Consider the following 114,337-nt stretch of genomic DNA (forward strand, 5'->3'; position numbering starts at 1 on the left):
ACCGCCCTCACCGCGCACGATGCGGTCGCACAGGCCGTGGCGCTGGTGCGTGCGGATGCCCGTACCGGCGATCAGCTGGTCGGCTATGTGGTGCCGGTGAACGGCGGCGAGGTGGATGTCGACGAGCTGCGCAGGCACCTGACCGGGCAGCTGCCGTCGTACATGGTGCCCGCGGCACTGCTGGTGCTCGACGCGATGCCGCTGAACCCGAACGGCAAACTCGACCGCCGCGCACTGCCCGAACCCGCCTTCGAGGCACGGGAATTCCGCGCGCCGTCGACCCCGATCGAGGAGATCGTGGCCGATACCTTCGCCGAGGTGCTCGGTCTGTCGAGCGCCGAGGGTGGGCGCGCGGTCGGTCTCGACGACGACTTCTTCGACCTCGGCGGCAACTCGCTGATCGCCACCCAGGTGGTCGCCCGCCTCGGCGCCGCACTCGATACCCGCATTCCGGTGCGGCTGCTGTTCGAGGCGCCGAATGTGGCCGCGCTGGCCGCGCGGATGGAGGCGCAGCAGGGCACCGGCGGTCGCCGGGAGCTGGTCGCCGGACCGCGGCCGGAACAGATTCCGCTGTCGCTGGCCCAGCAGCGGATGTGGTTCCTCAACCGCTTCGACAACCAGACCGCCGTCAACAACATCCCGCTGGCGGTCCGGCTCACCGGTGCACTCGATGCCGATGCGCTGCGGCTGGCCGTCGCGGATGTGATGGACCGGCACGAGGTGCTGCGCACCGTCTACCCGGAGACCGCCGACGGCCATGGCGTGCAGGTCGTGCTGCCCGCCGGTCAGGTCCACCTCGACCTGACCCCGATCGTGGTGTCGGAGACCGATATTCGCGATCGCATCAGCGAGCTGGTACTCACCGGCTTCGATGTCACCGCCGAGGTTCCGGTGCGGGCCGAGCTGTTCCGGCTCGAGGCCCCGATGGACGGGTCGCTGCCGGATACCCACGTGCTGGTCTTCGTGGTGCACCACATCTCCGGTGACGGCTGGTCGGTGCGTCCGCTGGCCCGCGATGTGATGGTCGCCTACGCGGCCCGCAACCGTGGCGAATCGCCCGCCTGGGCGCCGCTGCCGGTGCAGTACGCCGACTTCGCGCTGTGGCAGCGCGAAACCCTCGGCTCCGAGGACGATCCGGCCTCGCTGATCGCCAAGCAGGTCGTGTACTGGTCCGAAAGCCTGGCCGGACTGCCCGATCAGCTGGACCTGCCGTCGGATCGTTCGCGTCCGGCCATCGCGTCCAACCGCGGTGACGTCTACGAATTCGGCATCGACGCACAGCTGCTGACCGAACTCAACGCACTGGCCCGCGCACAGGGCGCGAGCCTGTTCATGGTGGTGCACGCGGCCTTCGCGGCACTGCTGGCGCGACTGTCCGGCAGCGATGACATCGCCATCGGCACCGCCGTCGCCGGTCGCGGTGAGGCCGTACTCGACGACGCGATCGGCATGTTCGTCAATACGCTGGTGCTGCGTACTGCGGTCGATGCGGGTGCGTCGTTCACCGAGCTGGTCGCCCGGGCCCGGGAAACCGACCTGGCCGCCTTCGGCCACGCGGACCTGCCGTTCGAGCGGCTGGTCGACATCCTCAATCCGGCCCGTTCGCAGGCGCGGCATCCGCTGTTCCAGGTGATGCTGTCGTTCCAGAACACCGGAGAGGCGGCCTTCGAACTGCCCGGCCTCGAGGTGGCCGGCGTTCCGCTCGATGTGGTGACCGCGAAGTTCGATCTGCATCTGAACCTCGCGGACCGGATCGACGCGGCCGGCAACGCCGACGGCATGACCGCCGAATTCGCCTATGCGACCGATATGTTCGACGCCCGCACCATTGCCGGTGTCGCGCAACGGCTGGTCCGCCTGCTGCGCGCGGTGGTCGCGGACCCGGCCGCCGCGGTCGGTGACGTCGATCTGCTCGATGCCGCCGAACACACGTTGGTGCTCGAAACCTGGAACGACACTGGGCATGTCGTCGACGCCGAGCTCACCCTGGTCTCGATGTTCCAGGACCAGGCCGCCCGGAGTCCGAAGGCGACCGCGCTCACGTTCGAGGGGACGAGTCTGTCCTACGGCGAGTTCACCGCACGGGTGAATCAACTCGCACGGCACCTCATCGCACTGGGCGTCGGACCGGATTCGATGGTCGCGCTCGGTATGCGCCGGTCCTTCGAGCTGGTGATCGGCATGTACGCGGTGACCGTCGCGGGTGGTGCGTATGTGCCGCTGGATCCGGATCATCCGGCCGAGCGCACCCGGTATGTGCTCGACACCGCGGACCCGGTGTGCGTGCTGACCACCGCGGCCGACGAATTCGACGCGGGCAGCACTGCGGCGCTGGATATCGCGGCGCTGGATCTGTCGGCGTACTCCGACGAGCCGGTGACCGATGCGGAACGTCTGGTGCCGCTGCGGCCTTCGAATACCGCGTACGTGATCTTCACCTCCGGTTCGACCGGTCGCCCGAAGGGTGTCGCGGTCAGCCACGCCGCCATCGTCAACCGCCTGGTCTGGATGCAGTCCGAATATGGGCTGGATCGCGGCGATGTGGTGCTGCAGAAGACGCCGGCCACCTTCGATGTGTCGGTCTGGGAATTCTGGTGGCCGCTGCAGGTCGGGGCGCGCCTGGTCATCGCACGGCCCGACGGGCACCGCGATCCGGCGTACCTGGTGCAGACCATTGCCGAGGAGCAGGTCACCACGGTGCACTTCGTGCCGTCCATGCTGTCGGTCTTCGTGGCCGACGACCGGGCGGGCGAATGCTTCGACCTGCGCAATGTCTTCGCCTCCGGTGAGGCGCTGCCCGCGGTGACCGCACAGCGGCTGCGCGAGCTGACCGGTGTCTGGCTGCACAACCTGTACGGCCCGACCGAGGCCGCCGTCGACGTCACCTATCACGAGGTGACCGACGCCGACACCGTCTCGGTGCCGATCGGTGCTCCGGTCTTCAATACCGAGGTGTATGTACTGGATTCACGCCTGCACCCGGTTCCGATCGGTGTGCCGGGTGAGCTGTACCTCGCGGGTGAGCAGCTGGCGCGCGGCTATGTGGCGCGTCCGGATCTGACCGCGGATCGCTTCGTGGCCAACCCGTTCGGCACCGGCGAGCGCATGTACCGCACCGGTGACCTGGTCAGATGGGTGCCTGCATCGCGAAGCGATTCGATGAGGGGTGGTGGCCGGGCGACGGGTGGGCCTGCGCGTGGTGAGCTGGAGTATCTGGGCCGCACCGACTTCCAGGTGAAGCTGCGCGGTCTGCGCATCGAACTCGGTGAGATCGAATCCGCGCTGACCGCGTTGGATGCGATCGCCCAGGCCGCTGTGGTGGTCCGCTCCGACGATCGCCTCGGTGATCAGCTGGTCGGCTATGTGATCGCGGCGGCCGACCGTAGCGTCGATATCGACGCGGTGCGCGCCGAACTCGCGGCCGATCTGCCCGCCTACATGGTGCCGACAGCCTTCGTGGTGCTGGACGCGTTCCCGCTCAATGCCTCCGGCAAGCTCGATCGAAAGGCATTGCCCGCTCCCGTCTTCGAGGCGAAGGTGTTCCGCGCACCGTCGACCCCGATCGAGGAGATCGTGGCGAGCATCTACTGCGATGTGCTCGGCATCGCCCGGGTCGGCCTGGACGACGACTTCTTCGAACTCGGCGGCAACTCGCTGCTGGCCACCCAGGTGACCGCGCGCATCGGCGCGGCGCTGGATACCCAACTCGCGGTGCGCGACCTGTTCGAGGCGTCGACGGTCGCCGCGCTGGCGGCCAAGGCCGAACACAATGCCGGATCCGGCCGCACCAGGCCGCGCCTGGTGGCCGGGGAGCGCCCGGCCCGTATTCCGCTCTCGCCCGCGCAGCAGCGGTACTGGTTCCTCAACCAGTTCGATACGGCCACCTCGGCGGTGGACAATATTCCGCTCGCCGTGCGGCTGTCCGGTGTGCTCGATGTGGCGGCACTCGAGCAGGCGCTCGGCGACGTCTTCGCGCGGCACGAGGTGCTGCGGACCACCTACCCGAGTTCGGCCAGCGGTGCGCACCAGGTGATCCTGCCCGCCGATCAGGCCGTCCCACGGCTGACCGTCACCGATATCGACGAGTCGGATCTGGTGCGCACGGTCATCGAATTCGCGCTCACCACCTTCGATGTCACCGTGCAGGTGCCGCTGAAGGTCACGCTGTTCCGGATCGCCGAACACGATCATGTGCTGGCGTTCACGGTGCACCACGTCTCGGCCGACGGTTCGTCGATGGGCCCGCTGGCCCGCGATGTGATGGCGGCGTATGTGGCACGGGCGCAGGGGGAGATCCCGCAGTGGCTGCCGTTGCCGGTGCAGTACGCCGACTACGCGCTGTGGCAGCGTTCGGTGCTCGGCTCCGAGGACGATCCGGAATCGCTTGCCGCACAGCAGGTCGCTTACTGGCAGTCCACGCTCGCGGGTCTGCCCGACCAGCTGGAGCTGCCCGCGGACCGGCCGCGTCCGCCCGCGCAGAGCTTCCAGGGCAAGGCGATTCGCTTCGAGATCGCGCCGGACAAGCACGCTCGCCTGCACGAATTGGCGCGGGCCAATAACGCCTCGCTGTTCATGGTCGTGCACGCGGCGCTGGCCGTTCTATTGGCTCGTTTGTCGGGCACCGACGACATCGCCGTCGGTACGCCGATCGCGGGTCGTGGCGAGCGCGAACTCGACGATCTGATCGGCATGTTCGTCAACACCCTGGTGTTCCGTACCCGGGTGCGGTCCGGCGATACGTTCGCCGATCTGCTCGCCGATGTGCGCGAACGGGATCTGGAGGCGTTCGCGAACGCCGATGTGCCATTCGAGCGGCTGGTCGAGGTGCTCAACCCGGAGCGTTCGACGGCGCGCAATCCGCTGTTCCAGATCGGTCTTTCGTTCCAGAACCTGGCCGAGACCACCTTCACACTGCCCGGCCTGTCGGTGAGCGCGGTGAACTTCGATTCACAGCTGGCCAAAACCGATCTGCACGTCACGCTCTACGACCGCTACGCCGATGACGGCACCCCGGCCGAGATCGTCACCGAATTCGGCTATGCCATCGACCTGTTCGACGAGGCCACGGTGCAGGGCTTCGCGGATCGGTTCCTGCGGGTACTGGACGCGGTCGTCGCCGATGCGGCGCAGCCGGTCGGCGAGATCGATCTGCTCGCACCGCAGGAGAGCACGCGGATCCTCACGCAGTGGAATGACACCGCGCATGCGGTCGACACCACCGCGACGCTGGTATCGCTGCTCGATGCGACCGTGGCCGCGACGCCGGACGCGATCGCGCTGGTCGCGGATGTGCCCACCGGCGGCAAGCTGAAACTCACCTACGCCGAACTCGATTCGCAGGTGAACCGCCTGGCGCGGTACCTGATCGAGCGTGGTGTCGGATCGGAGGATCGGGTTGCGCTGGCGATCCGCCGGTCGGTTGATCTGGTCGTCGCGATGTACGCGGTGGCCAAGGCCGGTGCGGCGTATGTGCCCGTCGATCCGGATCAGCCCGCCGACCGCGTCGAGTACATCCTCGGCACCGCCGCTCCGGTGTGCGTGCTGACCACCGGTCGCGAGGGCTTCACCTCCGCGACGGTGGATTCGGTGGCCATCGATGAACTCGACCTGTCGCCGTACTCGGATGCGCCGGTATCCGCAGATGAACGACTCGGCACGCTGACCGCGGCGAATACCGCGTACGTGATCTTCACGTCGGGTTCGACCGGCCAGCCGAAGGGTGTGGCACTGCCGCACAGTGCGATCGCCAACCAGTTGCAGTGGAAGACCAGCGAATTCGGCCTCGGCGCCGAAGATGCGGTGCTGCTCAAGACGGCCGCGACCTTCGACCTTTCGGTATGGGAGTTCTGGTCGGCCGCGGTGTCCGGTGGCCGACTGGTCATCGCGGCCGCCGACGGACATCGCGATCCGGCGTACCTCAATACCCTGATGCGCGATGCCGGTGTCACCACATTGCATGTGGTGCCGTCGATGTTGGACGCCCTGCTGACCGAATCGGACGGCAAGCTGCCCGAGTCCCTGTGCCGGGTGCTGGCGATCGGTGAGGCACTGCCCGCCGCGACCGCACAGCGGTTCCGCAAGGCCAATGCCGCCAAGCTGTTCAACCTCTACGGTCCGACCGAGGCCGCGGTGTCGATCACCAGCCACGAGGTGACCGATGCGGATGCCGTCTCGGTGTCGATCGGTGCGCCGGAGTGGAACAGCCGTGTCTACGTGCTGGATTCGCGTTTGCGTCCGGTGCCGGTCGGGGTGTCCGGTGAGTTGTACCTGGCCGGTGCGCAATTGGCGCGCGGCTACTTCGGTCGTGCGGATCTGACCGCGGAGCGGTTCGTGGCCGACCCGTTCGAGTCCGGCGTGCGCATGTACCGCACGGGTGACCTGGTGGCGTGGAATGCCGACGGTGAGCTGGAATACCGTGGCCGCACCGACTTCCAGGTGAAGATCCGCGGTTTCCGCATCGAACTCGGCGAGATCGAGGCGGCACTGCTGCGGCAGACCTCGATCACCTCGGCCGCCGTACTCGCGCACACCGATCCGGCGCTGGGCGACCGCCTCGTCGCCTATGTCGTCCCGACCAGCGGTGAACTCGATAAGCGCGCACTGCAGTCGGCGCTGGCCGCGGAGCTGCCGTCCTACATGGTGCCGAGTGCCTTCCTGGCGCTGGAAGCGTTGCCGCTCAACGCCAATGGCAAGCTCGACCGAAATGCGCTGCCGCAGCCCACCTTCGAACATGCCGCATTCCGCGCCCCGGTCTCGCCGGTGGAGCAGATCGTGGCCGGTGTGTTCGCCGATGTGCTCGGTATCGAGCGGATCGGCGCCGATGACGACTTCTTCGCCCTCGGCGGTAACAGCATTCTGTCGATCCAGTTGGTATCGCGGGCGAAGGTGCTCGGCGTGGTGTTCTCCGTGCGCGATGTCTTCGATCAGCGCAGTGTCGCCGGACTCGCGGCGATCGCCACCTCGACCGCGGAGCTGCGTCCGACCATGGCGGAGCTGCCCGGTGGCGGAGTCGGCGAGATCCCGCTGCCGCCGAGTATCGCGGCCGTGCTGGCCGGTGGCGCGCCCTACCAGCGCCTCGCCCATGAGGCGACGGTGGCCCTGCCACGCGAATTCGATCGCGACGGACTGCGCGCGGCGATCGCCACGATCGTCGACCGGCACGACGCCCTGCGCACCCAACTGCGCCAGGTGGGCGATGGCTGGACCTTCGCGGCACTGGAGCGCGGCGCCATCGATATCGATGCACTGGTGCACGAGGTTTCGGTCGATGCCACCCTGACCGAGGACTACGGCTACGACGAGCTCATGCGGCTCGCCGATAGCGAACGCGCCGCCGCGGCGGATCGTCTCGATCCGGCCAACGGTGTGATGGTGCAGTTCGTGCGGATCACCGCGGACAAGCTCGACGGCGGCAATTTCGTGCTGGTCGTGGTGCACGCCTTCGCGGCCGACCCGAGGTCCCTCGGCGTGCTGACCGCGGATCTGCGCGATCTGGTCGCCGCCGAGCCGGTCGCACTGCCGGCGGTCGGCACCTCGCTGCGGCGCTGGGCATACGGCCTGACCGAGGATGCGAGTGCCCGTGCCGCCGAACTGCCGTTCTGGCACGAGGTTTCGGCCACGCCGGATCCACTGCTCGGCGCGCGCGCCTTCGATCCCGCACAGGACACCGTCGCCTCGGTGCGGCGGGTTCGGGTCGAGGTGCCGACGGTGGTCTCCGAGGTCCTGCTCAATACCGTTCCGGCGCGGTTCCACGGCGGTGTGCCGGACGGGCTGCTTTCGGCATTGGCCATGGCGCTGGTGCGCTGGCGCGGTGAACAGCACGGATCGGATGTGCTGATCCGGCTCGACGGCAATGGGCGCGCGGCGGTCCGCGGTGCCGAATTGTCGCGCACGGTCGGTGCTTTCACCACGACCTATCCGGCCCGGCTCGCACTGGGCGATATCGATCTGGCCGATGCGTTCACCGGCGGTGCCGCCGCGGGCGCCATCGTCAAGTCGGTGAAGGAGCAACTGCGCGCGGTGCCGGATCAGGGCGCCGGCCACGGTCTGCTGCATCTGCCGCAGGTGGGTCAGGTGAGCTTCCGGTATCAGGACGCGGCGATCAAGACCGAGCGGGCCGCCGATATGCCCGCCAATGGTGCGGTCGATATCACCGTCACCACCGACGATGCGGACACTGGTCCGCGCCTGCTCGCCACCTTCGAATTCCCGGTGGGCCTGCTCGGCCCGGAGCGGGTGCAGGAGCTGGCGGATCTGTGGATCACCGCGCTGACGGCGCTGGCCGAGCACGCGCAACGCCCGGATGCCGGTGGGCACACACCGTCGGATCTGCCGCTGGTGCGGGTCGGCCAGTCCGATATCGACCTGTGGGAGCGGACCTACCCCGGCCTCACCGATGTGTGGCCCGTCTCGCCGCTGCAGTCCGGTCTGCTCTTCCACGCGCTGATGACCACGGCCACCGTGGACGTCTACACCATGCAGGCCGTGGTGCGGCTGGCCGGAACGGTGGATATCGAACGGCTGCACGCGGCCGCGCAGGCGATCCTGGATCGGTACCCGAACCTGCGCACCGCCTTCGTCACCGACGCCATGGGTCGGGCCATGCAGGTCGTACTCGATCGGCTCGAAGTGCCCTGGCGCGTGGTGGATCTCACCGAACTGCCGGAGACCGAGCGGGCCGAGGAACTGCAGCGGCGGATCGAGGCCGATCACGCGGATCGCTTCGATATGTCCGCGCCGCCGCTGGTGCGCTACACGCTGTTCCGCACCGCGGAGCAGGAGTGGTCACTGGCCATCACCACCCACCACGTACTGGTCGACGGCTGGTCGATGCCGCTGCTCATGCGGGATCTGCTGGTGCTCTACGCGACGCGCGGCGAGCAGTCGGCGCTGCCGCAGGTCTCCTCCTACCGCGACTTCCTGGACTGGCTCGCCACCCGCGACCAGGACGCGTCGCTGCGGATCTGGGCCGAGGCCTTCGACGGTGCGACCGAGCCGACCGAACTGGCGACGCCCGCGCGGACGGCCGAGACCTACGAGACCGGCAAGCTGGTCACCGAGATCGACGCCGACCGCACCCGCCAGCTCACCAAGCACTGCGCCGACCTCGGCATCACGGTGAACACGCTGGTGCAGGCGGCCTGGGGCATTCTGCTCGGCCGGCTCACCGGTCGCGCCGATGTGGTATTCGGCGCAACGGTTTCCGGTCGGCCCGCCGAGTTGCCCGGTGTGGAATCGATGGTCGGTCTGTTCATCAATACGCTCCCGATCCGGGTGCGCATCGACGACCGCGCGACCATCGACGATCAGCTCAAGCGGTTGCAGCGCGACCAGACCGAACTGCTCGACCATCACTACGTCGGACTCGCCGATATCCAGCGCGCCGCCGGGATCGGATCGCAGTTCGACACACTGCTGGTATTCGAGTCGTATCCGATCGATCGCGAGGCGATCGCGGCCGCGAGTTCGATCGACGGCATGTCGGTGACCGATGTCGGTGTCGACAGCACGACGCACTACCCGCTGACCCTGCAGGTGACCGCGGAGTCCAAGCTCGAGTTCACCCTCGAGTACCTGCTCAGCCGGTTCACCGCCGATGAGGTGGAAACCCTGTCCACCAGGCTGATCCGGGTCCTCGACGCGCTGCTCGGCGATCCGAACGGACTGGTCGGCGATATCGATATCCTCGACGCCGGTGAGCGTGCTCGCCTGCTCGCCGAATCCGGTATCGCGGCAACGGCTCCCGCGCCGGAACTGGTCGGCCGGCTCGGCGCGCGTACGGTGTCGAAGGTGCTCGGCGAGGTCGTCGAGGCGGATCCGGAGGCGCCCGCGCTGCTGGTCGACGGCGACGAAATCGCCTACCACGTGCTGGATCGCCGTTCCTCGCAGCTGGCGCGGGTGCTCATCGAGCGCGGTGCCGGACCCGGCGATGTGATCGCGGTCGCGCTGCCGCGTTCGGTGGATGCGGTGGTCGCGGTCTGGGCCATCCAGAAGGCCGGTGCCGCCTGCCTGTTCGCCGGTGATCTGAGTGCCGACGACATGGTCGCTGCCGGAGCCGGTTTCGGGATCACCCTGGAACCGGTCGACGCCCCGATCAACTGGCTGGTGCCAAGCGATCCGACGGTGCAGGCCGAGTTGGCCTCCGCGCCATCGCATCCGGTGTCCTACGCGGACCGCGTGCGCCCGCTGGCCGAGGAACACGCGGCCTTCGTGGTCCTCGCGGCGGACGGATCGGTCCAGGCACTGAGCCAGACCGAGGCGCTGGCGCAGTCGGATCGCGTGCGCTCGGAATACGAGATCGACTACGAGTCGACAACGTTCACCACCGCCGCCTCCGGCCGGACCGCCCTGCTGGAGTTCCTGTCCTCGGCAACCGCCGGTGCCCTGTCGGTGCTGCCCAGCACCGACGAGATCGCCGACGACCTCGCCGACGGCGAAGTCAGCCACTGGTTCGTCACGGTGGACGAGGCGACCGACGCGGCCGACGAGAACGTACGCATCGTGATCGTCGAGTAGCCGAAAGCGCATTACCAACCCAAAAGCCCCGCACCTCAACAGAGGTGCGGGGCTCAGTGCTTGCTACTGCTCGACGCCAGGACTCGACCGAGCATCCGGCCACTGCTGACACGCCGCTGACGTGTGCGGCTCCGGCTAGACTTGGGCGGAGTCAGCGGACATCGTCCGCTCCCGTTCGGCGAGGTTGGAGGTGGTTCCAATGGCAATGCCCGTTCCCAGGTCCGATCGTTGGACAGCCGAGGACCTCGATCACATGCCCGAAGACGGATTACGGTACGAGGTGCTGAATGGCCAGCTCGTCGTGAACGCTGCTCCCAAACCACGACATCAATGGCTGATTCAATGGCTGGTGCGCGCACTCGTTGATGTCGTGCCACCTGGGTATGTCGTGCTGGAAGGCGTTGGGGTGCTGATCGGCGATGACGAGCCGATTCCCGATGTCATGGTGGCTACCGGCCCGATCGACTGGGACGCCCGGGGTGTTCCGGCCGAACAGGTGAAACTGGTCGTCGAAGTGGTATCTAGATCAACGACCCTGCAGGACCGCATGGTCAAGCCCGTTCTCTACGCCGCAGCCGGTATCCCGAACTACTGGCGCGTCGAGATCAACCCGTTCAAAGGCCAACTCCGCGAGGAAATGTTGCCGGTCCTGTTCGCGCATGCCCTTGGTGCGGACGACACCTACGAACGGACGCACCGGGTGGCGGCTGGAGACACCGTCACCCTGCGCAGTCCTTTTGAATTCACGGTGGATCCGGCGTCACTGATGCCCTGAGTCGGACACCATCGCCGCAACGCTGGCCTGTTTCTTGGTGGCAGGGGCAGGGCCGCACGCCGTGACGAGCTTCGGGCACTCGATGGTCAATGCCGGGCCTCGGTGCTGGGTGTGAGCGCGAGCAGTTCGTCGACCGACCATTGGTCGTCGGCGTGTTTGCCGAGTTTGCTCGCCAGTACACGGCCGTCGGGGGCGATGAGGAAGTCGCCGGGCAGTCCCAGGCGGCCGCCTTCGGGTTTGCTGGGGGGAGCGGGCTTTTCCTTGCGCAGTACTGCTCTGGTCGCGGTGACGACGCTGCGGATGATGGTGGGCCAGGCGCGCGGGTCGAGTAGGGCGCGGGGTGTGGATTCGATGCCGAACTCGCGGTAGAGGATTCGGGTCGGGTCGGCGATCAGGTCGAACGGGAGGTCGCCCTCGTATCTGCGCAATTCGGCTGCGCTGGAATGGAAGACGACGACCTCGCGGATATTCGCGGCGAGGATCTCATCGTGTCGGACGGCGAACGAGCGCAGGTGCAGGTTGCAGATCGGGCATCCCGCGAAGCGGCGGAACTGCAGGTGTATCAGGCAGTCCTGATCGGGGATCGGAATTGTGCTGTCGGCGATGGTGACGAGTGCCCGATCGGCCACCGTGGTCGGCAAGGACATGAAAACTCCCTTCGTAGGTGTACGACGTACGCCTACGATCAAGTATGCGCGTACCTTGTACGCTGTCAACCCGTGCCCCGCCCTCGCTCGCTGACCAGCCCCGCCATCGCGGCCGCCGCCATCGCCGTGCTGGATCGCGACGGCCTGTCCGGCCTCACCATGCGCGCGGTCGCGAAGGAACTCCGCATCGCCACCATGGGGCTGTACCGCTACGTCGCCGACCGCGACGAACTGGAGGTACTGGTCGTCGACCACCTACTCGCCACCATCGACCTCACCCCACCGATCGATCCGAATTGGCGCGACCGCATCACGGCCCTACTGGACCGCATGCGAACCGCGGCCTCCGCTCACCCCGCGGCGGTCCCACTCGTAGTGCGCCACCGCCAGTCATCTCCCGCCAGCCTGCGCTGGATCGAGGCGATGCTCACGATCCTCACCGACGCGGGCTTTTCCGGCTCGAGCCGAGTCCTGGCCCAACGCACCCTCATGGCCTTCCTCGTCGGCCACCTCCAGAACGAGCACTACGGCCCCCTCTCCGGCCCCGGTACCACCACCATGACCCAACTCCCCCCAACCACCTACGCGCTCCTCACCGAAACCGCCACCGACGCCCAGAACATCGACGCCGCAACAGAATTCCGCCTCGGCCTCGAAATCGTCCTCCGCGGGCTGGCTCCATAGCCCGCTTTGGACGGTGCCCCTCGAGTCCTCCGTGTGCCGTCCCACCCCAGCACGCCCCCCGGGGGTCGTCCTGGACAGGCGATCACCATGCACTCACGCAGGCAAACGTCGAGAACGCCCTGCACCAGCGCATTCTCGCCGTCTGTTGGGGTGTTGTGAGGGGTGGGGGTGGTTCGACTTGGGGCAATGGTGTTGCTGTGCGGGTGACTGCCTGCTTGGGCGCGGAAACCCCAGCCCTGCGTCCGGATAGCTCTTGCTGTATCGGCCCTGGGGCTGGGGTCTGTTGAACGTAGTCGAAGGGAGGTTGCGCAGGCCGTTTCGACCGCCGTATGACTGCGCTCGGCGAAGTGTCCAAGCTGGCTGGACGGGGTACCGGCACGGGGTTTCGTGCCGGTACCAGGGGGTGGTGGTTCAGCGGGTGAGACCAGGGAGTGTCATGGTTTTGCCCATGATCAGTGCGCCTGCGTCGTTGAGGTGTAGGCCGTCGCCGGAATCCAGGTCGGGGCGGATGTAGTCGGGGTTTTGGGGGTCTTCTACGGCGGCTGCTACGTCGAAGACGGCGTCGAAAATGTCTGTGGTGCGCAGCCATTCGTTGACGGTGTGGCGGACGGGACGTCCCTCGTCGACATTGAGGTCGGGGTAGATCACGCCGGCGAAGGGGCCGATGGTGTTCGCGTAGACCTTCAGTCCGGCGGCACGCGCGCGTTCGGCGAGGGCGGTGAACGCTGCGATCAGGTCGTTCGCGGGGGAGGTGTGGTTGTCGAGGATGAGGTCGTTGACGCCGAAGTGCAGCACCACGTGCGTCACCCCGGGGACGGCGAGGACGTCGCGATCGAAGCGGGCGAGGCCGTGCTCGCCGACCTGGTCGGTCAGCAGGCGGTTTCCGCCGATCCCCTGATTGACCACCCAGCCGGAGATGAGACGTTCGTTGAGGATGTCGACCGAGCGGCGGTTCGCACCCGAGGTCGAGCCAACGCCTTCGAACCAGGAGTCGCCGAATGCGACGACGATCGGATCGGTGCTCGCGGTCAGCACATCGACGCCGGTCACGTAGAAGCGTGAGGTGGTCTGTTCGGCGTCCGGCAGCGTGAGTGCGGAGGTCTGGTCGCCGGTCGTCACGTAGCTGGGTTCCATCGGCAGCTGTGAGAAGGGGGCTAGCTCGGTCGCCTCGGGCAGGTACAGGCTCAGCGCGAGATCGGTGCCCGCCGCGACGGTGAAATCGATCGGGTCGCTGATGATGTCGGCACCAGCGGGAATGATCGTGCCCGCCTGGCCGTCGAAGCGCAGTTCGGTATCGGTCTCGGCCACGATCTCCTCGCCCGACTTGCGCACCGCGATGCGCGCCGCACCGATGGTGACCGGCGCCGAACCGTAGCGGTTGGTCAGTCGCACCCGCAGCTGCTCACCGCCGCCGACCAGGTGCAGCACCTGACGAACCGTGTGATCGGCGAAGTCGCGCGGTTCCGCGAAACGGATTCGCTCGGCGGGGTTGACCAGGGTGGAACGGAATCCCGCGACCCAACGCAGCGTGTCAGCCATCTGAATCTCCATTTTGTTGCCGTGAGGAATATTGCGCTGACAACAACTTAGACCAGAGATATTCCTCATGTCAACTATCCCCATCGCAACTATCCTCGGCTACGCTCGGAGTCGTGGACACGACAGACCTCTTCGATGACCCCCGACTCACCACCATGGGCCTGCTCTACGAGGCCTACGACGGACTGGCCGGCAAATTGGAACCGACCTGGAAGAAACACGGTCTGTCCGGCCTCGATGTCAATGCACTGATGCGATTGAGCCGCTCACCGGGGCGGCGGCTGCGGATGACCGATCTCGCCGCCCAGACGAATCTGTCGACCAGCGGTGTCACCCGGCTCGTCGACCGGCTGCAACGCAATGGATTCGTGTGCCGCGAACTGGATTCCGCGGACCGCCGCAGCTCCCATGCCGTACTCACCGCGGCCGGCGCGACCCAATTGGCGCGCCTACTGCCCGAATATCTCGAGGTCATCGAGCGCTGGTTCACCGGTCTGCTGAGCCCGGACCAACTCGATGCCTTCGTCGCCGGGCTGCGCATCATTCGCGACCAGGTGAGTCCGCAGGCGACCACACGTGGATCCGACTAGATCACCGAAATGCCTTCCCCGGCAAAGGATTCGGCTCTTGTCATGCGTCCCGGCAGCGCCGACCCGGTCTTCCTGTCGGACCTCGCCGAGCGGCATATCGCAGCCGGAACAGGCCCACAATCAATGGCAGCAGGACCGCGGCAACGCAGGGGTGAGCGCCATGAGCGAGCCGAGAAGGATTACTCCGGAACAGCGAGAGGACTTCTGGCGGCGCTGTGGCTGGTCACCGGAGCTGCCGGAGGCCGAGCGCCGCCGTATCGAGGAAGTCTGGGATGACGAGTCCATCGATATAGCCGAGCTTTTCGGCTGGTAGTGAGGTCAGGCGTTGAGTTCGCCTGCCTGCCGCCAGGAATCGCGTTCAGCGGCGAACGCGTCGGCTTGCCGTGCGCGGAACTCATCGATGGATTCGGCATTGTCGGACAGGAACTTCCGGTATTCGGCGAGGGCGAACTCCCCGTCCTCGGCCCGCACCTCGACCTTGCCCGCCGCGAAATCGGCGCGCAGGTCCAGCAGTTCGTCGGCTTCGACGGGGTACCAGCGAATCCGGTCGAAATAGCGGAGTAACCAAGGGGATTCGTCCCTGTCGGCGTGGTGGTTCCATACCTGGGTGGTGCGTCCGACGAACTGGTAGCCGCCCGGACCCTCCATACCGTAGATGCACAGGTAGGCCCCGCCGATGCCGACGGCGTTCTCGGGAGTCCAGGTGCGGGCCGGATTGTATTTCGTGGTGACCAGACGGTGGCGCGGATCGGTCGGCGTCGCGACCGGCGCGCCGAGGTAGACGTCGCCGAGGCCGAGCACCAGATATTCGGCGCCGAAAACGGTGTCGTACACCTCCCGCACCGAGGCCGATCCGTTCATCCGCCGGATGAATTCGATATTCCACGGGCACCAGGGGGCATCGGCGCGTACGCCGTGCATGTAGCGGGTGATGGCCTCGCGCGTCGACGGATCGTCCCAGGACAGCGGCAGGTAAACGGTGCGACTCGGCACCACGAGTCGATCGGCGGCAGGGATGTGCGCCTCGGCCTCGGCCAGCAGGTCCAGCAGTGCTGGCACCGGCAGGATCGCCGGATCCACTCGGATCTGCAGGGATCGCACGCCGGGCGTCAGTTCGGCTACCCCGCATAGGCCGAGCGCGAGCAGGTGTTGGTGCAGGGCGTGCACCCGGGCGCGCAGGCCGAGATCCAGTGTCATGGTGCCGTATTCGACGAGCACACCGTCGTCGCCCTGGCGGCGGTAGGTCACGCCGATCTCGTCATCGACATCGGCGCGGCGCAATACACCGTCATCGCCGTCGCCACCGGGGGACAGTACGGCGGGCCAGGCCGCGCGCCGCGCCGGACCGAGTTCCCGTATCGAGGCGGCGTGCTCGGCACGGATCGGAACGAAGCGCACGGTATCGCCGGGGCACAGTTGGCCGAGCTTCCACCGGTCGGCGGCGACGACGGTCACCGGGCAGACGAAACCGCCGAGGCTGGGGCCGTCCGGGCCGAGCAGGATCGGGGTATCGCCGGTGAAGTCCAGTGCCCCAACCGAATACGGGGTGTCATGGATATTCGATGGATGTAGGCCCGCCTCGCCGCCGTCGGTCCTGGCCCACTCCGGTTTCGGGCCGATCAGTCGCACACCGGTGCGATCGGAGTTGAAGTGCACTTCGTAGTCGGTGCCGACAATGGTGTCGAAGTCCTTGCGGGTGAAGAACTCCGGTGCGCCGTGCGGCCCCTCGGTAACCGCCAGTTCCCAGCGTCGCGACAGCACCGGCTGCTCCTCCATCGGCACCGCCTTCGCGATCCGGCCGACGTGCGGGCCGAGCTCCAGCATGTCACCCGCTCGCACGGCATCGCCCTTACTGCCGCCGAATTTGCCGAGCGTGAAAGTGGCCGTGCTGCCGAGATATTCGGGAAGCTCGAGGCCGCCCGCGAGCAAAACGTAGCAGCGCATGCCGGGACCGCGCACCGCGCCGATATCGAGCACCCCGCCTGCCGGAACCAGCACGGTCCGCCACTGCCGCACGGCGGTCCCGTTCACGGTGACATCGGTCGGCGCGCCGGTAACGCACACCCAGGTCGGTGCGGAGATTTTCAGCGCGGGGCCACCGAGGGTGCATTCCAGCCCCGCCGCGCCCTCGGCATTGCCGAGCACTCGATTGCCGAGCCGAAACGACAGGTCGTCCATAGGCCCCGACGGGGGCACTCCGATATGCCAGTAGCCGATCCGTCCCGGCCAATCCTGCACGGTGGTCAGCATTCCGGGCCGCAGCACTTCAATTCGCGATATGGCATCGCCGGTTACTTCGAGGCCGCGGCCGTTCGGGTGATCCGATCTGGTCGCAGCAGCCGTTATCGGGGTTGTCCGATCGGCCATCGCGACGGTTGAGATCCCGCCGACCGGATCGGCACCGTTCGCCTCTCGGCCCTGTTCATGTGCGGAGGATTCTGAAGCGGCAGGCGTGATTTCTGACGCCTCCGCCATGTCGACACCAATGTTCGCCCTGAACTGTCCGCGGGTGTCCGTCCCGCTGATCGAATGAAAGCGCTTGTCGGTCGGCAGCCCCGACCCAATCGGATTTGTCGCACCGTTCGCCGACAAGTTGGTCACCGTCATCGGGTCACCACCATGCGCACGGGCGTGGGATCGAAGCCGTTGCAGGGGTTGTTGATCTGCGGGCAGTTCGACACCAGCACCAGGGTGTCGATCTCCGCGCGGAGGGTGACCTTCTTTCCGGGAGCGGACAAGCCGTCCACGATGCCGAGGGTGCCGTCGGCCTCCACCGGAACGTTCATGAACCAGTTGATATTCGAGACCAGATCCCGTTTGCCGAGGCCCCATTTCAGCGCCTCGGCGAGGAAGTTCTCCACGCAGGCGTGCTGATGGCGGGTGTGGTGGCCGTAGCGCAGCGTATTCGACTCCTGGGAGCAGGCGCCCGCGATGGTGTCGTGATTGCCGACCTCGTCGGCGACGACGGTCATCAGTGCGGTGCCCGCATCGGTGCGCAGCACACTGCCGGTGCCGAGGAAGATATTGCGCTGCGCGGCGATGGTGGCCTGCGCGCTGTAGCGGTCGGTATGGTCGGCGGCCGAGTACAGCAGACAGTCGACGGCCTGATTGCCGTGCAGGTCGATGATTTCGAGCCGATCACCCGCGCGGACCACGGTCGACCACGGCGCGCGTGCTGGCACGTTCTCGTCGAGCACGAGGATGCGGGTCGGTGCCGAGGTCATGCCTCTACCTCCAGAGTCGCGGCCGTCCAGGCCTGTTCGGTGTTCTCGACCGCCCGCAGATACTCCGGGTCGGAATTATGGTGTTCGGCAAGCTCTTCCGGCGCGGACCAGCCGAGAATGTCGAGATCGGTCGCGGGTCGGTCATCGAGCGGATGCGCGGTGTTCGCGATGAGCAGGACCACCGGCAGGTGGATGAGCAGGTCGACCGATGCGCCGGGCGCGGCACTGCCGGTTGCGGTCAGCGCGCCATCGGATTCGACGCGTACACCGCGGAAGAACGACACGGTCGGCGCGATATCGCGCGGCTCGAGGCCCTGTTTGGCGCCCGCCAGCCGCAGCAGCCCGCGCGCCTGCGGCGTCGGTCCACACAGCGTGTCGTGGTGGCCGGAGGTATCGGCGACGATGGTGGCCAGCACTCGGCCCTGATCCGAGAGCAGCGGATGTCCGGTGCCGAGATACGCCTGCCACGGAACCTTCACGGTGTCGGCGACATTGAGCCGCTCCCACGGCGCTTCCGCGCGCAGCAGCAGTAGGTGCGCGCATGCGGCACCGCCGACATCACCCAGCCGAATCCTGGTCCCGCGACCGAGCACGATATTCGCGTACCCACCGGCCGGAATCCGCTGTGCGAAGGTGATCTTCGCCGCCCCGACGTCATCGGGCAGTTCCGGCCCCGCGATCTCCGCGACGGCCGCTTGCGCCCGGGCATGTGCCCGCGCTCCAGTGGTCGAGGCTGTGCTGGTCATCGTTGATCCTTTCAGTGCGGTACATCGGGCGACCGACCGTCGCTCGGTGGAGCGGCTGTGCTCGCACGGAGTAGTGGGCGAATGGGGCTGGCGTAGGTCGGTTGTCGGTGGCGGAGTGTGTATTCGGTGGTCGCCATGGGTCTGGCGTGGCCCGCGGGTTACTCGAGCGGTTGGTCGTGGTGCGGGAGGTGTGTGGCGTGGTTGGTCGTGGTGCGGGAGGTATTTCACGCGGTCGGGCGCGGTGCGCGAGGTGCGTTACTCGGTCGGGATGGTGCGCGGCGGCGGGTATTCGGCCCACCACCGCGCACCGATCGGTCAGGCAGGTTGAGCTGCTGGCTCGAGGCTCTCGGTCTTCGGCCCGGCATTGACAACGCGGTGCACGACAACACCGACGGCGATCACCACCAGCACGAAAAGTGGTGCGGCCCAGAGCATCCACCAGCCGCCGCCATTGGGCGTGTATACCTCGGCGCGCGGCCAGGCCAGGTTCACCGCCATCGCGATGCCCCAGACCACGGCGAGTGCATTGATCGGAATGCCGAAGCGGCCCAGGCTGAACAGTGCGGAGTCGCTGTCCCAGCCCCGGATCCGCCGCACCAGCAGCGGCACCGTGACCAGCAGATACGCCAGATAGAGCGTCACGATGCACACGCTGGCCAGGGTGGCGAAGATGGCGGCATTGCCGAGATTGAGCACGAGCAGGCCGATGCCGAGCACACCGATGATCACCGAGGGCAGCACCGGAGTACCGAAACGTGGGTGCACTGCGGCCAGGTGACGGGCGAACGGCAACTTGCCATCGCGCGCCATCGAGAACATCAGGCGCGAGCCGGCCGTCTGAATTGCCAAGGTGCACACCGTGATCGCCACCGCGACGCAGCCGAGCAGGACCTTGCCGGGGGTGCTGTCGAGCTTCGAGGTCAGCACATAGGCCAGCCCCTGGGTGGACAGCGCACCGTCGTCCAGGCTCGGCGCGGCCATCAGTGCCCCGAGCAGCAGCAGTCCGCCGCCGAGCGCGGAAACCGAGAGCGCGGTCAGGATGGTGCGCGGGGCGACCCGGCGCGGATTCTTGGTCTCCTCGGAAAGTTCACCGGCGGAATCGAATCCGACCATCACATAGGCGGCCATCAGACCCGAGACGAGAAAGGCCGCCCAATACGGCCCCGGCGCGGCCTGATCGGTTTGCAGCACCACACCCGCCCCGCGTTCGGTGTGGGTGAAGAACAGCGCGATGATCGCCAGTACGCCGACGATCTCCACGGTGACCCCGATCGAATTGATCCGGGCCATCAGGTCGATGCCGATCACATTGATCAGCGTGGTGATCACCAGCAGGATGCTGCCGAGCAGCACCGCATTGGTCGCGCCGGAGGTCGAGGTGAGCGCGGAATCGTCGCCGACGATCTGGAATCCGCTCCAGATCGAGGGCAGCACCACCTGTAGTGCGATCGCCGCCGCCGCGGCCGTGACGATCTGCGCGATGATCATCATCCACCCGGCGAACCAGCCGACGACCTCCCCGCCGAGCCGCCGCGACCACTGGTAGATACAGCCCGAGATCGGATAGCGCGCGGCCAGTTCGGCGAAGTTCAGTGCGACGAGGAACTGTCCGGCGAATACGATCGGCCAGGTCCAGAAGAAAGCCGCACCACCGAACGAATAGCCGAAGCCGAAGAACTGGAAGATGGTGGTGAGGATGGAGACGAAGGAGAATCCGGCCGCGAACGAGGCGTAGCGGCCGAGTTTGCGGTGCAGTACCGGTTGATAGCCGAAGCCTGCGAGGTCGGCATTGTCCCGGCTGATATCGGGGGATGGGAGGACGGGGGCGACTGAATCGACTGTGGTGGCCATGGGGGTTCCTTCACGAGCGGCCAATACCTATCGAATGACAGTTTTGCGTTCGCGATCGCGCTTTCGGTGTCCCCCGTGTATCGCTTCCGCGAACGCCGGTAACTTCTGCGTTGCGCGGATTTCTATCGAATGACAGAAACCTCACACCTCGGCGATCGGCTTGGAACGACCAGACCGGTCTGAACGCTATGGCGGCGAATGGCCGTACTGGACGCGATGCCAGAATGGGTCGTGCCCAATCTCGGTCCCGGCCGTCCCCGTCTCGACCAGCGGCCCCGTCGCGGTCGGACACCGCGCGACGAGATCCTCGACGCCGCCGGAGAGCTCTTCACCACCAATGGCTATGCCAATACCTCCACCCGCGCGGTCGCGGATGCGGTCGGGATCCGGCAGGCCTCGCTTTACCACCACTTCGCCGCCAAGGACGACATCCTCGACGCACTGCTCGCCGAAACCATCGCGGGTCCACTGGAACTCGCCGAACGCCTGCGCGAGGTGGGCGAACCCGCGCACACCCGGCTGTACGCGCTCGCCTGGTTCGACGTGCGCCAGCTATGTGCGGCGCACTGGAACCTCGGTGCGCTGTATCTGCTACCGGAGTTGCGCACCGAACGCTTCGCGGCCTTCCGGCTGCGCCGTGACGAATTACGCGGGCACTACGAGACTTTGGCGACGGCGGTCAGTGCCGAAGCGGGTGTGCCCGGGGCCGAGGACCTGCCGTTCCGGCTCGTCGAGACGGTGATCAATATCCGCTCGGACGCCGGCAGCGCGCCCGAGCAGGCGGAGCGCGCCATTCCCGACGCGGTCATGCGAATGCTCGGCTGGTCCGGCGATCTGGACCGACTCCGCGCCGACGCGCACGAACTCCTCCAGCACTTGGCGGCCTGAACCTCCCGCGGGCCAGGACTTGCCGTCCACGCCCGCCCACCCACTCAGCTCATCGCGGCCGGTAACTCCAGTGCCCCGTCCAGACAGATACTGCGCTGCCCCACTCCGACTGCTCGCCGAGAGTAGTCATACGGCCGTCGAATACGCCTTGGTGACCACCATGCGACTACGGTCGACAGACCAGGACCCAGGGCTGGATACGGCCGGGGCTATCTGGACGCGCACTAGTCTTTGCCTCGGGTTGCCTTGAACTCGAAGCCCCAGTTGTAGATTCGGGCGATCTCGCGGACGCCGCCGCCGGGACGACCCTTGGGCGGCCGGATGAAGGTGCCGTCGCGGCGAACGATCAATTCACCATTGACATTCTCGATATGCGCGAGGATCACATCGCGGGAATCGTCGTTGCAGCCGCTGATGATCATCTCGATCGGCGGCGAATTGCGCGGGTACAGTGTGGCGGTCGACTGCACGCCCTGGAAGTTGTTCGCGCCCTCATAGATCGAGGCGAAGACCAGAATCCGGCGGAACTGCGCGGTGTAGTCGAGATTGATGTCCAGGTTCTCACCGGTCGCGCTGCCGCCGGTCCGGTCGTCCTGGTCGAGCCGGATGAACGGCGGGCGATCCAGTGCGCCGAAGGAACGGTCGAGTGCGCGGACCGATCCGATTCTGCCGTCGGCCAATTCGAAAAAGCAGCAGAGATCGAGATCGAGGCTGCTGGCGCGCTTGCGGCCGAACAGACCGCCGCCGGTGTGCGCGATGGTCCAATTCAGGTTGACCCGCATGGTGCCCGTGGTCGCGCCGTGTTTGGTCAGCGAAACCGTCGGCGATTCCTTCGTCAGCGACACCTTGCCGAGATTGACCGGCGCGTCCGTCGAAGCGGAACCCGCAGGCGGCGGGGTGAATTGGTCGGGCGTCGTAGGCGGCGCATATGGCTGCGACGCCGGGTTGGGTGCGTATGGCTGCGGCGTCGGCGGATAAGGCTGTGGTGTCGGGCTCGCCGGGTACGGCTGGGATATCGGATTCGGCGGGAATCCGGGCGGAGCCGCGGGCGGATAGGGCGGCGGTGCCGCGTACTGCTGCTGCGCGGGTGCGGTATGCGGAGTAGCTGGTGGCGTATACGGCTGTTGCGGTGTTGGCGGTGGCGTATACGGCTGTTGCGGTGCTGGCGGCGGCATGTACTGCTGTTGCGGCGCCGGCGGTGGCACGTATGGCTGTTGCGGCCCGGGCGGTGGCGCGTATGGCTGTTGCGGTGCTGGCGGTGGCACGTATGGCTGTTGCGGCCCGGGCGGTGGCGTGTCTGGCTGTTGCGGTGCTGGCGGTGGCACGTACTGCTGTTGCGGCCCGGGCGGTGGCGTGTCTGGCTGTTGCGGTGTCGGCGTGTGCTGCGGTGCCGGTGGTGGCGTGCTCGGCTGCTGCGGCGGGGCATACGACGGCGCACTCGACTGCTGCCCGGTCCCCGCGTCATCAACCGAAATCCCGAAATCGGTAGCGAGCCCAGCCAACCCGGTCGCATACCCCTGCCCGACCGCCCGGAACTTCCACGCACCCTGCCGCCGATACAACTCCCCGAGCACGAATGCGGTCTCGGAACCGGCACCCGGACTGTCGAACCGCGCCGCCTCCGCACCGCTCACCGCATCGAACACCCGCACATACAGACCATGGAACTGCCCGAAGGTGCCGCCATCCGCGGAGGCCGCGATCACGATCGTGTCGATCTGCGGTTCGACCTGCGCCAGATTCACCGCCAGCGTGTCGGTTACGGTTGGCCCCTGCCGCTTACCTTCGTGCCGTACCGCGCCGGACGGATGATTCGGCTGGTTGTAGAAGACGAAGTCGTTGTCCGAGCGCACCCTCCCGGAAACGAGCAGTAGGGCCGAGGCATCCGCATCCGGAACCCCTTGACCTGACTGCCACCCCAGCTCGACGCGGACTGAAGACATCGGCACCACGACATTGGCGCCCTTCATCATCGACACATCTGCCAAGGTATACGACCCCGGCGCGCCCTGTCTCGGTGTGCGCGACCGCCTTCGGTCAGTGCGTCGGCGGTGCGATCTGCCAATGTTGTTGCAGCGCACCGGCGATTTCCGGGAGCACCATCACCGGCACGCGCTTGTGCCGCAACATCGCCCGAATCTCGGTGACCTGCTCGCGCTTGCGCATGTCGTACGCGCCGGCGACGGGCCGCCGCACCGGCGGGATGGACAGCAGTACGAGTTCGCCATGGCGCTCGTCGCCGCCGGTCAGATCCAGCGCCAGCGACCAGCGGGCCCGCTCGTCGAGGGTGAACCGCCCGGCCACCACCCGCTCCCAGTCGATACTGGATTCCTGCCACGGGGTGCGCCGGTAGATCGCCCCCTCGGTGAGCACGACGACGTCCCTACCGAACAAAGCGATCAGCAGCGCGATGCCGGCCACCGCACCGGCCAGCAATCCGGTGAAGACCCGGTTCAGCCCGAAACCGGCGACGATCGTACTGCAGACCAGCACGGTGGCCGCGATCCCGAGCATCCCGTATAGCATTGCCCGCCGGGTCGGTACCACGCCCGCACGCACCATCGTCATCTCGACCTCCTGCTTTACCCGCACTCAACCTAGCCGGTACGGATGACCGGTGGCTTCCCGATGCGGGCGGGTCGGCGTACTCAGGCCTGCAGCGCCACCGCGGCTTCCCCGGTGTAGACCAGGAACTGCATGCTCTCCTGGAAGTAGAGCTGTACCGATTGCCCGTCATGGGCGAGGTAGCCGATCGACAGGTCCTGGCCCAGCTGCAGATCGAAGTCGCCGCCGCGGGTGGTCAACACGAAGGCGCCGTCGATGGCCGGTGCCCAGATGATCTCGCCCTCCGGAATGAGGCGTTCGATATGGGTGCGAATCGGATGGCCGTGATCGGAGGTCTCACTGACCGCCGTGTACAGGTCCGCGCTCAACAGCACCGAGTACGGGCCATCGACGCCCGCCAACCGCAGCGCGCTCAGCGCCTGGGCGACGGCCTCCGGCGCCAGCCGCGGATCGCTGGGCAGTTTGATCGGGGCATTGGACGAACTCGCCCGGATACCGGTGATATTCGCCGCCTGATAGCCCTCGAAGATGGCCCGGTCCTCGGCGAAGGCGATCCGGCGTGCCGCCTCCTTCACCGCGTCCAGATCGGTGTCCTTGGCGCCGCGCTCGACATCGTCGAGTTCCTCGCGCGAGAGCGTGAACGGCACCCGCAGTTCGACCAGCGGCGCGACCACGCGCTGGCGAGCCTGCACACCCTCATCGGGTGCGGTGATCGCGGTGGTGCGGCCGAGTCCGACCGCGGAGTAGTCGGTGCCGTGCGGTCCGGACAGGTCCACGACCCGGCGACCGGCGATATGACGTTTGAAGGTGCGCGTCGCCTCCTGTTCGATCGCCTGCCATGCCTCGGAGGTGATCGGCGCGAGATCCCGATGGAGGTTGTTCATGACTGACTGCTCCTTTTCAAGGTGCCGATACCTAGCGAACCGATAGTGCCAACGCCGTTGGGCGGCAAAGATTCCGCGCGCATTTCCGCGCTGGCCCCGGGCGCTGCGGGGAGGTCGTCGAAGAAGTCCGCGGGGGGCGCGAAGAACAATGTGCCGGTCACCGCTATCGAGAAGTCGAGGATCCGGTCGTAGGCCGCCGCCTCCGTGCCGACGAACATCCGCGACAGCATGGTTTCGGTGACGCTCGGCGTGGCCGAGTAGGCGATGTAGTAGGTGCCGAATTCGCCGTCCTTGACGCTGCCGAAGGGCATATTGGCGCGCACGATCTGCCGCTCGGTGCCATCGGCATCGGTGATGGTGTTCACCGCGACATGAGAATTCGCGGGCTTATCCGCATCGGAGAGTTCGAAATCGTCGAGCTTGGTGCGCCCGATCACCCGCTCCTGCTCCTCGACCGACAGTGCCCGCCACTGCGCCATGGTGTGCAGGTACTTCTGCACGATGACGTAACTGCCGCCCGCGAAGTCCGGATCCTCGTCGCCGACGACGGCCGCGCTGACCGCCGCCGAACCCTCCGGATTCTCGGTGCCGTCCACGAAGCCGAGCAGATCGCGCTGCTCGAAATAGCGGAACCCGACGGTCTGGTCGACGATGGTGATCGCGCCGTCGAGCCGGTCTCCGATCGTCATCGCCAATTCGAAACAGGCGTCCTGGGTTTCGGCCTTGATGTGAAAGAGCAGATCGCCCGGGGTGGTCGGGGCGCTGTGCACCGCGCCGACGAATTCGGGGAGTTCATGCAATTCGGCGGGCCGCGGCCCGCCGAACAGACGATCCCATGCGGCCGAGCCGATCGATGCGATGCAGGTCAGTCCGGCGCCGGGCACCCGAAAACCGATCGATCGACGCAATCCGGGGAGATCGGCGAGCAGGTCTCGCACCGCCGCTTCGCCGCCCTCATCGATCGTGGCGACGAGGAAGATCGCGGCCGGTGTGAGCGGTTCCAAGATCGACTGCGGCGCACCCATGGGCTCCAGACTAGAGCCACGCACCGACATACCGGCCAGGCGGTGCTGGCCTGTCGGCTACTACTTGGCGACTGTCAGCAGGAATGCGACATCGTCGACGGCCTTGACGCTGTGCCGCGCCTTCGGCACGACCAGCAGGTCTCCGGCCGAACCCTTCCACTCATTGGTGCCGCTGATCAAGGTCAGGGTGCCGCTGAGCACCAGCAGCGTGGCCTCACCCGCATTATCGTGTTCGGCCAGACTCTGCCCCGCCGAGAGACCGACCACGGTCTGCCGCAGCGCATTGGCATGACCGCCGTAGATGGTTTGCGAACTGCGCCCGCTCGTGGCGGTAGCGGCCAACTTGAGCTGTTGGCGTGCGACCGCAGTCAGCGATTTCTTGTCCATGGACCGCCTTTCGCAGAAGCAATCAGCCGGATCAGGGCTGGTGACACGGGCTGATATCCAGGAGTATGCCCGACCGGCGGGTGACGTGTGTCCGGTTTGACCGCCAGGCAGGTTTGCGGCGTATTTGCGGCCATTCGGCGGTCGGACGGTGCCGAAGCGGCGATGCCGGCGCTTTGCCAGCTGCTCGGCTCAGGTGCGGGTGTAGCGACGGATCCGGAACCGCAGGCCGGACTTCGACTCGCACCACGGGGCGGTGTCGTCGGCGTGCCATTCGGGGCCGATGGCCGGTGCGTAGGCATCGCCCTCGACGTGCGTGTCCACCTCGGTGACCAGCAGGTCCGTCGCGAAATCCATGGCGGCCCGGTAGATTTCGCCACCGCCGATGATCCAGACGTCATCCGGTGCGCAGCTGGCCAATGCGTCGGGAAGGGCGGCGGCGCGTTCGGCGCCCGCCGCCGACCAGTCGGGCTGGCGGGTCACCACAATATTGCGGCGGCCGTCGAGCGGACGGAATCGTGGCGGCAGGGAATCCCAGGTACGCCGCCCCATAATGACCGGATGACCCAAGGTGACGGCCTTGAAGTTCGCCATATCCTCGGGCACGCGCCACGGAATGGTGTTCTCGAAGCCGATCACTCCATCCGGGGTCTGCGCCCAGATCAGGCCGATGACGCGATCCGTCACACCGCTACCGGCGCCTTGATCGCCGGGTGATGCTGGTAGCCGACCACTTCCACGTCCTCATAGGCGTAATCGAACAGTGTCGGCGCGGGCCGCAGGTTCAGCGTCGGGAACGGATACGGCTCCCGGGTCAGCTGCTCGGTGACCTGCGCGACGTGGTTGTCGTAGATATGGCAGTCGCCGCCGGTCCAGATGAAATCACCGGGCTCGAGCTCGGTCTGCTGCGCCACCATATGGGTGAGCAGCGCGTAGCTGGCGATATTGAACGGCACGCCCAGGAATAGGTCCGCGCTGCGCTGGTACAGCTGGCAGGACAACTTGCCGTCGGCCACATAGAACTGGAAGAACGCGTGGCACGGTGCCAGCGCCATCTTGTCGAGTTCGGCGACATTCCAGGCCGAGACGATGATGCGCCGGGAATCCGGATTGGTGCGCAGGGTGTGCAGCACCTCGGCGATCTGGTCGATATGGGTGCCGTTCGGCGTGGGCCAGGACCGCCATTGCACGCCGTAGACCGGGCCGAGTTCACCATTGCGGTCGGCCCATTCATCCCAGATGGAGACGCCGTGCTCGTGCAACCAGGCCACATTGGAATCGCCACGCAGAAACCACAGCAGCTCGTAGACGATCGACTTCAGATGCACCTTTTTGGTGGTGATCAGCGGGAAGCCCTTGGCGAGGTCATAGCGCAGTTGATGGCCGAAGACACTGCGGGTGCCGGTGCCCGTGCGATCCGCCTTCGCGGTGCCGGATTCGAGGACCAGTCGGAGCAGATCCTCGTACTGGGTATCAGCATTGTTGGCCACGCCTGGCGAGCTTACTCACCCCCGCACCTGGCAAGCTCGGGCCATGCGCAAGCTTTACGTGATCGGCATCGGTGCGGGTGATCCGGACCAGGTGACGGTGCAGGCGATCAAGGCCATGCGACAGGTCGAGGTGTTCTTCGTCATCGGAAAGGGGGCCGAGAAGCGGGAACTGGTCGATGTGCGCACGGCGATCCTCGCCGAACACCTCGATCATCCCTACCGCATCGTGGAGATCGCCGATCCGCCGCGCGACCGCGCGCCCGCCGATTACCAGGGTGTCGTCGAGGATTGGCACGATCGCCGCTCGGCCTTGCTCGAGGATGCCTTCGCCCGGGTCGACGGTGTCGGCGGGATTCTCGTCTGGGGTGATCCCTCGCTGTACGACAGCTCCCTGCGCATGATCGAACGGGTACTGAATCGCGGTGCGCAGCGCTTCGACTACGAGGTGATTCCCGGCGTCACCAGCGTGCAAGCGCTGGCCGCTCGGCATCGGATGGTGTTGCATCGCATCGGCGAACCGGTGCACATCACGACCGGGCGCCGCCTGCGCGAGGACGGGCTCAGCGGTTCGACAGTGGTGATGCTGGACGGTGACTGTTCGTTCACCGAGGTTCCCGGCGACGATGTGCACATCTGGTGGGGTGCGTATCTCGGCATGCCCGACGAGACGCTGATCGAGGGGCCGCTGCGCGAGGTCGAAAAGGAAATCGTCGAACGCCGGACGCGTTTGCGTGCCGACAAGGGGTGGATCATGGACGTCTACGCGCTGCGTCCGGGTGCGGGAGACGGCCAGCGGCCTTCACCGTGACGAGGACGGGTGTGGTCTCCAAGGCGTGGATCGCTTCGAGCGCGCCGAGGCGGTGGACGAGGTAGTGGTGCAGTGCCTCGGGATCGGGGCACATCGCTTGTGCGACAAGGTTTGTCGGGCCGGTGGTGGCGGCGACGAAAGCCAGTTCGTCATGGTCGGCCAGCGCGGTCGCCACCCGGTCGAGGTGCGCCGGTGCCACCGACATCCACAAAAGCGCCTGGGTGGTGGCGCCGAAGTGGGCGTCATCGAATTCGACATCGAAGAAGATCGCCTGGGTCGCTTGTAGCTCCGCGAGTCGCCGGGTGACGGTGGCTCGAGACCAACCGGTCGCGGCGGCGAGCCGGGCCAGGGTGGCTCGACCGTCTTGTTGCAGGGCCGCCAGCAGTGCGGCGTCGGTGTCGGCGAGGGCGCGGCCGGGTGCGGGATCGGATCGGTTCGGCCGCAGTTGATTTCGCTGGTGTTCGGCCAATGCGGCGGTGTGACCGCGCCATGCGGTCGGGCCGCCGAGGTAGGTGTGCAGGACGTAGTGGGCCGAGATGGCGGTGATGCCAGCGGCGCGGGGGAGGTCCTGTAGCAGGAGTGAGCGGGACGCGGCGGCATCGCGCGGAATGTGCACCACCAGTAGGATTTCCGTGCCGCCCGAGGTGATTTTGACCCAGGAGGTATCCGGGCGCCGGGCCAGGGCATGTGCGAGGTGCTGGCCGGTGGCCGTGGTCGTGGTCAGGCGGACGAGCCACTGGGTGTGCCCGGCGTGGCCCGGATCGGCGAGGCCGACCACGCGGAGTCCGGCGGTGGCGCGCAGGCGTTGGTAGCGGCGGGTGACGGTTTGCGTCGAGACGTGCAGGGCTGCCGCGATCTTGTTGAACGGCGCGCGTCCGTCGATGTGCAGGGCGTGGATCAGGCCGCGGTCGACATCATCGAGCATGGAAACATCTTTCATATCCGCGTGGAATATGGAAAGTATCCACTGATCCTTATCGGTCGATGGCTTGTTTCGGCACTTCTGCCGAAGGTGGACCGTGTCACGGGCTCGTCGGGCCCGGCCGATCGACGAAGGAGAAGTTGATGATTCTGGTGACCGGAGCGACCGGGACCGTGGGCCGCGAGTTGGTCGGCCGGTTGCTCGCGCTGGGTGTGCCGGTGCGGGCGACCACACGGCGGCCCGATACCGCCGGACTGCCCGACGGTATCGAGGTGGTGCGCGCGGATCTGGGCGATCCGGATGGCCTCGCCGATGCGATGCGCGGTGTCGATCGCGTCTTCCTGCTGTCCAGCGGACCCGAAATCCCCACCCACGACGCGAATCTCGCGCGCGCGGCGGCCCGCGCCGGGGTCGGTCACCTGGTCAAGCTGTCATCCGGTCGCACCGGCGACGACGCCGCGACCGATCCGATCCCCACCTGGCACCGCGCCGGTGAACAGGCGGTCCGTGACAGCGGAGTCGCGTGGACCATGGTGCGCCCCTTGGGATTCATGGCCAATGCCCTGCACTGGGCCGATTCCATTCGCGACCAGGGCGCGGTCTACGCACCGTTCGGCCAGGGCCGCATCGCCGTGGTCGACCCGCACGATATCGCCGCGGTCGCCGCGAAGGCACTCACCACCGGCGGCCACGAGGGCGAGATCTACACACTGAGCGGCCCGGAACCACTGTCACCCGGCGAGCAGACCGCCATCCTCGCCGACGTACTCGGCCGCCCCCTGCGCTATGTCGAGGTCGAGCCCGCCGCCGCCCGGCAGGCGATCATCGACCACGGCGTGCCGGATGCAATGGCCGACGCGATCATGGCCCTGCGCGCCACCGCCTTGGAGGCGTTCACCTCGGTCGTCCATCCCACCGTCGAGCGGATCACCGGAACCCCACCCCGTCCGTTCCGCGAGTGGGCCGAACACCACAGTCACCATTTCGCCCGAGCGGACGCGCCATAGCGTCCTCCCATGCGCGGCGTAGCCGCCCGCCGCCCAAGCGACCAAGATCAGGTGGAATCTATGGCGGCATCGCCCGAGAAAGTCCCGCCACCAGTTCCACCTGATCTTGATCCCCCCACATGCGTGAACTGCGCGGATGTCGGTGGGGCCGGGTAGCCTGGCACTCGTGCCCGAGCTACCGGAAGTGGAGGCGTTGGCGCAGTTCCTGCGGGAGCACGCGGTCGGCGCCGTGGTCGGGCGGGTCGATGTGGCGGCATTGAGTGCGGTCAAGACCTTCGATCCGCCGGTGAATGCGCTGTCCGGGCGCGATGTGACAAGTGCGGGCCGGTGGGGCAAATTCCTCGGGATGGAGTGCGACGGGCTGTGGTTGATCACGCATCTGTCGCGCGGCGGGTGGCTGCGGTGGATCGATGAGCCGAGCCAGATACCACCCAAACCGGGCGGCAAGAGTCCGCTCGCGCTGCGGGTGCACTTCTTCACCCCCGAAGGCCTGACGCCCGCATTCGACCTGACCGAGGCGGGCACCAAGAAGCGTCTGGCGGTGTACATCGTCGACGATCCGAAAATGGTGCCCGGTATCGCGCGCCTGGGCCCGGACGCGCTCGCGGTGACCGAGGACCAGTTCGGCGAAATCCTGCACGGCGCATCGCAACGCATCAAGACCGCCATCGTGGACCAGTCGCTGATCGCGGGCATCGGCAATGCCTACTCCGATGAAATTCTGCACACGGCGAAGATCTCCCCGTTCGCCAACACCAAAACCATGTCGGCGGAGACGATCTCGACCCTGTACGAGGCCATGCGTTCGGTGCTCACCGATGCGGTCGGGCGGTCGGTCGGCCAGGACGCCGCACGCCTCAAGGGGGAAAAGCGTTCCGGTATGCGGGTACACGCCCGCACCGGCCTGCCGTGCCCGGTCTGCGGCGATACCGTTCGCGAGGTCTCCTACGCCGAGCGCTCGTTCCAGTACTGCCCGACCTGCCAGACCGGCGGGAAGGTATTGGCGGACCGCCGCATGTCGCGTCTGCTCAAGTAGCGCGTCAGATCAGCGTCGGCACCCGGATTCCCTGCCAGGCAATGCGTTTGGCCCGATCCGGATCGTTCTCCAGGCGGGTGATGTCGTCGATGATCAAGGTGGTGCGTCGGTCTTCGGTATAGGCGGGCCAGGATGGCAGCGGTCGGTCGGTGCGGGCGAAGGCGAGCCAGTTGTCCTGGAACTGATGGGTGACCGATACCAGTCCACGCCGCCCGCCCGCCGCGGTAATGGCGCGGCCGAACGGGGAGTCGGCGGCGCCGAAGACCGGGATCAGGTCCGTTGCGTGGGTCGCGCCGATACCGGCGAGCCGCAATGCGCGCGGTGCGAAGTCATAGCGGTAGGTATAGGTGGGGGCGTAGCGACTGTGGCCCGCCGCGACGGTGACCGAGGGGCGCCAGAAGACATAGTCGCCACCGGCGCGAACGGCGACCTTCGCATTGGGATAGCCGGGATAGGCCGCGATCACCCGGGATTCGAGTTCCGCACCGCCCGCGCGGGTCAGCAGGGCGTGCATGCGGGACGGAGTGGTCGGCAGTTCGTCGGCGAATTTCGCGAATAGTGTGCCCTCATCGCGATTGGTGCCGATGATCAGCGGAACCTGGTGTGCGGCACCGCTGGTGATGGCATCGATCGGCGACTGTGTCAGATATTCGCCGTCGACGACCGGCGCGACCGGGTACAGCCCGGGGCGCTCCCGCAACACTTTCCCGCTCATCGTGTCGACCGCGCGGCGAATATCGTTGGCACCGGCCGTGATCAGCGCCTCGGCCGCGGTATCGGGGGTGGCGCCGAGCGCTTCGACGCACCGGCGGGCGAAGGCGCGCGCATCCTCGCCGGACATACCCCAATCGGCCGGTGGGCTCTGCGCGATGCCGCGCTGGAACAGCCCCTTGGCCGCGGGCGTGGCCAGCAGCGATAGCACCGAATGCGCGCCCGCCGATTCGCCGAAGATGGTGACATTGTTCGGATCACCGCCGAATGCGGCGATATTGCGCTGCACCCACTCGAGCGCCGCGACCTGATCGCGCAGCCCGAGATTGGCCTCGAAAGGCCGCTCGGGCGTGCCGAACTCACCGAAATCGACATATCCGAACGCACCGAGCCGGTAGTTCAGCGACACCACGATCACATCGCCGCGCACCGCGAGCCGGGCACCGGAGTACAGGCCGAGCGCCGAGGTGCCGATCAGATAGCCGCCGCCGTGAATGAACACCATGACCGGCCGCGGCGTCGCGGACGGTTCGATCGGCGCGACGACATTCAGTGTCAGGGCGTCTTCACTGGTCGGCTGGTACCGGCGCGGTCCGATCCGCGCACCGGAGCGGTGCTGCATCGCGGCGAATCCGAAGGTGGTCGCCTCGCGCACACCGGTCCACGGCCGCACCGGCTGCGGCGCTCGAAATCGCAGGTCACCGACCGGTGCGGCGGCGTAGGGCAGTGAGCGCCAGCGCAGTACGCGGCGGCCGCGGTAACCGCGGACAACTCCGTCGGCGGTCGTGATATCGGACATCTTTCCGATGGTAACTACGACCGGCGGGCCTCCAACAGGCGCAACCAGAGCTCACTCACCGTCGGGTAGGCGGGCACCGCGTGCCACAGCGTGGCCAGCGGCACCTTGCCGACAACGGCGACGGTCGCCGCGTGCAGCAGCTCACCGACCTCCGGACCGACGAAGGTGGCGCCGAGCAGCGCATCGGTCGCGGTATCGATGACGATCTTCGCGCGCCCCGAGTAGTCATCACGAGCCAAGGACGATCCGGCGACCGCGATATCGATCTCCACGGTTTCGACCGCGTAGCCCGCTTTGCGTGCCGCGGCCTCGGTCAGCCCGACCGAGGCGACCTCCGGCGCGGTGAACACCACCTGCGGCACCTGCCCGTGATCGGCGGTCGCGGCGTAGCGCACATCCGACAGCGCGCGCCCCTCGGCCCGTGCCGCGATGACATCACCGCACACCCTGGCCTGGTATTTGCCCATATGGGTCAGCGCGGCACGATGATTCACATCGCCGACCGCGTACAGCCACTCGCCGTCGATGCCGCGGACCGTCAGCCGGTCGTCCACCTCGACGTAGCCGTCGGCGAGTCCGACCGCGGCCAAGCCGAGTTCCGCCGTCGCCGGCCCGCGCCCGGCGGCGACCAGGATCTCATCGGCCTCGATCTCGGTCTCGCCGATCCGAACGGTGACGGCCCCGCCGTGGATCCACCCCTCGCCGGTGTCCTTCGCCTCGGCGCGTTCCACGCGCGTGGGTTGGGTGCCGAATCGGATCCGCACACCGGCATCGGACAGCGCCGCGGCCACCCGTTCGCGTGCGAACGGTTCGGCATTGCCCAGCAGCGCGTTACCGCGCACCAGCATGGTGATCTCGCTCGCGCCGAGTGCGGCCAACCAGGTGGCCGCCTCACAGGCGACCACACCGCCGCCGACGATCACCACCCGGCGCGGGACCTCGTGCAGATTGGTGGCATCCCGGGAAATCCACGGCAGCGCGTCACGCAGTCCGGGGATATCGGGCACCGCGGCCTTGGTCCCGGTGGCCAGCACCACCGCGTGCCGGGCGCGCAGCAGTCGTCCGCCGACCTCGACCAGTCGCTCGCCCGCGAGCCGTCCGGTTCCGCGCACCACATCGATACCGCTGTTCGCGGCCCAGTCGACCTGTGAGCTGTCATCGTGCTTATGCGTGAAGGCGTCACGGCGTTTCAGCACCGCGTCGACATCGAGTCCGCTCGCGGCGATTCCGGCCATGGCCTTCGCACCGGACAGCACATGCGCCGGTCGCAGCAGCGCCTTGCTCGGCATACAGGCCCAGTACGAGCATTCACCGCCGACCAATTCCCGCTCCACGATCGCGGCGGTGCGCTCGGTACCCGCGATGGCGTAGGCGGCGGCGTTCTCGCCTGCGGGCCCACCGCCGATCACGATGACGTCGTACTCGGCAGCGGCGTCCGAGGTCACTGCAGATAACCCTCGACCTGACGGGCCGGATTCTCCTGCGCGTCTTCCGGTGCGCCGCCCGCCTCGATCCGCGCCCTGCGCTGCCGCAGCAGATCCCAGGCCTGATCGAGCATGACTTCGAGTTCGGCGAGCTGCTGCCGCTCGGTCACCGGATCGACGGCACCGGCCGTTGCCCGCGACCGCAAGTCGTGCTCGCGGTCGACCAACTTCTTGATGCGCTCCAGGATGTCCTGTTCGGTCATGGGGACCATGCTACGACCACGCTGGCGATCCGAAGGTTTCGTGCGATCCGGCCCCGGCCGCCGGCACATCGATACCTTGCTGCAGCGCGGCCACGATGCCGTCCAGGATTTCGTACAGCGCCGCGATCGAATGGTCGGTGCCGAGCATCCAGTTGTCGAGGCCGACGCCGAAGGCGGCGAAACAAGTGGCGGCCACGAGTTGCGGGCGTAAATCGGAGTCGGGCAGTCCGGAACGCTCGGCGAGGAATTGGGCGAGGGCATGTTTGCGGCTCATCGCCCCGGTGAAATTCTCTTGGCGCAGTTCGGGATTGGTGACCAGCAGGTGCCGGGCGCGGCGGGCGGTATCGGCCTGATGACGGCGCAGCGCCGCCTCGGATTCGTCGAGCAGCAGCTCCTGGATCGCCGAACGCATTGCGGTGAGCGCGGATTCGGTGACCGGTCGACGCTCGAGTGCGGAAAGCAGTTGCGTCATCAGATCTTCCTCGTGCGCGAACACCACTGCCATCTTGGAGGGGAAGTGACGGTGGAAGGTGCGCCGCGAAACCTGCACGGCGTCGGCGATCTGCTGCACGGTGGTCTGCTCGAAACCCTGCCGCTCGAACAGGCGCAGCGCGGTCTCGATCAGTTCCCGGCGGAGTCGGGCCTTTTCCTTCTCGCGCAGACCGCTCTGCTCCATGCACCCTCCCGAATATATCTGTCTCAAAGTGACACTTTCTAGCTTAGTCTGGTTAAAGTGTCTCATTGAGACAGCAGCTCTGAGCGATAGGAAGTGTCGATGCGTCGCACTCTGATCACCCTGGCCACGGCGGCCATCCTGACCGGCTCCTTGGCCGCGACCGTCCAGGCGGATCCGGCCGGACCGGCGCCGGGAACGGTGGTGCGCGACCAGACACTGCCATCGGACCTCTGGCTCGACGGCACCGGATCCGCGCGGCGACTCACCTACTGGACGCGCGACTCCGACGACCGCCCCGCCCAATCGACCGGCGCGATCTTCCTCCCAGTGGGTACGCCCCCACCCGGCGGCTGGCCGGTGCTGTCATGGGAACACGGAACCGCCGGCGTCGGCGATGACTGCGCCCCGTCGACGGCGGGCCGCTCCGACCGCGACAAGAACTATCTGGCCACCTGGCTGCGGCAGGGCTATGCCGTCGTGGCCACCGATTACATCGGACTGGGCACACCCGGAGTGCACGCCTATCTCGATGGTCGCGCCGAGGCGCATGCCGCGATCGATATGGTGCGCGCCGCCCGCGCCGTCGACGACTCGCTTTCGTCGAAATGGGTGGCCATCGGTCAGTCCCAGGGCGGCGGGGCGACGGTGTTCACCGCGTCGCTGGCCACGAAATATGGTCCGGAGCTGGACTATCGCGGTGCGGTAGCCACCGGACCCGCTTCGAATATCGTCGACGCGTCCACGTTGGTCGGCCCGTCGACACCGAACATCCAGTCGTCGCACCTGACCGCCTACGCGACATATGTGATGAACGGGTTGAAGGCGGCGCGCCCGGACTTCGACCTGGACAGCTACCTCACCCCCGTCGGCAAGGAATTGGTCGACGCGGCCCAGACGCTGTGCTTCACACCCCTGGCCCAGCGCGCCGAGGGCGTCACCCTGAATCAGCTGTTCTCCCGGCCGCTTTCGGACGGCGACTTCGCCGCGACCGCACGTCCGATAATGGATGTGCCGATGACCGGATACGACCGCCCGCTGTTCATCGGCCAGGGCACCAATGACACCGATGTGCCCGCGCCGTTGACCGCGAAGCTGATCGCCGACCTGCAGGCCAATGGCGTCCGGCCCGAGGTGCATATCTATCCCGGCCTGGATCACAGCGCGACCGTCGCGGGTTCGCTACCGGACAGCATGCCGTTCGTCGCCCGACTGTTCGGCTGAACCTGAGACTGCAGGCAGGCTCCGGCAATCGGAATGGCGCTGTTCAGCTCGTTCCAGCTCAGTGCGGTGTAGCCGAGGGCGATTCCGAAGGTATGCGGACCAGCTGCCGTGGCGAGTGGATGTTGTTGTGCCGCAAGGTGGTGGCGCGACAATCCGTCGAGCGCCACACCGCGCGCTCGACCCACGGCCACGGCACGCTGTTCGGCTTCGGCCGAATCCAGTGGCACCACCACGTGTGAACCGGCGTCGTCGCCGAGTATTTCGAGTCCGCGGCGGCGTAGTTCGTCCACGACGAGGGCTCGGCGCGGGGCCACTGTACGGCGCAGTCGGCGCAGGTGTCGCGCGAGATCGCCGTGGCGGGCGAATTCGGCGAGTACTCGTTGGCCGGCGGGGCTCGGGCCGGTGCCGGTTCGTTCGCGGTGCGCGACAACGGCTTCGGTGATATCCGGGGCGGCGACGAGCCAGCCGATGCCCAAGGTCGGCGAGAAGATCTTGCTCGTGGTGCCGAGATGGACGACGACGTCCGGGGCCATGGCGGCCAGCAACGGCAAAGGAGCAGTGTCGTAGCGCAATTCGCCGTCGTAATCGTCCTCGATGATGAGTACGCCCGCGCGCCTGGCGAATTCGACGAGTTGTACGCGACGTGCCGCCTGCATGCGAGTACCGAGTGGAAATTGGTGTGCCGGAGTGCAGTACACGGCCTTGATACCGTCCGGCAGTCGGTCGACGCGCAGACCGTCGGCATCGATCGGCACCGGGACCACCCGGACACCAGCCGCGAGGAATGCGCCCGCCGCGCGCTGGTAGCCGGGATCCTCCATGGCGATGGTGTCGCCGGGGCGCAGCAGTGCGGCCGCGAATTCGACTACGGCAGAACTGGTTCCGGCCGTCGCGAGCACCACGGTCTTGCTGCCCGCGCCGAGACCGCGGTGGCGCAGCAGATGTTCGGCGACCGCCGCGCGATAGTCCGGTTCGCCGCCGCGGTCCTTGCGCACGATGGGGGAGTCGTCCGCGGCCGCGCGCCAGGCGCGTCGCCAGGCCGCCTGATCGATCGCTTCGATGCATGGTGCACCCGGGCCGAGGTCGAGCAGTTCCGGCGGGTGCTCGGCAGTAGCGCGCGGACTCGGCCGGGCGGGCGCTTCGATGGGGGCGGTCGTCAGGTAGGTGCCCGAACCGCGGCGGCTCGCGATCCAGCCCTCCGCATGCAATTGGTCGTAGGCCGCAGCGACCACCGTGCGGCTGACACCGAGGCGCTGGGCGAGCGAGCGCGAGGAGGGCAGCCGGTCATCCGCGCGCAGCAGGCCGGAGCTCGCCGCGGCCCGCAGACCCTCCGCGACTTGCACCGATAATGGCTGGTCAGCGTCGCGGTCGAGAATCAGTGGAAGTTCGTCCAGCATCGCCACCTCCCAAAATTGGACTGTTCAAATTTCCATGAATTGGCTATTTCAGAATGCCACTTTCACCTCCACGCTAGAAGTATGACGAAGTCGATCAACTCTCGGCCGCCACTTTCGCCGACCGCGCGCACCACCCTGACCCGCTCCAAAGAGCGCGGCCGGACCGACCGGGCCGAACTCGACGCAGTCCTCGACGCCGGACTCGTCTGCCACCTCGGCGTGCTGCTCGGCGACAGCCCGGTGGTGCTCCCGACCGTCTACGGCCGCGACGGCGACACGCTGTATCTGCACGGCTCGACCGGTGCCGGAAATCTGCGGGCGGCGCTGACCGGTGATATCTCCATCGCCGTCACCCTGGTCGACGGCATCGTCTACGCCCGCTCGGCCATGCACTTCTCCGCGAACTTCCGCTCGGCGGTGGTGCGCGGCCGTGCGGTCGAACTCACCGACACCGATGAGTGCATGCACGCGCTGCGGGTAATCGTCGAACACGCCGCGCCCGGGGCATGGGATCGGGTGCGGTGGCCGAACAAGAAGGAAATGGCCGCCACGATGGTGCTCGCCCTCGATCTGACCGAGGCCTCGGTCAAGGTCCGGACCGGCGGTCCGAAGGACGATGCCGCCGATATCGAGACCGGCGGTGTGTGGGCGGGCGTGCTGCCCATGCGTCAGATCTGGGACGCCCCAATCTCTTCGGATGATCTGGAGCCGGGCGTCGAGGTGCCGCAGGATGTGCTCGATCGACTCGGCATCGCCTCGGTCACCACCTCGTGATCGTTCCGATCATGCCGGGCACGTGGTCCTGCGGATACGAAAGGCCCGATCCAAACGAGCGGATCGGGCCTGATCGTCTTTCTCGCGAAGAACTTACGGGCGGTTGAACTCGCCGTCGTTAACCCCCGCGGTGAAGGTGTCCCATTCGCCAGAGGTGAAGACGAGTCCGGGGTCAGCCGGATTCTTCGAATCCCGAACCCCGACCATGCCCCCATCGAAGAACGCGACTTCCACGCACTCAGAGTCGCCGGCGCTGTGGGTGCTCTTGAACCACTGTGCCCCAGTCAGATCGATTTTCACGGCATGAACTCCTTGCTGCCTGGTTGACGTCGCCTTACTTCCGGTCGAACTCGCCGTCGCGAGCGCCGCCGATGAACGCATCCCATTCGCCGGGGGTGAAGACGAGTGCGGGGCCGGTCGGATTCTTGGAGTCACGCACGCCGACAAAGCCACCGCTCAGGTGTGCAACCTCGACGCATTCTTTCCCGCCTGCGCTGCGACTGCTCTTGAACCACTTAGCCCCGGTCAGATCGATCTTCACGGCATGAACTCCTTTGCTACCTGCCTGAGCAGGTGCTTGCTCTCCATTGGGTTCAACGCTACCCGGTGTATCTCCCCGAACGCCCGTCGATATTGTCGGACGCTCTTGGGGCGCTCCAGATACATGTCCCCGGTGTAGCTTTCGACGTAGATTGTGGTCGGCTCTAGCGGCTGGCCCTTACCGTCGACGCCGAAGTCGAGAATGATGAACGGGCCGGTGGAAATGCCCAACGGGAACGCTGCCGAGTTCGGCAGGATGCGGACCGTGACGTTGGACGGCAGGTCGGCGAGGTGTCGGAGTTGCGCGGCCATCACCTTCGGACCACCGACCATGCGCCGTAAAACAGCTTCGTCGAGCACGAGGTCCGCTTTGATCGGGGACACCCGGCGCGTAATGAGATTCTGCCGTTCTCGCCTGACTCGGATGCGCCGCTGGAGTTCGTTGTGGGTGTCGTCGATGAAGTACAACTTATCGAGCGCGAGGGCGTAGTCCGCGGTTTGGAACAGACCAGGGACCAAGTCCGGCCGGTAGATCCTCAGCTCTTCGGCGGCAGCTTCCAACCCGACGTAGACGTTGAAGTTCTCTGGCAGGAGGTCGCCGTACTGATGCCACCAGTTGGGTTCTCGGCCTTGGCGTGCAAGAGCTTTGAGTACTTCGACCATGTCCGGACGGTCGTACAGCAGGCACAGCGCTTGGAGGACTTCGTCGTGGATCAGCGGTGCCGCGCCGGTCTCGAGCCGTTGTAGCGTTCCAGCGCCTTTGCCAATTGCCTTGCACGCCAGCCGGATCGACAGGCCCGACCCCTGACGCATGTCGCGCAGATAGCGGCCAAGCTGTCGATGCGGCACGCCGACTGTCGGCTCGGCTGCTGGCGGCTCGCTGACACCCTTACTCTTTGCCATCAGTACATTTCTCCCCGGTCGGTGGATCACGCCTAGTGCTGAATCTGGGTCATACGTCAACTCACTCGTGGATCACTCCCGTCGGACAGCCTGGACCACCCACAGGGAAAATGTGGCAGTTTTCCTGGATCGCCTCGTGGATGACCCAAACGGGCTGATCAGCTGCTTTCCTTCGTTCCGCATCCGGTCCGGGATGGTCTTCCTCGTCATCGGGATCACTCCCACCCGGGTACGGATCAGGGGTCTCGGGGACCGGGTGCACCCAACAGCCATCGACTCACGGAGGTCGGTACATGCCGAGCCGAGAACTTCCACAGCGAGCCGCGTTCCTTGGACCACAGCACAGGGTCTACTGCGATGTGCCAACCGAGGTAGTCGAGCGCTACCTCGAAGCCCTCCGAGCGTGGGTACCTCTCGAACGGCTAAGCGCCGAGATGCCCTGTCCCACATCGGGTTCAGCGATTTGGATCGTGAGGCAGCGATGAGGTCGAATCCGTTGCGCACCACGCAGATACCAGCTGGGAAGGTCGCGGTGTGGCGGCTCGTCAACCGCGCTGCTCGCATACTTCGTGTTCAGCTCTGCGGCGAGGCGTTCACCGCATATCGCCTGCCGTCGCGAACGCCGCTGCCCGGAGTGCAGCCCGGAACGATCATGTTCGACGCTGATCCCGATCTGGTCGACGCCCGCGAACTGCTGCCCCAGCACGGCGACCTGTGGGACGCGGTTCGCGAGGAATACTGGTCCGCGCTACTGAACATGTCGGATCTCCCTTCCGCGCAAGCGGGGATGTGAACGCGATGTTCGGACTTCGGCCATGGAGTGGCGAAATAGCGCCCTCGGTAAGGGATCTCCTTGCGATATTCCACGAGGACACCATGCGAAAGCTCGAACTGGCCCCGACTGACAGCGCTCCGAAACATCACACATCGGACGGCAATGTGATCGAAATCGGCGAAGACGGTTGGCCCAGTGACTAGCTGGTCCGGACTGGCGGGGTCGCGTATTCAAGTGTCGCGAATCCTCGACATTCGGCCGGACGTCGCTCGCACGAGTATGGCTGACCTGCGTGAGATTCGTAATCGAGAATTCAGCGGGATGCCGAATCACCGTGTGATGGCGCTGAACTGGGCTCTTTCATTTGACCGCGACAAGGGCCAGTTCGGCGGGTTCAGCCGCCCGCCGTGTAACCAGAACGCTGCTTGTGCGCCGCGCAGGCGGGGTGGGATGTGGCGCGGCTGTCCCCACATTCCATACTTCAGCCCAGGACTGGCGGACGGGCTTCGAGCTCGGCGAGATACGCGGCGGCGTTGGCGGCTTCCGGGACGCCGAGGTGCTGGTAGATCTCGACAGCGGCGCGCATGTCGCTCCTGGCTGTGGGGATGTCACCGGTGTCAGCCCGGCAGTGAGCGGCACCGTCGAAGGCGCGAGCCTGTTCGATACGGCTTCCGATCTCGCAGGCCAATCGCAGAGCTTTGGTGAAGACTGTCAACGCCTGGCCTGGTCCGCCGGTGGCGAGCAGTACTCGTCCAAGGCTGTTCAGCTTCATAGCTTGGCCGAGGCGGTTGTTGAGGTTGCGGTAGATGGTCAGTGCCTGCTGCTGTAGATCGGTGGCTTCGTCGTAGTCCCCGGTTTCCGCACGGATACTGCCGAGGTTGCCGAGGGCGCGGGCTTCGCCGAGCCGGTGACCGATCTCACGGAAGATGGCCAGTGCCTGCTGCTGTAGATCGGTGGCTTCGTCGTAGTCCCCGGTTTCCTCACACACACAGCCGAGGTTGCCGAGGGCGTTGGCTTCGCCGAGCCGGTGACCGATCTCGCAGTAGATGGCCTGTGCCTGCTGATACAGGTCGATGGCTTCGTCGTAATCCCCGGTGCTCTTGCGCACGATGCCGAGGTTGCCGAGGGCGTTGGCTTCGCCGAGCCGGTTGCCGATCTCGCGGTAGATGGCCTGTGCCTGCTGATACAGGTCGATGGCTTCGTCGTAATCCCCGGTTTTCCAGCGCACGATGCCGAGGTTGTTGAGGGTGTTGGCTTCGCCGGACCGGTTGCCGATCTCGCGGTAGATGGCTTGTGCCTGCTGATACAGGTCGGTGGCTTCGTCGTAGTCCCCGGTTTCCTCGCGCACGCAACCCAGGTTGCCGAGGGCGTTGGCTTCGCCGAGCCGGTTGCCGATCTCGCGGTAGATGGCCTGTGCCTGCTCCTGTAGGTCGGTGGCTTCGTCGTAATCCCCGGTTTCCTCGCGCACACAGCCGAGGTTGCCGAGGGCGTTGGCTTCGCCGAGCCGGTTGCCGATCTCGCGGTAGATGGCCTGTGCCTGCTGCTGTAGGTCGGTGGCTTCGTCGTAATCCCCTGCTCTCCGGCGCACGATACCCAGGTTGCTGAGGGCGTTGGCTTCGCCGAGCCGATCGGCGACGTGGCGGGCTGCGGTGAGGGCACGATGGTGGAGGTCAACCGCTTGTGACCACGACCCGTCGCGGTCGAGGAAGCCAGCCAGCGAACCGGTGAGGTCGATGACTCGGCGGGGTTGGCAGGTGGCGGCGTGGTCGAGGCAGGCCAGCAGGTTGGCGCGTTCGGTCCGCATCCACAGCAACGCCTGTACCTCGTTGCCGAACTCCCGAACTACCTCCCCCTGGAGGGTGGTGGGGTAGGTGCGGCTGGCCAGCCACCGGTCGGCGCTGATGGCGGCGGCCTGGTAGTAGTCCAGCAAGCGGTCCACGGCCTGATCGTTGTCGCTGGTGGGGTCGGTGGTGGTGAGAGTGCGAGCGTAGGCGCGTAGTAGGTCGTGCAACCGGTACCGGCCAGGGGCGGTTTCGTCGAGCAGGTGGTCGGTGTACAGCGACTCCAGCTCCCGCCGCGCCACCTGGAGCGGAATGTCGGCCAGTGCCGCCGCGGCGCCGACGTCGGTGTCGGGCCCGGGATGCAACCCCAACCGTTGGAACAGTAGCTGCCGCTCGATCGGCAGGTCCCGGTAGGACAGGGTGAACGCCGCGCGCACCGCGCGGTCACCGACATCAAGTTCGGCCAGCCGATCGGTCGCGGCCGCGAACTCGTCGGCCAGCCCGGCGACGCTCCAGGCGGGGTGATGCGCGAGGCGCCCGGCCAGCAGCACGATCGCCAACGGCAGATACCCGCACAACCGCACGATCTCGACGACCGCATCGCGGTCCCCATCGGTGCCGGGTGTGCGGTGGGCCAGGCTGGTGAACAGTTCGATAGCGGGGTCGGGGTCGAGGATGTCCAGCGCCATTGGGAGCGCGGCGTCCAGCGCGATCAGGCGCCGGCGGCTGGTCACCAAGGTCAGGCACTCGTTCCCGGTGGGGAGGAGGGGTTCGATCTGGGTGTGGTCGCGGGCATCGTCGAGCACCAGCAACACCCGCTTGCCCGCCAGCCGATCGCGCCACAGGTCCCGCCGCCCGGTCAGGGTGTCGGGCAGATACCGGGGATCGATACCCAGCCCGGTCAGCAACCTGGCCAGCACGTCAGAAGGGTCGGTGGGTGGCTGGCCCGGGGTGTGGGCGTGCAGCTCCACAAAGTACTGCCCGTCGGGGAACCGGGGTTTCAACTCGTGGGCGGCGCGGGTTGCCAGGGCGGTCTTCCCGACCCCGGCCATGCCGTCGATGGTGTGGATCGACACCACCCGCCCTGGCCCCGCTGCCGCCAGGATCCGCTCCAACTCACGGTCACGGCCGATGAAAGTGACCTCATCGCGGCGCAGCGCAGCCGTCACCACTGGCGGTGGGGGTGGCGGAGCCTCATGGTGCGTCGACATATCGACGAGGCCGAAGTTGTCGCGTATGTTGGCTTGCCGCGACTTGCCGGTGGCGACGTACACCGCAGGGGCTTCATCTTCGTTCCGATCGCCGGTCACCGAACTCTCCTGTGATCAGAGATTGATGGTGCCGGTGTTGTCGCCGCGAATGTTGACCTGTTTCGCCTGGTCGTAGGCGTGGGCGACGAACATGTCGATCGTCGTGTCCTGGCGTGCGGCGTCCACCAACTGTTGCAGTGCGACCGCGAAGCCCGGATCGGTGCGCGCGGCGGCGGTGATCACCTCGGCTGCGGCCACCTGGTTCTCCGGGGTGGGGTCGCGCTCCAACTCGGCTAGAGCCGTGGTGGTTTCGGGACCGCGGCCGAATTTCTCGCCGATGAACTCGCGCAGGTGGGTGAGGGCGCGCCAACTGCTGGAGCCGGCGTCCTTGGCCAGTCCTTCCCCGAACTTCGATGCCAGCAGTGCCGCCGCCGCGATACCCAGAGAAACCGGTTCGACCATTTCCACCCCGATCTGCTCACCCCGAGACCACCACCAAGCCTATGCCGCGCACAACACCGCCGCAGCCGAACCAAGGTGACCGGCTGGTTTTTTTAGAGGCCGGTCGGGGATCGCTGCCGCGAACCGGAAACGAAATCGTTCAATCCCACCAGTCAAAGATCAAGTACGTAGCCGCCACGAGAACCTGGGAACACCCGGCCAGCTAGACCTGGGAACGGACGGAAACAGGCTCCTTACCGTTCCTTGCCGCCGCTACATATAGGTGGGAGTCACAACAACAGGGAGGTCTTCGAATGGTGGTCGACCACAGCGCCATATCACTACGCTCGGCGAGCAGCGGGGTTTGGCCGGGGCACTTGCTGAGGATGCGGACGGGTGAGTCACCACATGGTGGTCGGTAGGCAGAGGGCGGCGGTGGTCGCGTGGACCAGGGTACGGAGGGTATCGGGGGTGTCGATCTGGTCGGGGGCGAGGCTGACGATGGCGAGGGTGTAGGTGTCGGCGATGCGGCACAGGTAGCCCGATAGGCGGGTGCGGGGGAGGTGGTCTGCGGTGAGGCCGGGGTGGATGGCGCGGGCGGCGACGCCGGTGCAGCGGTGCGGGCCGAGGGCGCGCAGGGAGTCGGGGAGGGTTCCGATGTTGGAGCACAGGATGTCTCGCTCACCTGCGCCCTTGGATAGTGCGTAGGCCCAGCGGTCCGGAATCACCTGCAGCAGTTCCTCCGGTATCCCGCCGGGGCTGGACATGCGGCGCTCGTAGGCGATTCGGGACTTCTCGCGGATCGTGGCCGGAGTATCGGCGCGATCGATACTGATCTCGGTCATCGCGAGATCGTTATCGACGCGCGGCTCGTCGCGGGTGTCGACCGGGAGGCTGGCATCGATGGTCGGGCCGGGAAATCCGCTGGCCCATAGCATTTTCGCGATCAGCGCGATGAACAGGCTATTGGCCGTCCCGCCCTGTGCCGTGGCGGCCTGCTCCCAGTCGGCCGCCGGACATTGCACGATGACGCTGTGCGTCGGCGCGGCCTGCACCCGCGTGCGCGCATTGATCGCCGGCCCGCGTTCGCGAGCCGGACGGTCCGGGATCCCGTGACGTAGGGCGCGGACAGTGCCGCGCACCACGATCGACCACTGCCGCCACGCATCGGACCAATCCGATTCCGGAGCGCGAACCTCGGCTGTCCGATCCATGCGGGCAGGTTTGCGCGCGCTATCGGACCGGTCTGATTCCGGTGCAGTGGACGTCACCGCAGAAGGGGATGTCGCTATCGGTTCGCTCGCACTCGATCGTCCCGACGCGCCGTCGTCTGTTGGTGTGGCGGGAGGGCGATTCGATTCCGGTGTAGCGGATGTCGCCGCGTCGGAATTGGGAGTTGCCATCGCGTCGCTCGCACTCGATCGTCCCGACGCGCCGTCGTCTGTTGGTGTGGCGGGAGAGCGATTCGATTCCGGTGCAGCGGATGTCGCCGCGTCGGAATTGGGAGTTGCCATCGCGTCGCTCGCACTCGATCGTCCCGACGCGCCGTCGACTGTTGGTGTGGCGGGAGAGCGATTCGATTCCGGTGCAGCGGATGTCGCCGCGTCGGTGTTGGGAGTTGCGATCGCGTCGATCGCACTCGACCTGCCCGCGCTTCCAGCCGTTGGCGCGATGTCGGAGCCATCTGGTTCTGGTGCAGTGGATTTCGCGAACAAACCCCCGCTCCGCGCTGGTGATGCGGTCAAGCTCGTGCCACCAAGCGCAGCGTCCACCGCGAGCACTAGCGCCCTGCCGTCGGCGAGCGCATGCGAACAGGTCAGCGCCACAATCGATCCGCCATCATCCAATGCGGCGGCGGATAGTCGCCAACCCGGACCGTATTCGGGATCGAGGTTCGCGCCCTGCTGGTCGGCCCATGTGAGCAGATCCGCGTGAGCGACCGTGCCCTCGGTGAACTCGAGTGGATACGCGCGGCTGTTCGGTCGCCAACTGCGGCGCGCGCCCGGTACCCGCGACCGAATCACCCTGCGCCCCAACGGACCACCCCGCAGCGCCGCGTGCACCCGCCACAGCAACTCCGGATCGACGCGATCAGCGGTGCGCCACAACCCCTGTAGCGCGATCGGGGTGCCGAGCCCGCGATGCGTGCGCAGGAAGATCTCGTCGACGACGCTCAGGCGCCCCGTCACCGTCGGGCTCGCTCCCTCAGCTACGCGCGCCGTGGCGACCCGCACCGGCCGCGAATCGCTGGGCACCATCCAAAGCTCCGTCGGCGAGGGCGCGCAGACCGTGCTGGTACTCGTTGTGCAGGGCGGTCTGCTCGTCCATGCCGTCCTGTTCCAGCAGCGACATCCGGTCCGAGCGCAGGCAGGTCTGTGGCAGTGCGGCCAGTTCGGCGGCGAGTTGTTCGGCGGCGCTGCGTGCTTGGCCATTCGGCACCACCCGATTGACCAGTCCGATCTGCAGTGCCTCCGGCGCGGCGACGGCCCGGCCGGTGAGAATCAAATCCATGGCGCGACCAGTGCCGATAATGCGCGGCAGCCGGATGGTGCCGCCGTCGATCAGCGGTACACCCCAGCGGCGGCAGAACACGCCGAATGTGCTGTCCTGCTCGGCAACTCGCATATCGCACCACAGTGCCAGCTCCAGCCCACCCGCGACCGCATATCCGGAGACCGCGGCGATCACCGGCTTGGACAGCCGCATGCGGGTCGGTCCCATCGGGCCGTCGCCGTCCTCGGTGACCTGATTGGAGCGCTCGGTGCCCAAACCCTTCAGGTCCGCACCCGCGCAGAAGGTGCCGCCCTCGCCCCACAGCACCGCGACCGCCGCATCCGGGTCGGCATCGAATTCGCGGAATGCGTCGGCCAGGGCCGCGGCGGTCGGGCCGTCGACCGCATTGCGTGCCTCGGGACGGTGCAGGATCACGGTGGTCACAGGTCCGTTGCGTTCGATTCGCACACTCACGAGCACGACCATACGCCGTCCGGGGTGGCCTTGTGTGAAGAAATGAATTTGTGGTTCACTTCTTGTGTGGCCTACCGCAGAACCCCCGCTGTCCAGGCCCGCCTGGATGCGCAGGCGGGGCTGATCGTGCAGGCCGCGACCAAGGTGCTGTCCCGGGCAGGCTATGCCGGACTGTCCATGGCGGCGGTCGCCGCCGAGGCCGGATTGGCCACCGGAACGGTCTACAAGAACTTCAGCGGCAAGGCCGACCTGGTCAGCGCAGTGTTCCGGAAGGTGGTCGCGCACGAGGTGACCGCGGTGGCGACCGCCGCCGCCAGCGGAAGCGCCGTCGAGCGGGTGAGCGCCGCGGTGGAGACCTTCGCGGGCCGGGCGCTGAAGAATCCGAAACTCGCCTACGTCCTGCTCGTCGAACCCGTCGATGCGGTGGTCGACACCGAGCGCCTGCACTTCCGCCGCGCCTTCGCCGAGGCCTTCGAATCCGCTGTGGCGGACGGGGTTTCGCGCGGCGAACTGCCCGCACAGGATGCCAGGACCAGTGCGGCCGCACTGGTCGGCGCCATCGGCGAGGTCCTGGTCGGCCCGCTGGCCGACGCACCGCACAGCGAATCCGTTGTGCCCGAAGTCATCAGGTTCGCATTACGCGCGCTCGGTGCGCGCGATGAATCCCACTCAGGAGTGTCCGATGCCGACGCATGAAGTCTTCAACCAGGTTCCGAACATCGTGCCCTTCGATGTCTCGAAGAACCCGGCCCTGCTGGAGGGGCTGCGCCGGGAAGGCGCGGGCTGGGCCGAGCCGGAAGTGCGCGAACTCGGCACGCTCGCGGGCGGATTCGAAGCACAGGAGTGGGGTCGTCTCGCCAACGAATACCCGCCGGTCCTGCACACCCACGACCGCTACGGCAACCGCATCGACGAGGTCGAATTCCATCCGTACTGGCACGAACTCATGAAAGTCGCGGTGGCACACGGACTGCACGGCGCGCCCTGGCTCGACGACCGGCCGGGCGCCCACGCCGCCCGCGCCGCCAAGTTATACACCTGGGGCGCGGCCGAAGCCGGACATATGTGCCCGATCTCGATGACCTACGCCGTGGTGCCCGCGCTGCGCCACAATAGCGAGCTCGCCGCCAAGTACGAACCGCTACTCGGTTCCCGCACTTACGATTTCGGCCTGCGTGAACCGTCTACCAAGGCCGGTCTCATCGCGGGCATGTCGATGACCGAGAAGCAGGGCGGCTCCGACGTCCGGGCCAACACCACCACCGCGACACCGCAACCCGATGGCAGCTACCGCATCGTCGGGCACAAGTGGTTCACCTCGGCGCCCATGTCGGATATGTTCCTCACCCTGGCCCAGGCCCCCGGCGGCCTGTCCTGCTTCCTGCTGCCGCGCGTCCTGCCGGACGACACCCGCAATCCCATTCGGATCCAACGGCTCAAGGACAAGCTCGGCAACAAGTCCAATGCCTCCTCGGAGATCGAATACGAGAACGCCACCGGCTGGCTGGTCGGCGCGGAGGGCGCGGGCGTCAAGACCATTATCGAAATGGTCAATATGACCCGTCTGGACTGTGTCATCGGCTCCGCTGTCGGCATGCGCATGGGCGCCGTCTACGCCGCCCACCACGCCCGGCACCGCGAAGTGTTCGGGGCCAAGCTGATCGATCAGCCCGCGATGCGCAATGTGCTGGCCGACCTCATTATCGAATCCGACGCCGCAACCACGGTCATGATGCGCCTGGCCGGTGCCACCGACCGGGCGAGCACCGATCCCGCCGAGGCCGCGCTGCGTCGAATCGCCTTGGCGGTCACCAAGTACTGGGTCTGCAAGCGCGCCCCGTCGCATGCGGCCGAGGCCCTGGAATGCTTCGGCGGCAACGGCTATGCCGAGGAATCCGGTATGCCGCGGCTCTATCGCGAGGCTCCGCTGATGTCGATCTGGGAAGGCTCCGGCAATGTGGCCGCCCTGGACGCCCTGCGCGCCATGGGCCGCCAGCCCGAAACCGTGGAGGCATTCTTCAACGAGGTCTCGCTCGCGGCGGGTGCCGACCCCCGGCTCGACGACGCCATCGCCCGGGTCGGCAAGGAACTGTCCGACCTCGACGAAATCGAATACCGCGCCCGCCGCGTCGTCGAGCTCATGGCCCTGGTGCTACAGGGTGCGCAGCTGGTCCGCCACGGCCACCCGGCGGTGGCCGACGCCTTCTGCGCCACCCGCCTCGGCGACGACTGGGGTATCGCGTTCGGCACCCTGCCCACCGGTGTGGACACCGCGGCCATCATCGCCCGCGCCCTTGTCTAGTGCCCGGGCCAGCCGAAGCGGTTGCGCGCCACCTACCATCGCACCCAGGGGGTGCGGCACCTGTTCGGTGCATCCGACTTCCGGATTACCTACCGTACGTTGCTTGACGAGACGTCAGCTCACTTACCGAAACGGAAAGGAAAACCGCTGGCCAGGAACACAATTCGATTGACATCGGGAGAGAATGATCCCGTGACAGGGAACAGGTCTGCTCGGTGGGCGGTCGAGCCCGCCGAGCCGCGTTCGCCCGAGGCGGCCACCATCCTCCGGCTCTATCTGGCCGAGATGATCAGCCGCTACTACTGCCGTCCTACCGATGAGGCGGAGATCGACCGGCACCTCGCCGATGGCCACGACAGCGACGACCTGGCCCCGCCGACCGGCTTGCTGCTACTCGCACGCCGAAGCGGCGAGGCCGTCGGCTGCGTCGGCCTGCGCCGCCTCGATGCGCAGACTCTCGAGCTGACACGCATGTTCGTCCGCCCCGATGCACGCGGCGACGGCGGCGCCGCCGAATTACTGGGCTCGGCGGAACTCGCCGCCCGCGAACTCGGCGCACACGCAATCCGCCTCACTACACGCAAGGATCTCGTGGAGGCCCGCGCCCTCTACTCCAAGCACGGGTACGCCGAGATTCCGCCCTACGGCGACGACCCGCTGGCAGATCACTGGTTCGAAAAGAAACTGGACTGAGAGGGCGGTGTTTCCGCACCCTGTCGTGTTTCGTCCCAACCAGCGCGGTAGGCGGTTGCCGAACTGCCGGTCCAATTGTCCAGCAGCCTGGTGATCTCGACATCGAGGGAACGGACTCCGTTGACCAATTCCTCCGCGGTCAACTGCACATACCGACCAGCGTCGGTCACCTCGGCCGGAACGACGTCGAACGTCCCATTCCCCGAATTCGGTTGCGCCACAATCACCCTCCCCCCACGAAACCAAGTACACCGATAAGCTACACCACCCCTCAGCTCGAATCCACCGCCGTAGTTCCGCTCGGCCAGTCTCCGGCGTCAGTGGGCGAGGGCGTCGGGCCCGTCGCGCCATTGCCGGGGCGACAGACCATGGTTGCGCCGGAACAATCGGGTGAAATAGCCCGGATCGGGCACGCCGACGCGGCGGGCGATCTCACCGACCGGCAGATCGGTATCGGCCAGCAGTCGGCGTGCCTCGGCCATTCGCCGTTCGGTGATCCAGGCCTGCACGGTGCGCCCGGTGCGGCGGCGCACCACGGTGGTGAGGTGTCCCGGCGTCATGCCGACCGCGTGCGCCACATCGCGCAGCGATAGCGGTGCGGTATGCCGCTGGTCGATCACCTCGAATACCTCGGCGAGCAGCGGTTCACCGCTGCGCCGCAGATCACCCACCACATCGGCGGCCAGTCGCGCGAGGTCGATGAGCAGCAGCGTCAGATGTGCGGTCGCGGCCTCGCGGTAGCCCTCCTGCCGCTGCGTCAATTCGGCATCGATGGCGGCGATCGCGTTGTCCCACAGCGGCCTGCGCGGCACCGGTACCGACAGCTCCAGTACCCCACCCGAATGTTGGTGCAGGAAGGGGAACAGCAGCGGATGCGCGCGCCAGGCCGGCCAAGGCGTCCGTGCGGCATCGCCGAGCATCGCGGGATCGAAGAACACTCCGACGGCGCCATCGAACTCGCCCACGGTGGCGGCCTTGATCACCTGACCCGCCGCGACCACGTACACCACTCCGGTGGGCCGGACGTACAGCAGCACCGGAAATTCGTGAATATGCGGAGTGCCATTGCCGGGCGCGTGGTGTTCACCGAATCGCATCAGCGATATCGGCGGCGTGACCTGGTCGGTCCGATAGTCGTACACCGGAACGCCGTCGCGGTGCCTGATCATCCGGGTGGCCTCGGTCATAGCACCGAAAATAGTCCTAATTCTGCCGATGATCACCCAATTCTGCCGCTGTATCTGCGGGCACCATGAGAATCATGACCAAAGATCATCCACATTCTGTCATCCATGCCATGGGCAACCGGCACGACTACCTGCCCGCAGCGGGCCGTGACGCACTGCTCCCCGGCTACGATCTGCTCACCCGGCTGCTCGGCATGCACAAACTCCACGAAACCCTCGTCGCGCAGGCCGAACTCGCGCCCGGCCAGCGTGTCCTGGAAATCGGCTGCGGCACCGGAAATCTGACGATTCGCGCCAAACGCGCCCAGCCCGCCGCCGAGCTGATCGGCTCCGATCCCGATCCACTCGCACTGGCCCGCGCCGAACGAAAAGCACACGGGCTGAGCGGCATTCGCTTCGAACGTGCCTACGCTCAGGAACTGCCCTATGCGGAAGGCGAGTTCGACCGGGTGCTGTCGGCGATGATGCTGCACCACCTGGAGACCGACATCAAAACAGCCGCGCTGGCCGAGGTGCTGCGGGTGCTGCGCCCCGGTGGCAGCGTGCACATTGTCGATGTCGGCGGTGCCGTCACCTCGGACGACGGCCTGGTCGCCCGGCTGATGCTGCACAACGAGCACGCCGCCGACAACCTCGGCGATGGCATTCCCCAACTGTTGCGCTCCGTCGGCTTCGACAGTGCCGTGGTCGCGTCCCAACGCCACCGCCGACTGGGCCGCGTCACCTTCTACCGCGGGATCCGCCCGATCTAACTGGTGCCAGGCGAGAGCGGTTGCAGCACCCGTTCGACGAGCGCGGTGTCGCAGTGCTCGATCACCTCAGTGAGCCGACCGTCGGCGACCCGGAAAATAAAGCAGTAGGTCTGCTCGTACGGCTCACCGCTGGTGGTCCTGCCATGGCCGCGCACCTGGGCCACCACGCGGTCGTCTTCGGCAATGATGAATTCGGCCGCACTGCGGTATTCGGTGAACTGGGTCATCAGCGGCCGCAGGAGTTCGTTCAGCACAACGGCCTTCGGTTCCCAGGTCTGCGACCAGGACCAGTTTCCGGGGAAGATCCAGCGGAAGTCGTTGGCCATGGCCTCGGCCATCGCCCGGGTATTGCCCCGGGACATCTCGTCGAAGATCCGCTCGACCAGTTTCTTGTTCTCGGTTGCGCTCATACCTGCGACGCTAGGTAGTGTCGAGACATGCGACAAGCGCGAGTCTTGCATGGTTGATATGAGCAAACCGCATGGGTGAGTTCACGATCGTCGGGTTGCGCGTGGTGCGCGAGGCCGCGAGGTGCGGATCGTTCTCGACCGCCGCGGAGCATCTGGGATATACGCAGTCGGCGGTATCCCGGCAGATCGCGCTCATGGAACAGGCCGCGGGCCGGGCACTGTTCGAGCGGTATGCGCGGGGCGTCCAGGTGACCGAGGCCGGACGGATCGTGCTGCGCCATGCCGAAACCGTGCTCGGCGGTCTCGGATCCGTTCGCCAGGAACTCGACGACCTGACCGCGCGTCCGCCCGCCACCCTTCGGGTCGGCGCGTTCTCGACCGCCATGGCGGCACTGGTGCCAAGGGCCATTGCCGCCACCGCGCCGCGCCTCGCGCGGGTGCCGTTGCGCGAAGGCACCAGTCCGCGGCTGCGGTCCGCGGTCGCGCGCGGGCGACTGGACCTGGCGGTGGTGACCGAGACTCGAAATCTGCCCGCGGATACCGAGATCGAGCCACTGCTGGACGACCCGCTGCTCATCGCAGTCTCGCCGGACCATGAGCTGGCAAATCGTGTGAGTGTCACGCCCGAGCAGCTGCGCGGCGCGCGCTGGATCGCGGGCAGCCCCGACCCGAGCAGCACCCTGCTCGGCGCGTGGACCGACGCCACCTGGGAGCCGGAGATCGCCTTCGTCGCGCGCGACTGGTTCGCCAAACTCGGGCTGGTCGCGGCAGGTATGGGCATTACCGTGGTCCCCGGAATCGCGGTATCGGTACTGCCGCAGGGCATTGCCCTGGTCCGCATCGATCATCCCGCCGCGGTACGAACCACCTCCGTCGTCCATGTCTCGAAGGCTCGGCCAGGCATTGAGGACAATCAACAGCGCGACGCCGAGCCGCGACAGATCTTCATCGAAGCCCTGCGCGATGCCGCCGCCGATCTCGCCGCCGAAGTCCGACAGCGACTTCGATAGCCGACTTACATAGCCATACGCCCAAATTCACGGCGGGCGGCCGCAGCCTGAGTAGGGTTGTTTCGATGACACGGACTTCCGTCGAAATGCCGTTGCGCTCGCTCGTCGCGCATCTGCGGATCCGGGCGACGGGCTGCGCCCGACGTTATGTGCTCGGCATCGCGGGCCCGCCGGGCGCGGGTAAATCCACACTGTCCAAGTCGATTCGCGATGAACTGAACAACCGCGCCGGTCGGATGTGCGCCGAGATCGCGCCGATGGACGGCTTCCACCTACCGAATGCCGTGCTGCGCACGACGAATGACCTGGAGCGCAAGGGCGAGCCGCATACCTTCGATGTCACCGCCTATCTGGACGCCCTGCGCCGCCTGCGCGATACTTCGATCGGCGAGCCGGTGCCGTGGCCGACCTTCGACCGCGCCATCGAGGAACCGACCCCGGCCGGTGTCGTCTTCGACCGGCACGAGATCGCTATTACCGAGGGCAATTACCTGCTGCTGGACGAGGGCGCCTGGTCGGGCGTGCGCGACCTGCTCGACGAGGTCTGGTACCTGGACGTGGAACGCGAGGTCATCGAACAACGCCTGCTGCGCCGCCACATCCGCGGCGGGCGGAGCGCGGACGCCGCGAAAATCAAGGTGCACGACAGCGATCTACGCAATGCCGACCTGATCGCGGGCACCCGGGACGGTGCCGACCTGGTGCTGCGCCAGCGCGGCGGCCGCTACTACGCCGCCGAGGGATAACACTCGCGGCACCGACTCCGCATCGCCGAATCCCGCTGGGAGTGACATGATCTCGCTCGATAGTTCGTGTCGACGTATCTGGGAGCAAGCGGGATGTGGGAGTACGAATACAGCGCCGAAACTGCGGTCGCATCGGAGGCGCTATGGCGGTGCTGGTCGGATATGGAGGCCTGGCCGGAGTGGAACGACGGTGTCGACGAGATCGATATCGACGGCCCGTTCGAGGTCGGCACCAGGTTCACGATGACGCTGCCCGACGGCGATACGGTGCGGCTGCGTCTGGTGGAGGTCGAGCCGGGCGAGCTGTTCACCGATGAAATGGACGGCGGCGATTTCACCGTCGTCACCGAACACCGCCTCGAGCCCGCGGGCGAGGGCTTTACCCGCGTCGTCTACCGGACCGAGATCATCGGCGATGCCGCCGACACCGTGGGCCCCGAAATCGGCCCGGGTATCACCGCCGACTTCCCGGATATCGTTGCCGCCCTGATCAAGACGGCACAGGCACTGGGCTGAACTGGCGGTGGCCGACCGGTCCGGTCGGCCACCATGGGATCAGCGGTGGTCGCGGTACCAGCCGATGAGGGCGTCGGTGGACGAGTCGCCCTGGGACGGCGGCGCTTCCGCAGAGGTCAGCAGCGGCGCCAGCGCCAGCGCCTGCTGTTTGCCCAGTTCGACGCCCCACTGGTCGAAGCTATCGATACCCCAGATGGTGCCCTCCACGAAGACCTGGTGTTCGTAGAGTGCGATCAGCTGACCGACGGTGGCCGGGGTCAGCTGCGGCGCGAGAATGGTTGTGCTCGGCCGATTTCCCGGCATCACCTTGTGCGGCACCACCTTCGGGTCGGTGCCCTCGGCCGCGATCTCCTCGGCGGTCTTGCCGAAGGCGAGCACCTTGGTCTGCGCGAACAGATTGCTCATCAGGATGTCGTGCATGCTGCCGGTCCCGTCGCGGGTGGGCAGATCGTCGGTGGGACGGGCGAATCCGATGAAATCGGCGGGGATCAGCCGGGTGCCCTGGTGCAGCAGCTGGTAGAACGCGTGCTGGCCGTTGGTTCCCGGTTCACCCCAGAAGATTTCGCCGGTCGAGGTGGGCACCGGCGTACCGTCGGCGCGCACCGACTTGCCGTTCGATTCCATCGTGAGCTGCTGCAGATAGGCCGGAAAGCGCGCCAGATCGTTCGAATAGGGCAGTACCGCACGCGATTCCGCGCCGAAGAAGTTCGAGTACCAGATGCCGAGCAGACCGAGCAGCACCGGTCCGTTCTCGGCCAGCGGCGCGGTCGCGAAATGCCGGTCCACGGCATGCATTCCGGCCAGGAATTCGGCGAAGCGCTCCTTGCCGATGGTCGCCATCACGGACAGGCCGATGGCCGAATCCACCGAGTAGCGACCGCCGACCCAATCCCAGAAGCCGAACATATTCGCGGTGTCGATACCGAATTCGGCGACCCGCTCGGCATTGGTCGAGACCGCGACGAAATGCTTGGCGACGGCCTCCGAGCCGAGCGCGGCGACCAGCCAGCGTCGGGCGGCGGTGGCATTGGTCAGCGTCTCCAGCGTCGAGAAGGTCTTGGAGGCAACGATGAACAGCGTTGTCGCCGGATCGAGTCCGTCGAGCTTCGCGACCAGATCGGCCGGGTCGACATTGGAGACGAATCGGGCGCCGATCCCGGCATCGGCGTAGTGCCGCAGTGCCCGGTGCACCATATCCGGGCCGAGATCCGAGCCGCCGATGCCGATATTCACCACGGTCTCGATGCGTTCGCCGGTGGCGCCGCGCCAGGCGCCCGAGCGCACCGCGTCGGTGAATTCACCCATCCGCCGCAGCACCTCGCGCACCTCGGCGCCCGCATCGGCACCGTCCACGGTGACCGACTCGCCCTCGGGCAGCCGCAGCGCGATATGTTCGACCGCGCGGTCTTCGGAGGTATTGATGTGGTCGCCGCGGAACATCGCGTCGCGTCGCTCGCCCACACCGGCCTCGTGCGCCAATTCGACCAGCAGATGCAGGGTTTCCCGCGTGACGCGATGCTTGCTGTAGTCGATGTGCAGATCGCCGACTCGGACGATCAGCTCGCGGCCGCGGTCGGGATCTTCGGCGAAGAATTCGCGCAGGTGTCGTCCTGCGACGGCGCTGTGATGCTCGTGCAGTTTCCGCCAGGCCGCCGATGCGGCGATGTCGCTGCTCACGTCCGCGAGGTTACAAGCACTCGATCAGGTACGCAGGCAAGGACCGCATACTTTCGGTGATGTTGCCCTACTGGTTGCTTATGGGGATCGCTTGTGGGCCGCGCAAAGGTCGGCGATTTCGCATCGATGAGTCCCGGGTGAGGCGCGAGCGCGCGGCCTAGGCTGAGGTTCATGGTGTCCGAACGTGAAGTACTCCAATCCGTACCGACGCAGTTGTGGATCGGCGGTCCCGTCGACGCCACCGGGGGCGGCACCTTCGCGGTGCACAATCCGGCCGATGGGCAGGTGCTGACCCAGGTCGCCGACGCGACGCCGGAAGACGCGGTGCGCGCACTGGATGCGGCCGTTGCGGTGCAGGCCGAGTGGGCGGCGACGTCATCGCGGGCGCGCGGAGAGATCCTGCGCCGCGTCTTCGAACAGTTGACCGCACGCGCCGAGGAATTCGCGCTGCTGATGACCCTGGAAATGGGTAAGGCGCTGCCGGAGAGCCGTAATGAGGTGCGCTACGGCGCCGAATTCTTCCGCTGGTTCAGCGAGGAGGCGGTCCGCGTGCACGGGCGCTACCTGCACGCGCCGTCCGGCACCGGGCGGATCATGGTGCACAAGCAGCCGGTCGGGCCATGCCTGGCCATCACACCGTGGAACTTCCCGCTGGCCATGGGCACCCGCAAGATCGGCCCCGCACTGGCCGCTGGCTGCACGATGATCGTCAAACCCGCCTCGGCGACACCATTGACCATGTTGGCGCTGGCCAAGCTGTGCAGCGAGGCGGGGCTGCCGGACGGGGTGCTCTCGGTGATCACCTCCAGCCATTCCGGTGCCGTGACAAAGCCGCTGCTGGATGATCCGCGCCTGCGCAAGCTCACCTTCACCGGCTCGACCGAGGTCGGCAAGAAGCTGGTGCAGCAGTCGGCCAACGGGCTGCTGCGCACCTCGATGGAGCTCGGTGGCAATGCGCCGTTCGTGGTCTTCGACGATGCCGATATCGATGCAGCTGTGCAGGGCGCAATGCTGGCCAAGTTGCGCAACGGCGGCGAGGCGTGCACCGCGGCCAACCGCTTCCATGTGCAGAACGGTGTGCTGGAGGAGTTCACCACCAAACTGGTCGAGGCGATGTCGAGCAGCGTGACGATCGGCCCGGGCGCCGATCCGAACACCACGCTCGGCCCGCTGATCAACGAGGAACAGCTCAACACGGTCAGCGAACTGGTCGACGATGCGGTAGCGGTCGGCGCACAGGTCCGGCTCGGCGGCAAGGCGCCCGGCGGTCCCGGCTGGTTCTACCCCGCGACCATCCTGAGCCAGGTCCCCGCGAATGCTCGGATCCTGCGCGAGGAAGTCTTCGGCCCGGTCGCCCCGATCGTCGGCTTCGAAACCGAGGAAGAAGGTCTGGCCGCCGCCAACAACACCGAATTCGGCCTGGTGAGCTACGTCTACACCCGCGACCTGGACCGCGCCCTGCGCATCGCCGAGGGCCTGGAATCCGGCATGGTGGGCGTCAACCGCGGCGTAATCTCCGATCCAGCAGCGCCTTTCGGCGGCGTCAAGGCATCGGGCTTCGGCCGCGAGGGCGGCATCGAGGGCATCGAAGAGTACCTGTCCACCAAGTACATCGCCCTTACCTGAGCGCTTGCCCAGCGGTGGTGCGTCGGAAGGCGGCGCACCACCGCTGGTCTCGGCTCCACGGCTCCGCCGCGGGATGTTTCTGCTTTCGATTGCGGCATCGATTTCCGCATCTGTTGCAGTTGCTACGCCCAGCCTGGTGGCGCGCGTCACACTACCGCCGGGAAGCCGAGAACTGCACCGGTCATCGAGTCCACATATGAAACGACCGCCCCGGGGGTGATCACCCGGGGCGGCCATGGGGAGGCGACGGTCTCGCGAGCGCCGCGTGGTCTGGTCGGGCCGCGTGTCGCGGCGTCAGACGCGGCTAGTGGCCGAGGCGGCCGCGGCCGAGGCGGAGCAGCAGCATGGCGAGGGTGTGGCCTTCCTGGCCGAGTTCACTGAAGCGCTCGAGCACCTTCATCTCACGACTGTGTACGAGGCGGGGGCCGCCGGAGGCCATGCGCGTGCGGCCGATGATTCTGGAGATCTCGGTGCGGCGCTTGATGGCGGCCAGGATTTCCGCGTCGAGCTGGTCGATCTCCTTGCGGAGCTTGTCGATCTCGGCCTCGGTATGGGGCAGAGCCGAATCGGACCCGGTCGTCGTGGCAGGGGTGCTCATCATTCATCTCCTCGTGTCAGAACATGGATCGGCTGGTGAGTCCAGCTCGTTACCCGGTTCTTTCACCGTGCAAAACAAACCCGGTGGGCCTTGCAATCCTCCCCCAGGCGGCGCGCTCAGGCACTAAGTCCGCGATCACGATATCCGGCCATTAGCCGAATCGGATGTATCACGGTCGCGCAGATCATGTCGCCAGTCTGCCACGGGGTCGTAGCAATGCAAAACACTTCGTTTTGTGAATCTGGTGACGAGGCATCCGGTTAGCGGTGGTCATGCTGACCGGGGGCAGTTCATCGGCCGTTCGCCACACGGCCGCCGAATCGTCACCGACGCCGACGGGGACTTCATCTCTGTCGGTGCCCGCCGGTAGCGTGGATGGACGATGGACATCACGGTGGCTCCCAAGACGCAGGCCGGGCGGACTCGGCACCAGGACCCAACCCAGAAACCACAGGTCGACACTGCTCGTGCCGAGGAGTTGGGCGACGCTGCCGTGCCGACTGCGGCGGGCGCGCCGGAACCCGCCGACGATGACCCGGCACGGCGTGTCGTCGAGGACAAGCATCGTGTCGAACAAGAAAAACGCCGCGCCGAACGTGAGCAGCGTCGCGCGGAGGAAGCCGAGCGACTGCTCGATGGCCTCAATCCGCAGCAGCGCGCGGCGGTCGTGCACACCGGGACGCCGCTGCTGATCGTCGCGGGCGCGGGTTCGGGCAAGACCGCCGTACTGACCAGGCGCATCGCCTATTTGCTCGCCGCTCGCGGTGTGACGCCCGGTCAGGTCCTGGCCATCACCTTCACCAATAAGGCCGCCGCCGAAATGCGCGAGCGGGTCGGCGGCCTGGTCGGACCGCGCGCGAACAACATGTGGGTCTCGACCTTCCACTCGAGTTGCGTCCGCATTCTGCGCATGCAGGCGGCCCTTGTGCCCGGCCTGAATTCGAATTTCTCCATCTACGACGCCGACGATTCCCGGCGGTTGCTCACCATGATCAGCCGCGACTTCGATATCGACGTCAAGAAATATTCGGCGCGCCTGCTGGCCACCGCCATCTCGAATTTGAAGAACGAACTCATCGGCCCGGAACAGGCCACCGCCGACGCCGAAACCGACGACACCGAACTGCCCGCACTCGTCGCCCGCGTGTACACCGAATATCAGCGCCGGTTGCGTTCGGCGAATGCGCTCGATTTCGATGATCTGATCGGCGAGACGGTGGCGCTGCTGCAGCACCATCCGCAGGTCGCCGAGTACTACCGGCGCCGATTCCGGCACGTGCTGGTCGATGAGTACCAGGACACCAACCACGCGCAGTACATCCTGGTCCGCGAGCTGGTCGGACATCACACCGAGGACCGCTCCGACGATGCGGTCGCGCCGAGCGAACTGTGTGTCGTGGGTGATGCCGACCAGTCCATCTATGCCTTCCGCGGCGCGACCATCCGCAATATCGAGGAATTCGAACGCGACTTCCCGGATGCCGAAACCATTCTGCTGGAACAGAACTACCGCTCCACCCAGCACATCCTCTCCGCCGCCAATGCGGTGATATCGCGCAATGAGAACCGTCGGGACAAGCGGCTGTGGACCGATTCCGGTGAGGGCGATCTGATCACCGGCTACGTCGCCGACAATGAGCACGACGAGGCCTCATTCGTGGCCAGGGAGATCGACCGGCTGGTGGACGCGGGCGATGCGAACTACAGCGATGTCGCGGTGTTCTACCGCACCAACAACAATTCCCGCGCGCTGGAAGAGATCTTCATTCGGATGGGGCTGCCGTACAAGGTGGTCGGCGGTGTGCGCTTCTACGAGCGCAAGGAGGTGCGCGATATCGTCGCGTACCTGCGGGTGCTCGACAACCCCGACGATACGGTGAGCCTGCGCCGCATCCTCAATACCCCGCGCCGGGGTATCGGCGATCGGGCCGAGGCCTGTGTCGCGGTGCACGCCGAGCAGCGGGGGATCGGTTTCGCCGAGGCGCTTCGCGATGCCGCCGATGGCAAAGTGGCGCTGCTGAATACCCGTTCGCAGCGCGCCATCGCCGGATTCCTCGATCTGCTGGAGGAGATCAGGGCGGCCGGTGCACAGGCCGATCAGGACTTTCCGGATCTCGGCAATATGGTCGAGGCAGTGCTCGACCGCACCGGCTACCGAGCCGAGCTGGAGGGCTCCGATGATCCGCAGGACGGCGCCCGTCTCGACAATCTGAACGAATTGGTCAGCGTCGCACGGGAGTTCAGCTCCGAGGCGTACAACAATGCGGAGGCCGCCCGGCAGGAGGGGCTGGTACCCGAGGTCGCCGAGGGCGAGCCCGACCCGGGTTCGCTGGCCGCCTTCCTGGAACGGGTGTCGCTGGTGGCCGATAGTGACCAGCTGCCCGATGAGGGCACCGGTGTGGTCACCATGATGACGCTGCACACCGCCAAGGGGCTGGAATTCCCGGTCGTCTTCGTCACCGGTTGGGAGGACGGCCAGTTCCCGCATATGCGCGCGCTCGGCGATCCGACCGAACTGGCCGAGGAACGTCGCCTCGCCTACGTTGGCATCACCCGGGCCAGGCAGCGGCTCTACGTCAGCCGCGCGGTGGTCCGCTCCGGCTGGGGTCAGCCGGTCTCGAATCCGGAATCGCGCTTCCTGCAAGAGATTCCGGCCCACCTGATCGAATGGAAGCGGTTGGAGCCCAAGGGCTCCCCAATGACGCGCGGCATCCGTCGCCGCGGCGATGACGACGGTCTGGAACACGACTGGACCCGTGACGGCTGGAACCAGCAGCGCCCCGGCGTCAGCGACCGCAGCCCACGCCGCCCCGCCCCCGGTGGCGCAACCCGCAATAACGCCAATCTCGTACTGGCCGTTGGCGACCGAGTCAGCGATGACAAATACGGTCTCGGCCGCGTGGTCGCCGCCGAGGGCTTCGGCCCCCTGGCGACGGTCACCATCGATTTCGGCACTGCAGGCAAAATCCGGCTCATCCCGCAATACAGCCGCACCTTGGTCAAACTCTGACACGGTCCGGTCCAGGTCAACTGCTCCTGGGCCGGACCGGGTTCGCTCGCTGATCTCAGCCGGTGATTTCAGCGAACATGCCTGGCTCGTAGGAGCCGCCCTGCTGACGCACGATCACGCCGAGCCGGTTAGCGGCGTTGATTTGGGCGACCAGGGCGACCAGCGCGGCGATCTGGTCGTCGTCGTAGTGCTTGCGGACCTGCGCCCAGGTCTCATCGGATACCCCCTGGTGGGCGTCGGCGAGACGGGTGCCCTCCTCGGCCAGTGCCAGGGCGGCTCGCTCGGCGTCGGTGAACACTGAAGCCTCGCGCCACGCGGCGACCAGATTGATGCGCACCGCGGGCTCTCCGGCGGCTGCGAGGTCCTTGCTGTGCACGTCGGTGCACCAGCCGCAGCCGTTGATCTGGCTGACGCGCAGCGTCATCAGGTCCTGGGTGGTCTTGGGTAGCGTCGATCCGAGGATGACCATGCTGGTGTTGCCGAATCGCTTGGCGAACTTGGCGCCGAGGGCACTGTCGGTGAGAGTGAAACGGGGTTCCATGACTTCGTCCTTGCTGTCGAGAGTGGTGTCGCTGTCGTGAACGAACACGAGATGCCGTTCGGGCGATCGGTATGACACTGCGGAAAAGTGATGTGCGGCACGGGTTTCCGATGTCACAAAATGGCGGTGCCCGGCATCTGGATCGAGGCATGGCTTCAGGCCGCGGTGCGGGCAGCGATGTACCCGTCGGGCCGGATCAGTAGCGTGGCATCGCCGGTGATGTCGTAGTTGCGGTGGGCACGGCCGCCGGGGTCGATCATCGTGTCGGGGCCGGTCGCGGCGGTGTCGGTGGTGATCCGGATGGTCTTCGGCGCGGTGGCGAGGGGACTCCGGGACCTGTTCCGGCGTACCGGTGTGGCCTTGTCGAAGCTGAGTAGTGTCCAGTGTGCGCCACGCAGCAGATCGAAAACCCGGACCTCGCGGCCGGTCGAGGCGTCGAGGACGACAGCGTCGGGTGCGCGGTCCCCCGCACGAACCTGGGCGTCCCCCGAAGATGGTCTGGTGAGTGGGCTGTCGGGGTAGGCGATGGTGAGCCCGGTGGTGAAATCGTCGGTCAGCCCGCGGATGGCCGATGCACCCTCGCCGGCGTGCGTTGAACGCATGAGTGCGTGCATGCGAGAGGTGCTGTCGTCGAGAACCGCTCGTGCGATCGGGCGGCGTTCGAGTTCGTAGGTGTCCAACAAGGTTTCGTCGGCGCCGCCGAGGACGGCGGCGAGTTTCCAGCCGAGGTTGTAGGCGTCCTGGATGCCGGTATTCATCCCCTGCCCACCGGCGGGTGAATGAATATGGGCGGCATCACCGGCAAGGAAGACGCGGCCCACACGGTATCGGTCGGCCAGACAGACATTGATCCGGTACAACGACAACCACCCCGCGTCGTCGATGCCGACCTCGGGCAGTCCGGCATGTTCGGCGAACAGGCGGCGGAACAGGTCGAGCGTCGGCGCCACCGGGTGGGGATCATCGGCGGGAACCGACGCCTGGAACTGCCAGAACTCCGTGCTGGGCAACGGGAACAGCGACAAGATCCCGCGCTCGGGACTGATCCACACATGCTGGCAATGCCGGTCCAGGCCCGCGATCCGCACATCGCCGAGCCACCAGCGGTGATCACCGTAGGACGTGCCGTCGAGGGTGATGCCGGCCTGCTCCCGCACCACGCTGCGCCCGCCATCGCAGCCGATGACATAGCGAGCGCGCACCCGCCGGGTGCCTCTCGCCGTCGACAGGGTCGCCTCCACGGTGTCGGCTGATTGCGCGAGGACCGTCACCGCGGCCGCCCACTCGATCTCGCCGCCCAGTTCGGTGAGCCGCTCACGCAAGATCTGCTCGATCAACGGCTGCGAAAGCCACACCGGCGCATACGGAACGTCCGGATCCGATGTCCCCACCGCGGCCTCCACCGCCTCGGAGATCACACGGTCACGGTCGTAGTGCCGAGTCGGCACATGCACCGCCCCGAACTCCAGCACGCGGTCGATCACCCCGAGATCGTCGAGGACCTCCAGCGCCCGCGGCTGAATCGTCTTCGCCCGCGACGCGGTACTCGCCGCGGGCGCACGCTCGACGATCCGGAAACCGACGCCCCGGCGGGCCAGGTCGATCGCCAGGGTCAGCCCGGTCGGGCCGGCACCGACGATGAGGACATCGGTCGATGTCACATCACTGCACATTCAATCTACCTACCTTAGGTATCTATTATTCGACAGAGCGTCCGTGCGGACTGCCGAGCGGGATGAGGGTAAGATATACCTAACTTAGGTATCTAATCAAGGTGGATGGATGAACAGGGACGACAATCCGTTGCAGGGACTGCTGCCGCGCATGGCACAGCTGAGCAACACGCTGGGCCGCGGGCAACTGTTCGAAACCGCCACGGCCACAGCTGGAATCACCCTGGAACGGCCCGCGCTGACAATCCTGGTGATCCTCGAATCCGCCGACCGCCCGCTACGGGTCGGCGAGATCGCCGAACGAATGCAGGTCGTCGGCCCACACGTCACCCGGCAACTCAACGGCCTCGAACGGCGCCGACTCGTCAAACGTGTCCCGGACCCCGACGACCAGCGGGCCCGCCTGATCACTCTCACCCCGGACGGGAAGAAGCTGATCGGCCGCTACCTGCGCGTCATCGACGACTGGTTCGACCAAGCCCTGGCCGGATGGCCCGAATCCGAACGGCGCGACCTCGTCCGCCTGCTCGGCCGCCTCGTCGACGACCTCGCGGCACACCTGAACACCATCGTCGATGGCCCCCTCGCCGAGGAGGATGCGCTCGCAGTATCAGCGGAGAATCGAGCGAATACGACATAAGCGGTTGGTAGATCACGTATTTCACCCCGCCTTGTCGCCGCTCCGCGTCGGATACTGCCGCTGCTCCACCGACGAACTAGACGTCGAGATCCAGACCGACCAACTCCTCGCACTCGGAGTCCCGCGCGAATGGATCTTCATCGACACCGGCATCTCGACGCGAGCCCGGCCGACCTCGCCGAAGAGGACAGCGTCGGCCGCTCCACCATCCACCGCATCATCAGCGGCCCCGACCCGCCCCGGATCTGACACTCACCTGCGCGCAGCCCGAACCCATCACAACTCCATCGCTGCTGGTCCTGCCATATGTGTTGTTCTTCGCGCGATTACTACCGGAACCCCTGAACATCGCGGAGACCGTCCTTGTCGCCTTGCTTATCGTGGCGACCCTGGTCGTCGGCCCAAGCGGTGCTGTTCGGATCTGGCTCGGCGTTACCGCCGCGATTCTCGCCGTCCAACTCCTCGTTATCCGGCCACTGCTGACCCGCCGCTCGGACCGTGTGCTCGCCGGTGCGGACTTACCGCGCTCACTACTGGTACATCGGCTTGGAAGTGGCCAAGGTCGTATCCCTGATCGGTCTGGCACTCACCGCCGCACCACAGCCACTGCTGGGGTCGATGCGCGATCTGATCGCTCGGCGTGAGTGCGGTAGCAGGTCGGTCCCGGTGTCGTGTAGGTGACTTCAGGGGTGTAGATCACTGAGGGGGTGAAGTTTCCCTGCGCGATCACCGTGGGTCGGTGCGGTCAGTCGCGTTCGGGGCCGAGGCTGATGCCGCGGGTGGCGAGCCAGGGGATGGGGTCTATGCGGTCTGTGCCATTGAGCCAGACTTCGAAGTGGCAGTGCGGGCCGGTGGATTCGCCGCGATTGCCGACCGTGGCGATTTCGTCGCCCGCGAGGACGTGCTGGCCCACCGAGACCAGGGCGGTATTGACGTGGCCGTACACGGTGACGGTGCCGTCGTCGCCGCGCACCCGTACCCACATCCCGAATCCGGCGGCGGGACCCGCATCAATGACGGTGCCATCCTCGACGGCGAAGATCGGTGTACCGATGGGCGCCGCGACATCGACCCCGGGATGCAGCACACCCCAGCGCTGCCCATACCCGGAAGTGAAGGCGCCCGAGGCGAATTTGGTGAACAGCGGCCGCAGCTCCGCCTCCGCCTCCGCCGCGAGATCCTGCGCGAACTTGCTGCCGTTCTCCAGCACGTCGGAGAACTGCCCGAGATCGGTCGGCGCCGCGAGATCGAGAAGTTCCGGCGCCGCCGGAAGCTCGGCACTCACCGGCTCCACCGCCCGCTGCTGACCAACCGCCTGCAATTCACTCGTCTGCGGCGCCTTCTCGGTCCCCGCCGCGAAATTCTGCCCCGCCGCCACAATCGCCCCGGCCGCCACCGCAATAACCGCCGCCCGCCCCCGCAACGCCCTGGGCGGTGCAGGCACTCGATGCGCACCCCCACGCTTGCGCCCAACCCGCCGCTCCGCCACGTCATTACGGCTGTCCGCCCGGCCAGCTGTCCGCCACTGGTCGGTGTCGTGGATCGGATCCGTGTCGTGGAAATGGCCCGCGTCCGGGTTCGCATCGTGGTCAAGGTCTGCGCGGTAACCCGGACTCGTGCCGAATCGCTGGCGCATGCCGCTGCTCTGGTCTGTGTTGTAGCTCCGGCGTGCGCCGCGGTCCTGGCCCGGGTACGCGCTGTAGCTCTGGTCTGCGTTGTAGCTGTAGTCCAGTTCTGCGTCGTGGTTCGGGTATGCGCTGTGGCTCTGGTCTGTGCGGTGTGGCGGATTCGTGTCGAATTGTTGGTTTGTGTAGTAGTTCTGGTCTGCGTTGTAGCTGTAGTCCAGTTCTGCGTCGTGGTTCGGGTATGCGCTGTGGCTCTGGTCTGTGCGGTGTGGCGGATTCGTGTCGAATTGTTGGTTTGTGTAGTAGTTCTGGTCTGCGTTGTAGCTGTAGTCCAGTTCTGCGTCGTGGCTCGCGTATGCGCTGTGGCTCTGGTCTGTGCCGTGCGGCGGATTCGTGTCGAATCGGTGGTTCGTGTAGTTACTCTGGTCCGCGTTGTAATCCAGGTATGCGCTGTGGTCCACGTCCGCGTCGTAGTTCGGGTATGCGCTGTAGTTCGGGTATGCGCTGTAGCTCTGGTCAGTGCGGTACCACGAACTCGCGTCGAACCGTTCGTCTGTGCCGTAGGTCTGATCCACGCTGTAGCCCTGGCCCACGCTGTACCCCTGGGCCGCGAGGCGGTTCTGGCCAGCGTCGTAGCCCTGGGCACCACTGCCGGACGGCGAAAGTGGCTGCGACCAGGGGTCACTCAGGTGCCAGGGTTCGCGGCTATCGGGGCGGTTGGGAGATTGCCAGGAATTATCTAGGTAGTGCTGTACCGGGCGGCCTTGCCTATTGGACCCGGTTGTTCTCTCGCGACTCATCAGTGTGACCGAAGCGTGCCGGGATGATGTCCGAAATGTCCTGAGCGCCAGGAAAGTTCGAAAGTTGCTGGTCTTCGCGTGGTGGCTGCGGCGTTCATGGTGTTCGCAACGCGCATCTAGAGCGTCATCCTCCGGTCGCGATTACTGAGGGGGAATCGGGTCCATCGACGGTAACGAATCGATTGCGGCAGCGCAACCATTGTTCGATGAATCCCATTGCCGCACTCCGAATTTGGTTCCAAGATGTCCGAAACCGTCAAGAATGGTCGGCCGGAAGTCTCGACCAGCAGCCTGAATACTGGCTCGCCATTTGTGCGCGAACCGCGATGCGCGAACCGCGAAACCGCGAAACCGACTCAGCTTGGCTTGGCGATACTTGTCTGCCCGCAGCGCGCCGGGCCATGCACACAGCCGATCAACGTACGCCTCGAAGTTGGCCCCAAAGGCAACTTGCCCGGCCGCGAGTGATCCGGCCGCGAAACAGTTCGGGAAAGCCGAAACACTCAGTCCCGCTGCGGCCCCAAGCTGATACCCCGCGTCGCCAGCCAGGGCAGCGGATCGACCTTGTCGACCCCGTTCAACCAGACCTCGAAATGGCAGTGCGGGCCGGTTGAGAAACCACGGTTGCCGATGGTGGCGATCTGGTCGCCTGCCATGACTCGCTGTCCCTGCGACACGGTGGCGGTGTCGATATGTCCGTAGATGGTCACGGTGCCGTCATCGTGCAGCAGTCGGACCCACATGCCGAAGCCCGAAGCCGGTCCCGCTTCGATCACGGTGGCGTCGGCGACGGCGTAGATCGGGGTGCCGATCGGGCCCGCGATATCGACGCCGAGGTGCTGTACGCCCCAGCGGGCGCCGAAGCCGGAGGTGAAATTGCCCGCGGCGAACTTGGTGAACAGCGGGCGGAGCTTCGAGGCCTCCTGTGCCGCCATATCTTCGGCGAACTTCTGGCCCTTTTGCAGCATGTCGCCGAACTGCCCGATATTGGTCGGGGCCGAGACATTGAGCACCTGCGGCGAATCCGGCGCAGAGTTCGGGTCGGCCACGCTGACCGACTGCGCGGCGATCTCGTGGATCTGGCCCGCGGCCTCGTAATCAACGGCCTGCGAGGGTTGTTCGGGCGAGGCGAAGGCGGCCTGCCCAGCGGCGACCACCGCACCCGCGGCGACGGCGACGACCGCGGCGCGGCCTTTGAGCGAGGCGGGCGGTGCGGGCATCCGATGCGCGCCGCCGCTACCGCGGTTCGCGCGACGGGCCGGAATGACAGTGGGACCGGCCGGAGATTCCGGATCTTCGGACTCCCAAGCGGGGTCCTCGCCATCCCAGGAGTCTTCGGCACCCCAGGATCCGTCCGCCTCCGGCGTCCAAGATGCCTCGGCGTCGGGAGCCCAGGAATTGTCACCCTCGGGGGTCCAGGAATCCTCCGACGCCCACGCGCCGCCGTCGGACCAAGAATCGGCTTGCGCCCAGGACTGCGACTGCGCCCATGAGTCGGACTGCTGCTGCGGCGCGGCCTGCGACCACGAATCAGCCTGCGACCACGAATCGTTCGCGTCCCAGGAGTTGTCATCGTGCTCGTAACCGGCCGCTGCGGCGTACCTGTGACCGGAGCCTCGCGAAGCGGTACCGAACGGATCTACCGCCGCACTGGAATGTCCGCCGTATGCGTCATCGTCATCGGAACGATAACGATGTCCGGAGCGAGCGCGATTATCGGAAGCGAAGGTCGAGCGATGGTTCATCGTTGGTGCCACATCATCGAGCGAGAGATCGCGGTGTCGAACTGCCTGCCAAGAGGCGCTATGGAACGGCTCTCCGTTAGCGGAGTGCTGTGCTGCGTCAAGCTTGCCGTCCTCCTAGTCGTGACCGTGTTGTGACATCGACCGCAATGACGGTAACGAAACGATTGCGAGGTCCGCAAGCGCTGCGTGCGATCAATCCAAACATGTGAGATTCATCACGGTAACGCACCGGAATATCTCACTGTTTTCGGGGCATGTGCGTGAGATTGTCCGACGACAACTCGTAGTAGAAGGTGCCGCCCGATAGGTATCGTTGGCTCTACCTGCCGCACCGTCAACAACCTACTCGCGAGTAGCCTTGGCCAGGCGTTTTCCGGCCCTGGGCGGCACGCCGTGACCTGCGCCACTTACGATGAACGTGGCCGTTTGGCCCTCCATGTGACTGGTTAAAGTCCGACCCGACCCGCTTCCGACGTCGGGCCGCCAACAAAGACGTTGTCATCACAACGCAGACGAGACGGTGAGTACATGGATCTCTTCGAATATCAGGCGAAGGAGCTCTTCGTTAAGCACGGAGTGCCTTCGTCCGAGGGCCGCGTCACGGACACGGCCGAGGACGCCCGCGCTATCGCGGCGGAAATCGGCAAGCCGGTGATGATCAAGGCCCAGGTGAAGGCCGGTGGTCGCGGCAAGGCGGGTGGAGTCAAGTTCGCCGCCACCCCGGACGACGCGTTCACGCACGCGCAGAACATCATCGGCCTGGATATCAAGGGCCATATCACCAAGAAGATCCTGGTCGCCGAGGCCAAGGACATCGCGGAGGAGTACTACATCTCCTTCCTGCTCGACCGCTCCAACCGCACCTACCTGGCCATGTGCTCGGTGGAAGGCGGCATGGAGATCGAAGAGGTCGCCGCGACCAAGCCGGAGCGCCTGGCCAAGGTGCCGGTCGACGCTGTCAAGGGTGTCGACCTCGCGTTCGCCCGCTCGATCGCCGAGCAGGGCCACCTGCCCGCCGATGTCCTCGACGCGGCGGCCATCACCATCCAGAAGCTCTGGGAGGTGTTCGTCGGCGAGGACGCCACCCTGGTGGAGGTCAACCCGCTGGTCCGCACCCCCGACAACGAGATCCTCGCGCTCGACGGCAAGGTGACCCTGGACGAGAACGCCGAGTTCCGGCACCCGGATCACGAGGCCTTCGCGGACAAGGACGCGACCGACCCCTTGGAGCTCAAGGCCAAGGAGAACGACCTCAACTACGTCAAGCTCGACGGCGAGGTCGGCATCATCGGCAATGGCGCCGGTCTGGTCATGTCCACCCTGGACGTCGTCGCGTACGCGGGCGAGAACCACGGTGGCGTCAAGCCCGCCAACTTCCTCGACATCGGCGGTGGCGCATCGGCCGAGGTCATGGCCGCCGGTCTGGACGTCATCCTGGGCGACGCGCAGGTCAAGAGCGTGTTCGTGAACGTCTTCGGCGGCATCACCGCGTGTGACGCGGTCGCCAACGGCATCGTGAAGGCGCTGGAAATCCTCGGCGACGAGGCGAACAAGCCGCTGGTCGTCCGTCTCGACGGCAACAAGGTCGACGAGGGCCGCAAGATTCTCGTCGATGCCGCGCACCCGCTGATCACGCTCGCGCAGACAATGGACGAAGGCGCCGACAAGGCCGCCGAACTGGCAGCGGCCAAGTAAAGGAACCGGAAATGTCTATCTTCCTCAACAAGGATTCCAAGGTCATCGTCCAGGGCATCACCGGCGGTGAGGGCACCAAGCACACCGCGCTGATGCTGAAGGCCGGCACCCAGGTCGTGGGCGGTGTCAACGCGCGCAAGGCGGGCACCACCGTTGCGCACACCGACAAGGACGGCAACCCGATCGAGCTGCCGGTCTTCGGCACCGTCGAAGAGGCCATCAAGGCGACCGGCGCCGACGTGTCCATCGCGTTCGTGCCGCCGAAGTTCTCGAAGGACGCCATCATCGAGGCCATCGACGCGGAGATCCCGCTGCTCGTGGTCATCACCGAGGGCATCCCGGTGCAGGACACCGCCTACGCGTGGGCCTACAACGTGGAGAAGGGCAACAAGACCCGGATCATCGGCCCGAACTGCCCCGGCATCATCACCCCCGGCGAGTCGCTGGTCGGCATCACCCCGGCCAACATCACCGGCAAGGGCCCGGTCGGCCTGGTGTCGAAGTCCGGCACCCTGACCTACCAGATGATGTACGAGCTGCGTGATTTCGGCTTCTCCACCGCCATCGGCATCGGCGGCGACCCGGTCATCGGCACCACCCACATCGACGCCATCGAGGCGTTCGAGAAGGATCCCGAGACCAAGCTGATCGTGATGATCGGCGAGATCGGCGGCGACGCCGAGGAGCGGGCCGCGGCCTACATCAAGGCCAATGTCACCAAGCCGGTCGTCGGCTACGTCGCGGGCTTCACCGCTCCCGAGGGCAAGACCATGGGCCACGCTGGCGCCATCGTCTCCGGTTCGGCCGGTACCGCCCAGGCGAAGAAGGACGCGCTCGAGGCCGCCGGCGTCAAGGTCGGCAAGACGCCGTCCGAGACCGCCGCACTGGCGCGCGAGATCCTGGAGAAGGCAAGCGTCACCGCCTGATCCATCGCATTCGCACAAAGGCCGCCTTCCGGTTCTCCGAAGGCGGCCTTTGTTGTCGGCTCAGAGGAAATGGGCCACCGAGGCGATACCGAAGGCGAGGCTGTACACCGCGAACGGCAGCAGCGAATTCGATTTGAAGTAGCGCTCCAGGAAGCGGACCGCCAGATACGCCGCGCCGCCCGCGACAATCGATCCGACCAGCACCTGACCGAGGATGCCGTCACCCTGCGGGCCGGCCAGTGTCGGCAGCTTCAGCACACCCGCGGCCAGAATGACCGGCGTGGCAAGCAGGAAGGCGAATTTCGCCGCGTCCTCATGGTCCAAACCGCGCAGCAGGCCGCCGACCATTGTCATGCCGGAGCGGCTGATGCCCGCGAACAGTGCACCGGTCTGCGAGACACCGATGATCAACGCGTCCTTGATCGACAGATCGCCCAGGCCGACCGGCTCTTCCTCCGCCGTCGCCACGAAATATCCCTCTTCGATGGCCTTGGCCCGCGCCTCGGCCTCGGCGAAGCGGCGGCCGTAGTCGGCGAGCGTCGGCTGGCTGCGGCGGCGCAGTACCTCGCCGGTGATCAGTACAACGCCGTTGAGCGTCAGGAACAGGCCCGCCGCAAGGGGTTTCGCGAACAAGGTACGCAGCGGATGTTCCAGCAGCAGCCCGAGGATGCCGACCGGCACGGTCGCCAGGACTACGAGCCAGGCCAGGCGCTGGGTCGAGGTTTCGATCCGCCGGGTGCGCAGTGTGGTGAGAAAGCCGGTGCCGATATCGACCCAGTCGCGCCAATAGAACACCAGCAGCGCGATCGCCGTCGCCACATGCAGCCCGACCACGAAGGCGAGATACGGTGTACCGGAATCGGAATCGCCCTGGGTGACCAGCTCGCTCCATGACCCACCCAGCCATGCGGGCACCAAAACGGAATGACCCAGGCTGGAAATCGGGAACAGTTCGGTTATGCCTTGCAATGCGCCGATCACAACGGCTTGGGTATACGTGAGCATCGCCTGACAGCTTGGCATGTCGACCCCGCCCCGGCCTTCCCAGAATCAGACCTGTGTCCGTTTTGAAATGCTTGTCCGAGTTGAACTTTCAGTTGGCCGGTGATCCCGCCGGATGAACTCGGTTCGATGGCATGTCGGGCGGGCCGTGCGGAGCGCGGCGAGATTGTGATGCTGCTGCCGCGGTGCGGAATTGCCGCGGGTTGGGTGCCTGCTGGTGTGGGTCCGCGCGGGGTGGAGCGGGTGGGCAGCGTGGGGTTGGCACTGCCATGCTGGGTGGCGTGGATGTGCTGGTGTTGGGCCCAGTGCAGGTGTGGGCAGGCGAAGACGGTGTCGCCATCGATCGGCCGTTGGAGCGGGCCGTATTGGTGCGGTTGGCATTGGCGGGTGGGGTGCCGGTGCCGGATGTGCGGCTGGCCGAGGATCTGTGGGGTGGTGATATCGAGCGGCCGGTGCAGCGGTTGCGAGTGGTGGTGTCACGACTGCGGGCCGCGCTGGGGGCACATGCCGAAGTTGTCCTGCGCACGTCGGCCGGGTATCACACGACCGTCAGTGCTGCGGATCTGAGGATGGCCGAGGCGGCGGCGCAGCGGCTGTACAGCGCGCGTCGCGGTGGCGATCATGTGGCGGTCGCGGCGGCGGCGCAGGAGGCGCTTGCATTGCCAGCACGGTGAATGGCAGGACTACGACTGCGTGGGCAGCTACGGCGCCTGGTATGTCGTGCCCCGCTAGTGCCGCTGGGGGTTATCGCATCGAGGGGTTTCGGCCTGGAGCATCCGCATCCGACGCTCCGGGCCGAATCGCGTTCCCATCGGGGGTGGTAGCGCAGAATTGTTATCGGCGGGCGCGGATTTGCGGAGAACCAGCGTAGACGGTGTTTTTCGGGCGCCCGACCGGTTCGTTGAGGGTGACCGGGGCCAACGAGTGCAGTAGCGTCAGAAGAGATCCAAGCCGTCAAGACACGTACGACTCGACCTAGGAGACGACGACCATGTCATACCCGACCGGGGGCTCCGGGTACAACGCACCCGCGACGCCACCCGCACCTTCCAGCACCGGCCAGTCGGCCGGTACCGGCACCGCGTCCACCGCCAAGGGCCTGCCGTATTTCCTGGTGGTCGGCGTCGCCGGGCTCGGTGTGATCAATTTCCTGCTCGGCTTCCTGCCGTTCTTCGGCCAGAAGCCGAGGAAGCTCAGTGGCGGTGTGACGGTCGACGGCAGTGACACGCTCAGTCTCTTCCAATACTTCGGCGCGGCCGGGCTGCTGGCGATCCTGCTCCTCGGTGGCCTGCTGGCCGGACTCTCGTTGCTGCCCAAGCAGAATTGGGTCGGCGCCGCGGCCGCGGCATCGGCGGCGGGCTTCCTCGGCACGCTGTTCCTGTCCTTCACTACGCCCGACGATCTGAACGTCGAGCTGAAGTGGGGTGCCTACCTGCTGCTATTCCTGGCCTTCGTGCAGACCGCCGTCGCGGTCGTCGCGGTGCTGTTCGAATCCGGCATCCTGACCCCGCCCGCGCCCAAGCCCGCCACCCCGCAGGGCCCGCCGAGCGGTTTCGGCACCGGTGGTTACGGCCAGCCGAGCGCGTTCGGCCAGGGCCAGCAGCCCTCCGCCTTCGGCCAGAGCTCGAGCCCGTACGGCCAGGGCCAGCCGAGTCAGCCGTCGTACGGCCAGCCGGGATTCGGCCAGGGTGCTCCGCAGTACCAGTCGCAGCAGCCCTATGGTCAGGGCCAGCCGTCTTATGGTCAGGGTCAGCAGCAACCGTCTTACGGTCAGCAGCCCTCCTACGGTCAGCAGCAGCCCGGATACGGTGCGGCACAGCCGGGTTCGCCCTACGGTGCGGCGCCCGCCGCGCAGCCGCGCCCGGATGAAAGTGCCACCCAGCACTTCGGCGCCCCGCAGCCCGGACAACAGCAGTACGGCGCACCGGGTTTCGGCCAGAGCCAGCCGGGTCAGCAGAGCCAGCCCTTCGGCGGTGAGACCGGTTCGGACCCGTCCTCGGACGCCACTCACGCATTCCGTCCCTCCGAGGACAACAAGTAATTCCCCGGCTCTCCCGGCGCGCACCAGACCGGGTCGGCGCGCCTGACCCGCTCGCGCCGGGGGAGCTGCCACGCTGAATTTCCATGAGCGCCCCGAGATCCTCTCTTGTTCGCCGGACCACCGAGTCCCGCGGCGCGCCGGAACCCTCGGCGCGGAGTGACCGAGCACCGCGCGGTTCCCACACCGATGGTCTCGACGAGGCCGGGTTTCTGTCGCTGACCCCCGAACGCGCCCGCGTACTACTGCTGGTCGCCGCCCGCCCCACTACCTACGCGCTGCTCGCCATCACGATCCTGGCCCTGGCCACCCTGCTCTCCTCGGGCAGCAGCCTGGCCGGCACCTCGGGTGCGATCGCCGCGGGTTGGTTTGCGATACACCAGGTTCCGCTGGTGATCGGCAAGACCTCGCTCGGACTCCTGCCGCTGCTGCCGACGGGGCTGCTGGTCTGGCTGTCCGCCCGGGATTGTGCCCGCGCGGTCGAACCGGAGAGTTCACGCGCCGATCTCGGATGGATTGTCGGCGCGGCGCTGGCCGGTCCGCTGCTGGTCACGGCCGTCTGTCTGGCGGTCGCCGAGGACGCCTCCGGTGTCGTGCCGCTGCAGCCGCCGAATACCCTCGCCGCCTTCGGCTGGGTCGGCGCTCTGTATTCGGTCGCGGCGGTGGGCGGCATTGCGAGCCGGAACCGGCGCAGGCTTTTCACGCTGCTGCGCCTGCCCGACTGGGCGATTGCGGGCACTCTCGGCGCTGGCCGGTCGGTGCTGCGCCTGCTGGGCTGCGCCACCGTGGTGGTCATCGTCTCCTTCTTCGCGCACTGGTCACACATCGGCGACACCTATCAGACGGCGGGCAATGCGGCGGGCGTGATCGGGCTGAGCGTGCTCGCACTGGCATATCTGCCGAATGTGGTGCTTGCGGCCGTCGGGGTGGTTGTCGGCTCCGGTGCGCATTTCGGCGATGCCTCGATCGGAGTGTTCTCCGTTGTCGGCGGGCCGATTCCGGCCGTTCCGGTCATGGCGGCGGTGCCGACCGGACCCGCCACGGGTTGGTGGCCGGTGCTGCTGCTGATCCCGGCGGCCGTCGGTGTGCTGGGCGGTGTGGATATCGGACGGACCTCCCATGACCGGGCCGCCGCACCGTGGGCGACACTGACCGCGGCGGGGGTGGCCACCGTGGCCCTGGTGCTGCTCGGCGCGGTGGCGGGCGGTGACCTCGGCACGTTCGGTCATATGGGCCTGGACCTGCCGATCTTCGCGGTGGTGGCCTTCGGCTGGCTGGCCGTCGCCGGTTACGTGGGCCTGATGTTCGCGCGTTGGCTCGTCGTTCCGGTCGGCGCACCGGTCATCGACTACCACGACGATTACGACGACGACTATTCAGACGACGACCAGTACGAAGACGACCACTATGACGATCATTACGACGACTACGACGATGATCAGCACGAGCGCGATCAGTACGACGATTACGACGACTACGACGACGAATACGAGGACTACGACGGCGCCGACTTCGAGGTAGAGCTCGACGGCGAACTGGTCGAGGAGCAGACGTCCATCGTCACCGCGCGCACTCCGGGCAGCAATACCGTCCCCGACATCGTCGATGCCGAAGTGGTCGAGGCGGACCTGCTGGAAAGTGACCAGGTGGACGGTCGTTAGGCTTTACCCGGCGGTGTCGCACCACCGTCGCCGTTCCGACCGACACCAGGAGTAGACCGCTGAGCTTGCCCGCCCCGCCGACTTCGTCGGCTGCCATCCCCCAGCCGTCCCCGAATGCCCCGAGCGTGCCCCCCACGGCACCGGCAACCGTCGTCGTGCTGGCCTCTGGCACCGGGTCATTGCTGCGCGCCCTCATCGAGGCCGCGGCCGCTCCGGACTACCCGGCGACCATCGTCGCCGTCGGAGTCGACCGGGTCTGCCAAGCTACCGAACACGCGGCCGCCGCGGGGATCCCGAACTTCCGGATGGTGTTGCGGGACTTTCCCGATCGCGCCGCCTGGGATGTCGCGATGACCGACGCGGTTGCGGCCTACGAACCCGATCTGGTGGTCTCGGCCGGATTCATGAAGCTCCTCGGCCCGGCCTTCATGGCCCGCTTCGGCGGCCGCATCATCAATACCCATCCTGCGCTGCTGCCCGCATTCCCGGGCGCGCACGGGGTTCGCGATGCGCTCGCCTACGGGGTGAAAGTCACCGGATCGACCGTGCACCTGGTCGATTCCGGAGTCGATACCGGCCCGATTCTCGCGCAGGAGGCGGTGCCGGTGCTGGATGGTGACGACGAGGCCACGCTGCATGAGCGCATCAAGGTTGTCGAGCGACGGTTGCTGGCGGAGGTTGTCGCCGCCGTCGCGACCAGAGGCATTGTCTCCGACGGACGAAAGGCAGTAATTCCAGATGAGCGGGTACTTCGGTGAGTGAGCGCAGCGAACGACCAATTGATCCAGCTGAGCGCAGCGAACGACCAATTGACCCAGCTGAGCGCAAGGGGATTGCCAGGGCGCTGATCAGCGTCTACGACAAGACCGGCCTGATCGAGCTGGCAAGCGGACTGCACGCCGCCGGTGTCGAACTGGTCTCGACCGGTTCGACCGCGGGCAAGATCGCCGACGCGGGCATCCCGGTGACCAAGGTCGAGGATCTGACCGGATTCCCGGAGACGCTGGACGGCCGGGTCAAGACCCTGCACCCGCGGGTGCACGCGGGCATCCTCGCCGATACCCGCAAGGCCGAACACGTCGACCAGCTGGTCGAACTCGGTGTCGAGGCGTTCCAGCTCGTCGTGGTGAATCTGTACCCGTTCACCCAGACCGTGGCCAGCGGCGCCAGCAATGACGAATGTGTCGAGCAGATCGATATCGGCGGTCCGTCGATGGTGCGCGCCGCCGCCAAGAACCACCCGTCGGTCGCGGTGGTCGTCGACAGCGGCGACTACGACGACGTGCTCGCTGCGGTGCGGTCGGGCGGCTTCACCCTCGCTGAGCGGACCGTATTGGCGGCCAAGGCATTCCAGCACACCGCGAGCTATGACGTCGCGGTCGCGAGCTGGATGTCCAGCGTGCTCGCCCCCGGCTCCGAACCGAATGAGGCTGCCGCGCCGCAGTTCCCGGGCTGGATCGGTGGCACCTGGGATCGCGCCTCGGTGCTGCGCTACGGCGAGAACCCGCATCAGGCCGCCGCGCTCTACACCCACGACGGCAGCGCGGGGCTGGCGCAGGCAAAGCAGTTGCACGGCAAGGAAATGTCGTACAACAACTACACCGATGCCGATGCGGCCTGGCGCGCCGCCTACGACCACGCAGCACCCGCGGTCGCGATCATCAAGCACGCCAACCCGTGTGGCATCGCGATCGGCGCCGATCTCGCCGAGGCACACCGCAAGGCGCACGCGTGCGATCCGGTGAGCGCCTATGGCGGCGTGATCGCGGCCAATGGGGAGGTCACCGTCGAGATGGCCGAACAGGTCGCCGAGATCTTCACCGAGGTGATCGTCGCACCGTCCTACGCCGACGGTGCCGTCGAGGTGCTGCAGCGCAAGAAGAATGTGCGCATCCTGGTCGCCGAGCCGCCGCGCCGCGGTGGCGCCGAGTTGCGCCCGATCAGCGGCGGCGCACTGCTGCAGGTGCGCGATATCCTCGACGCCCCCGGCGACGACCCGGAGAACTGGACCTTGGTCGCGGGCGAGGCAGCCGATGCGGAAACCCTCGCCGACCTCGAATTCGCTTGGCGCGCCTGCCGTGCCGTGAAGTCCAATGCGATCCTGCTCGCCCACGACGGCGCCTCGGTCGGCGTCGGCATGGGCCAGGTCAACCGGGTCGACGCGGTCGGTCTCGCGGTGCAGCGCGCCGGTGATCGCGCCAAGGGTTCGGTCGCCGCCTCGGATGCGTTCTTCCCGTTCTCCGACGGCCCGCAGCAGCTCATCCAGGCCGGAATCCGGGCGATCGTGCAGCCCGGCGGCTCGGTCCGCGACCAGGACACCATCGACCTGGCCAGGGAAGCGGGAGTCACCCTGTACCTCACGGGTTCTCGCCACTTCGCACACTGAGTTACCGCCAGAGGGCGGGCGCCACCCGGCTCCCGCTCTCTCCGCGCGGCGAAGCACCTCGAACAGGCTGTTCTCTGGAACCGCGCGGGCATCCCGCAGCTGCCGCTTCCTTTCTTCGGAATCGCCCGCACCGCACCGGATCTCATCGCGGCAGAGCCACCGGGTGACGAATGCCGCCTGCACGCCCACCTCCTAGTGATGCTGGAGTACTAGGAGACGGGTGGACCGACCTCCGTCGGCAGTATTCCGTCGCCGCTGGCCTATGAGCTCTGGGACCCAACACTTTTCGTGGACGGCATCCGACTGACTCCGCAACAGAATGCGAGCAGTCTCGGGTCCGGCCTGTACGTATGGTGCGACGACCCGCCGGTCCAGACGCCCGCACAGATCGCCGTCTCGATCAGGCCGCCGCGGTGGCATCAGTGGCCGCGGTGGCATCGGTACCTCCGATGACGTTGCCGCGCCCCTGCGCGTCATGGCGCAAAATACCTGGGGCCCAGCCAAATCCGGCAGTTACCCCGAATTCGCCGCGCTATCGGACGCGCTCGCCGAACTCGTGCCATGATCTCGGCGCTTGCTCGCCTGCTAGACGGCGCTGAGCACCTGTCGGCTGCCCAGGGGGGCCTTCAGCGGCACTTCGAGAGTCCCGAAGACCGCGATCATCGTGCACATTCGCCCGACCGCATCGGCGCGCGTTCCGGTGCGCAACTCGACGGTGACCGTCGAATTCGTCTCGGTCACAGTCGCATCCACGCCGTAGCACTCGGGCGATCCGGTCTCGAAGTTGACGGCGATCCGATCGTCGGCCACCCGCGACCACGAGGTGAACGGAATCGGATGCCCGCCGATAATGGTCGGATCAGCGACGAATATCCGGCCCGCATCGGCGGGCTTGCCCTCGGTCGGTGTGGTCTTCGCCGCACTGATTGTCGGCTTCTCCTGTGCGCCACCATTATCGGAGCCGCCACATCCGGTGATGGCGAGGCCGACGAACAGGGCGACGGCGACAGCGGCGGGCCCAACCGACATCCGATACATGCCGAACACCCTAATCGACCCACCGACCGGCCGGGATGCGGCCACCCAGCAACCCCTGAGAGTCGTCGCGTCAGATTGTGCGACAAGATGATAGAGCGATTCAGCCCACACAGTGAACTTTTGGCTAAGCCTGCGCGTAATACCTCCGCGCGGCTCGCGCGCACAGTACATTCGGGGCCGATGCGCGCCAATCAGGGTTCGCGGCGCGGATCGAGTCGGATGCTTTGCAAGCTAAACCTTCGAAAGGAACAACGTGGGCGACACGCTGCGCGTAGGTGAAGAACTCGGGCTCGGCCAGGCGCTGGTCGGTGGTGCGTACACCCTCACCCTGCAGGCCGACGGCAACCTGGTGCTGTCGGAACCGGACGGAAATGTCGTGTGGTCCACCCTGACTCACGATCAGGGGGTGGAGCGCGCCGTCCTGCAGGAGGATGGCAACTTCGTGCTCTACAAGGGTGAGGGCGCCGCTTGGTCCACCGAGACCAATGGCAGCGAGCCGGACCGGCTGACGGTGCAGGCCGACCGCAATGTGGTGCTCTACGGCAGGGACGGCAGCGCGCTGTGGGCGTCGGACACCCAGACCGACAACCCGCTGCCCGCTCCGGAGGAGCCGGTCGTCGAGGCGGTCGCCGAGGAGGTCACCCCGCCCGCCGAAGAGGTTCCGCCCCCGCCGCCCGCGGCGCAGACCTACACGGTCGCGCCGGGCGACACCCTGTGGGCCATCGCCGAGCGCTTCTACGGCGACGGCAACCGCTACCAGGAGATCGCCGATGCCAGCGGCATCGACAACCCGGATCTGATCAACCCCGGCCAGGTGCTGACCATCCCGTAGGCGGCACCGAACGACGAAGGCCCCCGAGGCATCGCTTCGGGGGCCCTGGCACGTCGGTCGCTGTCTACCGGCTGGTGAACGGCAACAGCGCCATTTCGCGGGCGTTCTTCACCGCGACGGCGACCTGGCGCTGCTGCTGCGGGGTGAGCCCGGTGACCCGGCGGCTGCGGATCTTGCCGCGGTCGGAGATGAAGGTGCGCAGCAGGTTGATGTCCTTGTAGTCGACCGTCTCGACGCCCGCCGCGATCAGCGGGTTCTTCTTCGGGCGACGGGCCTGCTCGGCGCGAACCTTCTTCGAGGGTGCTCGCTTGACTGCCATATGACGGGTTTCCTTCTCGAGATCAGTGGTTGTCTACCAGCTCGATTTGTGTACACCGGGGAGTTCACCCCGATGGGCCATCTCGCGCACGCGTACGCGGGAGAGTCCGAACTTCCGGAGATGACCCCGCGGTCGTCCGTCCGCGGCGTCCCGATTGCGCAATCGTACCGGACTTGCGTCGCGGGGCAGCCGCTGTAGCGCCGACTGTGCTATAGCGCGCTCTCGCGCGGAAGTGGTCGGCTTGCGGATCAGCTCCTTGAGTTCGGCGCGGCGCGTCGCATAGCGGATGACGATCTCCTTGCGCTGCTCATTGCGGGCGATCTTCGACTTCTTGGCCATCAGCGCTCCTCGCGGAAGTCGACGTGCCTGCGCAGCACCGGATCGTATTTGCGCAGCATCATCCGGTCCGGATCGTTGCGCCGGTTCTTCCGCGTGACGTAGGTATATCCCGTTCCCGCAGTGGATTTCAGTTTGATGATCGGCCGGATCTCGGTCGATTTCGAGGCCATGGGTGCTCCCGTCAGATCTTGTCGCCGCAAGACCGGATCCGGGCCACCACGGCCTCGATCCCGTCCCGGTCGATGGTCTTGATGCCCTTGGCGGAGACGGTCAGCGTGATGCGCCGATCCTCGCTGGGCAGGTAGTAGGTCTTGCGCTGGATATTGGGATTCCAGCGGCGGCTGGTCCGCTTGTGCGAGTGCGATACGGACTTGCCGAATCCGGGCTTGCGTCCGGTGACCTGGCAGTGGGCCGACATTTGGGTTCCCTCCAATCGGGGATGGCAGCCGACGGAGTCGGCGGGGCGAGCGGGTCAGTTGACAATCATTTTCGACAACGGCTGCTGGGCAATGTACCGTTGCTCAATAGTAAATGAAAATCATTGTCGAAAGGAGTGCTGTGGTGGATCCCACCCTGCTCCCACCCGGGAGGCAGTCCGACCGGAGAACGCCCGTCGTGGTGGTCACCGGATGCTCCGGACCGGCCGCGGCGGGTGTGGAACGGCTGGCCGCGGTGTTGCGTGCGACGCCGGGCACCGTCACCATTCGCCACGATCTGAGCGGGCTGAGTGAGGGCATCGTGCACCGTACGGTGCACATCGGCGAGCAGCGGACCTCGACCGTGCTCGAGCTCGCACACGGCTGCGTCTCCTGCACCTTGCGCATCGATCTGCTGCCGCTGCTGTGCGCACTCGCAGCCCGCGATTCGGTGAACCGTATTGTGCTGGAACTCGATCCGGCCTTCGAGGCGGAGACGGTATGCCAGGCGATCGAGAATATCGCCGTCACCGGTGTGGTCGGCCGGGTCGATGGTCCGGCCGGTCGCGATGTGCGGGTCGAGGCCGTGCTCACCTGTGTGGACGCCCGGACCTGGTTGGCCGACGCCACCGGGGAGGACACCCTCGCCGAGCGCGGAGCGGCGATCGTGGACGACGACCGGACGGTGGCTCAGGTGGCAGTCGGTCAGGTCGACTTCGCGGATGCCGTTGTGGTGCTCGGCAATTCCGGCGAGGCCATCGATCGGGCGCGGCTCGGCGCGGTGCTGTCCCGGTTGGTGCCCGAGGCGCCGGTGGCCTGGGTCGACGATATCGATCTGCTGGACACGACCGAGGTCGAAGCGCTGCTCACGCACATTCCGGCCCGCTCCCGGCGCGGTCGCGTCTTCGACGCGCACGCGCCGCTGCTGCGTGGCCAACCGCCGCTCGGCACCGAATATGGAGTGGCCCTTTTCGAATTCGCCGCGAGCCGCCCGTTCCATCCGGCCCGCCTGCACGAAGCCCTCGATGTGCTCTTCGACGGCATCGTGACCGCGCGCGGGCGGATCTGGCTGGCTACCCAGCCGAATGAAGTGGTGTGGCTGGAGTCCGCGGGCGGCGGATTGCGCGTCGGCGGTGCCGGACCATGGCTGGCCACCATGAGCCCGGCCGAGCTGGCACAGGCCGATCCCATGCGCCGGGCCATGGCCGCGCTGCGCTGGGACGAGCAGTTCGGCGACCGGGATATTTCGCTGGTGATCCTGGCTCACGACGCGGACCCGGGCGAGATCCGCCAGGCCCTGCACTGGGCGCTGGTCGAGGATGACGAACTGCGCCTGGTGGAATGCGCGCCCGAGCGGGTCGCGCAGTGGGAGGACCCGTTCGGCGAGTGGCACGCCGATCCGTGTGCACCCGGCGAGGCCACCCGCCTGCCGATGGACGGACAGGCGAAAAGTCCGAGAGGAGAGGTGAAATGAAGAGTGGGATACATCCGGACTACCACCCCGTGGTGTTCGAGGATTCGAGCACCGGAAAACGCTTCCTGACCAGATCCACCGCCACCAGCACCCGCACCGTCGAGTGGACCGACGGCAACACCTACCCGCTGCTGGTCGTGGACGTGACCGCCGATTCGCACCCGTTCTGGACCGGTGCGCACCGCGTACTGGACACCCAGGGCCGGGTGGAGAAGTTCGAGCGCAAATACGGTAAGCGGACGAAGGCAACGTCCCAGCCCGGACGAGGGGCGGGCTGACATGGCGGTGCCCAAACGCAGAATGTCGCGATCGAACACCCGCAGCCGCCGCTCGCAGTGGAAGGCCACCCCACCCGACCTGGTGCCGGTCAGCGTCGGTGGGGTAGTGCACAAGGTGCCGCGCCGCTTGGTGCGGGCGGTCGAACGCGGACTCGTCGACCCAGAGCGACTCTGACGCCACGGTCAGCGCGACGGAACGAGCCCGATCAGCGATCGCCCGCGCCTAGTCGCACCCATCGAACCGGGCGATCGTCGAAGCCCGTGCGCCGCAGGCATGAACCTCAGCCCACGGGCGGGTATGCCTCCGGTGCCGAGCTATCCGCCCGAGCCGACCAATCGCGCGCTTCGGTGCGGCTCAGGCCAGCGCCGACGGCGGGGCGGGGCGGATTTCCTTGAGCGACTTGTTCTCGTATGCCTTGTCGAGCACCACGTTCACGGCCATACGAACTCCTTCGAACGAACCGGTATGTGCCAGCAGACGATAACTCGCGCGCTGCTGTCATGGGACGTGAATGCGCGCGGTCGGTGATCGACCGACCGGATCCGCTGGATCAGATCTGCACATCGGTCCGGATCGGAACCAAGCCTGTGGCAATCTTGTAGCTAACGAAGTGATCCACGCCACATGGCAACTTTTGCTGCGGCCCGATTGCGTCCGGGTTGCTCGCAGGTCAATTACGTACTGAGAGTTGGTTTTTCGTATCCGTAAAAGTCCTGGCGCAGTGATGATTTCGTGCTCTCTCGCCGGTACCCTCATCCGAGAGGGCGGGTTCTCGGAACCCCGGTTCGCCGGACTACTGAGAACCCGCTCATCGCCAAACTTCTGGCTCTTCGGCCGATTTCTCCGCCTCCCGGCTTCCGGGCAATCCCGGCAACAGCGATTCCAGGCGGGCCAGCTGCTCACCTACGAAGTCGGCCGGACCCTCGATCAGGGAGAACGGCCACGGCCAGTGCGGTCCGTCCAACCGCTTGACCTCCTCGACCAGATCCGCCGTGGTGGCTTCGAGTTCGCTGACCTCCGTACGCAATTCGCCGATCTGCCGGCGCAGATCGGCCGATTCGGCCGCCAACTCCTGGATCCGCTGCAGCGCCGCCGCCACCCCGTCCACCAGGGTGCGGTTGCGGCTCTCCGCATCGGTGCCGAGCTGCGGCCAGCCGGACAGGCCGGGACCGCGCAGCTGAATCTGGATATCGCGCAGTACGGCATCTTGTTCCGGCGTCACGTCCGGTTCCTCCTGTACAAAGTCCCACTGGCCGAAATCTATTGTCTCGGATTCATTTACATCGCAGAGCACACCGCCGACAACCACCTGCCGCGATGTCTGATGGATATTGCGCCTGGTCTCGACATTGGTGCCGGACCAGGCACCGGTCTGCCACGACCACGTGGCGACACCCGCGTCCAGTGCCCGGGTGACCGACCAGAACCCGCCGTAGATACCGACATTCGCGGAGCCGAGTACGGTGGCCGCGCCCTCGAGATAGGCATTGATCGCGAGCTGATCCTGGGGCGTCGAGTCGAAATCCGCGGAGAAGTAGATCGGCCGATCCGACCGGCCGCCACAGCGCAGCACCTGTGCCAAACCCGCACGGGCATCGATGATTCCGGCGTCGTAGCCGTCCAGCATCCTGGTCGCGGTGGTTTCCCAGTTCGACACGATGGAAATGCCGTGCGCGCGTAGGTCGTCGGCCTCGGCGGGAGTCAGCTGTTTGCCGGGCAGCGTGGGACCGCCATCGGAGAGGTAGCGCACCACGAAGTCGAATCCGGCCGCTTGGATGGCCGCGCCGCCGGGACGTCCCGCGGCGTAGTCCAGACCGAAACGCATATCTCTCACTGTAGGTGGGTCGTTGGCCGAAATCGGCGGCATTGCCGAACCCGCCCGCAGCGACACGGCCGGTCAGCTGATTGTGCCCACCTTCGAGGTAAGGGGATTCGGGCGGATGTTCGTCGCGACCGATATGGCCGGCGTGGTCGCCATGACCACCGAACTGGGCGGCACAGTCCGGCAACCGATCTCGGATTCCCCCGCCGGGCGCTCGGCCGTCATCGCCGGTCCGCAGGGTGCGGCGGTCGGCATCATTGACCCGAGTAAGACCATCGGCGCGATGCCAGCGCCCAAGCCCTGATGCAAAGGCCACTTACGTAAAGAGCTGCATACACAAATGGGCTCGAGTCAATGGGCTCGAGTCGGCTCAGCGCACCGACTCGAGCCTGGACCGGCGCGCATCGTGCTGGGACCGGCGCGCATCGTGCTCGGACCGGCGCACGTTGTCCTCGGACCGGCTCGTGGCCGCGATGGCCGCAGCGGTCTCGCGCCGGTCGGGCGCGATGAGCACCGCGGTGATCGGCACGGTCAGTGCCAGCGAACCGATCACGAACATCGGAAATACGAATTCGAACAGCGTGAGCCCGTCCGGCGCCTTCCCGGCCGTGTCGATCGCCGGATCGATGGCTGCGATGCCCGCGTAGTACATGCCCGCCACACCGACGGCGAACAACAGCACCGTGGCCGCGCGCGCGAGCGGATTGCGCAGCGCCTGGAACGACCACAGTGTCCCCACGCCGGTCACCAGCGCGATAACGAGCACGACGGCCGAAAGCCACGGGGAGATCTCGACCGAACCCTGAATGCGGATGGACCCGAGCCCGAGATAGAGACTCGAAGCGCAGCCGATGCCCATCACCAGTCCGCCCGGAATCAGCCGGGCCAGCCGCAGGCGGCGGCCGATGACGAGCAGCGCGACGAATACCGCGCCGAACGCCGTCACCATGGCCGCGATCATGCGGCCGCCGTCGAAGCGCACCGCGGTGCCCGCGATATCGAGCCCGAGCAGCACCACCGAGGTGGCCAACCAGACGCCGACGCCGCCGATCGACACCGCGGCCGAGGTCACCCACACCAACCGGAACCGGGCCGAGCGCGCGGCGTGTAGGACACAAGCCAGCCCGACCACGGCGCCGAGCACCGAAACACCGAAGGAGAGTGCGGCGATCCAGTACCCCATGGAGAACTGGTCCACCGCAGCCCCGCTGTTCGCCGCAGCGAACAACCGGACGTCATGCATGTTGCGCGGATCCTTCCAATTCGAGCGCCTTCAGCTGGGCGATCGCATATTCGGTGACGGCCGCCAGCGCTTGGCGGACCTCCATGGCATTGCGCGCGTCGATATCCACGATGGGCACGCCCTCGCGCACCGAAAGCGCTTCGCGCAGTTCGGCGATCGGGAAGCGGGGGGCGTCGGGGAAGCGGTTGACGGCGATCAGGAACGGCAGGTTGCGCGCCTCGAAGAAGTCGACCGCGGCGAAGCTGTCCTCGAGCCGCCGGGTGTCGATGAGCACCACCGCGCCGATGGCGCCGCGGATCAGGTCGTCCCACATGAACCAGAAGCGGCGCTGGCCCGGGGTGCCGAACAGATAGAGCACCAGATTGCCCGGCAGGATGATACGGCCGAAATCCATGGCGACCGTGGTGGTTTCCTTCTCCGGGGTATCGGCGAGATCGTCGATACCGTCGGAGAAACGGGTCACCATGGCCTCGGTGCGCAGCGGGACGATCTCCGAGACCGCGCCGACGAAGGTCGTCTTGCCCGCGCCGAAGCCACCGGCGACAACGATTTTGGTCGAGGCGACACGGGTGTCGGCCTCGCCGGGTGCTGGGTTGCCGGGTTGTCCGGCGTGCCCGTAATTTCCGGCGGTCCCGGCAGTCTTATAGGGCACGGAGTCCACGCAAAGTCCTCTCCATCAGGGAACGACGCTCGTCGAAGCTCGCCTCTTCGGTCAGGGTCGAATGCACGCGCAGGGCGCCGTCGACGACCAGGTCGCCGACCATGACCCGCACCATGCCCAGCGGCCGATCCATATGGGCGGCAATCTCGGCGACCGAGAGCCGATGCGTGCCCAGGCGCAGGATCTCGGTGCGCAGATCGCCCGCTGGCCATTCGAGATGCGCAGTGTACGACAGTGTTTCGATAACCGCTTCGAGCGGGAGGTCGACCGCGGGTTCGGTGCGCCCGGAGGTCAGGGCATAGGGTCTGACACGGGTGGTCGGCCGGTTGGGCCCTTGGCCGAGTGGACTCGACATCGTTGGATCAGACTGCGGTCCGGGCGGTGGCTGTGACCACCGTGCCCACACGATCGACGAGCAGGGCCATTTCGTAGCCGATGCGGCCGATATCGTGCGACTTATTGGCGAGCACGGCCAGATGTGATCCGTTGCCGACGCTCATCACCAGCAGATAGCCGCGCTGCATCTCCACGATCGACTGCATCACCTTGCCGCCGTCGAACAGCGAGGCCGCACCGGTGGCTAGGCTCGCCAGACCGGCGGTGACCGCGGAAAGCTGTTCGGCCCGGTCGGCGGGTAGATTCGGGCTGGTCGCCTGCAGCAGGCCGTCCGCCGTCACCAGCACCGCATGTGACACGCCAGGCACATCCTTGGTGAAGCGGGCGACCAGCCAGTTGAGGTTCTCGTCCGTGGTGCTGTTGGGGTTGGTCATACAAGCCCTCCGTCGTTGTACTGCGCTTCGGCCCGCCCGCTGCGGACCCCACTGAGATGCCTGGTCAGGTTGTTCCGGATCTCCTCCGGATCACGTACGCCGGGTTCTTCCGCCGGTGCGAGGCCACCGGGCACCAGCTGCGCACCCGGTCGGCGGATCGGCAGTCCGCCGACGGTGCGGGCTTCGGCGGTCGGATGGCTGGCCTGTTCGGCGGCCGTCCAGCCCGCGTCGGCGGGTGAAGTCCATGCCGACGGCGAGGGTGCCGCCGCCGCGGGCTCGACCAGCCACTCCGAGACCATCCGCTGGTAGATCGGGGTGGGCGTTTCGCCCTGGACCGGCTGTAGTCGGGTCGAGGTGGTCGTGCTGGATTCGGCCTGTACCGGTTGTAGTCGAGTCGAGGTCGTCGTCGCGGGTTCCGATGCGGCGGCGGGCCTTCGGGTCGGCAGCGACGGCCGCACGGCCTGCGGCGTGATCGGCTGTGGACCGGTGAGATACGCGGTGGCCTGCGGTTCGGCGGATTCGCGGGAGACGGTCGGCGTCGATCCGGTCGTGGCGGGGTCGTCGGGCTGTTCGGCCCAGAGATCGGTGACGGCGCCGAGGGGCACCTGCGGTTCCACATCGATCACCGAATTGGGCCCGGTGGCAGACTCATTCGTCGAGGTCGGCGGTCCGAACGGGGTGAGGCGCGGCCGGTCGGCCTCGCCCCGGCCACCGGCCGGATATTCGGCGAATACGTCGACCGAGGTTTCGGTGTTGTCGTCCCCGGGTACTGGTACCTCGGGTGCGTCAGCAACACGCATGGCGGGACGACGTTGCGGCAGCCCGGAACTGGTAACCGCGAACCGCGACGGCTCGCGCTGCGGCAGGCTCGGCACCGGTACCAGCGTGCGCGGCGGCTGTTGGTGCTGCGGCGGTGCGGGCAGTGCGGCCATCATCGGCGCCTCGATGGCCCGCTGGTTCGGATCGGTCGCGTCGAGCGGCGGGGCGACGAGCGCACCCGGCAGGTGCACGCTGGCGGTGATGCCGGGCTGCTGTGCCATGGTCGAGGTGCGGCGCAGGCTCACCGTGATGGTGTGCCGCTTGGCGAGTCGGCCGACGACGAAAAGACCCATGCGGCGGGCGGTTTCGACGGTCACCTCACCACCGGAGGCGAGCCGGTCATTGGTGAGCTGCAGATCCTCGAGTGACATGCCGAGGCCGCGGTCGGTGATCTCGATCAGGTAGCCGCCGTCGACCGCGCGCGCCACCATCACCGCGACCGGTGTGGTCGGTGGGGAGTAGCGCAGCGCGTTATCGATGAGTTCGGCGAGCAGATGTTCGATATCGACCGCGGGTTCACCGGGGACGATGCCGTCGGGCACCGCGCCGATCTCGACGCGCTGGTAGTCCTCCACCTGGGAGACCGCACTCCAGAGCATGTCCGACAGCGGCACCGGATGCAGCTGGCCGCGGCGCAGCGCGGTACCGGCGAGCACCAGCAGGTTGTCGCCGTTGCGGCGCATGCGGGTGGCGAGGTGGTCCAGGCGGAACAGGCTCTGCAGCCGCTCGGCATTGTCCTCGTCGTGCTCCAGATCCTCGATCAGCGCCAGCTGCTGCTCGACGAGGGATTGGCTGCGGCGGGACAGGGTTTCGAACATGTTCCCGATCTGCAGTCGCAGTCGGGCCTGGTCGGCGGCGAGGTTCAGCGCCTGCTCATGGATTTCGTCGACGGCGCGGGCCAGCTGGCCGACCTCGTCGGTGGTGTGCACACCGACCGGGGTGATCTCCGGGGTGGCGCCACCGCTGCGCACGACGGCGAGTTCGTCGGGCAGCTGGACGTGCGCGACCTCGAGGGCATCGCGGCGCAGCCGGCGCACCGGGACGACCAGGGTGCGTGCGACGGCGAGGGCCAGGGCCAGGCCGGCGAGCAGCATGCCGATGACGATCGTGGTTTCGCGCAGCGCGCCGGTCTGCGCCTCGGTGGTCCGATTGGCCAGCGCCCTATCGATGGTGTCGGCGAGGGCGTTGGTGGTCTTCTCATAGGTATCCGCGCTCGCCTGCAGGGATTCCAGCACGGCCGGATTGGATGTCGGATCGCCCGCGTTCTGGCTGAACGCCCCGAGCCGGATGCCGACCGCGTCCAGCAGCGGACGCATATTGGGCGCGTTGTCCGGCAGGATGATGCCGTAGGTATTGACCATGGTCATCTCGGCACCCGCCGAGGTGAGCACCTTCGGGCGCACGCTCGGATTGTGACCCGCCTCGGGGGAGCTGATCAGCATGCGCTGCTGGGTCAGCACGCGGCGCGCGTTCTGGATCGCGCCGATCTGCAGGAAGTACCGCTGGATGACGAGGTCCTCGACCGAGGGCGAGAGCGCGAACGCGTTGCCGATGCGGACGGCGATCTCATCGGCCTGTTCGCCGACCATCATCGGCGATCCGTTGCGCAGGCTATTGCGCATGGTGGTGCCGGTGGCGACGGCCGAGGCCAATTCGGAGGTGACCCTGGTGCTCGCCCTGGTGGTGCGCATCCCGGCCTCGAGATCGGCGAGCGCCTGATCGAATTTCGTCAACGCCGCGTCGGTGGCCGGGTCCGCGGTGTTACCCCAGGAGGATGTCGCCGCGACCGCGAGTTGTTCGGTGGCGGTACCGAACTTGACGATCGGGCGAATGATGATGACCTGTTCGGTCGCCGCGTCCAACTGCGACATGGTGCGCAGTTCGTTGTTGATCCGGAGCACGGCGAACACGGTGGCCAGCAGCACGGGCAGCACCAGCACGATGCCAACCTTGCGAGTGACCGACCAGTTGGACAGACTGAATTGCCAGGACCGCGGTGCAGCTTCCATCCGCTTCCGTTGCCTCCGCTTCACGAGCTTGCACGAGTGCCCCCGGATGGCGCGTGGCTGTTCGGTTTTGATTCAACCCGCTGAGAACCAACTAGAGGTCTTCTTTTTACCGCACGGAACATACCGCGCAGAGTGACCAACGGCAATCTGGGGCACTCGCTCTGTAATTCACTCGAATATGGCTACTCAGAACGGGTTTCGCCGTCCAAAACGGTTGCGTTTTGCACCGAGATCTGTACGTGATCACAAACCTGCTGGTCACTCGACCACCCCTAGCGGGGCCGATCCTTTCGAGTGACCGCAAGCGGTGTCGGCGTGTCGAACGTCTCCCTCTCAGTCGACTCTCAGTCGATGCGGTCAAACTGGGGGCATGCGCATTCTGGTAGTCGACGACGATCGTGCCGTCCGGGAATCGCTGCGCCGGTCACTGACCTTCAACGGCTACTCCGTCGATCTCGCGGTCGACGGAGTCGACGCGCTGGAGAAGGCAACCGCGCAGCGACCGGACGCACTCGTACTCGATGTGATGATGCCGCGGATGGATGGGCTCGAAGTTTGCCGACGGTTGCGCAGTACCGGAGACGATCTGCCGATTCTGGTGTTGACGGCGCGAGATTCGGTATCGGAGCGGGTAGCCGGACTCGATGCCGGTGCCGATGACTATTTGCCGAAACCATTCGCGCTGGAGGAATTGCTGGCGCGATTGCGCGCGTTGTTGCGCCGCAGGGCCGCCGATCCCGGCGAGGTTTCCGAGACCATGACGTTCGCCGATTTGTCGTTGGACCCGGTCACCCGCGAGGTGACCCGGAGCGACCGTTCGATCAGCCTGACCCGCACCGAGTTCTCACTGCTGGAAATGCTGATGGCCAATCCGCGCCGGGTGCTGACCCGCAGCCGCATCCTGGAGGAGGTCTGGGGCTACGACTTCCCGACCTCCGGTAACGCACTCGAGGTCTACATCGGCTACCTGCGCCGCAAGACCGAGGCCGAGGGCGAGGCCCGGCTCATCCACACTGTGCGTGGCGTCGGCTACGTCCTACGTGAGACACCTCCGTAGGCGGGTCATGGCACGCGCGATCCCCAAGCGACAACTGGTCGCCACGCTCGGTCAGCCGGATTCGGCGGAGATGCGCCCGCCCATGCCGCTGACCAGATCGGTCTCGCTGCGCTGGCGGGTGACGCTGCTGGCCGCGTCGGTGGTGGCAGTGGCCGTCGCGGTGACGTCCATCGCGGCGTATGCGATGGTCGCGCGTTCGCTGTACGACGATGTCGACTCGCAGTTGAAGGCGCGCGCGGCCACCATGATCAATAACAACTTCGACAGCCTCGGGTTCCAGTCGATCGTGATCGCGGGCCTGTACTCCAATGACGTCGGGGTCGCATTGATATACGCCAATCACAAGGCGTATATGCCACCGCAGCAAACGATTCCGCCGGTGGGCACGCAAGAGCTCGCGGTGGCCGACGGTGAGTTGCCGTCGTCGCTGCGCACCGTGAGCAATCAGCGTGTACTCGCCGTGCCGACACATTCCGGTGCGACGCTGATCGTTTCGCAGCGGTTGCAACCGACCAGGGAGGTGTTGGACCGGCTGGCGTGGTTGCTGTTCGTGGTCGGCGGTTGCGGTGTCGTGCTGGCGGCGGGCGCCGGTACCGCGGTCGGGCGCACCGGGCTGCGACCGATCGGGCGGCTGACGGCCGCGACCGAGCGGGTTGCCCGCACCGACGATCTGACGCCGATTCCGGTTACCGGCGACGATGAACTCGCAAGACTTACCGACAGTTTCAACACCATGTTGCGCGCACTCGCCGAATCGCGTGATCGCCAACGCAGATTGGTTGCGGACGCCGGACATGAATTGCGGACGCCGCTGACATCTTTGCGAACCAATATGGAACTGCTTATCGCATCCAGTCGCCCTGGCGCACCGCAGATTCCGGAACAGGATATGGCCGAACTGCGCTCGGATGTCATGGCCCAGATCGAAGAGCTGTCCACCCTGGTCGGCGATCTGGTCGATCTGGCCCGTGAGGATGCGCCCGAAACCGTCTATGACCGAGTCGATCTCGGCGAGGTGGCCGAGCGCGCGCTGGAGCGGGCTAGGCGCCGCCGCGGTTCGATCGAGTTCGTCGCCGAACTGCGCGCATGGTTCGTCTACGGGCACGAGGCGGGGCTGGAGCGCGCGATCCTCAATGTCTTGGACAACGCCGCCAAATGGAGCCCGGCCGGGGCCCAGGTGAAGGTGACCATGCGCGAGACCGGGCGCGGACTGCTCGAACTGGCCGTCGACGATGCCGGACCCGGCATTCCGTCCAATGAGCGCGAGCTGGTCTTCGAGCGGTTCTATCGGACGACGGCCTCGCGGTCGATGCCCGGGTCAGGACTCGGCCTCGCCATCGTCAAACAGGTGGTGACCAAACACGGCGGCACCATCACCATCGATACCTCACCGCGCGGGGGCGCATTGATCCGTATCGTGTTGCCGGGTGAAGGTGATGGTGGGCCGATACCGGGTACGCCGACCGATATCTCGGAAAACTGAAAGCGCGGTCTCAGTCCGCTCTCAGTCGTCGACGCCAAGCTGGTCGGTGACGTAAGGAGATACGAGAAACATGACCGAGGATTCGAAGGAAGGCGCGACGCCGCAGCCGGATAACTCCAATGCCGCCGCCGGTCCGCATCCCACCCAGCAGATCCCGGCCGTGCAACCGGGCCAGCCGGATCAGGCGTACCCGCACTCCGGATATGTGCCCCAGCAACCACCAAAGCCTCCGTCGATTTGGCAGCAGCGCAGGTCGCACAATCCGACCCAGCCCTTTCCCGGCCCCGAATCGGGTCCGGAGTACGCCCAGCCCCTTCCCGGCCCGGAATCGGGCCCGGAGTACACCCAGCCGTCCTTCGCGCCGCCGGTCCCACCCGGCGGGCCGTATCCGGGTGCCGCCTTCGGTGCGCAACCGCAGCCGGAACCCGCGCGCCGCCCGGTCCGCACCGGTCTCGTCGTCGGCGCGGTCGCGCTCGCACTCGTCAGCGGCGGGGTCGGCGGCGCGGTCGGCTCGCTGGTCACCCGCTCCGATAACGGACGCGCAGTGGTGACGAATGCCCTGGACGTGCCCAAGCCCAATGTCAGCAATGTCACGAACGCGCCAGCCGGTTCCACCCAGGCGGTGGCGCAGAAGGTATTGCCGAGCGTGGTGATGATCAAGGTCGCCAGCAGCCGTGCCCAGGGTGAGGGTTCGGGTGTGGTGCTGTCCTCGGACGGGCTGATCCTCACCAATAACCATGTCGCCTCCGGCGGTGGCGCCAATGCCAGGATGGAGGTCGCCTTCGCCGACGGCACCACCGCGCCCGCCACGCTGGTGGGCGCCGATCCGGTCTCGGATCTGGCCGTCATCAAGGTGCAGGGCAAGGATGGTTTGACCCCGATCGAACTGGGCACCTCGGCTAATCTCGCGGTCGGCCAGCCGGTTATCGCGATCGGCTCGCCGCTCGGTTTGGCGGGCACGGTGACCACGGGCATCGTCTCCGCCCTCAATCGCCCGGTCTCCACCAACGGTGAGGGCACGCCGAGCCAGGTGCAGCCGGTCATCGACGCGATCCAGACCGACGCCGCGATCAACCCGGGCAACTCCGGTGGCGCGCTCGTCGACGGCAGTGGCAAGCTCATCGGCATCAATACCGCGATCGCCAGCCTCGGCGGCGAGGCGACCGGCCAGCAGAGCGGTTCGATCGGCCTCGGCTTCGCCATCCCGGTCGACCAGGCCCGCCGGGTCGCCGACGAACTGATCAAGACCGGCCACGCCACCTACGCCCAGATCGGCATCAAACTGCGCCCGCAGGACACCGTCGCCCGGGTGCTCGAGGCGACCCCCGACGGCCCCGCCGCCAAAGCGGGCATTCCGGCCGGGTCCATCATCACCAAGGTGGACAGCCGGACCATCGACTCCGGCGACGCGCTGATCGCCGCGGTCCGCTCACACCAGCCAGGAGACAAGGTGAAGGTCACCTACACCGATGAACAAGGCAATAACCCCAAGACCGTCGAGGTGACCCTCTCCGGCGCGCCTGCGGACGGTGGCCGATGATGCGGGTCCTGCCGGGCGGATTGACGGCGCGACCGGGAGCCGACGCCCACCTCGTTGGCCTGGACGCTACGGTTACCACCATGGAAATCGATGCTCCTGTGGCGGGGCGTGCACTGGTGGTGGTCGTCGACGATCGAACGGCGCATGGAGGTGTGGACTCGCTCGGGCCGCTGGTCACCGAGTTGCTCACCGAGGCGGGTTTCCTGGTGGACGCTTCGGTGTCCGTACAGGCCGATGAGGTGGAGATCCGCAATGCGCTGAACACCGCGGTGATCGGCGGCGTTGATCTGGTCATCTCGGTCGGCGGCACCGGCATGTCCCCGCGCGATGTCACGCCGGAGGCCACCTCGCAGGTGCTGGACCGGGAACTGCCCGGGATCAGCGAGGCACTGCGCTCCTCGGGCCGGGTCGCCGGCTCGCTCGACGCCGGTCTGTCGCGCGGTCTTGCTGGCGTCTCCGGCTCCACGTTGGTGGTGAACCTGCCGGGCAGCCGGGCGGCGGTCCGCGACGGCATGGCAACCCTGAGTCCGCTCGCCAGCCGAGTGATCGGCGAGTTGTCCGGATTGGCCGAATAATTACTGCCACGGACTCCTCGGACGACCCTCGCCCGGCGACACGCCGGGCGAGGGACGCCGCGCGTCTGGCAAAAATTTTCGGTGACGTTCTCCCGGAAACGACCGGCGATGAGCGCGGTGATGGTGCCGATACCGAATCGTCATCTGACGACTGGCTCCGCTCGCAGGTGCCGCCCCATCACGGCTGAAGACTCATCTACGGTCCAGCCACGTATCGCGGTTCGATATCGCCGCTTCTTCCACTGTGAATTCCTCACTCTGAAATTTACTCAAGCTTTAACTACGATGCTGTCCCGTAGTTGCCTTCGGCATTGATGTGACTGCCGACACCTTCTGTGTCGCTTCGGCTGGAGCTTCTTTCTCGTTTATGCACGTCAAGCAATATGAGCATTTGAGATGGTGTGATCTAGATCACATTGATCTTAACAGAAACTTACGTTGCCAGACCGTTACTGGTCGGTTTAATCTCGCCTCGAGCCACCCACGCCGCTGGACCTCGCGGGCCCGGGTACGGCACGTACGTTTGCCGACTCGGCGGAACCTGGCTCGGTTCCGTTGCCAGCACTGACCGTTGCGCCGAAATAACAGCCGGTTACACATCGGCAACAAACGGGGCACAAACTGAGCTGGGCCTGAGAGGACCACCGTCCAGCCTCGATGGTCGAGGCTGACTAGTTAGAACCTGATGAGGGGAAGTATGAGCGAGAACCGCACCCTGCGCAGCGGTGCCCGAATTGCGGGCGTCGGCGCTGCCGCGGCCGTGGCCTTGGGCCTGCTTTCGACCGGTGCTGCCAATGCCGATACCTTCGTGCCGTTGCCGGACGGCCAGAAGGCCGGGCCCGATGTGACCCTCACCCGCACTGGTGAACACGCCCTGATCTCGCCGTCGCTGGCGGCCAATGGCGCCGGTCGCGTGGTCTGGGTTTCGGGCAATGCCATCGCCGATGTGGCTGTTACGCCGGAAGGCACGGTCGGCCCGAACAATGGCGCCTCCGGTGCCCCGGGTACCAACAACTCCTCGACGCACGGCGCATCGCAGCTGAGCACCGGCTACATCGTCGGCTGCCAGGTCAGCATCGCCAGCGATGCCATCTCCGCCGGTGTCTCCGGCAGCATCAACCTCTCGGGTGGTTCGCTCGGTGGTTCGATCGGTGTCAATCTCGGCCCGGGCGAGGTCAAGTTCGTTCAGATCGATTACAAGGACATCCTGAAGCCGGGCCATTACTCGGTTGAGTACCAGGATGCCGAGATCGAGATCCAGGGCTGCGCGGGCTATGCCCAGGCGCGTGCCTACACCGTCGTCGAGATCATCGGTGACCACTACTCGAAGACCACCCTCTACGGGCAGCCGTTCAGCATCGGCTGATGTCGGTCGAATCCAACGAACATTCTTCTCGCTCAAGCGAATCAACCCTCGAGGGAAATAGCATGATCAACCGTAAGAACGTGGCACGGGTGGCCGGTGTCGGCGCCGCTGCCACTGTCGCCCTTGGCCTGTTCTCCACCGGCGCCGCGAACGCCGATACCTTCGTTCCGCTGCCGGGCGGCTCGATTACCAAGACGCTGTCCGACGGCACCGTCGTCACCATCAGCCTGACCGGCGAATCCGCCAACATCAACCCGTCCATGGGCTCCACCCCGCTGCACCGCAACGCGTGGGTATCGGGTAGCGCTCAGGTCACGGTGTCCGGTGACGGCGGCGGCGCGATCTTCCCGGGCTACACCGTCGGCTGCCAGGTGAACATCGCGGGTGGCGGCGCCACCGGTGGTGTCGAAGGCACCGCCGACTGGAGCGACGGGCAGAGCGTCAAGCCGGGCGTCGGCGCGAGCAGCGGTGGCAACCTCACCCTTGGCCCCGGCCAGTCGCAGTCGTTCTACGTGCTCGATCTCGAGCAGGCCGACGACTTCGGCAATGAGGCGCACAAGAAGCGCAACAAGTTCAAGAACGGCAGCGGGTCGGTCACCTGGGCCGATGAGACCATCGGCCTGACCGGCTGCGCCGGTTACGCGCAGGCGCGTGCCTTCGTCAGCGTCGAGGTGGAGACCGACAACGTCATCACCTGGACCACCCTGTGGGGCCAGCCGTTCAGCCTCGGCTGATCGGCAGGGGCATCGCACCCTGAAAACCTGAGCGGGCTCGTCGCATGCGCGGCGGGCCCGCTTTTTTCGTTGTGAAACCCCCTGATGCCCACCATGATTCGCGGATCGTAGCGGATCGCACGGTAACATGTGCAAAATCTCACAGAGATTCGGCGGAAACCACTAACATTGTGCGCACCCAAGATCGTCCACCGACGAGATTGTTGGCAATCCGCTTGATGGCCAAGGTATTTCCATCGCGCGGTGTCCGCATGAAAGGGTCTTCGGCCTCGGTACCCCGAGGTTGTCCGCTAGAACCTGATGAGGGGAAGTATGAGCAAGAACCGCTTCAGCGGTCTGCGTCGAGGGGTCCGCATCGCGGGCGCCGGTGTCGTCGCCGCTGTGGGAATGGGCCTGCTTTCGACCGGCGCTGCCAACGCCGATGTCTTCGTGCCGTTGCCGGACGGCCAGAAGTTGGGTCCGGGCGTGACCGTTAGCCGGACGGGAGAACACGCCTTGATTTCGCCGTCATTGGCCGCGAATGGTGCGGGCCGAGTCGTCTGGGTTACGGGCAATGCCATTGCCGATGTATCCGTAACGCCCGAGGGCACCGTCGGTCCGAGTAATGGCGCTTCCGGAGCGCCGGGTACCAATAACTCCTCGACGCACGGTGCTTCGCAGTTGAGCACCGGCTATATCGTCGGATGTCAGGTGAGTATCGCCGATAACGCGATCTCGGCGGGCGTTTCCGGCAGTATCAACCTCTCGGGTGGTTCGCTCGGTGGTTCGATCGGCATCAATCTCGGCCCGGGCGAGGTCAAGTTCGTTCAGATCGATTACAAGGACATCCTGAAGCCGGGCCATTACTCGGTTGAGTATCAGGATGCGGAGATCCAGATCCAGGGCTGCGCGGGCTATGCCCAGGCGCGTGCCTACACCGTTGTCGAGATCATCGGCAACAACTACTCCAAGGCCACCCTCTATGGAGCGCCGTTCAGCATCGGCTGACCGCGGTGGGATCTCGAAATCTCTACTCGCCGAATCGAACTCATCGAACTCAATCCGCTAGGGGTAATAACTATCATGATCGATCGTAAGTTTGCGGTGCGCGCGGCCGGGCTCGGTGGCGCCGCCGCCGTGGCACTGGGCCTGCTGTCCACCGGTGCGGCCAATGCCGACACCTTCATTCCGCTGCCGGGCGGACAAATCGTCAAGACACTGTCCGACGGCACCGTTCTCACCATCCGGCTGGTCGGCGAATCGGCCAATATCAGCCCGTCCATGGGATCCACACCGGTGCACCGCAACGCATGGGTCTCCGGTAGCGCGCAGGTCGAGGTCACCGATGGCTGGAACGGTGCGATCTTCCCGGGCTATGTCGTCGGCTGCCAGGTGAATATCGACGGCGGTGGCGCGGAAGGCGGCGTCACCGGCGGTCTCGACTGGAGCGGCGAGAACGTCAAGCCGAAGGTTGGCGCCTCCAGCGGTGCCAACCTGAGTCTCGGTCCGGGGCAGGCGCAGTCGTTCTATGTGCTCGATCAGGAGCAGGCCGATGACTTCGGCAATGAGGCGCACAAGAAGCGCAATAAGTTCAAGGGCGGCAGTGGTTCGGTCACCTGGTCCGATGAAACCATCGGCCTGACCGGCTGCGGTGGCTACGCGCAGGCTCGTGCCTTCATCAGCGTCGAGGTGGAAACCGATAACGTCATCACCTGGACCACCCTGTGGGGCCAGCCGTTCAGCCTCGGCTGAGCATTCCGCTCGAATACGTGAACGGGCCCGTCACCAGCTGTGACGGGCCCGTTTGCCTTGTGGCGCAAGCCAATGCCGCATTTGCTCGTGGCCGTACCGAATTCGGCTCGAGTTGCAGTGTAGGAGAATTCGGTCAGAACTCGTGTCGTCCGCCCCCGCTGCGCTGGCCATCGGTGAGTAGATCGCGGATCTGGACCAGCACCTCGGAATCGGTGGGGATGGTGTCCTTGGTGCCGAATCGCTTCTTCACGTGCGTCGCGGGCAGCACCAGCACGAAGTACAACACCGCGGCGATGATCAAGAAGTTGACGGCTGCGGTAATGATCGGGCCGACCTGTACAAAGGTCGCCGGTTTGTCGGCAACCAATCGGAAACCGAGGCCGAGTTCATTACTGCCGTCGAAGACGGCGAGTATCGGATTGACGATGCCATCGGTGAACGCTGTGACGACCGCGACGAATGCGGTTCCGATCACCACGGCTACCGCCAGGTCGACGACGTTTCCGCGGAGTAGAAAATCCTTGAAACCCTTGAGCATTGCCAATATCTCCTCTTCGGATGGGAGCTGAAAAGCTGTGCTCGGCGGTCCGGGCTGCCGTATTCGACCGATGCTAGTTGACCTTGATAGCAAATGCTCGGCTAAACGATTGTCAATGAAGAACGACGGTCAGGGCGGTGCGCAGCGAGGCCGCGGCGACCGCGGTGGCGTGTTCGGCGTCCATTGCGACCAGTACGACCCGCTCGGGCGTGCCGCGCCGGTCGCCAGGGCCGGATACCAGGACGACCGCGGCGTCGAGCGCCAGTAGCCGAGCGGGCCGGCTGCTCTGCTCCTCCGCAGCGACGACGTCCACCCGGTCGCCCGCCCGCAGGATCTCCGCGACCGCGGTATCGGCCAGCCGAATGGGCACGATGCGGGCGTCACGGGTGCTGGTGGCGACCGCCGCCAGCCGGGGCCCGACGATGCGCAGATCGGTGAACACCTCGCCGGTGCGCATGGCGCCGGTCAGCGTCGCGCCGACCAGGATGGCCATATCGTCGACCGCGCCCACGGGCAGTGTCCTGGATTCGTGGGGTGCCGAGCGCAGATCGGCCGCCTCCAATAGATGCCCCGGCGGCAGATCGCGTCCGGCGACCATAACGTCGGTGCGTTCACGACCGGGATCACCGCGCAGGAAGAGAATGACCGCGAGTGCGGTGAGTGCCGCCGCGAGCAGGCGTCGGGCGAGCAGACCATCTGCCCACGGCGGGCGATTGTCGAATGCGCAGCGCAGGGAGTTGCCGCGGCCGAGTTCGGCGAAGGAGCGGGTCTTGCCCAGCCGGATGATGCCCAGGGGAGCCATGTCCGCAGCCTATGGCGACAATCACAGCGACCCGCCCGGGAAACAATGCTGCCTGTGGATAACAACAGCCCTGGGGATAACTCCCGCAGGGCTGCTTCAACCTGGTGAAACTCAGCTGGCGACGGCCGTGCTCGCGGTGCTCGAGCTGGTCGAGGAAGCGGAATCCGAGCTCGATGCGGAGCTGCCGGAACCGCCGTCCGACTTCGCGGGCTCGCTCGCGGTCGATGCGCCGCCGCGGCTGTCCGTGCGGTAGAAACCGCTGCCCTTGAACACAATGCCCACGGAATTGAACAGCTTGCGTAGCTTCCCGGAGCACTCCGAGCAGACGCTCAGCGCCTCATCGGCAAAGGACTGAACGATGTCGAAGCGGTTGTCACACTGGGTGCACGCATATGAATAAGTTGGCACTGGATCCTCCGCAGGGTTCGTCAATCTGGCACTCTACAGCCGACAGTGCCAACACCGCCAATCGGCATTTCATTCCGCATCCCCGTCGCGACCCAATCGATGCAGCCCACCATGCGGTGTGAGTGCCCAGCCCATGCGCAGATCGTGCGGTTCCTCGGGCAGTCGATCGAGCAGTTCGTCGTCGCGGACCACCGCGATCAATCGCGCCGTCGGCCGGGCCGCGGCCAGGGTCCGGTCGTAGTATCCGGCGCCCCGGCCGAGCCGGACGCCGCGGCGGTCCACCGCCAGCGCCGGGACCAGGATCAATCCCGCCAGCGTGATCGCATCGGCGAGTACCTCGCCCGCGGGCTCGAGCAGCCCGAACCTCGCGCGCCGCAAGTCATCGGTGCCGGTGAATTCGGCCCATTGCAGCGGTCCCGGCGGTCCGGTGACCGGCAGCAGCACCCGGGCGCCCGCCGCGCGCAGCGCCGTCAACAACGCCGTCGATCCGGGTTCTCCGCGCACCGGCACATACGCGCACACCCATTCGGGAACGTCCAGTGCGGCGACGTTGTGGGCCAGCTCACGTGCCTCGGTTTCGTGCTCGGCGGCGGTCATCGCGGCCCGTCGGGCGTTAATTTCCACACGCCAGGCATGTTTGTCACGCTCGCCGGGCATCTCCACGGTGATCACCTTAAGCTCACCGGGACCCGAGTCGGCGTGATGGCCGCCTCGGGCCTGTGATGGATGGATAGGGTAGGCGTATGACAGCAATGGCGGGACAATCCGCGAATGGCGCGGTCGTTTCGTGTTTCCGCACGGCCGTGGTGCCCGCGGCCGGACTCGGGACGCGGTTCCTGCCCGCGACCAAGACCGTGCCCAAGGAGCTGCTGCCGGTGGTCGACACTCCCGGCATCGAGCTGGTCGCGACCGAGGCCGCCGACTCCGGTGCCGAGCGACTAGTCATCGTGACCTCGCCCGGTAAGGACGGCGTGGTCGCGCACTTCGTCGAAGATCTGGTGCTGGAGGGCACGCTCGCCGAGCGCGGCAAATTCCATCTGCTGGAGAAGGTGCGCAAGGCGCCCGCGCTGCTGGATGTCACCTCGGTGGTCCAGGAGGAGCCGTTGGGCCTCGGACACGCCGTCGCGCAGGCCGAGGGTGTCCTCGATGAGGACGAGGACGCCATCGCCGTGCTGCTGCCCGACGATCTGGTGCTGCCGTGCGGGGTGCTCGATGTGATGAGCCGGGTGCGGCGCAAGCGCGGCGGAACTGTGTTGTGCGCCATCGACGTTCCCAAGGACGAGGTCAGCGCCTACGGTGTCTTCGATGTCGCGCCGGTGCCCGATGCGGTGAACCCGAATGTACTGCGGGTCAACGGAATGGTGGAGAAGCCGGCACTGGCGGACGCGCCGTCGACCTACGCGGCCGCGGGCCGATACCTGTTGGACCGCGCCATCTTCGACGCGCTGCGGCGGATCGAACCGGGCGCGGGCGGCGAACTGCAACTCACCGATGCGATCGCCCTGCTCATCGAGGAGGGCCATCCGGTCCATGTGGTGGTCCACCGTGGGTCGCGCCACGATTTGGGCAACCCGGGCGGCTATCTTCGTGCTGCGGTCGATTTCGCTTTGGAACGAGAGGAATACGGCCCCGCCCTGCGGGAGTGGCTGCAGCATCGGCTCAGTTCGGACTGGGACCCACAGCTGACGACCGACGACTGATAGCGGCGGGCGTCGGGTTTCGCCGATTGTGGACCGTCGGGTACGAATGATGGTTCACCTTGCGCATGGAACGTGGTTGCGCGGGTAGCGGAATCGGGTCGGTGCGGAGAGATCAGGAAGGGCTGGATGCGCTCGGTTGAGGATCAGCAGATCAAGGTGACAGCTGCGGCGGTCGCGCCCCGGCCGGTCCGGGTCGCGATCTCCGAGGCCCAGGGCCTGCTGTGCGCCGAGGATGTCGTCACCGAGCGCCCCCTGCCCGGATTCGACCAGGCCGCCATCGACGGCTACGCGGTGCGCAGTGTCGATGTCGCCGCCGCCGGTACCGATATCCGCAATGAGGACGGCGAACTGGTCGATCTGACGCTGCCGGTGGTCGGCGAGGTGGTCGCCGGATCCAAACAGCCGATCCGATTGCAGCCGCGCCAGACCGTGCGGGTCGACACCGGTGCGCCGCTGCCGACACTCGCGGATGCCGTGCTGCCCTTGGACTTCACCGATGGCGGCCGGGCCAGGATCAAGGTGTACGAGCCGGTGCGATCCGGTGACTATGTCCGGCGCATCGGCGACGATGTGCAGCCCGGCGATGTGGCGGTGCGCGCGGGCACCATTATCGGTGCGCCGCAGGTGGGCCTGCTCGCCGCGGTCGGCCAGGACAAGGTGCTGGTGCATCCGCGGCCGCGGTTGTCGGTGATCTCGGTGGGCGGCGAGTTGATCGATATCGATCGCACGCCGGGCCCCGGACAGGTCTACGACGTCAACTCCTATGCATTGGCCGCCGCCGCACGCGATGCTGGCGCGGATGTGAACCGCGTCGGCATCGTGAGTTCGGATCCACGGCGGCTGCGCGATGTGGTGGAGGGGCAGCTGGTGCGCTCGGAGGTCGTGGTGATCGCGGGCGCGATCGGCGGCTGGGCCTCGGAGCAGGTGCGCGAGGCGCTCGAGGGTCTGGGCGATCTCGAAATCGCCCGGGTGGCCATGCATCCCGGCTCCGTACAGGGTTTCGGGCGGCTCGGGCGCGATGAGGTGCCGACGTTCCTGCTGCCATCGAATCCCGTTGGGGCACTGGTTGTTTTCGAGGTCATGGTGCGACCGTTGATTCGAATTGCCTTGGGGCGCAGACATCCGATGCGCCGCATCATTCGCGCCAGGACGATCACGCCGATCACCTCGATCGCCGGGCGCAAGGGTTATCTGCGGGCCCAACTCATGCGCGATGAGGCCACCGGCGACTATCTGGTGCAGCCGCTCGGCGGCGGCGCCGGCGGTTCGTCGCATCTGCTCGCCACGCTGGCCGAGGCGAACAGTCTGATCGTGATCGACCCGGACGATACCGAGATCAGGACCGGTGACGAGGTTCGTGTCGCATTTCTCGCACAGCGCGGCTGAGGCGTGGAGACGATGAACGTGTTCCGGGGCACGCAGCATCCCGGATGGCCCGCGCATCTGGGACCGGTGCGGGTTGCGGCGGGCGAGGTCAGTCTGCGTCCGGTGCGGTTGCGCGACGCGGCGGCGTGGAGCCGGATCCGGTTGCGCGACAGGGCACATCTGGAGCCGTGGGAGCCGACCGGGCGCGGCGCCTGGGAGGCACGCAACCATGCGTCGAACTGGCCGTCGCTGTGGTCGAGTCTGAAGGCCGAGGCCAGACGCGGCGCGATGATTCCGCTCGTGATCGAGGTCGACGGTGCCTTCAGCGGCCAGCTGACCGTCGGCAATATCGTGCGTGGCGCCCTGCGTTCGGCGTGGATCGGCTATTGGGTGGCCAAGGATTTGGGCGGTCAGGGGGTGGCGACGGCGGCACTGGCGCTCGGTCTCGACCACTGCTTCGGGCCCGTCGGATTGCATCGGGTGGAGGCGACGGTGCGGCCGGAAAACCTGGCCAGCCAAGCGGTTCTGCGCAATGTCGGTTTCCGCGAGGAGGGTCTGCTGAAGCGCTACCTCGATGTGGACGGTGCCTGGCGCGACCACCTGCTGGTCGGCATCACCGTCGAGGAGGTGGCGGGCACCGTCGTGGACCGGCTGGTGCGCGACGGGCGGGCCACCTTGCCCTGACTGCCGGATGACGGCACGCCCGTACCGTTTTCGACGCGCCCGGCGGTCGCGACGCGCGGCAATAATGGTGGGAATGTGACGGGTGTGGCGTATGTGCACGGCGCGCCTGACCGAACTTGGTGCGACACCGAATTAACCTACGGACGTCGGAGGTGCGTCCTGCGCCACCGACAGTGACCGTAGCGATTGCTTGCAGGTCGCTCGAAAGGATGAGCTGTGAGGCGCTCGGTGACCAGTGCCGAATACGCCCCGCGGCGACCGGACGTCCGCCCGTCCGAGGCGTTTTGCCGCGAGCGAACGCACCGCGACGGGGCGCGGTGCGGCCCGGTCGAACAGACGATGCGGCGGGGACGGAGGTGCTGAGGCGAGATGCCGAATTCGATCCTGTGGATTGGCTTGGTCGTGCTCTGGGTCTTCGTGCTGTTCCCGATCCTCGCCGACCGGCATCCCAGGATCAGGCAGACTACCGACGCGGCGTTGGCGACCCGCGTATTGCACCGCGGAGGTTCCAAGCGGCGCGCGAAGAGTGGACCCGCCGCCGGACATGACAGTGATCCGGACTATCGCCCGACCCGAGTGCAGAGAAAGCTATCCCACAGCGATGATGCGGAGGACCGGATGACGACACCGGCCGACGAGCAGGTCACCGAGGACGACGATGCCACGGCCGACCCGCCCGAAGCCACGTCGGCGGTATCCGATACCGAAATCGACAACAGGGAAGGTGAAGTCGACGAGTTCGACTCCGCCGATGACGAATACGACGATGCGGACCGCGACGAATACGACGATGCGGACGGTGAATTCGACGGCGCTGCTGGCGAACTCGACCGCATCGATTCCGACGATGACGAGATCGCAACGGCCCGAACGGCTGCGAAGCAACGTGCGACGGCCGATGATGACCTGGTGGCGGCAGAGCACACCGAAACGACCGGTGCCCGGATTCCCTCGGCCCGGACGGCGCCACCCGCTCGTCTCGACGAATCCGATTCCGACGATCCGGATTTCGTGCCCACTAGGCGTGGCCGCGGCGGCTTCGACCCCGAGGCCGACGCCATCGCGCGCGCGGCCCGCTACACCTTCCGTCAGCGCGCGGTACTCGGCCTGATCCTGGCCGCTCTCACCTTCGGCGGACTCTCGGTGGCACTCAGCCCACTGTTCTGGTGGGGCTGTGGCGGCTCCGCGCTCGTCCTGGTGACCTACCTGGCCTACCTACGCAAGCAGGTGCGCATGGAAGAGGAGATCCGGCGCCGTCGCCTCGCCCGGCTGGCCCGCAGCCGCGGCGAGCATGTCGAAGAGGAACGCGAAGCCGAGCGGCGCGCCCAACAGCGCGTCATGGACCGCGACACCGCCCGCGCCCTGCGCCGCCGCTCCGCCCTCATCGAGTCCGATGACGAAGACCCCACGTTCGAGCACCTGGAAACCTTCGATGCCGCCACCGCCCGCGCCCTGCGCCGCGGCCACGGCGGCGATATGCGCCGAGCCGCAGGCGCCTGATCATCCGGTCGCCCGATCCGGACACCGCGTCCGGTCGAGCGCTCTCCCTCGCATCTGCCCAGCTCAGCCACACGATTCGGAGTCTGCCCACCCCGCCTGATACAGTGTCACAGCGCGGTTCCCCGGAGCCGCACGGGGCTATAGCGCAGTTGGTAGCGCGTCTCGTTCGCATCGAGAAGGTCAGGGGTTCGATTCCCCTTAGCTCCACTGAACAGTGAAGCCGCAGGTAATCGTCCTGCGGCTTCACTGTTGTGTGCTATTGCGCGAACACCTTGCGGCCGTTCAGTCATCGATGAGCGTCGTTTGTGTCCGAGCGATCCAGAGTAAAGACTCAGCACTCCGAGCGGGCGGTTCATGTTCCGGGTGGGCGGTGTGTGTAGCGAGAATAGACGCACGCTCATGCCGATCGTGAATTGCGTTGTGCTGGTGTGGCATGGAGCGCATACCATCAGATGAGTGAGAGATCCCGCCGACTTCGTTATTGTCGACGGACCTACGGCGACGATGTTCTGCGGGTCGCACGCTGCCGGGCATATAGGTCAGATCCTGCTTGTGGGGCCGGACAACACGATTCGGTGGGCTCGGGCAGAGGAGTCGGTCGAGGACTTCGACCCCTGGTGCGAAGCCGTGGTGCTGATCGATGTGCGACGTCGGGTGCTTGCGTTGTCCGGGCGGCTGGGCATGTCGTGGTTCGAGGACGTGCTGACTCCGAGTTCAGGCGAGCTGCAGTATGCCTACCGCGCCGCATTCTATGCGTTGCTCGCACAAGCATGGCCGGGATGGGAGCTCCAATGGGCCTACGAAGGTATCGACGACATTGTGCGGTATCTCGGAGATCGGTACCGCGGTGACAACTACTGTCCAGGACCAACATTCAGCGAGCCTTGGCACGACAGGTCACCGGTCTACTTCGACCCCGAATCGGATGAGCCGGACGATTCCCTGCTCGTTACGCTTGCCGTCGGGCCTGGTGCGCCGTTACGGGCATACCACCTGTACAACTTCGAAAACTCCGCCTTCGGGATCGGTGTGACGCTGACGACCGCACTGCCCTCCACCGCTGTGGTGACCGAGCTGCCATATCCACCCACCAGCGGACTGCACTTGGACCTGGGTGCGCGGCACGCGATGGTGTGGACCATTCGCGAACTCGCCGGTCTGCGCTCCGACTGGCCACGGCTGTGGCCGGGTTGGCGGCTGGAGTTCCAAAGCGACCGATACGAAACGCAACTCGCCCGCTGCGATGGCCGACTGTTCATCCTGGAACCCGACATGGCCTCGGCATGGGACCACCTCACCCGATGGGCGACACCCGGCATGATCGCCACGGCGCGCTCGCAATTGCGCCGCACGCCACGCTGGCCCGCCCTGGCGCGCCCACCTAGACGCGACGGCCGCCGACGGGTTATGTAGGCCGGAGACACCGACCATCGCTGCATCAGCACCGTGATCCTCAACATCGAAACCACCTTCCCCGACAAGGACGATCCCGACGCCACCATTCAGCTCGGCGGAGGCGCAATGATCGTTTTGGACAACGCGCTCGACCCCGATATGAATCCATACGGGATCATCCTCGTCGACCTTGGAAGCAGCTACGAATTCCCGACCGTGAAAACGGCTGACTACACGCCGTTCAGCCGGAAAAGCCGCTCAGCGTTGCGATGTGTGATCCTCTCCCGTTCCTCGGGCGTGATGTCGAGTTCGTCGAGGAACTCACGCACGCCGCCGAGGTGGAGGAACGGGAAGTCGGTGGACCAGATCACCCGGTCGAGTCCCACCTCGGCACGGATGAAGTCGAACTGGGGGCGGTGGAACATCCCGCTGGGCGTGACCCAGACGTTGGAGCGGTAGACCTCGGCGATTGTGCGTGACAGCCCGGTGTCGCCCGGCGAAAGGACGTCGTCCAGGCGGCTGAGGTAGAAGGGGACCATCTCGCCCCAGTGGCCACTGATGACCTGCAGGTCGGGAAGACGTTCGAACACTCCGGCGAGGATGAGCCGCAGCACGTGAATGCCGGCCTCGTGGTGCCAGCCCCATCCTCCCAGGGAGAACTCTGCGGTCACCTTGTCGTTGAAACCCGCGTAATAGGACCGCTGCACATGTTGAACGGGATGGAAAGGGTGCACGTAGAGAGGCACCCGCAGTGCGGCGATCCGGTCCAGGACCGGCTGGTAGGCGGGTTCGTCGAGGAACCCGGCACCAGGACGTCCCAGGATGAGGACGCCGCGCAGACCGAGGTCGGTCACGGCGCGGTCGAGTTCGTCGACGGCGGCGGCGGGCAGTTGCCACGGCAACGCCGCCAGCCCCTGAAGGCGATCGGGGCTAGCGAGGACCGCCTTCGAGAGCCGGTTGTTGACCGACTGGCACAGGGCGACCGCCCTGTCGTCGGGAACCAGCTGGACTGGGCTGGTCCAGGAAACAATCTGCACGTCGATGCCGTGCTCGTCCATCCGCCGGATGCGGTCCTGCCCGAGGTCGGTTCCGAGGCGGATCGCTTCGTGGATGTCGACGGCGGGTCGTCGGCCGGCACCGGGGCGCACCGGCGAGGAGCTGGAACTCTGGGCACGCATGTACGGCGCCTCACGGGCGAGGACTGGGCCTGCCGCTTCGGCGATCGACTGGTCGACCGCATGTTCTTCGATGCAGATCAGCGTCATGAGGAGCTCCTGGTGGAGTCGGGTGCGAAGACGGTCAACCGGCCAACGCCGGTTTGATGGTCTCTTCGGCGAACTCGCGGAAGGTGGTGGGTGTGGTGTTCCCAGCGCTACGCGCCGTGACGTTGTTGATGCCGCGCTCGCCGGCGAGGTCCATGTCCACCATGGACTGGGCCATCGCCTCGGAGACGCCGCGATCGACGAGGAAGCGGCGAATGGCAACTCGGTCCCCGAGCTCGTACCGGACGGGCACACCGAGAACCTCGGTCAGGATTTGCGCGATGTCGAGGTAGGAGAGGTCTTCTCCGCCGAGGACCTCGACCGACTCCTGCCCGGTCCAGGTGTGATCGAGCAGAAGTTCGGCAGCGAGTGCGGCGATGTCCTTCGTCGCGATCCAGGGCATCGTGAAATCGGCTGGGAGAGTGCCGGAGACGACCCCGTTCCGGATCGTGGCCACCTGCCGGAGGACGTTGTCCATGAAGGCGGGCAGAGCGAGCGAGCGCACGTGCGCGCCGGTGCTGCGGAAGAGGTCCTCCATCGCGTGCGACGCGGAGATGTGGCCCGCATAGATCTGCGATCCTCGCCCGAGCGCGGAAACGATCACGACGCGCGGCACACGGTGGCGCACGACGGCGTCGGCGCCGGGGATCGAGGCGGTCACGTACGCCTCGTAGGGACTGCTCGCGTTCGCAGCTGCCGGCATGAGCCAGAACAACGCGTCGGCGCCGTCGAGGGCACGGTCGAGGACATCGCCATCGCAGTGCGACCCGACGACGATCTCGGCTCGCTGCCGCACTTCGGCGGGCAGCTTGTCCGGGGCCCGAACAACGAGGCGCACCGGTTCACTTCGCCGCAACAGCGTGGCGACCAGCTTGCTGCCTATCTGCCCGGTGGGGGCGGTGACAACGATCATGGATGATTGCTCCTGTCCTCGTAAAACCGAAGTAAACTCAACCGTACCGTATACTTAAGGTGGCACGCTATGGCCCGACGCGGTGAAGCGCTGCGAGAGCACATCCTCGACACGGCGAAACTCGCGTTCCTGGAGGACGGCTTCGAGAGAACCTCCATGGACGCGATCGCGGCGCGCGCGGAAACGTCGAAGCGTTCTCTGTATGCGCACTTCCCGACCAAGGACGCGCTGTTCCTCGCGGTCGTCGAGCGCGTCCGCGCCCTGTTCGGTGAGCGGATGCGCACGCCCACGCAATACGCCGACGAACCGGCGGAAGCGGTCGTGCGGTACTGCGGGCGCTTCGTCCAGCTGTTGCGGTGGTCCTCGGTCGCCAGGATGCTCCGTCTCGGCATCGCTGAGGCCGACCGGCTGCCGGATCTGGCGGCCGGCCTCTACGACGTCCTCTTCGGGACCACGGCCCGCGATCTCGCGGCGCACCTGGAAACCGCCTCGGGGCTCGCGACCGGCGAGGCCGAGGTGGCGGCGACCGAGCTGATCGGCCTCGTCGTCCACCCGATGCTTCCGCGCCTGCTGTTCGGAATCGACCCCGTCGTCGACGAGATACCGGAGGAGGAGCGCCTGATGGCAGATGTCGACCTCGACCGGATCCGGCGCCTATGCCGCATCGTGCTGCAGCCGTTGGCTGCGGCGAACCAGCTCCCTCCGGGAACTCCCGTTCCGAGCCTTGAACGACGATGAAGCGAACTCGTCTGCCACACGCAGTGAGGTGACGCGGTCGCACAACAGCCGCCTGCCGAGTTTGTCACCACACCGGTTGAGGCCCCGGTCACGAGGCCCTCTCAGCCCCTGCCTGCCGCCCGAGCCCCGCGGTTCGCGCAGCGAACTGTTCGGCGCGCCACACGCCGCCCTCCCCATCCAACTCCTGAGCCACGGCAGGAAGCTGATCGAATCGAATTCGACCTACTCGGAGATCGTCAACTCGCTGACCAGCTCACCGTCAGTGGTCTGTGGCTCCTGGGGATTGCAGCGTAATGGATGCGATATCGCTGACGAGTCGACGGAGCTGATCCTCCTCGGCGTCGATCGCCGACAACAGATCGGCCAGCTGTTGGTGGGGTGGGATTCCCTGCTGGTCCGACGTGCGGTTGCGGGTGGCCATCGGTATTCACTCCTTGCTCGGATATGGAGCCGATCTGTTTGCTTACGTTCGGTGCCGGAAGTTGAGAAATGTGTTGGAGACCGCGGGCACGTCGGCGAACGGAGTACGTGGACTGGTTCAGACCCAGGCCGGCCGACATGACATACCGCCGGGTCGATTCCGTGGAAGCGTCGATCGGTCGGGTATCGCTCGGCGCGAGTGGCGCGTTGGTTGGGCAGCCGCTGGTCGCACTCCTGTCCCGTTCTCGGTCTCGGTTCACGGCATGACACGTCGATGTGCGGTTCCGGGTGGGTCATGCCCAGTCCAAGTGTTCGCGCTGGCCGAGGTCCATCGGCAGGTCCGCAACGCCGCCGACAGGCACTCATTCGACGCGGGCGTTTTCGCTGCTCGATGTCGGTTCACCGGCCACGGGCTCGCGACGGTAGACGATGCCCGCTCAGCGTATCGGCTCACTGCGAGTTACACACTCGCACAACGAGTTTCGTGACATTCGCCACGCACGGCTCGGCATTGCGACACCATCCTGTCGCTGGGCCCGAGACTCAACTCATTACCCGACTTCGTGGACGACGACCTCGGCGCGCACTTGCAGGACCATCCGCGGCACCGACATGTTCGACATGTGCCCCCGTAGTGTGATCACCGCGTGCGCCGCGGCGCGGCGGCATTCCTGGATCAGATCGACGAACGCTGGTGGCAGCATTCCGGTCTCTTGTGGCGGTTCATGGAACACGGTACCCAGCTCGTAGCCGAGCGAGCGGGCAGCAGCCCGTAACATGTCTTCACCCGAATCGCGGTCGCGTTCACCGATCAAGTCATCGCGCAAGTACCCGTAGGCCAGAGGGAGTAGTGCAGTCATCGTAGAAGCCAGTTCCGCATCGACCGGCCACCGCAGACAATCGCCTGCGCCAGCCGGATGGATATGTTCGCCGTAGCCTCGCTGGCAAAGCCGAGCTCGGCACTGGCAACACCCGTATCCAGTTGCTGACCGCGACCCCGCTGGGCATTGTTGCCCGCCTCGGTTCCACGTCGTTGTGCACCGCGGGGGTCGCCGGGTCGCCGTCGTCGCTGACGGGCGGAATCGCGCGGTGGAACGCTCCCAACCGACACCTGCCCGCCGACACCTTCCACCGTCGTCGCATAGGTAGGCGACGCACATCGGCAAAGTACGCGACTACCTACCTAGATGGGTTGGGCAGATCGCCATCGCGTGACCGAGGATCTTCACCGACACTTGACATATCACCTCGCAGTGGCAGTGTGCTGTGGTCAGGCCGGGGTCCCGGAGCGTGAAGTTCGGACACTGGTCGAAACGCCGCAGGCTCAGTCGTGGTGAAGCGATCGGTCGGTGCTGGGCCTGCGGTGTTTACTCGAGCACCGGACCGGTAGGGCTTCCCTAGGCTCGCGCCAGGGCTCGTTCTTGTCGAGCCACAATTCGACGGCCCGTGAGCGGCGGCGCGGCACACCTCATGCAGAGCTGCCGCCAGCGTGGCGGCGCGCCCCGAAATCGATTACCGGAGTGTCGGTGTAAGGGCACGCGCGGTGATCACGTCGTGTTCGCAATCCCAGTGCTCGCGCTGCGCCTGATCGAGTTCACCCGCGTCATGCGGCAATTGCGGACGTTCGAGGCCGGTGTACGGAACACAGCCATGCTGACGTCGGTGGCCACCGCGCCGTCTCCGGTCGTGGTCGCGATGTACCAGGGCGGTGGTGAGGGCTTCGGATATCTACACCATGGGATTGCTTCCAGGTGTTCGCGGTCGGCACGAAGGAACCCGTGGATAGCCGTGCCGCATCCGTCGAATAGCTGGATGTCCGCTCGTCATGGGCGATAGGCTTGGCACCGTCGAAAGGTGAGTCGATCATGTCCGATGCTCACAGCCATACCGAGAGGATTGCGCGCGGCTGATGATCGACGACGCCGCGAACCGTATCCGCCGTGACGTGAGCATGACGGTAGCGGAGGAGTTGCGTGCGGTCGGCTTCGAGGACACCGAAGAGATCGGTCGCGGCGGTTTCGGTGCGGTTTATCGCTGTCGGCAGGTGGGGTTGAATCGCACGGTTGCAGTGAAGGTCCTGACCGGGGAATTGGACGAGGAGAACCGGGCGCGGTTCGTGCGGGAACAGCGGGCGATGGGCCGGCTGACCGGGCATCCCAATATCGTCACCGTGCTGGAGACCGGTGTTACCAGCGACGGGCGGCCCTATCTGGTGATGCCGTATTACCCCTTGGACTCGCTGGCTGCGCGGATCCGGCGGCGCGGTCCGCTTCCGGTGGATGACGTGTTGCGGATCGGGGCCGGGATCGCCGGGGCGCTCGAGAGCGCGCATCGGCTGGGCATCGTGCATCGCGATGTGAAGCCGGGCAATATTCTGTTCACCGATTACGGTGGACTTGTCCTGACCGACTTCGGGATCGCGCGCATCCCCGGCGGGTTCGAAACGGGTGCCGACATTGTGACGGCATCGCCGGCATTCACCGCGCCGGAGGTGCTCGAGGGCCGCACTCCGACTCCCGCCGCCGATGTCTACGGGCTCGGTGCCACCTTGTTCTGCGCGCTGACCGGACATGCTGCCTACGAGCGGCGCAACGGTGAGCAACTGGTGGCCCTGTTTGTGCGGATCAGCCGGGGGCCGGTGCCGGACCTGCGCGATAGCGGCTTCCCAGCCGAGCTGTGCACTGTCGTGGAATCGGCGATGCACCGCGATCCCGAGCAGCGGCCCTCCGCAGCGGAGCTCGGCGAGGCTATCCGGCAAGTGCAGCAATTCTGCAGCTACCCGGCTGGCGAGATGGCCCTGCGCAGCGACCCCGCCGCCGCCCGCGACCACGGGCCGAAGAACCGTCAGCCGACCTCGTCGCGAACCATAGGACGCAGCGGCAGCGTGCTGCCCGAGTTGACCAGCTTCGTCAACAGGCGCGCCGAGCTGACCGAGCTCAAGCACCTGCTGACCGTGTCGAGGCTGGTGACGCTGGCCGGGATGGGCGGCGTGGGCAAGACCCGACTGGCGCTGCGGGCGGCCTCGGCTGCTCGACGCGATTTCGCCGATGGGGTGTGGACGATCGATCTGGCCGACGTGCGTGATCCGTCGCTGGTGGCTCCCATCGTCGCTGCCGCGCTGGGTGTGCGGGTCGATTCGGCCCGGCCGGTCGATGACACGCTGGTCGAGTTTCTGCGATCCCGTGAAACCCTGCTCGTCGTAGACAATTGCGAGCAGGTTGCCGAGTCGATGGCAAGCCTGGCCGAGACGTTGTTGTCGGTGTGTCCGGGATTGCGGATTCTGGTCACCAGCCGCGAGCCGCTGGATATCAGTGGAGAAGCGGTGCGGCGGTTGCAGCCGCTGA

The 114,337-nt window shown here is 66.5% G+C and carries 105 protein-coding genes and 1 tRNA gene (1 of these 106 cut by a window edge); 51 read left to right on the forward strand and 55 right to left on the reverse strand.

Annotated elements, in window-relative coordinates; genetic code table 11:
• A partial coding sequence (locus ACWEO2_RS12745) for an amino acid adenylation domain-containing protein (protein WP_452405443.1) occupies positions 1–10,515 on the forward strand: 10,515 nt, incomplete at its 5' end.
• Between the two features lie 205 nt (positions 10,516–10,720).
• Positions 10,721–11,290 (forward strand): Uma2 family endonuclease, encoded by a 570-nt coding sequence (locus ACWEO2_RS12750; protein WP_452405685.1) that lies wholly within the window; start codon positions 10,721–10,723, stop codon positions 11,288–11,290.
• 86 nt (positions 11,291–11,376) lie between these two features.
• Here the strand turns inward: ACWEO2_RS12750 and ACWEO2_RS12755 are convergent, their stop codons facing one another.
• Positions 11,377–11,937: a peroxiredoxin-like family protein gene (locus ACWEO2_RS12755; protein WP_452405444.1), complete on the reverse strand. Its 561-nt coding sequence runs from the start codon at positions 11,935–11,937 to the stop codon at positions 11,377–11,379.
• Between the two features lie 72 nt (positions 11,938–12,009).
• Here ACWEO2_RS12755 and ACWEO2_RS12760 point away from each other — a divergent pair, with 72 nt between their 5' ends.
• Positions 12,010–12,621 (forward strand): TetR/AcrR family transcriptional regulator, encoded by a 612-nt coding sequence (locus ACWEO2_RS12760; RefSeq protein ID WP_452405445.1) that lies wholly within the window; start codon positions 12,010–12,012, stop codon positions 12,619–12,621.
• A 411-nt stretch (positions 12,622–13,032) separates the two neighbouring features.
• On the opposite strand, the gene ACWEO2_RS12765 is transcribed toward ACWEO2_RS12760, so the two are convergent.
• Entirely contained in the window at positions 13,033–14,229 is a 1,197-nt protein-coding gene (locus ACWEO2_RS12765; RefSeq protein WP_452405446.1) for a GDSL-type esterase/lipase family protein, read from the reverse strand.
• Between the two features lie 44 nt (positions 14,230–14,273).
• On the opposite strand from ACWEO2_RS12765, the gene ACWEO2_RS12770 reads away from it, so the two are divergent.
• Positions 14,274–14,750: a MarR family winged helix-turn-helix transcriptional regulator gene (locus tag ACWEO2_RS12770; protein ID WP_452405447.1), complete on the forward strand. Its 477-nt coding sequence runs from the start codon at positions 14,274–14,276 to the stop codon at positions 14,748–14,750.
• A gap of 160 nt (positions 14,751–14,910) precedes the next feature.
• Positions 14,911–15,063: a hypothetical protein gene (locus tag ACWEO2_RS12775; RefSeq protein WP_452405448.1), complete on the forward strand. Its 153-nt coding sequence runs from the start codon at positions 14,911–14,913 to the stop codon at positions 15,061–15,063.
• Positions 15,064–15,068: 5 nt separating this feature from the next.
• Here ACWEO2_RS12775 and ACWEO2_RS12780 read toward each other — a convergent pair whose 3' ends face one another.
• The 4 genes from ACWEO2_RS12780 to ACWEO2_RS12795 form a co-directional block, all read right to left on the reverse strand.
• A complete protein-coding gene (locus ACWEO2_RS12780) occupies positions 15,069–17,000 on the reverse strand; it encodes a 5-oxoprolinase/urea amidolyase family protein (RefSeq protein WP_452405686.1) in 1,932 nt (643 codons plus the stop codon).
• Between the two features lie 353 nt (positions 17,001–17,353).
• A complete protein-coding gene (locus tag ACWEO2_RS12785; RefSeq protein ID WP_452405449.1) occupies positions 17,354–17,974 on the reverse strand; it encodes an urea amidolyase associated protein UAAP2 in 621 nt (206 codons plus the stop codon).
• A complete protein-coding gene (locus ACWEO2_RS12790; RefSeq protein ID WP_452405450.1) occupies positions 17,971–18,720 on the reverse strand; it encodes a DUF1989 domain-containing protein in 750 nt (249 codons plus the stop codon). Before ACWEO2_RS12790 ends, ACWEO2_RS12785 begins: the two co-directional genes overlap by 4 nt.
• Before the next feature lie 315 nt (positions 18,721–19,035).
• Complete coding sequence (locus ACWEO2_RS12795) at positions 19,036–20,571, reverse strand: amino acid permease (RefSeq protein ID WP_452405451.1); 1,536 nt, start codon at positions 20,569–20,571, stop codon at positions 19,036–19,038.
• Positions 20,572–20,787: 216 nt separating this feature from the next.
• On the opposite strand from ACWEO2_RS12795, the gene ACWEO2_RS12800 reads away from it, so the two are divergent.
• Positions 20,788–21,459 carry a TetR/AcrR family transcriptional regulator gene (locus tag ACWEO2_RS12800; RefSeq protein WP_452405452.1) on the forward strand — a complete coding sequence of 224 codons (672 nt, stop codon included), beginning with the start codon at positions 20,788–20,790 and terminating at the stop codon, positions 21,457–21,459.
• A 224-nt stretch (positions 21,460–21,683) separates the two neighbouring features.
• Here ACWEO2_RS12800 and ACWEO2_RS12805 read toward each other — a convergent pair whose 3' ends face one another.
• The 7 genes from ACWEO2_RS12805 to ACWEO2_RS12835 form a co-directional block, all read right to left on the reverse strand.
• Positions 21,684–23,432, reverse strand: coding sequence for a TerD family protein (locus tag ACWEO2_RS12805; RefSeq protein ID WP_452405687.1), 1,749 nt, complete (start codon positions 23,430–23,432; stop codon positions 21,684–21,686).
• Positions 23,433–23,496: 64 nt separating this feature from the next.
• Entirely contained in the window at positions 23,497–24,027 is a 531-nt protein-coding gene (locus ACWEO2_RS12810; protein ID WP_452405453.1) for a hypothetical protein, read from the reverse strand.
• Between the two features lie 80 nt (positions 24,028–24,107).
• Complete coding sequence (locus ACWEO2_RS12815; RefSeq protein WP_452405454.1) at positions 24,108–24,908, reverse strand: family 1 encapsulin nanocompartment shell protein; 801 nt, start codon at positions 24,906–24,908, stop codon at positions 24,108–24,110.
• Positions 24,905–25,933, reverse strand: a complete 1,029-nt coding sequence (locus tag ACWEO2_RS12820) for a Dyp-type peroxidase (RefSeq protein ID WP_452405455.1) — start codon at positions 25,931–25,933, stop codon at positions 24,905–24,907. The genes ACWEO2_RS12815 and ACWEO2_RS12820 overlap by 4 nt, the downstream gene beginning before the upstream one ends.
• Positions 25,934–25,993: 60 nt before the next feature.
• A complete protein-coding gene (locus ACWEO2_RS12825; protein WP_355176414.1) occupies positions 25,994–26,320 on the reverse strand; it encodes a cupin domain-containing protein in 327 nt (108 codons plus the stop codon).
• A gap of 189 nt (positions 26,321–26,509) precedes the next feature.
• The gene (locus ACWEO2_RS12830) at positions 26,510–27,004 is read right to left on the reverse strand and encodes a dihydrofolate reductase (RefSeq protein ID WP_354957150.1); all 495 of its coding nucleotides are present in this window, start codon (positions 27,002–27,004) and stop codon (positions 26,510–26,512) included.
• Positions 27,001–27,807: a thymidylate synthase gene (locus ACWEO2_RS12835; protein WP_452405456.1), complete on the reverse strand. Its 807-nt coding sequence runs from the start codon at positions 27,805–27,807 to the stop codon at positions 27,001–27,003. Before ACWEO2_RS12835 ends, ACWEO2_RS12830 begins: the two co-directional genes overlap by 4 nt.
• Positions 27,808–27,850: 43 nt before the next feature.
• On the opposite strand from ACWEO2_RS12835, the gene cobF reads away from it, so the two are divergent.
• Complete coding sequence (gene cobF, locus ACWEO2_RS12840) at positions 27,851–28,615, forward strand: precorrin-6A synthase (deacetylating) (protein WP_452405457.1); 765 nt, start codon at positions 27,851–27,853, stop codon at positions 28,613–28,615.
• On the opposite strand, the gene ACWEO2_RS12845 is transcribed toward cobF, so the two are convergent.
• Entirely contained in the window at positions 28,557–29,540 is a 984-nt protein-coding gene (locus ACWEO2_RS12845; protein WP_452405458.1) for an Lrp/AsnC family transcriptional regulator, read from the reverse strand. The genes cobF and ACWEO2_RS12845 overlap by 59 nt on opposite strands.
• A gap of 140 nt (positions 29,541–29,680) precedes the next feature.
• Here ACWEO2_RS12845 and ACWEO2_RS12850 point away from each other — a divergent pair, with 140 nt between their 5' ends.
• Together ACWEO2_RS12850 and ACWEO2_RS12855 are read left to right on the forward strand one after the other, a co-directional pair.
• Positions 29,681–30,544 carry an SDR family oxidoreductase gene (locus tag ACWEO2_RS12850; protein ID WP_452405459.1) on the forward strand — a complete coding sequence of 288 codons (864 nt, stop codon included), beginning with the start codon at positions 29,681–29,683 and terminating at the stop codon, positions 30,542–30,544.
• Between the two features lie 166 nt (positions 30,545–30,710).
• Positions 30,711–31,580, forward strand: a complete 870-nt coding sequence (locus tag ACWEO2_RS12855) for an Fpg/Nei family DNA glycosylase (RefSeq protein WP_452405460.1) — start codon at positions 30,711–30,713, stop codon at positions 31,578–31,580.
• A 4-nt stretch (positions 31,581–31,584) separates the two neighbouring features.
• On the opposite strand, the gene ACWEO2_RS12860 is transcribed toward ACWEO2_RS12855, so the two are convergent.
• From ACWEO2_RS12860 to ACWEO2_RS12875, 4 genes are read right to left on the reverse strand one after another with little or no spacing between them, the layout of a single operon-like run.
• The gene (locus ACWEO2_RS12860; protein WP_452405461.1) at positions 31,585–33,090 is read right to left on the reverse strand and encodes a carboxylesterase/lipase family protein; all 1,506 of its coding nucleotides are present in this window, start codon (positions 33,088–33,090) and stop codon (positions 31,585–31,587) included.
• A 14-nt stretch (positions 33,091–33,104) separates the two neighbouring features.
• Positions 33,105–34,535: a dihydrolipoyl dehydrogenase family protein gene (locus tag ACWEO2_RS12865; RefSeq protein WP_452405462.1), complete on the reverse strand. Its 1,431-nt coding sequence runs from the start codon at positions 34,533–34,535 to the stop codon at positions 33,105–33,107.
• A complete protein-coding gene (locus ACWEO2_RS12870; protein ID WP_452405463.1) occupies positions 34,532–34,777 on the reverse strand; it encodes a DUF2630 family protein in 246 nt (81 codons plus the stop codon). The genes ACWEO2_RS12865 and ACWEO2_RS12870 overlap by 4 nt, the downstream gene beginning before the upstream one ends.
• A 10-nt stretch (positions 34,778–34,787) precedes the next feature.
• Positions 34,788–35,453 carry a TetR/AcrR family transcriptional regulator gene (locus ACWEO2_RS12875; RefSeq protein ID WP_452405464.1) on the reverse strand — a complete coding sequence of 222 codons (666 nt, stop codon included), beginning with the start codon at positions 35,451–35,453 and terminating at the stop codon, positions 34,788–34,790.
• 99 nt (positions 35,454–35,552) lie between these two features.
• Between ACWEO2_RS12875 and ACWEO2_RS12880 the strand changes: the two genes are divergently transcribed.
• Positions 35,553–36,674 (forward strand): lipase family protein, encoded by a 1,122-nt coding sequence (locus tag ACWEO2_RS12880; protein ID WP_452405465.1) that lies wholly within the window; start codon positions 35,553–35,555, stop codon positions 36,672–36,674.
• Here ACWEO2_RS12880 and pdxR read toward each other — a convergent pair.
• Complete coding sequence (pdxR, locus tag ACWEO2_RS12885) at positions 36,608–38,071, reverse strand: MocR-like pyridoxine biosynthesis transcription factor PdxR (RefSeq protein WP_452405466.1); 1,464 nt, start codon at positions 38,069–38,071, stop codon at positions 36,608–36,610. The two genes, ACWEO2_RS12880 and pdxR, sit on opposite strands and share 67 nt — an antisense overlap.
• An 81-nt stretch (positions 38,072–38,152) precedes the next feature.
• Between pdxR and ACWEO2_RS12890 the strand changes: the two genes are divergently transcribed.
• Entirely contained in the window at positions 38,153–38,845 is a 693-nt protein-coding gene (locus ACWEO2_RS12890) for a pyridoxamine 5'-phosphate oxidase family protein (protein WP_452405467.1), read from the forward strand.
• A gap of 93 nt (positions 38,846–38,938) precedes the next feature.
• Here ACWEO2_RS12890 and ACWEO2_RS12895 read toward each other — a convergent pair whose 3' ends face one another.
• Genes ACWEO2_RS12895 through ACWEO2_RS12905 form a run of 3 tightly spaced genes read right to left on the reverse strand, consistent with a single transcriptional unit; the run spans position 38,939 to position 40,288 of the window.
• Positions 38,939–39,145 carry a DUF397 domain-containing protein gene (locus ACWEO2_RS12895; RefSeq protein WP_452405468.1) on the reverse strand — a complete coding sequence of 69 codons (207 nt, stop codon included), beginning with the start codon at positions 39,143–39,145 and terminating at the stop codon, positions 38,939–38,941.
• A gap of 34 nt (positions 39,146–39,179) precedes the next feature.
• Positions 39,180–39,386, reverse strand: coding sequence for a DUF397 domain-containing protein (locus ACWEO2_RS12900; protein ID WP_452405469.1), 207 nt, complete (start codon positions 39,384–39,386; stop codon positions 39,180–39,182).
• Positions 39,383–40,288, reverse strand: coding sequence for a helix-turn-helix domain-containing protein (locus tag ACWEO2_RS12905; protein ID WP_452405470.1), 906 nt, complete (start codon positions 40,286–40,288; stop codon positions 39,383–39,385). Before ACWEO2_RS12905 ends, ACWEO2_RS12900 begins: the two co-directional genes overlap by 4 nt.
• A 481-nt stretch (positions 40,289–40,769) precedes the next feature.
• On the opposite strand from ACWEO2_RS12905, the gene ACWEO2_RS12910 reads away from it, so the two are divergent.
• On the forward strand, positions 40,770–41,081 hold the full coding sequence (locus ACWEO2_RS12910) for a hypothetical protein (protein WP_452405471.1): 312 nt from the start codon (positions 40,770–40,772) through the stop codon (positions 41,079–41,081).
• A gap of 463 nt (positions 41,082–41,544) precedes the next feature.
• Here the strand turns inward: ACWEO2_RS12910 and ACWEO2_RS12915 are convergent, their stop codons facing one another.
• The 4 genes from ACWEO2_RS12915 to ACWEO2_RS12930 form a co-directional block, all read right to left on the reverse strand.
• A complete protein-coding gene (locus ACWEO2_RS12915) occupies positions 41,545–44,154 on the reverse strand; it encodes an ATP-binding protein (protein WP_452405472.1) in 2,610 nt (869 codons plus the stop codon).
• Positions 44,155–44,169: 15 nt separating this feature from the next.
• Positions 44,170–44,562 (reverse strand): hypothetical protein, encoded by a 393-nt coding sequence (locus tag ACWEO2_RS12920; protein ID WP_452405473.1) that lies wholly within the window; start codon positions 44,560–44,562, stop codon positions 44,170–44,172.
• A gap of 374 nt (positions 44,563–44,936) precedes the next feature.
• The gene (locus ACWEO2_RS12925; protein WP_452405474.1) at positions 44,937–45,749 is read right to left on the reverse strand and encodes a hypothetical protein; all 813 of its coding nucleotides are present in this window, start codon (positions 45,747–45,749) and stop codon (positions 44,937–44,939) included.
• Positions 45,750–46,740: 991 nt separating this feature from the next.
• Positions 46,741–47,514, reverse strand: a complete 774-nt coding sequence (locus tag ACWEO2_RS12930) for a crotonase/enoyl-CoA hydratase family protein (protein ID WP_452405475.1) — start codon at positions 47,512–47,514, stop codon at positions 46,741–46,743.
• A 54-nt stretch (positions 47,515–47,568) separates the two neighbouring features.
• On the opposite strand from ACWEO2_RS12930, the gene ACWEO2_RS12935 reads away from it, so the two are divergent.
• The 3 genes from ACWEO2_RS12935 (at position 47,569) to ACWEO2_RS12945 (ending at position 50,497) form a co-directional block, all read left to right on the forward strand.
• Positions 47,569–48,198, forward strand: a complete 630-nt coding sequence (locus ACWEO2_RS12935) for a TetR/AcrR family transcriptional regulator (protein WP_452405476.1) — start codon at positions 47,569–47,571, stop codon at positions 48,196–48,198.
• A complete protein-coding gene (locus ACWEO2_RS12940; RefSeq protein WP_452405477.1) occupies positions 48,185–49,804 on the forward strand; it encodes an acyl-CoA dehydrogenase family protein in 1,620 nt (539 codons plus the stop codon). Before ACWEO2_RS12935 ends, ACWEO2_RS12940 begins: the two co-directional genes overlap by 14 nt.
• Before the next feature lie 192 nt (positions 49,805–49,996).
• Positions 49,997–50,497 (forward strand): GNAT family N-acetyltransferase, encoded by a 501-nt coding sequence (locus ACWEO2_RS12945; RefSeq protein ID WP_355176456.1) that lies wholly within the window; start codon positions 49,997–49,999, stop codon positions 50,495–50,497.
• Here ACWEO2_RS12945 and ACWEO2_RS12950 read toward each other — a convergent pair.
• Positions 50,470–50,718 (reverse strand): WXG100 family type VII secretion target, encoded by a 249-nt coding sequence (locus ACWEO2_RS12950; RefSeq protein ID WP_452405478.1) that lies wholly within the window; start codon positions 50,716–50,718, stop codon positions 50,470–50,472. The genes ACWEO2_RS12945 and ACWEO2_RS12950 overlap by 28 nt on opposite strands.
• A gap of 96 nt (positions 50,719–50,814) precedes the next feature.
• Entirely contained in the window at positions 50,815–51,684 is an 870-nt protein-coding gene (locus tag ACWEO2_RS12955) for a helix-turn-helix transcriptional regulator (protein ID WP_452405479.1), read from the reverse strand.
• Between the two features lie 74 nt (positions 51,685–51,758).
• On the opposite strand from ACWEO2_RS12955, the gene ACWEO2_RS12960 reads away from it, so the two are divergent.
• Positions 51,759–52,436, forward strand: a complete 678-nt coding sequence (locus ACWEO2_RS12960) for a class I SAM-dependent methyltransferase (RefSeq protein ID WP_452405480.1) — start codon at positions 51,759–51,761, stop codon at positions 52,434–52,436.
• Here the strand turns inward: ACWEO2_RS12960 and ACWEO2_RS12965 are convergent.
• Entirely contained in the window at positions 52,433–52,846 is a 414-nt protein-coding gene (locus ACWEO2_RS12965) for a nuclear transport factor 2 family protein (protein ID WP_452405481.1), read from the reverse strand. The two genes, ACWEO2_RS12960 and ACWEO2_RS12965, sit on opposite strands and share 4 nt — an antisense overlap.
• A 71-nt stretch (positions 52,847–52,917) precedes the next feature.
• Between ACWEO2_RS12965 and ACWEO2_RS12970 the strand changes: the two genes are divergently transcribed.
• From ACWEO2_RS12970 to ACWEO2_RS12980, 3 genes are all read left to right on the forward strand, one after another.
• Positions 52,918–53,856 (forward strand): LysR family transcriptional regulator, encoded by a 939-nt coding sequence (locus tag ACWEO2_RS12970; protein WP_452405482.1) that lies wholly within the window; start codon positions 52,918–52,920, stop codon positions 53,854–53,856.
• Positions 53,857–53,921: 65 nt separating this feature from the next.
• Positions 53,922–54,602: a nucleoside/nucleotide kinase family protein gene (locus ACWEO2_RS12975; RefSeq protein WP_452405483.1), complete on the forward strand. Its 681-nt coding sequence runs from the start codon at positions 53,922–53,924 to the stop codon at positions 54,600–54,602.
• 93 nt (positions 54,603–54,695) lie between these two features.
• On the forward strand, positions 54,696–55,118 hold the full coding sequence (locus ACWEO2_RS12980; protein WP_452405484.1) for an SRPBCC family protein: 423 nt from the start codon (positions 54,696–54,698) through the stop codon (positions 55,116–55,118).
• A 39-nt stretch (positions 55,119–55,157) separates the two neighbouring features.
• Here the strand turns inward: ACWEO2_RS12980 and pgi are convergent, their stop codons facing one another.
• Positions 55,158–56,795, reverse strand: coding sequence for a glucose-6-phosphate isomerase (pgi, locus tag ACWEO2_RS12985; protein WP_452405485.1), 1,638 nt, complete (start codon positions 56,793–56,795; stop codon positions 55,158–55,160).
• Between the two features lie 171 nt (positions 56,796–56,966).
• On the opposite strand from pgi, the gene ACWEO2_RS12990 reads away from it, so the two are divergent.
• Entirely contained in the window at positions 56,967–58,421 is a 1,455-nt protein-coding gene (locus ACWEO2_RS12990) for an NAD-dependent succinate-semialdehyde dehydrogenase (RefSeq protein WP_452405486.1), read from the forward strand.
• Positions 58,422–58,725: 304 nt separating this feature from the next.
• Here the strand turns inward: ACWEO2_RS12990 and ACWEO2_RS12995 are convergent, their stop codons facing one another.
• Positions 58,726–59,019 (reverse strand): chorismate mutase, encoded by a 294-nt coding sequence (locus tag ACWEO2_RS12995; protein ID WP_327093861.1) that lies wholly within the window; start codon positions 59,017–59,019, stop codon positions 58,726–58,728.
• Between the two features lie 382 nt (positions 59,020–59,401).
• Here ACWEO2_RS12995 and pcrA point away from each other — a divergent pair, with 382 nt between their 5' ends.
• The gene (pcrA, locus tag ACWEO2_RS13000; protein WP_452405487.1) at positions 59,402–62,029 is read left to right on the forward strand and encodes a DNA helicase PcrA; all 2,628 of its coding nucleotides are present in this window, start codon (positions 59,402–59,404) and stop codon (positions 62,027–62,029) included.
• A 55-nt stretch (positions 62,030–62,084) separates the two neighbouring features.
• Here pcrA and ACWEO2_RS13005 read toward each other — a convergent pair whose 3' ends face one another.
• Together ACWEO2_RS13005 and ACWEO2_RS13010 are read right to left on the reverse strand one after the other, a co-directional pair.
• Positions 62,085–62,570 (reverse strand): carboxymuconolactone decarboxylase family protein, encoded by a 486-nt coding sequence (locus ACWEO2_RS13005; protein WP_452405488.1) that lies wholly within the window; start codon positions 62,568–62,570, stop codon positions 62,085–62,087.
• A gap of 155 nt (positions 62,571–62,725) precedes the next feature.
• On the reverse strand, positions 62,726–64,231 hold the full coding sequence (locus ACWEO2_RS13010; protein ID WP_452405489.1) for an FAD-dependent monooxygenase: 1,506 nt from the start codon (positions 64,229–64,231) through the stop codon (positions 62,726–62,728).
• Positions 64,232–64,352: 121 nt separating this feature from the next.
• Here ACWEO2_RS13010 and ACWEO2_RS13015 point away from each other — a divergent pair, with 121 nt between their 5' ends.
• Positions 64,353–64,883 (forward strand): MarR family winged helix-turn-helix transcriptional regulator, encoded by a 531-nt coding sequence (locus ACWEO2_RS13015; protein ID WP_452405490.1) that lies wholly within the window; start codon positions 64,353–64,355, stop codon positions 64,881–64,883.
• Positions 64,884–65,628: 745 nt separating this feature from the next.
• On the opposite strand, the gene ACWEO2_RS13020 is transcribed toward ACWEO2_RS13015, so the two are convergent.
• Positions 65,629–66,519, reverse strand: a complete 891-nt coding sequence (locus tag ACWEO2_RS13020) for a M23 family metallopeptidase (protein WP_452405688.1) — start codon at positions 66,517–66,519, stop codon at positions 65,629–65,631.
• Positions 66,520–67,811: 1,292 nt separating this feature from the next.
• Positions 67,812–69,053, reverse strand: a complete 1,242-nt coding sequence (locus tag ACWEO2_RS13025) for a peptidoglycan DD-metalloendopeptidase family protein (protein ID WP_452405491.1) — start codon at positions 69,051–69,053, stop codon at positions 67,812–67,814.
• A gap of 528 nt (positions 69,054–69,581) precedes the next feature.
• On the opposite strand from ACWEO2_RS13025, the gene sucC reads away from it, so the two are divergent.
• Positions 69,582–70,748 carry an ADP-forming succinate--CoA ligase subunit beta gene (gene sucC, locus ACWEO2_RS13030; protein ID WP_354957183.1) on the forward strand — a complete coding sequence of 389 codons (1,167 nt, stop codon included), beginning with the start codon at positions 69,582–69,584 and terminating at the stop codon, positions 70,746–70,748.
• An 11-nt stretch (positions 70,749–70,759) separates the two neighbouring features.
• Positions 70,760–71,674, forward strand: a complete 915-nt coding sequence (sucD, locus tag ACWEO2_RS13035; protein ID WP_354957184.1) for a succinate--CoA ligase subunit alpha — start codon at positions 70,760–70,762, stop codon at positions 71,672–71,674.
• Positions 71,675–71,734: 60 nt separating this feature from the next.
• Here sucD and ACWEO2_RS13040 read toward each other — a convergent pair whose 3' ends face one another.
• The gene (locus ACWEO2_RS13040) at positions 71,735–72,679 is read right to left on the reverse strand and encodes an undecaprenyl-diphosphate phosphatase (RefSeq protein WP_452405492.1); all 945 of its coding nucleotides are present in this window, start codon (positions 72,677–72,679) and stop codon (positions 71,735–71,737) included.
• Positions 72,680–72,957: 278 nt separating this feature from the next.
• On the opposite strand from ACWEO2_RS13040, the gene ACWEO2_RS13045 reads away from it, so the two are divergent.
• The 5 genes from ACWEO2_RS13045 (at position 72,958) to purH (ending at position 78,761) form a co-directional block, all read left to right on the forward strand.
• Positions 72,958–73,350: an AfsR/SARP family transcriptional regulator gene (locus ACWEO2_RS13045; RefSeq protein WP_452405493.1), complete on the forward strand. Its 393-nt coding sequence runs from the start codon at positions 72,958–72,960 to the stop codon at positions 73,348–73,350.
• A 317-nt stretch (positions 73,351–73,667) separates the two neighbouring features.
• The gene (locus ACWEO2_RS13050) at positions 73,668–74,717 is read left to right on the forward strand and encodes a DUF5336 domain-containing protein (protein ID WP_452405494.1); all 1,050 of its coding nucleotides are present in this window, start codon (positions 73,668–73,670) and stop codon (positions 74,715–74,717) included.
• A gap of 83 nt (positions 74,718–74,800) precedes the next feature.
• Complete coding sequence (locus tag ACWEO2_RS13055; protein WP_452405495.1) at positions 74,801–76,375, forward strand: cell division protein PerM; 1,575 nt, start codon at positions 74,801–74,803, stop codon at positions 76,373–76,375.
• Between the two features lie 125 nt (positions 76,376–76,500).
• Complete coding sequence (gene purN, locus ACWEO2_RS13060) at positions 76,501–77,133, forward strand: phosphoribosylglycinamide formyltransferase (protein WP_354957190.1); 633 nt, start codon at positions 76,501–76,503, stop codon at positions 77,131–77,133.
• Positions 77,134–77,183: 50 nt separating this feature from the next.
• Positions 77,184–78,761 (forward strand): bifunctional phosphoribosylaminoimidazolecarboxamide formyltransferase/IMP cyclohydrolase, encoded by a 1,578-nt coding sequence (gene purH / locus ACWEO2_RS13065; RefSeq protein WP_452405689.1) that lies wholly within the window; start codon positions 77,184–77,186, stop codon positions 78,759–78,761.
• A gap of 585 nt (positions 78,762–79,346) precedes the next feature.
• On the opposite strand, the gene ACWEO2_RS13070 is transcribed toward purH, so the two are convergent.
• Positions 79,347–79,790 carry a hypothetical protein gene (locus ACWEO2_RS13070; protein ID WP_452405690.1) on the reverse strand — a complete coding sequence of 148 codons (444 nt, stop codon included), beginning with the start codon at positions 79,788–79,790 and terminating at the stop codon, positions 79,347–79,349.
• A 262-nt stretch (positions 79,791–80,052) separates the two neighbouring features.
• Between ACWEO2_RS13070 and ACWEO2_RS13075 the strand changes: the two genes are divergently transcribed.
• A complete protein-coding gene (locus tag ACWEO2_RS13075; protein WP_452405496.1) occupies positions 80,053–80,631 on the forward strand; it encodes a LysM peptidoglycan-binding domain-containing protein in 579 nt (192 codons plus the stop codon).
• 64 nt (positions 80,632–80,695) lie between these two features.
• On the opposite strand, the gene rpsR is transcribed toward ACWEO2_RS13075, so the two are convergent.
• The 4 genes from rpsR to rpmB are packed head-to-tail and all read right to left on the reverse strand — an operon-like array spanning position 80,696 to position 81,707.
• Positions 80,696–80,950 carry a 30S ribosomal protein S18 gene (gene rpsR / locus ACWEO2_RS13080; protein ID WP_355176510.1) on the reverse strand — a complete coding sequence of 85 codons (255 nt, stop codon included), beginning with the start codon at positions 80,948–80,950 and terminating at the stop codon, positions 80,696–80,698.
• 33 nt (positions 80,951–80,983) lie between these two features.
• On the reverse strand, positions 80,984–81,289 hold the full coding sequence (gene rpsN, locus ACWEO2_RS13085; protein WP_452405497.1) for a 30S ribosomal protein S14: 306 nt from the start codon (positions 81,287–81,289) through the stop codon (positions 80,984–80,986).
• A complete protein-coding gene (gene rpmG, locus ACWEO2_RS13090) occupies positions 81,289–81,459 on the reverse strand; it encodes a 50S ribosomal protein L33 (RefSeq protein ID WP_354957193.1) in 171 nt (56 codons plus the stop codon). The genes rpsN and rpmG overlap by 1 nt, the downstream gene beginning before the upstream one ends.
• A gap of 11 nt (positions 81,460–81,470) precedes the next feature.
• Positions 81,471–81,707, reverse strand: coding sequence for a 50S ribosomal protein L28 (gene rpmB, locus ACWEO2_RS13095; RefSeq protein WP_354957194.1), 237 nt, complete (start codon positions 81,705–81,707; stop codon positions 81,471–81,473).
• Between the two features lie 143 nt (positions 81,708–81,850).
• On the opposite strand from rpmB, the gene mrf reads away from it, so the two are divergent.
• The 3 genes from mrf to rpmF are packed head-to-tail and all read left to right on the forward strand — an operon-like array spanning position 81,851 to position 83,632.
• Complete coding sequence (gene mrf / locus ACWEO2_RS13100) at positions 81,851–83,179, forward strand: ribosome hibernation factor-recruiting GTPase MRF (protein WP_452405498.1); 1,329 nt, start codon at positions 81,851–81,853, stop codon at positions 83,177–83,179.
• Positions 83,176–83,457 (forward strand): type B 50S ribosomal protein L31, encoded by a 282-nt coding sequence (locus ACWEO2_RS13105; RefSeq protein ID WP_452405499.1) that lies wholly within the window; start codon positions 83,176–83,178, stop codon positions 83,455–83,457. The genes mrf and ACWEO2_RS13105 overlap by 4 nt, the downstream gene beginning before the upstream one ends.
• Position 83,458: 1 nt before the next feature.
• Entirely contained in the window at positions 83,459–83,632 is a 174-nt protein-coding gene (gene rpmF, locus ACWEO2_RS13110) for a 50S ribosomal protein L32 (RefSeq protein WP_452405500.1), read from the forward strand.
• Positions 83,633–84,266: 634 nt separating this feature from the next.
• Here the strand turns inward: rpmF and ACWEO2_RS13115 are convergent.
• Positions 84,267–85,283 carry a glycoside hydrolase domain-containing protein gene (locus ACWEO2_RS13115; protein WP_452405501.1) on the reverse strand — a complete coding sequence of 339 codons (1,017 nt, stop codon included), beginning with the start codon at positions 85,281–85,283 and terminating at the stop codon, positions 84,267–84,269.
• A 22-nt stretch (positions 85,284–85,305) separates the two neighbouring features.
• Between ACWEO2_RS13115 and ACWEO2_RS13120 the strand changes: the two genes are divergently transcribed.
• Complete coding sequence (locus tag ACWEO2_RS13120) at positions 85,306–85,584, forward strand: hypothetical protein (RefSeq protein WP_452405502.1); 279 nt, start codon at positions 85,306–85,308, stop codon at positions 85,582–85,584.
• A 66-nt stretch (positions 85,585–85,650) separates the two neighbouring features.
• Here the strand turns inward: ACWEO2_RS13120 and ACWEO2_RS13125 are convergent, their stop codons facing one another.
• The 5 genes from ACWEO2_RS13125 to ACWEO2_RS13145 all read right to left on the reverse strand — a co-directional run bounded on the left by ACWEO2_RS13125 (position 85,651) and on the right by ACWEO2_RS13145 (position 90,782).
• Complete coding sequence (locus tag ACWEO2_RS13125; RefSeq protein ID WP_452405503.1) at positions 85,651–86,523, reverse strand: MHYT domain-containing protein; 873 nt, start codon at positions 86,521–86,523, stop codon at positions 85,651–85,653.
• On the reverse strand, positions 86,516–87,073 hold the full coding sequence (locus tag ACWEO2_RS13130; protein ID WP_354958393.1) for a GTP-binding protein: 558 nt from the start codon (positions 87,071–87,073) through the stop codon (positions 86,516–86,518). Before ACWEO2_RS13130 ends, ACWEO2_RS13125 begins: the two co-directional genes overlap by 8 nt.
• A 91-nt stretch (positions 87,074–87,164) precedes the next feature.
• Complete coding sequence (locus ACWEO2_RS13135) at positions 87,165–87,539, reverse strand: DUF742 domain-containing protein (protein ID WP_354958386.1); 375 nt, start codon at positions 87,537–87,539, stop codon at positions 87,165–87,167.
• A 7-nt stretch (positions 87,540–87,546) separates the two neighbouring features.
• A complete protein-coding gene (locus ACWEO2_RS13140; protein WP_040695425.1) occupies positions 87,547–87,954 on the reverse strand; it encodes a roadblock/LC7 domain-containing protein in 408 nt (135 codons plus the stop codon).
• Positions 87,951–90,782, reverse strand: coding sequence for an ATP-binding protein (locus ACWEO2_RS13145; protein WP_452405504.1), 2,832 nt, complete (start codon positions 90,780–90,782; stop codon positions 87,951–87,953). Before ACWEO2_RS13145 ends, ACWEO2_RS13140 begins: the two co-directional genes overlap by 4 nt.
• Positions 90,783–91,152: 370 nt before the next feature.
• Here ACWEO2_RS13145 and ACWEO2_RS13150 point away from each other — a divergent pair, with 370 nt between their 5' ends.
• The 9 genes from ACWEO2_RS13150 to ACWEO2_RS13190 all read left to right on the forward strand — a co-directional run bounded on the left by ACWEO2_RS13150 (position 91,153) and on the right by ACWEO2_RS13190 (position 99,268).
• Positions 91,153–91,839 carry a response regulator transcription factor gene (locus ACWEO2_RS13150; RefSeq protein WP_354958384.1) on the forward strand — a complete coding sequence of 229 codons (687 nt, stop codon included), beginning with the start codon at positions 91,153–91,155 and terminating at the stop codon, positions 91,837–91,839.
• A 7-nt stretch (positions 91,840–91,846) separates the two neighbouring features.
• Positions 91,847–93,322 (forward strand): ATP-binding protein, encoded by a 1,476-nt coding sequence (locus ACWEO2_RS13155; RefSeq protein WP_452405505.1) that lies wholly within the window; start codon positions 91,847–91,849, stop codon positions 93,320–93,322.
• A gap of 70 nt (positions 93,323–93,392) precedes the next feature.
• Entirely contained in the window at positions 93,393–94,862 is a 1,470-nt protein-coding gene (locus ACWEO2_RS13160; protein ID WP_452405506.1) for a trypsin-like peptidase domain-containing protein, read from the forward strand.
• The gene (locus ACWEO2_RS13165) at positions 94,862–95,437 is read left to right on the forward strand and encodes a molybdenum cofactor synthesis domain-containing protein (RefSeq protein ID WP_433682669.1); all 576 of its coding nucleotides are present in this window, start codon (positions 94,862–94,864) and stop codon (positions 95,435–95,437) included. Before ACWEO2_RS13160 ends, ACWEO2_RS13165 begins: the two co-directional genes overlap by 1 nt.
• On the forward strand, positions 95,434–95,625 hold the full coding sequence (locus tag ACWEO2_RS13170; protein ID WP_452405691.1) for a hypothetical protein: 192 nt from the start codon (positions 95,434–95,436) through the stop codon (positions 95,623–95,625). The genes ACWEO2_RS13165 and ACWEO2_RS13170 overlap by 4 nt, the downstream gene beginning before the upstream one ends.
• Before the next feature lie 509 nt (positions 95,626–96,134).
• A complete protein-coding gene (locus ACWEO2_RS13175; RefSeq protein ID WP_355176530.1) occupies positions 96,135–96,803 on the forward strand; it encodes an MspA family porin in 669 nt (222 codons plus the stop codon).
• 62 nt (positions 96,804–96,865) lie between these two features.
• Positions 96,866–97,537, forward strand: a complete 672-nt coding sequence (locus tag ACWEO2_RS13180; RefSeq protein ID WP_452405507.1) for an MspA family porin — start codon at positions 96,866–96,868, stop codon at positions 97,535–97,537.
• Between the two features lie 312 nt (positions 97,538–97,849).
• On the forward strand, positions 97,850–98,524 hold the full coding sequence (locus tag ACWEO2_RS13185; RefSeq protein WP_452405508.1) for an MspA family porin: 675 nt from the start codon (positions 97,850–97,852) through the stop codon (positions 98,522–98,524).
• 75 nt (positions 98,525–98,599) lie between these two features.
• On the forward strand, positions 98,600–99,268 hold the full coding sequence (locus ACWEO2_RS13190) for an MspA family porin (RefSeq protein WP_452405509.1): 669 nt from the start codon (positions 98,600–98,602) through the stop codon (positions 99,266–99,268).
• A gap of 133 nt (positions 99,269–99,401) precedes the next feature.
• On the opposite strand, the gene mscL is transcribed toward ACWEO2_RS13190, so the two are convergent.
• The 4 genes from mscL to ACWEO2_RS13210 all read right to left on the reverse strand — a co-directional run bounded on the left by mscL (position 99,402) and on the right by ACWEO2_RS13210 (position 101,673).
• Complete coding sequence (mscL, locus tag ACWEO2_RS13195) at positions 99,402–99,806, reverse strand: large conductance mechanosensitive channel protein MscL (protein ID WP_452405510.1); 405 nt, start codon at positions 99,804–99,806, stop codon at positions 99,402–99,404.
• A gap of 112 nt (positions 99,807–99,918) precedes the next feature.
• Positions 99,919–100,608, reverse strand: a complete 690-nt coding sequence (locus tag ACWEO2_RS13200; RefSeq protein ID WP_452405511.1) for an SAF domain-containing protein — start codon at positions 100,606–100,608, stop codon at positions 99,919–99,921.
• A gap of 111 nt (positions 100,609–100,719) precedes the next feature.
• Complete coding sequence (locus ACWEO2_RS13205) at positions 100,720–101,016, reverse strand: FmdB family zinc ribbon protein (RefSeq protein WP_354958374.1); 297 nt, start codon at positions 101,014–101,016, stop codon at positions 100,720–100,722.
• A gap of 69 nt (positions 101,017–101,085) precedes the next feature.
• Positions 101,086–101,673, reverse strand: a complete 588-nt coding sequence (locus ACWEO2_RS13210; protein WP_452405692.1) for a 5-formyltetrahydrofolate cyclo-ligase — start codon at positions 101,671–101,673, stop codon at positions 101,086–101,088.
• Between the two features lie 86 nt (positions 101,674–101,759).
• Between ACWEO2_RS13210 and ACWEO2_RS13215 the strand changes: the two genes are divergently transcribed.
• From ACWEO2_RS13215 to ACWEO2_RS13240, 6 genes are all read left to right on the forward strand, one after another.
• Complete coding sequence (locus ACWEO2_RS13215) at positions 101,760–102,716, forward strand: UTP--glucose-1-phosphate uridylyltransferase (RefSeq protein ID WP_452405512.1); 957 nt, start codon at positions 101,760–101,762, stop codon at positions 102,714–102,716.
• 126 nt (positions 102,717–102,842) lie between these two features.
• Positions 102,843–104,102 (forward strand): molybdotransferase-like divisome protein Glp, encoded by a 1,260-nt coding sequence (glp, locus tag ACWEO2_RS13220; protein ID WP_452405513.1) that lies wholly within the window; start codon positions 102,843–102,845, stop codon positions 104,100–104,102.
• Positions 104,103–104,114: 12 nt separating this feature from the next.
• Positions 104,115–104,765, forward strand: coding sequence for a GNAT family N-acetyltransferase (locus ACWEO2_RS13225; protein ID WP_355176548.1), 651 nt, complete (start codon positions 104,115–104,117; stop codon positions 104,763–104,765).
• A 369-nt stretch (positions 104,766–105,134) separates the two neighbouring features.
• The gene (sepX, locus tag ACWEO2_RS13230; RefSeq protein ID WP_452405514.1) at positions 105,135–106,265 is read left to right on the forward strand and encodes a divisome protein SepX/GlpR; all 1,131 of its coding nucleotides are present in this window, start codon (positions 105,135–105,137) and stop codon (positions 106,263–106,265) included.
• A gap of 134 nt (positions 106,266–106,399) precedes the next feature.
• Positions 106,400–106,472 (forward strand) — tRNA-Ala (locus ACWEO2_RS13235).
• A 249-nt stretch (positions 106,473–106,721) separates the two neighbouring features.
• Entirely contained in the window at positions 106,722–107,678 is a 957-nt protein-coding gene (locus ACWEO2_RS13240) for a hypothetical protein (protein ID WP_452405515.1), read from the forward strand.
• Positions 107,679–107,890: 212 nt separating this feature from the next.
• On the opposite strand, the gene ACWEO2_RS13245 is transcribed toward ACWEO2_RS13240, so the two are convergent.
• Positions 107,891–108,925, reverse strand: coding sequence for an amidohydrolase family protein (locus tag ACWEO2_RS13245; RefSeq protein ID WP_452405516.1), 1,035 nt, complete (start codon positions 108,923–108,925; stop codon positions 107,891–107,893).
• A 34-nt stretch (positions 108,926–108,959) separates the two neighbouring features.
• Positions 108,960–109,835 carry an NmrA family NAD(P)-binding protein gene (locus ACWEO2_RS13250; protein WP_452405517.1) on the reverse strand — a complete coding sequence of 292 codons (876 nt, stop codon included), beginning with the start codon at positions 109,833–109,835 and terminating at the stop codon, positions 108,960–108,962.
• Positions 109,836–109,904: 69 nt separating this feature from the next.
• On the opposite strand from ACWEO2_RS13250, the gene ACWEO2_RS13255 reads away from it, so the two are divergent.
• On the forward strand, positions 109,905–110,573 hold the full coding sequence (locus tag ACWEO2_RS13255; protein ID WP_452405518.1) for a TetR/AcrR family transcriptional regulator: 669 nt from the start codon (positions 109,905–109,907) through the stop codon (positions 110,571–110,573).
• A 259-nt stretch (positions 110,574–110,832) separates the two neighbouring features.
• Here ACWEO2_RS13255 and ACWEO2_RS13260 read toward each other — a convergent pair whose 3' ends face one another.
• Together ACWEO2_RS13260 and ACWEO2_RS13265 are read right to left on the reverse strand one after the other, a co-directional pair.
• Positions 110,833–110,994, reverse strand: a complete 162-nt coding sequence (locus ACWEO2_RS13260) for a hypothetical protein (protein WP_452405519.1) — start codon at positions 110,992–110,994, stop codon at positions 110,833–110,835.
• Between the two features lie 550 nt (positions 110,995–111,544).
• Positions 111,545–111,853: a hypothetical protein gene (locus ACWEO2_RS13265; protein WP_452405520.1), complete on the reverse strand. Its 309-nt coding sequence runs from the start codon at positions 111,851–111,853 to the stop codon at positions 111,545–111,547.
• A gap of 1,049 nt (positions 111,854–112,902) precedes the next feature.
• Here ACWEO2_RS13265 and ACWEO2_RS13270 point away from each other — a divergent pair.
• Positions 112,903–114,337: the 5' end (the start) of a protein kinase domain-containing protein gene (locus ACWEO2_RS13270; protein WP_452405521.1), read on the forward strand. Its footprint extends 1,829 nt past the window's final position; 1,435 of the gene's 3,264 nt are visible here — the first part of the coding sequence; the start codon lies at positions 112,903–112,905; the stop codon falls past the right edge of the window.

Source organism: Nocardia sp. NPDC004278 (assembly GCF_053602975.1).

Excerpts from the sequence above, each read along its gene's own strand:
- ACWEO2_RS13190 (WP_452405509.1), top strand. The coding sequence starts at position 98,600 with ATGATCGATCGTAAGTTTGCGGTGCGCGCGGCCGGGCTCGGTGGCGCC.
- ACWEO2_RS13025 (WP_452405491.1), bottom strand. The coding sequence starts at position 69,053 with ATGAACCATCGCTCGACCTTCGCTTCCGATAATCGCGCTCGCTCCGGA.
- ACWEO2_RS13225 (WP_355176548.1), top strand. The coding sequence starts at position 104,115 with ATGAACGTGTTCCGGGGCACGCAGCATCCCGGATGGCCCGCGCATCTG.
- ACWEO2_RS12795 (WP_452405451.1), bottom strand. The coding sequence starts at position 20,571 with ATGGCCACCACAGTCGATTCAGTCGCCCCCGTCCTCCCATCCCCCGAT.
- sucD (WP_354957184.1), top strand. The coding sequence starts at position 70,760 with ATGTCTATCTTCCTCAACAAGGATTCCAAGGTCATCGTCCAGGGCATC.
- ACWEO2_RS13185 (WP_452405508.1), top strand. The coding sequence starts at position 97,850 with ATGAGCAAGAACCGCTTCAGCGGTCTGCGTCGAGGGGTCCGCATCGCG.
- ACWEO2_RS12755 (WP_452405444.1), bottom strand. The coding sequence starts at position 11,937 with ATGTCCTTGCCGACCACGGTGGCCGATCGGGCACTCGTCACCATCGCC.
- ACWEO2_RS13140 (WP_040695425.1), bottom strand. The coding sequence starts at position 87,954 with ATGACCAACCCCAACAGCACCACGGACGAGAACCTCAACTGGCTGGTC.
- ACWEO2_RS12995 (WP_327093861.1), bottom strand. The coding sequence starts at position 59,019 with ATGAGCACCCCTGCCACGACGACCGGGTCCGATTCGGCTCTGCCCCAT.
- ACWEO2_RS12925 (WP_452405474.1), bottom strand. The coding sequence starts at position 45,749 with ATGGATCGGACAGCCGAGGTTCGCGCTCCGGAATCGGATTGGTCCGAT.
- glp (WP_452405513.1), top strand. The coding sequence starts at position 102,843 with ATGCGCTCGGTTGAGGATCAGCAGATCAAGGTGACAGCTGCGGCGGTC.
- ACWEO2_RS12930 (WP_452405475.1), bottom strand. The coding sequence starts at position 47,514 with ATGGTCGTGCTCGTGAGTGTGCGAATCGAACGCAACGGACCTGTGACC.
- sucC (WP_354957183.1), top strand. The coding sequence starts at position 69,582 with ATGGATCTCTTCGAATATCAGGCGAAGGAGCTCTTCGTTAAGCACGGA.
- ACWEO2_RS12825 (WP_355176414.1), bottom strand. The coding sequence starts at position 26,320 with ATGGACAAGAAATCGCTGACTGCGGTCGCACGCCAACAGCTCAAGTTG.
- ACWEO2_RS13165 (WP_433682669.1), top strand. The coding sequence starts at position 94,862 with ATGCGGGTCCTGCCGGGCGGATTGACGGCGCGACCGGGAGCCGACGCC.
- ACWEO2_RS13245 (WP_452405516.1), bottom strand. The coding sequence starts at position 108,925 with ATGACGCTGATCTGCATCGAAGAACATGCGGTCGACCAGTCGATCGCC.
- ACWEO2_RS13040 (WP_452405492.1), bottom strand. The coding sequence starts at position 72,679 with ATGCTCACGTATACCCAAGCCGTTGTGATCGGCGCATTGCAAGGCATA.
- ACWEO2_RS13255 (WP_452405518.1), top strand. The coding sequence starts at position 109,905 with ATGGCCCGACGCGGTGAAGCGCTGCGAGAGCACATCCTCGACACGGCG.
- ACWEO2_RS13265 (WP_452405520.1), bottom strand. The coding sequence starts at position 111,853 with ATGACTGCACTACTCCCTCTGGCCTACGGGTACTTGCGCGATGACTTG.
- ACWEO2_RS13200 (WP_452405511.1), bottom strand. The coding sequence starts at position 100,608 with ATGGCTCCCCTGGGCATCATCCGGCTGGGCAAGACCCGCTCCTTCGCC.
- ACWEO2_RS12875 (WP_452405464.1), bottom strand. The coding sequence starts at position 35,453 with ATGGAGCAGAGCGGTCTGCGCGAGAAGGAAAAGGCCCGACTCCGCCGG.
- ACWEO2_RS12805 (WP_452405687.1), bottom strand. The coding sequence starts at position 23,432 with ATGATGAAGGGCGCCAATGTCGTGGTGCCGATGTCTTCAGTCCGCGTC.
- ACWEO2_RS12810 (WP_452405453.1), bottom strand. The coding sequence starts at position 24,027 with ATGACGATGGTGCGTGCGGGCGTGGTACCGACCCGGCGGGCAATGCTA.
- rpsN (WP_452405497.1), bottom strand. The coding sequence starts at position 81,289 with ATGGCCAAGAAGTCGAAGATCGCCCGCAATGAGCAGCGCAAGGAGATC.
- ACWEO2_RS13155 (WP_452405505.1), top strand. The coding sequence starts at position 91,847 with ATGGCACGCGCGATCCCCAAGCGACAACTGGTCGCCACGCTCGGTCAG.
- ACWEO2_RS13180 (WP_452405507.1), top strand. The coding sequence starts at position 96,866 with ATGATCAACCGTAAGAACGTGGCACGGGTGGCCGGTGTCGGCGCCGCT.
- sepX (WP_452405514.1), top strand. The coding sequence starts at position 105,135 with ATGCCGAATTCGATCCTGTGGATTGGCTTGGTCGTGCTCTGGGTCTTC.
- ACWEO2_RS13135 (WP_354958386.1), bottom strand. The coding sequence starts at position 87,539 with ATGTCGAGTCCACTCGGCCAAGGGCCCAACCGGCCGACCACCCGTGTC.
- ACWEO2_RS12790 (WP_452405450.1), bottom strand. The coding sequence starts at position 18,720 with ATGACCAGCACAGCCTCGACCACTGGAGCGCGGGCACATGCCCGGGCG.
- ACWEO2_RS13050 (WP_452405494.1), top strand. The coding sequence starts at position 73,668 with ATGTCATACCCGACCGGGGGCTCCGGGTACAACGCACCCGCGACGCCA.
- rpmF (WP_452405500.1), top strand. The coding sequence starts at position 83,459 with ATGGCGGTGCCCAAACGCAGAATGTCGCGATCGAACACCCGCAGCCGC.
- ACWEO2_RS12780 (WP_452405686.1), bottom strand. The coding sequence starts at position 17,000 with ATGCTGACCACCGTGCAGGATTGGCCGGGACGGATCGGCTACTGGCAT.
- ACWEO2_RS12975 (WP_452405483.1), top strand. The coding sequence starts at position 53,922 with ATGACACGGACTTCCGTCGAAATGCCGTTGCGCTCGCTCGTCGCGCAT.
- ACWEO2_RS13145 (WP_452405504.1), bottom strand. The coding sequence starts at position 90,782 with ATGGAAGCTGCACCGCGGTCCTGGCAATTCAGTCTGTCCAACTGGTCG.
- pcrA (WP_452405487.1), top strand. The coding sequence starts at position 59,402 with ATGGACATCACGGTGGCTCCCAAGACGCAGGCCGGGCGGACTCGGCAC.
- ACWEO2_RS12870 (WP_452405463.1), bottom strand. The coding sequence starts at position 34,777 with ATGACCGAACAGGACATCCTGGAGCGCATCAAGAAGTTGGTCGACCGC.
- ACWEO2_RS12960 (WP_452405480.1), top strand. The coding sequence starts at position 51,759 with ATGACCAAAGATCATCCACATTCTGTCATCCATGCCATGGGCAACCGG.
- ACWEO2_RS12965 (WP_452405481.1), bottom strand. The coding sequence starts at position 52,846 with ATGAGCGCAACCGAGAACAAGAAACTGGTCGAGCGGATCTTCGACGAG.
- ACWEO2_RS13250 (WP_452405517.1), bottom strand. The coding sequence starts at position 109,835 with ATGATCGTTGTCACCGCCCCCACCGGGCAGATAGGCAGCAAGCTGGTC.
- ACWEO2_RS12980 (WP_452405484.1), top strand. The coding sequence starts at position 54,696 with ATGTGGGAGTACGAATACAGCGCCGAAACTGCGGTCGCATCGGAGGCG.
- ACWEO2_RS12880 (WP_452405465.1), top strand. The coding sequence starts at position 35,553 with ATGCGTCGCACTCTGATCACCCTGGCCACGGCGGCCATCCTGACCGGC.
- ACWEO2_RS12820 (WP_452405455.1), bottom strand. The coding sequence starts at position 25,933 with ATGGGTGCGCCGCAGTCGATCTTGGAACCGCTCACACCGGCCGCGATC.
- ACWEO2_RS12850 (WP_452405459.1), top strand. The coding sequence starts at position 29,681 with ATGATTCTGGTGACCGGAGCGACCGGGACCGTGGGCCGCGAGTTGGTC.
- ACWEO2_RS13160 (WP_452405506.1), top strand. The coding sequence starts at position 93,393 with ATGACCGAGGATTCGAAGGAAGGCGCGACGCCGCAGCCGGATAACTCC.
- rpsR (WP_355176510.1), bottom strand. The coding sequence starts at position 80,950 with ATGGCAGTCAAGCGAGCACCCTCGAAGAAGGTTCGCGCCGAGCAGGCC.
- ACWEO2_RS12775 (WP_452405448.1), top strand. The coding sequence starts at position 14,911 with ATGAGCGAGCCGAGAAGGATTACTCCGGAACAGCGAGAGGACTTCTGG.
- ACWEO2_RS12890 (WP_452405467.1), top strand. The coding sequence starts at position 38,153 with ATGACGAAGTCGATCAACTCTCGGCCGCCACTTTCGCCGACCGCGCGC.
- ACWEO2_RS13005 (WP_452405488.1), bottom strand. The coding sequence starts at position 62,570 with ATGGAACCCCGTTTCACTCTCACCGACAGTGCCCTCGGCGCCAAGTTC.
- ACWEO2_RS12860 (WP_452405461.1), bottom strand. The coding sequence starts at position 33,090 with ATGTCCGATATCACGACCGCCGACGGAGTTGTCCGCGGTTACCGCGGC.
- ACWEO2_RS13020 (WP_452405688.1), bottom strand. The coding sequence starts at position 66,519 with ATGCGCCAGCGATTCGGCACGAGTCCGGGTTACCGCGCAGACCTTGAC.
- ACWEO2_RS12785 (WP_452405449.1), bottom strand. The coding sequence starts at position 17,974 with ATGACCTCGGCACCGACCCGCATCCTCGTGCTCGACGAGAACGTGCCA.
- ACWEO2_RS13175 (WP_355176530.1), top strand. The coding sequence starts at position 96,135 with ATGAGCGAGAACCGCACCCTGCGCAGCGGTGCCCGAATTGCGGGCGTC.
- ACWEO2_RS12970 (WP_452405482.1), top strand. The coding sequence starts at position 52,918 with ATGGGTGAGTTCACGATCGTCGGGTTGCGCGTGGTGCGCGAGGCCGCG.
- ACWEO2_RS12905 (WP_452405470.1), bottom strand. The coding sequence starts at position 40,288 with ATGGCAAAGAGTAAGGGTGTCAGCGAGCCGCCAGCAGCCGAGCCGACA.
- mscL (WP_452405510.1), bottom strand. The coding sequence starts at position 99,806 with ATGCTCAAGGGTTTCAAGGATTTTCTACTCCGCGGAAACGTCGTCGAC.
- ACWEO2_RS13210 (WP_452405692.1), bottom strand. The coding sequence starts at position 101,673 with ATGCCCGGCGAGCGTGACAAACATGCCTGGCGTGTGGAAATTAACGCC.
- pdxR (WP_452405466.1), bottom strand. The coding sequence starts at position 38,071 with ATGCTGGACGAACTTCCACTGATTCTCGACCGCGACGCTGACCAGCCA.
- rpmB (WP_354957194.1), bottom strand. The coding sequence starts at position 81,707 with ATGTCGGCCCACTGCCAGGTCACCGGACGCAAGCCCGGATTCGGCAAG.
- ACWEO2_RS13070 (WP_452405690.1), bottom strand. The coding sequence starts at position 79,790 with ATGTCGGTTGGGCCCGCCGCTGTCGCCGTCGCCCTGTTCGTCGGCCTC.
- ACWEO2_RS12955 (WP_452405479.1), bottom strand. The coding sequence starts at position 51,684 with ATGACCGAGGCCACCCGGATGATCAGGCACCGCGACGGCGTTCCGGTG.
- ACWEO2_RS12940 (WP_452405477.1), top strand. The coding sequence starts at position 48,185 with ATGCCGACGCATGAAGTCTTCAACCAGGTTCCGAACATCGTGCCCTTC.
- ACWEO2_RS13115 (WP_452405501.1), bottom strand. The coding sequence starts at position 85,283 with ATGCGTTTCGGTCTGGACTACGCCGCGGGACGTCCCGGCGGCGCGGCC.
- ACWEO2_RS12750 (WP_452405685.1), top strand. The coding sequence starts at position 10,721 with ATGCCCGTTCCCAGGTCCGATCGTTGGACAGCCGAGGACCTCGATCAC.
- ACWEO2_RS13150 (WP_354958384.1), top strand. The coding sequence starts at position 91,153 with ATGCGCATTCTGGTAGTCGACGACGATCGTGCCGTCCGGGAATCGCTG.
- ACWEO2_RS12990 (WP_452405486.1), top strand. The coding sequence starts at position 56,967 with ATGGTGTCCGAACGTGAAGTACTCCAATCCGTACCGACGCAGTTGTGG.
- ACWEO2_RS13015 (WP_452405490.1), top strand. The coding sequence starts at position 64,353 with ATGAACAGGGACGACAATCCGTTGCAGGGACTGCTGCCGCGCATGGCA.
- rpmG (WP_354957193.1), bottom strand. The coding sequence starts at position 81,459 with ATGGCCTCGAAATCGACCGAGATCCGGCCGATCATCAAACTGAAATCC.
- ACWEO2_RS12815 (WP_452405454.1), bottom strand. The coding sequence starts at position 24,908 with ATGAACAACCTCCATCGGGATCTCGCGCCGATCACCTCCGAGGCATGG.
- ACWEO2_RS13215 (WP_452405512.1), top strand. The coding sequence starts at position 101,760 with ATGACAGCAATGGCGGGACAATCCGCGAATGGCGCGGTCGTTTCGTGT.
- cobF (WP_452405457.1), top strand. The coding sequence starts at position 27,851 with ATGCGCAAGCTTTACGTGATCGGCATCGGTGCGGGTGATCCGGACCAG.
- ACWEO2_RS13055 (WP_452405495.1), top strand. The coding sequence starts at position 74,801 with ATGAGCGCCCCGAGATCCTCTCTTGTTCGCCGGACCACCGAGTCCCGC.
- ACWEO2_RS12765 (WP_452405446.1), bottom strand. The coding sequence starts at position 14,229 with ATGAGGAATATCTCTGGTCTAAGTTGTTGTCAGCGCAATATTCCTCAC.
- ACWEO2_RS12800 (WP_452405452.1), top strand. The coding sequence starts at position 20,788 with ATGCCAGAATGGGTCGTGCCCAATCTCGGTCCCGGCCGTCCCCGTCTC.
- ACWEO2_RS12910 (WP_452405471.1), top strand. The coding sequence starts at position 40,770 with ATGAGGTCGAATCCGTTGCGCACCACGCAGATACCAGCTGGGAAGGTC.
- ACWEO2_RS13260 (WP_452405519.1), bottom strand. The coding sequence starts at position 110,994 with ATGGCCACCCGCAACCGCACGTCGGACCAGCAGGGAATCCCACCCCAC.
- ACWEO2_RS13125 (WP_452405503.1), bottom strand. The coding sequence starts at position 86,523 with ATGCATGACGTCCGGTTGTTCGCTGCGGCGAACAGCGGGGCTGCGGTG.
- ACWEO2_RS13105 (WP_452405499.1), top strand. The coding sequence starts at position 83,176 with ATGAAGAGTGGGATACATCCGGACTACCACCCCGTGGTGTTCGAGGAT.
- ACWEO2_RS12845 (WP_452405458.1), bottom strand. The coding sequence starts at position 29,540 with ATGCTCGATGATGTCGACCGCGGCCTGATCCACGCCCTGCACATCGAC.